This is a genomic window from Clostridium sp., assembly GCF_026168755.1.
Classification (GTDB): Bacteria; Bacillota; Clostridia; order Clostridiales; family Clostridiaceae; genus Clostridium.
In genome coordinates this window covers 1-114,540 of the sequence record NZ_JAPFDR010000006.1, presented here as the reverse complement: position 1 = coordinate 114,540, position 114,540 = coordinate 1, and the positions used below count along the sequence as shown (strand labels likewise).

Genomic DNA, 114,540 nt, shown 5'->3' with positions numbered 1-114,540 from the left:
GTATCTGAAGAATTCCGTTGGGTTAAGCAAGTAGTAGAGCGTTTAAATCGTACCTTCAAAGCTTCCTATAGAGTTACTTGTGGCTATGGAAGTGACGAAGGTGCTCTTTATGGATTCTCTCTTTGGGTTGCTTATTATAACTTTTTAAGACCTCACCCATATAACTATCATCGTCCTTTAAATGAACTGGATGCTTTAAATATTGCTGATAACATACCAGCAAAGTGGCAAATTCTTATCAGTCTCGGTCATAATAATTTAACTATATAATAAAATTATAATTTTCTTTTAGCTTTATCATTCTCTTTCTGTTTATAAAATTATTTAAATGCATTGTAACAAAATAAGGTACATATAAATAAACAAAGAACAGTACTACTGTATATAATGATGGAGCTGAATTAAATAATTTATGTAAAAAAGATACTGGAATTTTAAATGGCTTCTTTAGCAACATTAAATTACTTCCATAAAAATGATTAAGAAAAATGGCAATACCAGCAAAAAAACAATAAAGCTTAGCAAACTCCTTAAATCTAATTTTTTCTAACTTAATTTCTAACTTAAATAAATATAAAATCCCCATATAAATCATTAATGTATGAAATAACATACTATATATACAAAGGTAATGCCACATTGGATAAACTGTTAATGATGTTGACGGAAACAATAAATAAGTTGTTCCCGCTACTATAGATACTCCAGCAATAAAAGCTTCTCCTTTTTCTTTCCATTTACCTTTTCCATATCCACTTAACCATAATGCATATATAAATATAGAACAAAATGATATTGGTACCCATGTATTTATCCAAGTATATCCCATGTAAAAATTAAAGAATATTTTAATACCTTCTAATATAGTAATAAATATTGCCATACTCTTAGTTAATTTTTTTATTTGTTCATTATTTATTTTTCTAGAAATATATATCAATACACTTAATACAATCAAAGATAATATTAATAATATCATATGATTAGATGTAAGCATTCCTGTTGGTTCATATACATCCCTTGGTGCCCAAAATTGATTTAATATATTCATTTAAAACTTTCCTACTTTCATGATATATTTAATGAAATTTTATTATTTAAAATTCTAAACTTCATTTCTGTACATAGTACTTTAACATAGAAATATTGGGCCTTCAAATTATATTTTTGTAAAATTTTAATTAACATCTGTATACAAAATAAAAATGTGTAAATTCCTTAATTAGAATTTACACACTTTTTAATATAACTTATATTGAAGTTTTTCTTACTTTTTTTAATGCCTTCTTTGAACCACGTATAATATCATGATCAAGTTTTCTTTCTTTATAGCTTATAAAAATTTGATTTAAATCATATCCTTCAGGATACAACTCACTTGCTGTTAATTCTAACTTAACCCTCCTATAATTAACTTTAATAAATTCTTTCTTATAAAAAACAGTTAAATTGTTTAATTCATCTAACTCCTTATAAACTATAGCACTTTCATTGTTATCTAAAAGAATCACCTTGTCACCAATACAATAATTATGTTTTAAATCAACTTCCTCTATTTCTTCTTTCTTTTTAATAATTTTACTACTATTTATTACATCATAATTATAATTCTTAGTTTCTATATACTTTCTAGTTCTTTCAATAATAGAATCAGGAATACCCATTTTCTTAGAAATATAAAGTGCATTACTATCACCACTTTTACCAATATGAAGCTTATATAAAGGTTCAAGAGTATCCTTTTTAAATTCCATAGCTGCATTTTCAAAATGCTTATGCTCTTGTGAAAAATTCTTAATTTCACCATAATGTGTAGTTGCTATTGTGATACAACCCTTATGATATAGTTCTTCTAAAATAGCTATTGCTAGTGCTGCTCCTTCATTTGGCTCAGTTCCACTTCCTATTTCATCAAATAATAAAAGTGTAGATTTTGAACTTTCTTTTATTATTTTAGCTAAATTTTTAACATGAGATGAGAAAGTGCTTAGAGCATTTTCTATACTTTGATTGTCTCCAATATCAACAAATATTTTATTAAATACAGAAATTTCTGTTCCTTCTTTAGCTGGTATATGGAATCCTGACTGTACTGCAAGTGTTAATATTCCTACCGTTTTTAAAACTACTGTTTTTCCTCCTGCATTTGGACCTGTTATTATAAGTGTTCTATAATCATCACCTATTTCAAAATTAAGTGGTACTGGATTTTTTATTAATGGATATTTTCCATCAACTATTTTTATATATCCATATTCATTTAACCTAGGTTTAATTCCTTCAATATCATTACTATATTTAGCTTTAGCCCAAATCATATCATATTCAGCTATTACTTCTATATTAATTTTCACTTCTCTTATTTTTTCATTAATAAGTTCAGTAAGCATACCTAATATTTTATATTCTTCTACACTTTCTTCTGCTTTTAAAATAGCTAACTCTGAAGTATACCTTGAAACTGTACTTGGTTCCATAAAAACAGTTGTTCCCTTTGACGATGATTCAATAATAGTTCCTTGTACATAATTTTTATATGAAGCTTTTATGGGAATTGTATATCTTCCATTTCTCTTACTTATGAAGAACTCTTGAATATATTGTTTGTTTTCAGTATTTTTTAAGAATCTATCTAACTTTTCTTTTATTTTATTCTCACACTCATCAATGCCTCTTCTAATTTTTTTAAGTTCTCTACTTGCATTAGAATCAACTATTGAGCCTCTTATGCACCTATTTATCTCTTCCTCAATAAAGCTTAGATCTGTTATACTTTCTCCATAGCTACTTAATGTTGGTGCATATCCTTCTTTATCTTTAATAAATGACTTTACTTTTCTACATCCTCTTAAAAAATCACACATAATTGCCAAATCTTCTGGATCTAAAGATGAGCCTTTTTCTATTTTATCTATATAAGGTAATACATTAAATATTCCAACTAAAGGTATATGATATGAAGCATCTATAAGTCTTCTACCTTCTGAAGTTTCATCTAATCTTCTATTAACAATTTTTAAGTTACTACTTGGTTCTAATTTATCAATAAGTGCTTTTCCTAAACCGCTAACACAATATCCCTTAACTATTTCTTTTAATTCATTATAATTTAATTTTTCTAATGTCATTATATCCATTTTTATTTTTCCTTCCTTGTATCAAATCTAAATACAAGTCAACGAAATCATGATAGATTTCATTAGCTTAAATATAAAAAAAGCTGTGGATACTTCCACAGCTTAAAATTCAACTTTAAATAAAGGTAGACTACTACCATTGAAGTAAATTCGTGGACTTGTATCAATTAGTTATAATTAATTCCACAACAAATAAAGGTATAAATATACCATAATTTTCGGGAATCAATATAAAATTAACTATTTGATACTAAACACTCACAAAAATACCTCTCTTTTTTCTGAAATCTATCATTTATATTAATATATTATAGTATGCCTTATACATTGTCAATCTATTAATTGTATATAAAAACATGATTTTAACCTTAATAATTAATTGTTATATCATACCCTTACTCTCAAGAAAATCTTTTGCAACTTTCGAAGGTGATTCTTGTAACTCATCTACCTTATAATTAAGTTCCATCATGACTTCATTTGTAAGAACTTCACCTAACTCTTCTAAAACTCCTTCTATTTCTGGGAATTCCTCTAATTTCTCTGAACTTATAATAGGCATTGCATAGTAAGGTGGAAAAAATCCCTTATCATCATTTAGAATTTTTAAGTTAAACTTTTTTAATAAACCATCAGTTGCAAATGCATCAACAACATCTACCTCATTATTAACTAAGGCTGTATATCTTGGCACACCATCTAAAGTTACTACATCACCAATTTTAAAATTGTATTCTTTATAATAGGAAGAAGAGAGTAAAGAACAACTGCAACTATTGCTGGTACTGTTCCTATACCTAAGAGTGGTATCATAAATCCAAGTAGTGCCATACTCGGTATAGCTTGGATAATATTGGCTATACATAAAATAGGTTTGCTAGCTTTAGAAGTATATGAAATGAAAATTCCTAGAGGTGCTCCAATTAAAATTGCTACCCCAACAGAAATTGCTGTCAACTTTATATGCTCTATTAATAATGATAATATTTGTGCTTGATTATCAATTGCGTATTGTAATAAACTCATATAAATTCCTCCTCCTCATAATCAAAATATTGTTGACTTAATGTTGTAACTAGGCTACTTCTTGTTACTAAACCTACTAGATGTGAAGCATCATCAACAACCGGAACAGTAGATATATGCTCTTCTGTAACCACCTTTAAAGCATCTAAAATACATTGATTTATGAAAAGAGTTGGGAAATTTTTATTCATAAACTCTTCTACAGCCTGTGTTTTATCTTCAATTCCCCTAAGCTTATTTGCCTTTACGATACCAATTAATTTATGATTATTAGGGTCAATTATAAGAAGGCTGTCCACCTTTTTTTGACGCATTTTATCAATACACTTAAAAACAGATAAATTTTTATATGCTGTAATTGGCTTATCAATCATTATATCTGAAATCTTTATATATTCTGGAGATGACCATATTCTATTTTTACCTACAAAATTAGAAACAAATTCATCAACTGGATTCCTCAATATATTTTCTGGAGTATCGTATTGTAATACTTCTCCATCCTTCATTATGCAAATCATATCTGAAATTTTAATTGCCTCATCCATGTCATGTGTAACAAATACAATAGTCTTTTTTAATTTAGACTGTAATTCAACAAGCTCATCTTGCAAATCTGATCTTGTCATTGGATCTAGTGCTGAAAATGGCTCATCCATAAGAATAATATCCGGATTATTAGCAAACGCTCTAGCAACACCTACCCGTTGTTGTTGTCCACCACTTAATTCTGAATCTACTTTTTGTAACTTAGGAATAAGTTCTATATTTTCTCTAATAGTCATATGAGGAAATAAACCAGTCTGCTGTATAACATACCCTATATTTCTCCTTAACATGACTTCATCAATTGATTGTATTTTTTTGTTATTAATATAAATAAATCCACTAGAAGGTTTAATTAATCTATTTATCATTTTTAATAAAGTAGTTTTCCCACAACCACTTTCCCCAATAATTGTAACAAGCTTTCCCTTTTTAATTGTTAAATTAATCTCTTTCAATACTTGTTTTGTTTTGTATCTTTTTGTGACATTTTTAAATCTAATCATTTCATTCCTCCTTTTACCAAGTAACAACCTCATTTTATTACAAAGTTGTTACTTTGTCAAATAATAGAAAAGTGCCCAAGACTATTTTTAGCCTTGAGCACTTTAAAACTCTCTTATTATTTTATAGGATATAAAAACTCCTTCACTCTTTGTGAGGAATCATCTTGTGATAGAAAATATATAATATCATTTTCTAATAATATAGCATATGGTCCTGGCGATTTAATTACATTTCCTTTTCTACCAATGGCAAGCACAGTAGCTCCTGTGTGTTGCCAAAATTGAATTTCTGATACAGTCTTATTTAAATAAGAACATTCTGCAGTTATCTTTACTTCAAATGGCATAAATGGATTCATTGATCTAAAATGTTCTGATGCTACAATTAAATCAGATAAACATTCATTTAAAGTATCCATTTCTTTTTGCTGACGTGCTATGCTTTTTAGTAAATTTTCTTTTATAGTATCAATAGTTTGGCGCTTACTATATTGCTTAATGAAGTTAACCGCATTTTCATATGATTTAATTATAACTCCACTTCCCTTTTCTGATGTAACAATTTCTAAATCGCATAATATACAAATTGCACGCCTTGCGGTTTCCGAAGAAACACCATACTGACTTGCTATAGATGAACGTGCATATATCTTTTCACCAACCTTATATTGTCCAGTAGAAATCCTCGAAGCAATTTCAATTGCTATTTGTTGATATCGAGGAATTGAAATCTTATTTTTCACTTTTTCTTCCATCATCATTATTTCCCTTTTATATATTCATATATTTTATAAATTCAGTATAATTTATAAAGATAAATAAGACAATATAGCATTAGTGTTTTGTAATATTATCATAAATTAAGATTCTCTTTTTAATTTTACTTCTCTTAAAGAATTTATAAGTTGTAAATACTCTTTATTAAGTTTCTCCTTTTTATCTTCTTTAGTTTCTATTGATAAAAGAGAAATCACCTCCGATAATTTATTCTCAAGAAGTAATATTTCATCATCTAAATGTTTATTCTCTGAATTCCTTCTAATACTTTTAAAATTCTTAATATATTCAGTATAAGTTCCTGCAAATTCCTTTATCTCCTTATCCTTAATCTCAATTATGTTGTTACATACATTAGATATAAACTCTATATCATGTGATACCAATAATAAAGTTTTATTAGTATTAACTAAAGCATTTTCTAACGCTTCTATAGTTTTTATATCTAAATAATTAGTTGGTTCATCTAATATTAATAAGTTATTGTCAGATAATATTATTTTACATATAGCTACTTTGACTCTTTCTCCACCCGATAATTCACTTACCATTTTATTTACAGAATCTTTCTTAAACCCAAACTCACTTAAATTTATTCTTATAAAGCTATCATCCCACTTAGAATCTTCTTTTATATTTTCTAAAATACTCTTTTCATTATTTAAAATATCTTGTTTTTGATCAAAGTATCCTATTTTAACATTGCTTGATATATTTATTTCTTTTGAATCATTGCTTAAAATTCGTCTTAATAAAGTGGTTTTCCCACACCCATTAGCTCCAATTAGTACAATTTTATCTCCATTTCTTATATTTAAATTAATTTCATTAACTAAAATTTTATCTTCTACTAGTAACTTTAATTTCTTAATTTCTATTAAATTTTTAGTAGCAATTTCAGCACCTTCATTTATATTAATTATAATCCTTTCTTTCTTCTTAGGTGGTGCCTTAACTTCCATATGCTCTATTCTTTTTTCTATTGATTTTATATTGTTTTCAATATGTTTTTTTCCTCTTTGATCTCCCATTTTAATAGTTTTTGCTTCTGATTTTCCCATTCCCTTAGGGGCCTTTTTTATTCTATCTCTAAGTACTTCTTTTTCATTTATTACACGCTCTAATCTATCCTTTTCATGTATATACTTTTCATATTCTCTTTTTTGTTTCTTATGATTTTCTTCTTTTAAAGTTACATATTTACTATAATTACCCTTATATATTTTTAGTTTTCCCTCTTCTATCTCTATAATTTCATTACATACATCATCTAAAAATTTTCTATCATGTGAAACTATTAATAATGCTCCCTTATACTTTTTAAACATATTATCTAAAACTTTAATACTTTCACTATCTAAATTAGAAGTAGGTTCATCTGCTATAATAAGGCTTGTATTTTCTTCTAACGCACTCACTACTCTAATCTTTACTTTTTCTCCTCCAGATAAATAGTCTTCATATTCATCAGGAGCGCTAAAAACTTTTTTCATCTTACTATTATTACAAATAGTATATCCCTCATCTATTTGGCTTATATATGAATAACTATCTGTTAAATTTACCGAACCTTCATCAGCTTTTATTTCTCCAAGTAAAATTTTCAGTAATGTTGTTTTTCCCGCTCCATTTTCACCTACAATCCCTATCTTATCTTTTTCTTCTATTTCAAATTTATCTATATCTAATATTAATCTATCTCCATAATACTTTTTTAGATTTTTAATTGTTGCAAGTTTCATTTTACACCTCCAATTACTCCTATAAAAAGTTTGTGCAAAATTCTTATTAATAATCTTTAATTTTCTACATTACGAACAAAGTCCAGTAACATTTGTTACTAGACTCTTTATTTAAATATTACTACAAAGCTTATTAAGCATATTAATTAAATTACTAACTTCCTCTTCATTAAAATTATGAGTTATTTTTTCATACCATTTATCATGATATTCATTAATTAACTTAAGAATATCTAATCCTTTATCAGTAAGGCATAAATCAAAAAATCTATTATCATTATCCCTTTTTACTTTTATAACATAATTTAAATCTTCAAGCTTTTTTATATTTCTTGTTATAATTGCACTATCTACATTTAATGCTTTTGCTATGTCTTTCAAATTGCAGCCTCTATTATTTTCTATTATTATCATGCAACGCCACATATTAAGAGTTAATCCATATTCCGATAGATTTGATTCAGAATATCTTATAAAGTCTCTATTTAAATCTGATAAATATTTACCTAATATTTTATATGACAATCATATTCCTCTTTTCTAATATTAACTTATTTTTTCATAAACTATTGGATCAACAAATCCAAAAGTAATTTTACCATTCTTTCTGAAAACTTCACTTACATACATTTTACCATTTTCAATTTTCTCCCTTAAAGTAAATTCAGTTTCTGGTGTAAAATTGCTAATACTTTCTCCTTCATACGCATTATTTTTTTCTTTGTAAATCATAGGAGTAAACTTAGAAGAAACTTTAAGCTCTTTATAATCCATTGTTAAGTTTTCATTATCATTTCTAAATTCTTCTTTTGAGATATTACTTGGAATTTCATAAGAAGTTAAAACTATATTATCATCTTCATTAACTGTAAATAAGAATAGGTGTGGAAGAATATTTTTAAATTTTCCTTGTTCATAATAACTTTCTTCAATAACAAAATATCCTGAAAAATCATTTGGTAAATTAGTTATCTTATCATTACAAACACCATTTATATGCTTTGCCTTTGGATGTTTTAATTCTCCTGATTCTAACTCATCATTTATTTGCCTATCATTATTAAATATTCCACATAATTCATTTATAAACTTATCTAACTTATTCATAAAAAACACCTCTTTAATACTTGATACTATCAATTATACTCAAATAGTTGATAATATCAATTATTATTAATAGACTAAAAAAAGATGATTCCTATTTAATATTAGAAATCATCTTTTGTAAATATTAATTTATTTTTTATTCTCTGAAATTAACTACTCCCAACAATTTACTATCATCTAAAGCTGAAATTACCTCTACTGATATTTTGCCATTTTCATAGGTACAAAGATTAAACTTAGCACTTTCCTCAAATCTTACAATACCATTACTCTCATCATATCCTATAAAACTAAGACTACCTGTAGAGAAATAAGGCTTCTCTGCAAAACAACCTTTAAAAGGATGATGAGTATGACCAGCAAAAATTCCAATTATAGAACTTTCTCTTATTATATTTTCAAATCTATCATCATAACTAACAGCTGGTGTAGTAAATTGATCTTTTATAAGATGATGATGAATCATTAAAATAGTATCTTTTTTAGTGCTACCCTCTAATTGATTTTCTAACCACTCATACTGCTCCTCTGAAATAAATCCATCACTATTTTTATACTGTGAATTATCAAAACTAATTATTCTTAATTCACCTATTTCATTAACAGTATTATAAGGAGCATTACATTCTTTATTAAACCAGCCCTTATAAAAAGCCTCTTTATTATCATGATTTCCTAAAGTAAGTATATATGGAGTATTACCTAATAATTTTTCTAATTCACTTTTTAAAATTACATAATCTTCATAATTTCCTGATTCCACTAAATCTCCAGTTATAATAACAAAATCTATTTTACTTAAGTCTATTTGTTCTAAAGATTTTCTTATCTGTATTAAAGGACTTGTCATATTATTAAAAATAGAATTATAGCCTTTTTCAGCTTTTGGATACTCTCTTAAAAAGTGAATATCTGATAAATGTAAAAACTTCATATTCTACACCTACTTAATCTTCTTTTTCTTATTTCTTTTAGTTTGTATACTAAATAATATAAGTGCAACAATTGTTGCTACATAAGGAATAGAAGCTGTAATTTGTGTTTTTAAAGAAGTATTTTGAAGTACATTTCCTGCTGCTTGTGAGAATCCAAAGAATAAACTTGATAAAAGAACTCCTATTGGATGAGACTTTCCTAAATTATTAGCAGCCATAGCAATATATCCACGTCCTGAAGTCATATTTTGCATAAATAGTGTTACAGTTCCCATAGAAAGAAGAACTCCACCTAATCCACATAATATTCCCGATAAACTTATTGTAAGGAATTGATATTTCTCTACTGGAGTACCAAGACTTCTTGCAGCTTCTTTATTTATACCTATAGCACGTAATCTATATCCTAATACTGTCTTATATAAGAATATATACATTCCTATAGCTAGTATAAATGCTAAATAATCAACAAATGTTAATCCTGAAAAAATAGTCCCTAATACAGGAATATCCTTAATAATAGGTAAATCAATTTTTGGAAGACTTACTAAACTAGGATCAGTAAATACTCCCTTTGTTTTAAAAATTATATAAAGTAAATATGTTGTAACTCCTCCCATCATAGTGTTAGTTGCCATACCAACAACAACAGGAGATGCTTTTAATTTAATTATACAAAATCCTACAATAGCAGATACTATCATTCCACTAATTGCACCTGCAAGAACAGATAAAAATACATTATGAGTGTAATGATTTGCAACAATACTGAAAAATGCGCCTGTTAGCATAGTTCCTTCCATTGCAATATTAAAAATACGTACCTTAGAACATATAGCTGCAGCTAATGTAACTAATAAAATAGGTGTCATCATACGAAGAGTGGAATTAGCTACCACTGCTAAATAATCTACACTTAACTCCATTATTGTACTCCTTCCTTATCTGTTGTATTTTGTTTTTTCTTATACCACTTCACAGCAAATTTTGCAGTAATTAATAAAGTGATAATTCCTTGAATGATCGTTGTTACTTCAGATGGTACTCCCATACTACGCTCGATAGTACTTCCCCCTGTTGTAAGACCAGCTAAGAAAATACTACTTACTAAAATACCAACTGGATGATTGCTTGACATTAATGAGGCTATAATACCTGTCCATGCATAACCTGGAGATGTAATCATATTATCGACATAACGATATCTTGTTCCTAAAACTTCACATGCTCCTCCAAGTCCAGCTAATGCTCCACTTAGCATTAATACATAGTACATCATCTTAGTACTATTAACACCACCATAGTTAGCAAAATTAGGGTTTAAACCACCCATCTTTGCCTTATATCCAAAACTTGTTCTCTTCATTATGAAAAGTACAATTAAAACACAAATAACCGCAATTACAAATCCCCAATGTAACGAATACCCATCAAACATTTTAGGTAAAATATTATCTGTTAACTTTTGAGTTTGAATTGCTGAAGAATCTAAACCTAATGGATCCTTTACGACATATGTTGTAAAATAAGAAGCTATATAATCAGCAATATAGTTCATCATAAGTGTTATAATAAGTAAATCTAACTTAAATTTCTCACTTACATAGGCTGAAATAAGTGAATATAAAACTCCTACTAAAGCCCCAGTAATAAGAGACATTGCAACAACAAAAGCTGGCGGTCCTGGACATATTACAGCTACAACTGATGAAGTGAAAGCACCTAAAACCATTTGCCCTGCTGCACCTAAACTTGAATAACCAGATCCCCAAGCTAAAGCTCCAGAAAGACCAGCAAATATAATAGGAATAGAACGTGTTAATGTTGTAGTTAAATAATAAGTTGATCCAAATCCACCTTTAAACATTCCTATAATTGCTTCAAAAGGATTAAATCCAGAAAGTGCAATAATTACACCACCTATTAATAATCCAACAACAATAGCTTGTAGAGGATGTTTTAATGGTTCAAATATAGTTGAAAGTTTACTTTTTGTAATACTTCCTGATAACGAGCTTTTACTTTTCATTATTCTTACCTCCTACCATTAAAAGACCTAATGCCTTTTCATCAATACTTCCTCTTTTAAATTCACCAACAATTTCCCCATCATAAATTACATAAATTCTATCACTTAAGTCCATAATCTCACTTAACTCTGAAGATACCAATAATACACTATCTCCTTTGTTTCTCTTTGCAACAAGTTGATCATGAATAAACTCTATTGCTCCTATATCAATCCCTCTTGTAGGTTCACAAGCAATAATAAGTGGAGTCTTCATAGACATTTCTCTTGCAACGATAAGTTTTTGTGCATTTCCACCTGAAAGCTCTTTTATTTTTTGTGTATGTGAATCAGCCTTAACTCTAAATTTTGAAATTAACTCTACAGCATGCTTTGTAACTTTATTAATATTTAAAATTCCTTTTTTAGAGAATTCTTCACTATCTTCATATCCCATTAATGCATTCTCAGCAAGTGTTGCCTCCGGTGCACTTCCCCACATATATCTATCCTCTGGAATATGAGCAATACCAGCTTCTCTTATACCCATTACAGTATTATTTGTGATATCATTTTTATTAATAATTACATTACCACTATCAACCTTCTCTAATCCTGTTATACATCTAATAAGCTCAGATTGACCGTTACCAGATACACCTGCAATACCTACTATTTCACCTTTTTTAATATGTAAGTTAACATTATTTAAGATGTTTTTATTATGTTCACCCTTTAAAGTTAAGTTTTTAACCTCTAAAAGCTGTTCTTTAGTTTCCTTTTCAGGAATTACTCTATTAGCGATTTGTCTTCCTACCATTAAATAAGATAACTCTTCTATACTTGTATCTTTCTTTAATTTTTCAGCAACAACTTCTCCAAGTCTCATTACTACTACTCTATCTGCAACTTCCATAACTTCATGAAGCTTATGAGTTATAATTATTAAGCTTTTACCTAATTTAGCTAACTGTTTCATAGTTTTTAAAAGCTCATCTACTTCAATAGGAGTAAGAACTGCAGAAGGTTCATCAAAAATTATAATATCTGCATTTTGATAAAGAGTTTTTAATATTTCAACACGTTGTTGAAGTCCAACAGGACATTCCTCAACAATAGCATTTGGATCTACATCTAACATATAACGCTTTGAAAGCTCTTCTACCATTTGAATATTCTTTCTATAATCAAAAAATATTCCTTTTTTCATTTCGTTTTTATATACAATATTTTCTGCAACAGTCATTGATTCAAAAAGCATAAAGTGTTGTTGAACCATTCCTATTCCCTGTTTCATTGCATCCGATGGATTATGAAAATTCATCTTCTTACCATCTATAAATATTTCTCCTGAGTCTGGCTTTTCTAATCCATAAAGTATCTTCATTATAGTAGACTTTCCTGCACCATTCTCTCCAACAACAGCTAGTATCTCTCCTTTATTAAGATTAATATTAACCTTGTTGTTAGCTACTACATTACCATAGGTCTTAACAATATTTTTCATTTCTAAAAGCATGTCAAAGTTACTCCTTTTCTAAATTAATCTGGAATATAATAAGAGGCAAAGCAAAAATTGCCTCTGCCCCTTATATTAAGTACACTAAATATAAATTATACTCTAATTAGTTTGCAGACTCTTCAGGAACTTCTATTACTAATTCCCCTGAAATAATCTTTTCTGCTGCTGCCTTACCAGCTGCTATAACTTCATCAGTTATAATTTCAGTATTTCTATAATTCATTTCTTCTGGAGAAACACCAACAACACCAAATGCACCCTCTTTTAATCCAAGAAGTTGTGCTCCACCATTTAATTCACCAGCTAAGAATCTATCAATTATAGTATTCATAACAGCGCCAGTGTTCTTTAATAATCCACTAATAATACTTGGATTTTCAGAAGTTGTTTGGTCAACACTTAATCCAGTTGTATATACTGGTGTACCTTTTTTAGTTAACTCTTGAGCTGCTTGATATATACCTGAGTTTGCACTAGCAGATACTCCACCAAATATAAAGTTTGCTCCTGCAGCCTTTTGTTGTAATGTATATTCATAAGCTAAGTTAGTATCATTGTATGAATTAGTATAGTTGTACATAAATTTAGCATTTGGATTAACAGATTTTACACCTTCAGCAAATCCATATCTATATTTGTAAGTAGCTTGTGTTTGGAATGATGAGATATATCCATATACACTTTCATTAGGGAAAGCTGTTCCAACCATTGCTCCTAAAACATATGAACCTTGTGCTTCATCAAACCCAAAGCTTGTTACTTTTTCATTAGATGCAGTTGTATCAATTACAGCATATTTTGTATTTGGAAATTTATCTGCAGCATCACTAAATGGATCAGCTGCTTGCCATCCAATTCCTATTATTAAATCATATCCTTCATTAGATGCAGCAAGAGTATTTTCTTCCCATGCAGCAATATCTGTACATTCAATAGATGTCATCTTGAAGCCGTAAGTTTCACTTGCTTCTTTTAAAGCTTCGTATGCTTGAAGAATAAATTGTTCTGTTCCAATTGTATCTGAAATTAAAGCTATATTTAATTTTGAATAATCTCCATCAGTACCTTGACTTCCTGCTGATTTATCATTTCCTGAATTAGAACATCCAGCAAAAAGAAATGTTGTCATAATAAGTAGTAAAGAAGTTATTATTTTTTTCATTATTTCATCTCCTATAGTTCATTTGTTAATTTAATTATAATAATTATATACATTAAAAAATATGACATAAGTCATATTTTGGCGAAAAAACTGTATATTTTTTTAGTTTCCTATTTTAATATTCGTTTTTTTCTTAAATAATTCCATTTTATCTAGATAAATTATATAAAGTAATTTAATATTTTAATAAATATTAATTAGGTATTTGTAAAATTTTATTTTTACAAACCTTCTGTATTTCCTTATTTTTCTTAGTTTTAGAACTTATTGTTATATATTTTGCTGTATGTTAAAATTATGAATATAAATAAACGAACAATATTATTAATTTACTCACTTATTGGGAGGAACTATGATAAATGTTAAAAACCAAGAATTATTAGATAAATATGTTAATAACACTGGTATTTCCAAACTATTTTCACAAGATATTAGTAACTTATTAGAACTTTTTTCTTTAAATAAAGGAGATTTTTTAATTAATGAAGGTGAATGTTCCGATTATCTATATTTTTTAGTAAGTGGAAAACTAAAAGTTTTTTCTCACTCAACTTCAGGTAAAATAATGTCTCTAACTCTTTTTAATTCTTTTGAAATCGTAGGCGAAACCTGTAGTTTATGGAATAAGCCTCCTACAGCCTCAGTTCAAGCTACATCCAAAGCTTATTGTATTGGTATATCAATGAAATATAGGGATTTGCTTTTAAATGATGTGATATTCTTAAGATATATTTGTCAAAACCTAGGTGAAAGACTTAGCTATATGAATAATACTACATGTATCAACCTTTATGAATCATTAGAAAGTAGGCTGGCCTCTTTTATATTAAAAACTGAAAAGGATGGAATTTTCTATTACAACTTAACAGAATGTGCCGAACTTTTATGTACAAGCTATAGACATTTATTAAGAATAATTAATTTATTTTGTAGCACAAATAAATTAGTTAAAAACGGTAAATTCTATAAAATTATAGATCGCTCCTATTTAGAGAAAGTTTCATCTAATTCTCTTATTACATAAAATAAAAAATGTATTGATTAAAAATCAATACATTTTTTATTGAATATAATTATATATCTATTTAACTCTTGTTAAATAATTTTTTATTAAAATTAAAATTGTACTTAATATAGCCAGTATTAAAAATACTATTAGCTCTTGTATTCCTAACTTACTTAAATGTAGTAAATTTCTAAATAAAATTGTTGCTACAAAAAATCCTATAGCTGTTGTTGTACATAAAAATACACGCATTTTATTAAATGGTCTACATACTCTTACTACAGCTAAAATACTAGTAAATCCAATCATATAATACATTAATGTAGTCATATTATCCTCTGCTATACCTAAGGCTGGAGCTAAGAAATATAAACATATAATATTTATTATTATAACCACAGAATATGGGAACGAATTTTTCAATACGCTTTTCAAGAATTTTTCCTTTATCTGTTTTCCATTAGGTTCAAATGATATAAAGAATGATGTATATCCCTCAATAGCAAGATCCACTAATGTAATTTGTATTGGCATAAATGGGAAAGCTGTACAAGTTATAATATTTAATATTGATAACATTACTGAATACAATGTTTTTATAAAGAATATTGTAGCAACATTAGTAATATTATTTACAACTCTTCTTCCTTCCATTAAAACATCTTTTAAAACACTAAAGTCAGAATTTAAAAGAACAATTTGTGAAACTTGTTTTGCTACATCACTTGCTTCCGGTAATGTTATACTACAATCTGCTTGTCTTAATGCAATAACGTCATTTACTCCATCACCTGTCATAGCAACAGTATGACCTTTTGCTTGTAATGCTTGCACTAATAAACTCTTTTGATTTGGCGATACTCTTGCAAATATACTATATTTATCTACTAAATCTATTATTTCATCATCATTTTTTATAGTCGATAAATCAATATATGACTCATACTCCTCTAATCCTGCTTGCTTAGCTATACTAGAAACAGTCAATGGATTATCACCTGAAATTATCTTTACAGTTACACCTTCCCCCTTAAAGAACCCAAGCATTTCTTTTGCATTCTTTCTTAATGGATCTGCTAACTCTATTGCAGCAATAATTTCTATTTCTGGTAATGTATCTTCTACTACCTCCTTAGAAACCCCTACAAGAAGAACTCTTTTTCCTTGCTTTTGTGCCTCTATCATGTTCTCTTTCATTTCAAAAGCACTTTTCGCTATTAATCTTTCAGGTGCTCCAACTATTATAGAACCTATACCCTTAAACGAAATAGAACTCCATTTTCTTTCAGATGAAAATTGATTTTTATAATCAACGTCAAAATTATCATTTCCATTAAAATGCTCTTTTAAAGCTTGAAAAGTACCATTGTTATCTCCTATCTCATTAACAAAAGCGCTTAAAGCCTGTTCTATTGAAATTGGCATTATTTCTTCATTAAAGATTTCAACATTTGAAACTTTCATCTTACCTTCAGTAATAGTACCAGTCTTATCAAGACATAATGTATCTACATGTGCTAATGTCTCAACACTATACAAATCTTGTACTAGTACTTTCTTCTTTGCTAGCTTAATTACACCAGTTGCTAGAGATATACTAATTAATAAAACCAATCCCTTTGGTAGCATTCCTAGTAATGCCGCTGCTGTTGTTACTACAGAACTTTTTATTACTTGATCTCTAAAGAAGAACGCCTGTACAAATAATAGTACTCCTACTGGTATTATTATGAAGCTTGTAAGTCTTGTAACTTTTCTCATAGAGTTTAGTAATTCTGAGTTTACCTTTTTATGTTTTTTACTCTTTAATGTAATTTCTGCTGCTAAATTATCTTTACCTACTTTTTCAACTTTAGCATAACATTTACCACTAACAACATAACTTCCAGAGAATAACTTATCACCTGGCATCTTTACTATTGTATCTGATTCTCCAGTAAGAAGAGATTCATTTACTTCTATCTTCCCATCAATAACAACTGAATCTGAAGAAATTTGATTTCCCATATTTAATATAGTTATATCATCTAGAACTACTTCATCAACACTTATACTTTTTTCTCTTCCATCTCTTATTACATCAACCTTTGATACAGTAAGTACTGATAGCTTAGCTACCATATTCTTTGCATGTATTTCTTGAAAACTTCCAATGCTTATATTTAATATAATTATTAAAATAAATGCTAAATTAGAATATGCTCCAACAGACATTAAAGCAATAGCAATAAGGAAATTGTACAAATTAAATAATGTAAATACATTACCCGCTATAATCTCCCAATTTGATTTTACGTTTTTTTCTTCTACAAAATTAATTTGACCTTTTTCTTTTCGCTCTAATACTTCCGCTTCCGTTAAGCCTATTATAATTCGTTGCTCTTCCATACTCAACACACTCCATATCAATTTCTCTTGTAATTACATTGGTATGCATTACCCCAAATATTTACATAATAATTAATAATATCATTTATTTTACATTTTGAATGTAAAATCTATGTTAAATATTATTAATATAATCTTACAAAGTTAATAAAACTTTAGCTTCACCTAAAAAATATGCTGTATCACCTTACTCTTGATACAGCAAAATTTATTATTTAATTATATAATTACTTTTTTCAACAATTTTTATATTGTTATGTTTTAAAAAATAGTTAATTATAAGCTCACTTATATCAACATTAATTTCACGAACAACTTCAGCACCTTCATAAGATGGATAAATTGAAGTATTAGTAGCACGATAATTATTCATAACAACATTATAATACTTATCTAAATCAATACTCCTACCATCCTTTTTCATAGAAACTACTCTATCTCCAAAATTTCTTGATAAGTCAATTTCATAATCAAGACCTCCAAAAGTATCATAATTATAATTTTGAACTTTTGGAACTAAGAACCCATCACTAATTTTTACTTTTCCATCATCAATTACAAAATATGTAGCAGCCTTTTCAATAGCTTCTTTTAATTTATCGCCCCTAACTTTTAAAACCATTAAAGTATTAGGATAAGGATAATTTATTAATACATCCCTAATAGATACATTTTTCTTAAATCCAATTGCACTATCAAATAATGATAAAACTGAAAACTCTGCCTCAGAAGCTTCTAATTGCACTTGATGTAAAAAATTAATAAACGGATGTCCTTTTAATCTTGCTTCAAAAATATCATCCATAAGTATATCTTTATCAAATTCACCAATTTCTTTATCTAAGTAATCTTTTAAGTTTAATTCAACACTATTAAATATTTTTTCTAATTTCTTATTAATCTCATCATTTAATAATGAAACATCTACTAACTCATAATTTACTTCTTTAGTTTCTGTATCTAATATGATTTTACTAAACTTTTGTCCATTATGAAGAGGTTGTGCACAAACTACTCCATTTATTTTAGTAATAAATGATCTATGTTGATGTCCACTTAAAACCATATTAATTGAATCATATTTTTCTAATAGTTCACTTGCTTGGTTTTCTTTAGTAAGTTTTTCTGTTGGTGTATTATTGCCATCTAAACTTTTTTCAAACCCACCATGATAACATACTATAATATAATCAGCTTCTTCTTTTAATTCTTTTTCATATCGTCCATACATCTCAACTGGATCTAAGAATTTTAACCCTTTTATATTTTTTTCATGCTCCCAATTAGGAATAAAAGATGTCGTGAATCCAATGCATGCAACCTTAAATCCATTAAAATTAAATATTTTATATGGTTTTGTATTTAAATTTAATCCATCAATATTCGTATTAATTATTTTATCCTCAACAAGTTTATATGAATTATTTAAGTACTCTAATCCATAGTTAAATTCATGATTTCCTATAACGTAAGCATCATAGCCTATAAATTCCAATCCTTCTAATATGGGGTTTTTATCCAACTTTTCCTTTGATAAATAATGTGCTAAAGCAGAACCTTGTATTAAATCTCCACAATCAACTTTTAAAGATGCATCATAATTTTTTTCATCATTTAATATGTAACTTCCTATTTTAAGTATTCCTAGTGACTGCTCTTTTACATAATTAGTTGGATAAACATATCCATGCAAATCACTTGTTTGATATATCACTAACTTCATATCTTATCTTCCTTCCCATTTAAATAAGTAGACAATATTAAGTTTAGGTTTTGATAAACTTAATGTGCCTAATACTCTACACTTTCTTTGGTTTAAATATATTATATTGTTTGACCTTTTTTAGGTAATAAAACATCTCCATTTTCATTATAAAGCTTTTCAGGACGATACGAATGAATTGGAATTAACAGCTTTGGTTTAATTAAGTTAATTATTTTTATTAAATCATAAGGACGAGCATGACCACTACATCTCAATAATACAAATTTTATATTATGATCACTAAATTGTTTTATAAACGGTTCATATGCTGGATCAAAGTCCCCTAATGGTTGAGCATCAGTATGAATATAAACTCCATTTTCCTTAAGTTTATCTATATGTTTTAAAGCAAGCTTATCTAGTTGCCAGAAATACTTACTTTCATCATTTAATAACTCTTCAAAATCAACTTTTAATTTTTCATCTAATCCATATTCTTTATCATCTAATTGATAATAATGAGTTTCAATTCCAGCTGCCGCTTTTACCACATATGAATAATATGCATCTAATACAACAGTTCTTGGATTGCTCTTAATTATATTTAAGATTCTTTCTACATTTGATATATAATAATTAAAAGTTATTTGCTTATTAGGATTACTATTAACTATGTCATTTATTTTTTCTATAAGCTCTGGTTCATTTATCGCCTCTGTCTCTCTTATAGGATCTCCAAACTCTTGGAATGAAACACTTACTCCTTCTATTAATAATACATCACAATTTTCACTTTCTTTACAGAAGTTTAATGTATCATTTTCTCTATATCCATGAAGTCTTATATCTCCAGTATATGCTATAGTTAAATCTGGCGTTTCTATTACTAATCCACTAGCTCCATAAGCATCATGGTCAACTGGCATAACTTTTACTTTTATTTTTCCAACAGTAACAACTTCATTTTCTTTAACTCCAATTACTTCCCTTGTATTAAAGTCTTGTTTTTCATATAAAGGAAAAATAAAATCATTGTTGATATTCAAGGTATTTAGTAATGATTTTGTACCTTCTAAAGTATACAGAGGTATTTCAGGATTTAAGTAATTAACTATTTTAGAATGATCTAAATGAATATGAGATAAGAATACAGCTGTATTTTTAAATGTATTTTCTTTTGACTCATAGCCTATTAAAGGTATTTTAGGATCAAATATATTATTTAAATATGGTACTAAATTTTCATCTAATAATCCTTGTAAATCTTCTGGTTGCACTTTAGCAGATGGATTATACTCACTACCAAAATCAAAAAAAATGTGACTATCTTCGTAAGCAATCTCTATTATTGTTCCTCCAATTGTTAAAACACCACTATGAAATGTTATTTTTGTCTTTTTATTTTTAATCATACTTGCAAACAACTCCCTCTTTTTTATATTTTCTCTTTAGTTAGATTTATAGTTATATAATATCGTATTTTTACTTAATTACAATCTTTATTTTATGGATTTCTCTTTCTTTAATATATTAAAAATAGCTACTACTTAAATCTATAAGTAATAGCTATTTATCTCTAATTATTATTTTTATAAAAATATTCTAAAATATCATCAAAGGTTTGAAATGCCAATCCTGCTGATTCACAACATTCAATTATCGCTTCCTTCATTTCATTTATAGGAATATCTTTTATCGATTCACATTGAAAACCCTCTTCACAATAAGACTCACAAATTGCTTTTTCTAATTCCTGTTGAGAAATCCCCTCTTCTTTAAACATACTTAAAAATATTTCTCTAATATGATTTTCTCTCTCAATTGTTGTTAATAAATTCTCCATATATCCTCCAAAATAAACTCTCTCAATTATACGTGTATTCATATTATAGCATATTTCTAAATTTATTATAAACATTCATAACTAAAAGATACTATCATATATAATAATTATGTCTATTATTTTAACGTACGTTTTAAAAATTCTCTTGTTCTTTCCTTTTTAGGATTATTGAAAATTTCATCTGGAGTTCCTTCTTCTTCAATTACTCCATTATTCATAAATACAACTCTATCAGAAACTTCTCTTGCAAACTCCATTTCATGAGTTACAACTAACATAGTAAGTCCACTTTCTGCAAGTTCCTTCATTATTTTAAGAACTTCTCCTACCATTTCTGGATCTAATGCAGATGTTGGCTCATCAAATAATATAACATCAGGCTCCATAGATAAAGCTCTTGCTATTGCTACTCTTTGCTTTTGCCCTCCTGATAATTGCTTTGGCTTAGCATTTATGTAATTACTCATTCCAACAATTTTTAAATATTTCATAGCAACTTTTTCTGCTTCTTCTTTACTTCTTCCTAAAACCTTCATTTGTCCAACTATACAATTATTTAAAACATTATGGTTATTAAATAAATTAAACTGTTGAAATACCATTCCTAACTTAGTTCTATATTTATATATGTCGTGCTTATCATCTAATATATTTTCTTTATTGTATATAATTTCTCCACCTGTTGGTTTTTCTAAAAGATTTATACATCTTAATAGTGTTGATTTTCCTGATCCAGATGAACCTATAAGACAAACAACTTCTCCTTTATTTACTGAAAAATCTATATCTTTTAAAACCTTATGGTCTCCAAAGGATTTACTTAAATGCTTAACTTCAATTACTCTTTCCATCTTTTACCCCTCCTTAAGCTACCACACTACCATGAACTTTTTTAGCCATATCTTCTGGTGTTTCAACTTGCATTTGATTCCCTGCAATAATATAGTTTTCAGGTCCATCTAACTTTTTCTCTATTGCTCTTAATATTCTTGTAACTGTAAATGTCATAATGAAATAAATTATACATGTTATAAAGAATGTTTCAAAATATCTAAAGTTATTTCCTGATATAGTCTTAGTTTGGAAGAATAACTCTGATACTGATATTACATTTAAAACAGATGTATCCTTTATATTAATTACAAACTCATTTCCAGTTGCAGGTAAAATATTTCTAATAACTTGTGGTAACACTACATTAGTCATAGTTTGAAAATGATTCATTCCTATTGCTTGTGCAGCTTCAAATTGTCCCTTATCTACTGAAACAATTCCCCCTCTTACTATTTCAGACATATATGCTCCTGTATTTATTGATACTATAAATAATCCTGCAGCAATTCTATCTATATCTATTCCAAAAGCCGCTGCTGATCCATAATAAATAACCATAGCTTGTACTATCATAGGAGTACCACGGAAAAATTCTATATAAGCTGATAAAATTATATTAATTGTTTTTAATAAACCTTTTTTAGCTCCTTTTTCTGGAACTGGTATTGTTCTTATAACTCCAACTATAAGTCCTATTAGTGTTCCTATTAATGTTCCTATTATAGAAATTAATAGTGTCATTCCGGCTCCTCTTAAAAACATTGGCCAGTTGTTTTGTAATATCTTAATTATCCATTCTAGACTCATGACAAACTCTCCTTAAAATATTAAAAATTATATATTACTCTATCCCACTTATTGAGCTGCAGGTTGATTTTTAATAGCAGTATCCATTATCTCTAATCTTTCTTCTTTAGATATTCCACTTAAAACTTCATTTATTTGCTCTTTTAACTGGCTTCCTTTTGGTAAACCAACTGCTATAGTAGTATCTTCCTCTGATGTAACAAAACCATCTGTAAACTCTACCATTTTAAAGTTTTCATTTGCCATTTCAGCACTTAAAGCTTCTGGTCTCTCAGTTACATAACCATCTATAACACCACTTTCTAAAGCTACTCTCATAGCTGAAAAGTTATCCATAGCAAGTTGCTTATTTACTGATGGTATTTGATCTATTACTGAATAGTGGAAAGTATTTAGCTGAGCTGTTATTTTAGCTCCTGAAAAATCTTCTAATGTTTTTGCATTTTCATATGCTCCACCCTTCTTTACTAGCATAACTAAATCTGATTCATAGTAATTATCTGAAAAATCTATTGTCTCCTTACGTTCTTCTGTTGGTGACATACCTGCAATAATAGCATCTACTTTTCCTGATATTAGTGATGGTACTAATCCATCCCATTCAGTTTTAACTATAACTAACTCTTTCCCTAATGAATCTGCTATTTTTTTTGCAATTTCCACATCGTATCCTCCTGCATATTCTGAAGATCCTTCTATTTTTACTGCACCATTTGAATCATCTAATTGAGTCCAGTTAAACGGAGCATATCCTGCTTCCATCGCTACTCTAAATACATTTTCTGATGAAGTTTTTGTTCCACATCCTGTTAATGTTATTGCCGCTGTTGCTACAGCTAAAATTAATGCTGATAATCTTTTTTTCATATTTTATTCTCTCCTTTATTATAATAAAAAAACCAACCCAATTGGGCTGGTGCTATCTTAAAAATTATATGAATATAAAAAACTAATCTTCCATGGTTTAGTCCAGATTTCATACTAGTTCCCCATCTTTCTCCTTTGAGATAGCACAACTTAATAAGTCTGGGAAAACTTATTAAGACAGTCCTGCAGCTCTTAACTGCAGACCCAGCAAGTAATATCGAGATATATTACAAGCTTCGGCAAAATCTCCTTCTTTCTAGATTCATCACACTCTCTAGCTCCACTAAAAACTGTTAGATTCTGCGCCTCTACCTCATAATAAAATGAGGTGTATATTCAATTTTATGTTTCCATAATATACATGTATTTACTTTTTGTCAATATTTTTTTAACTTTTTATTAACATATAAATTTATAATCGTTTTCTTTATGTGATTTATATAAATATATATTATATAAACTTACATTATTAATTATTTATTAACATTAAAAGAATATATTACATCATAGTGTTAAACTATATATAATATCTCCTTTTTAATATATGATTAAATATTTATTAAAATTTTAAATGAATATAAATAGATATCTTAAGCAAACTATAAATATAAAAAAATTTAAGGAGATGTTTTATATGAAAAAAAGGATTAAATTATTATCTTTATTGCTACTATCTTTATTATTATTTGGACTAGTTGGATGTGGTAATAATAATACTAATAATAGTACAACTAATGATTCTACTAAGAAAAATTCACCTACTAATCAAGAATACTATGATTACTTAACTGAAAGATATAATCATTACTTTAACAATAATACTCTTGATACTACATATGATATTTATGTAGATGACTTTACATATGATAATACATATGATGAATTTATAACTGAATATAATGGTTCTTATGATCAGTTAAAAACAAACTTAGAAGCTCTTAAGAAAGACTTAGAAAATAATGTTGTAAAGGGAAATGCAGAAGTTGATAAATATAATCAAGAAGTAATAACTTCTATTGATAAAGCTATTATTGCAGTTGATGATTATACTGGAACTTTTACTGAAAAAACAAAAGATTATGCAACTTTATCTAAAGATGAAGTAATAAAAGGTTTAAGATCATTAACATTAGGGGCACATGATGCTAGAGTAGATTTAAAAAATTTAGTTGATGATGCTAAAAATAAACTAGGAATAAAATAAATAGTAAAAAACTTCAATTTGCAATGAATTGAAGTTTTTTATTCACTTCCTATATTTACACAAACCAAGTTATGCATAAATACACTTTTCATTGTAAAGCTGGAATTGGTAGAACAACAACCTTTATGATAATGTATGACATTCTTAAAAATATAAATTTAAATCTGAAGTTGATGGATATGTTTTATACAGTAGTGTAAAAGAAGACTCAATAAATAACGCTTGTACTCTTGCATCTTTAAAAAATTCCATAGCTATTGATGAATCTATAGAAGCTATATTATGATTATACTAAACGACTTAATTAGTATATGAAAAATGTTGATGAGCATTCTGTGTTAATTCTTGATGATGAAACTTTTTATAAGAAAGATTTATGGGATAAATATACTTGTAATTCTAATATAGATGCTCTTTTTTACTTGAATTATGATATAAATAATGCCTATAAGGGAAAAATAATTTGGTCTAATGATAAACCTATCATTTCTTGCCGTGATTTACTTTGGGCTGGTATAGAAGATGGAAATCAATTGATTTCTAATATTAACGATAGAATTAATTTAGGCTATACAAATATTAAAGATCCAAACTCTTATACCTTTGTATATGTTCATGTTTGGAGTAATACAATGGATAATGTTAATGATGTCATAACTAAATTAAATAAAAATACCAAGATTAGAATTGTAACTCCAGATACATTCGTTAAACTAATCCAAAACAATATTTTACATAATATATAATAAAAAATCTCATAGATAGTTATAAAACTTCTATGAGATTTTCTATAAAATTTTTTATTCTAATATAGAAGATAATATTATATTACAATTACTTAACTTAAATATTTATTGTTGAATTAAAGTTTATAATTTAACTATCATAAAGGTCTAAACTCTTATATTTTTGTACAATCGATAAAATAAATCTTAATATATATTACGTAAATATACTTAATTATGTTACATATTACTACATCTCATATAAAGTATATTTATATAAGATGTAGTAAATAAATTTTATTTTTTATATGTCACTTGAATAGCCTTAGCTGAAGCTTGGGGTGGATTTGATTTTGTCATAGCTTCACTTAATACAAAGAATACCACGTCACCCTTTTCTACCTTAAACTCTTTAGGATCAACTTTTTTAATATCTATTTCTTCGCCTTCTTTTGGACATTCATTTGGAATTATTAATGTTTCATTGTCTACAACTGCTATTAACTCTTGATCTTTTACTGTAAACCCCTTAAGATATCCTTTAACTTTTATATTTAAAGTATTATCATTCTCATTTCTTTGAACTTCTTCTACCTCTCCCATAAAAATTGCATTAGGTTCTGGTCTCTTACTTGCAAAAACATTACAACTACATATTAATAAAAATAATAAAGTTAATAATAATATTCTCTTGTGCTTCATAACTCTCCTCCTTAGTTAAATTTAATCAATAATACTAGTATTCTTATAAAAAATAATAAATATGCATTTTAATAGAAATATAAATATTTATCTAATTCTTTATAAAAAACTATTAATTATCTTTGTACATTATTTAATATCATTGATTTAATCATTTACATACTGTATTATTAAATTAGATATATATGGAAATTAGGAGGGGTTTTATGGGAAATATCTTTAATTCAGATAGTGGTTTTTCTAAATTTATGAATAGGGTTGCTGATTTGTTTATTTTAAATATTTTATGGATATTTTGTAGTATTCCTATAATAACAATAGGTGCTACAACTACAACTTTATATTCTGTTAATTTAAAATTTATTGATAATGAAGAAGAAAATTTAATAAAGACCTTCTTTAAATCATTTAAAGAAAACTTCAAAAAGTCAACAATAATATGGTTAATTATTCTATCATTATCTATAATTTTAGGAGTTAACTTAGTTTTTTGGTTAAAGTGTGGTTTATCACTATCATATTTTGCATTACCGTTTATATTTTTTTCTTTATTTATTTTTTTATTAGTCATTCCATATATATTTATAATATTAACAAAAACTAAATGCTCTATATTAAATATTTTTAAGTATTGTTTCATTATTTCACTAAAAAATCTTCCTTATAGTGTACTTATTGTCTTATTTGGAGCATCTGTATTATTTGCAACTTTTTATTTTCCAATAGTATTTTTATTTATGCTTCTTTTAGGTGTAGCATTGCATAGTTATATGATTTCTCGTATTTTCTTAATTGTCTTTAACAAAGATATACACTTATTTAATAAAATTATTTCTTAATTTTATAATTAACTAAAAATACCACCTATCTTTTGTAAACTTTACCTTTTATCAAGAACAGTTTACTTTGGTATGTGGTATTTTTATATTTTTTATTCTCATTCATATTTGAAATTCATTTAAATTATTTTTAATGTACATATGTGTAATAATCTTTCTTTAAAATCTCTATTTTAGTAAGTATTATATAACTATATAATTTTAATTATACAGAATCGGGTATAGTGAAAATATCCATTTTTTCATTTACTGTTGAATATATAGTTTTTTCAATCTCTAATAAAAATTCTACTGAAGCTGTAAATGTATTACTAGAAATATTATATTGGCTATCTGCAATTGCACATTCAGCAGTTAAAAATCCATTATATTCTTCATGTATAGTTACTTTTTTATATTCTTTTGGTAAATATATATTGCCATAAAAATCTAACCCACCCTGTTCAAATATAACTCCTGTATAAGGTGTAGTAGTAGAAATAGCTTTAAACTCTTGCTTTCCTATTGTTCCAGATAAGGTTACTTGTAAATTACATACATAAAACTGTGCTTCATTTTCTAAAATTCTAGATTTTACTTCATTATTTTTACCTCTGCTAAAATAATTTTTGCTAGTACAAACATTTGATGTAAATTTATCATAAAAGTTTTTTTCACAACAATTATATCCAGCTCCTAATTTTGCTGAAAAAATTACTTTTTCTAAATCTACTAATTCTTCCTTTTCAACTTCTATCATTCCTATAAAATCATAATTTATACTTATTTTATCTATGAATATAGAATCATCTTCATTATATTTATAAGTAAATGAATTAACTATTTTAAACTCTCCTTTTTCTTCAACCTTATATTTAAAATCTTCTACTGTAATATAATCAATTATTTTTTCATTTATTACTTTAATACATTCAGCTTGATAAATATCTGCATCCTCAAATATTAAACTATAGTTACTTTCTAAATTACATCTATCTTTAAAGGCAACTTCTTTATAATGATTTGGATAGTCATTAATAACTTTCCTCTTATATAACATTATTTACCTCCTTTAATTTATAAAGTTAATAAGACAATAATTTTAATTTTTTACTTCATATTATGATTTTTAAATAGCTAAGTTTCCTTTTCTAGTTTTAGTTTGCAAGTTTAAATAATTATAATAAAATTTGTATTTTATTATAATCTAATTAAATAAATTATATTTAATTAGATTATAATTTGTAAAAATATGTCTAGAAATAATTTATGTTTTATCACCATTTGTCTATAAGTACATATTATAAAATTGAGGAAGATATATTTCTTTAATAAATCCTAAAAAATACAAACTTTGGAGGAAAATTATGTTAAATAATAATAATAATAACAATAGCTGTATGTGTAAAAAAGGTTGTAATGAACAATGTTCATGTCCTAAACCTGGAAAATCTATATTAAGTTGTGGCTGTGGTGCTGCTGGACCTTTACCAGTATTAGATTTAACTGGTGCTAGTATAGTAAATCCTTATTCAGTTGCAAGCACATCTATTGATACAAGAGGAATGCACTGTCCAACTGTATTAATTAATTTTACTGCATTAATTAATGTTCCAGCAGGAGTTTTTCCAAATATAACATTTAGACTAGTAAGATGCATCAACGGATGCTCTCAATATGTTGGTGGAAGCTATAACTATAGTGATGCAATTGATGTTTTGCATAGTGAATCATTCTCTTTCCAATTCTGCGACTGCGGAGAATGTTGTGGATGTGCAACTTACTCTGTAGAAATATCTAATGCAAGCTTATTAGTAGCAGGAACAACAGTTAGTGGTACTATTTCTGCTTTAGCCGTAGAAAAATCTTGCTAAGCTTTGCTTAGATATTAAATTTGGAGGTAATATTATGAACTCTTTATGTGAAATAAAAAAACCCGGAAAGTCCGTATTAAATTGTGGTTGTGGTTCAGCAGGTCCATTGCCTATATTAGATTTAGCAGGGGCTAGTATAAGAAATCCATTCTCAGTAGCAAGTGTAACATTAAACACAAAATGCTTAAAAAATCCTAAAGTATTACTTCGTATTACTGCATTAATAAGTGCTCCATTAGATGTATTAACAAGCATAACTTTTAGAGTAAAAAAATGTTGCTCTGATGGTTGCTCTCAATATGTAGGTGGATCTTATACTTCAAGTTCATTAATTAATGCTTTATCAGGAAAATCATTTGAATTTCAAATTTGTGACTGTAGTGTATGCTGTGAATGCTGTACCTATACACTAGAAATCTCAAATGCAACTTTAGCACAAATTGGTACAACTGTTAGCGGACAAATTACAGCTTTAGCAGTTGAAGAACACTGCTAAATTTTAAATAAATTTCTGTAACAAATAAAATAAGTTAATATAATTTTTATAATGAAAATGGAAGTCAAGGCAAAGAGTATATTTTATTCTTTACCAGACTCCATTTTTATTTTTTATTAACCTATATAAATAAGAACAAAATAAAATTTAATTTCATAATATATAAAAATGAGCACTACTAAACTAGGAGTGATTAATTTTGAAAAGTTCTAATAAAATTATTTGTTCCTCTGGAGCTACTATAAATAAAACTAATTTAAAAATTAATTCTAAAAATAATAGTTTATTTGTAGGAATAATATATAATAATTTTAATACAAAAAATGAATATTTAACGATTTTAAACTTTGATTTATGTAATATTAATTTAAATTCATTTGATTCAGCATTTTTAAATCTCTATATAAAGGATTCAAAATTTATCAATAATAAGTCCATCCTTCTATCAATTTGCGAAAATTTAACACCTTATAATGATTTAGTTATTAATCCACAATTTATATCTAAAACAAAGTCAGATTCTAATATAAACATAAAAATTAATTCTTATGATATAAACAAATATATAAGAATAGATATTACCCCTATATTAATATCTATTTTATCTAATAAAACACAATCTAGCTTAATTATTAAGCCTTTAGATTCAATATTAAATACAATAATTAATTTTGATTCATTTTATTCAAATAATCCTCCATTTATAGAACTTATAAATTTAGATAAAACAAATATAGATATTCAGTTTAACAACTTTAAAAATTCAATCAATAATAAAATTTCTAAATTAAATAATATAATAGATTCAAATACTACTAATTTAAATAATTTAAAAAATGAATTTTCTCAAACACTCAATAAGTTTAATACTGACATTAATAAATCACTACAAAATACTGATGCTATAATTTCAGAACTTAATACTATAACCTCTAAATTATCTAATGATATATGCATAATAAATGAAAATATTTCTATGATTTTAAAACAAATAGATAATTTAAATAAAGAATTAGATCAAATATCTATAACTCCTATAGACTTAAATGATTTATAAGCATATAAATAAATTCTATGTAATCAATAAATATTACTGGAAGCACTACTTCCAGTAATATTTATTAAACAAAACTCTCAATTATATGGTAGTATTTTTATACGAATTTAAATAAATATTATAACTTTAATCATTTAAATTTTTCTGCTTACTATTAATTAATCCCTACAAATATCTTCTATTCTATCAATTTCATATTTACAAATACTTGCATTAGGAGTTTCGTTAAAGCATTCCCTAGATTCATCTTTTGAGCAATCATAACTAGGCTCATCTTCTGGACAATCATCATAACATGCATGACTTACTTCCCCAGAGTGAGATATAACAGCATTACTCATTGTAAAAACAGCCATTTTTTCAGTTACTGTTGAATACATATTTTTCTCAACTACTAATAAAAATTCTATAGCTGCTGTAAATGTGTCACTATCGCTACTATATAAACAATTTGTTGTTGCACATTCAGCAGTTAAACATCCATCATACTCTTCATGTATCGTTGCTTTTCTAGAACCTTTCGGTAAATTTATTCTTCCGTAAAAATCCAAGCTAACTCCATCAAATATATGTCCTGTATATGGCATATTACTTGAAATTGCTTTAAATTGTTTATCTCCTATTGTACCTATTAAAGCAATTTGCAAATTGCTAACGTAAAACTTTACATTGTTCTCCAAAACCCTAGATTTTATCCCTTGCTTTTTACTATCTTTTTCACAACATCTATTTGTTACAAATGTTCCTATATATTCATTATAAAAAACTTCATCAGAAGTATTATATCCTGTTCCTGGTTCTGCTGAAAAAATAATATTTTCAGAATTTATCAATTCTTCCTTTTTCTCTTCCGCAATTCCTATAAAATCATAAGTTATTCCTATTTTATCTATACATATAGGTGCTCCTTCATCATAATGACATTTCCCTGTAGAAACTATAGTAAACTCTTCCTCTTCTACCCTGTATTTAAAGTCTTCTAAAATTATACTATCAAATATTTTTTCAGTTACTACTGGAACACATTCAGCTTCATAAATATCTGAGTCCCTAACTATTAAATTATCACAACAATTTAAATCACAATTATCTTTAAATTTGATTTCTTTATGACAATTTGAACTTTTATCTATTCTTCCTTTTTTATATGACATTATTTATTTCCTCCTGATTTATATCATTAATTAGACAATAAATTTGTTTTTTTTACTTTATATTATGATTTATAGCTATATATGTTTCCTTTTGAGAGTTTTTTTGAAATTAATTATTTTTTATACAAGTATTTCTTATATCCTTGATAAGCTAATTTTAAAATTTAATTATTAATAACATATTAATATAGCTAGAAAAATATATATTTAATATATAAAGATATCTGGAGTGATATTATGTCATTTATAAAACAATCTTCAATATTAATTAGGAATTCATTTAATAATTTATATGCTATTTCTGTAGAAAATGGAATTTCTATTAATTATGTTAATTCTAATTTTGAAATAAAAAAAAATAAAAAAATTTTATCAGATATTTCATCACTATCAACTATTTATTTTGATATAAATTCCAATAATGATATATATGGATTATTCACTGAAAAAAATAAATTTCTCAACTACTTACATATAAATGGTTCAAATATATATAAAACATTAATTTTAAAATATGATTCTAATAAATATAAAATTAAATTTCCTTTTATTAAACACCTTGATAATAAAGTTCATATAATTTACTATGAAATAAATAAAGAAAAGTCTCACTTTTCAACCTTAGTACATTATTATAAAAAAAATAATATTTGGATAAAAAGTAACATAGATTTTTTAAATTATACACTTTTAAATAATTTTGAAGTAATAATAAATGAAAGTAATTTAAAGATTTATTACTTCAAATTAATAGATAGATATGAAGAACTCTTTGTAGCTAATTATAGTTATGATAAAGAAAAATGGGATACTCCTATTCAAATAACTTTTTCAAAAAAACCAAAGGTTTATTTATCAGTATTAAAGGATTCAAAAAATATCTATCATATTGTATATTCAGAAAAAAATCAAAATCAATTTTACTGTAAATATATAAACTTGTTTTTCGAAAATAAAACTCCTTATATTCAAAACAATATATTTTTAAGCACTAAAATACCAAGCTTATTTCCAAATCTAATTAAATATAAGAATATTCTTTACTGTCAGTGGATGGAATATAATCATTTATATTCTACTTATTCTTTAAATAACGGAGAAAGTTGGAGTGATATAAAACTATTTAATGAAATTTATAATTATTCCTTCACACAATTTATATTTAAAAGTAATTCCAATAAAGATGAGTATCTAAATGCACCAAAATTTTATAGTTATACTAATTTTCTAAAACTTTTAGGTACTAAAATAAATATTAATCAATAAGATTTATCTTTTAAATTAATAAAACTGTATCAAAAGTACTTTTGATACAGTTTTATTAATTACTCTATATTATAATTTTTTCTTTTTTAAAGTTATTCCACCAATAGTAACGCTTGCTCCACCTAAAGCTAATGTAAATAATACATTAATTGCTCCTGTTTGCGGTAATTTTGATGTATTTACATTATTATTTACTGTTGGCTTCTTCCCAGAATCAACATTTCCTGAATCACTACTTCCCGGATTTAATGTATCTCCTGGTTCTTGTGGATTTTCCGGATTTTTTTGCTCTTCATCTTGCTTTTTTTCATCATGCTAAATAATTAACCTTCACTGCACCCTTTTCGTTTGTAACCTCTAATACATTTCCTCTTTCTTCATCTTCTACAACTGATGCAGTACCAACTAATGTTGCAGTACCAATCTTACTACCTGTATTTGCAATTGTTTGATTCTCTAAACTTTCAAAATCATATTTATAAATTGGCTCTACTCCAACTTCTTGTAACACTCCCTTAACAAGTACAGTAAATTCTTTAGTAATAACTGATTCCCCTTTAGTTATAGTTGCAGTTAAAATAACAGTTGCATCTTCATCTGTACGTTTTACTTTTCCTTCATTAGATATACTATTTTCATTGCTTGATTTCCAACTAATTGTTGTATGATATGGCCCTACTGTAGGTAGCTCTATATCAGACTTAGTTACACTTGGAATTTTATTTTCTAAATCATTTCCTGTATATTCAACAGCTTATAAATCATCTAATTCAAGTTTACTTCCCCAAACTGATTCATTATTATTTCCAATAGCAGTAAATGTCATTACTTTATTTTCTTCTAATGATTCATCTTGTTGTTTAAAGAATACTCCACTATAAGTTATATCATTTGTAGTGATAGTCATATAATAAGTATCCTCCTCCATAGTCCAAGTACCAGTTATATCACCACTTACTGTAAAATCTTCATTTAATGTAATATTCAATGTGCTTGATATAGAACTTGTAGTGTCAGTTCCATGATTAATAAATTGGTAATTCCCTACTATTTCTTCCTTTGAATATCCTGTTTGTGAAATTTCGTCTCCACTATTTTCATAAGGAGCAACTACTAGCCAGCCTTCTTTATTTACAAACATTTGATGAACTCTTACCTCATGATATTCAGTTCCATTATCAAATCTTTGATGATGAATTAAATATCTATCTCCATCCTCTTCTAAAAAAACTGAATTATGACCTGCTGCTTTTAGAGCTGTATCCTGACAATCAAATTTATAATTAGAAATTAACTTAATTCCATAATTAGTATTGCTAACATTTCCTGATAAAGCTGCATTTCTTCCTGCTGAATCTAAATATGGACCATCTGGATTTTCTGATCTAAATAACCTCATATTATATCCACCATCAGCAGTTAATCCCCCATAAGTTACAGTCATATAGTAGTATCCATTCTCCTTATCATATACTACATCTGCCCCTTCCCCTGATTGTGTATAACCTCCAGATATTCTTTTACCAAAATATCTATCTGTAAGATTAAGACTATCTTGGTCTGCATCAGCTCCTGGATATATAGGTTGTCCAGTAGTATCATCTATTTTTAATATATATATTCCACCTGACCAAGATCCATAAGTCATCCATAACTGTCCATTTTCATCATAGAATAATTCTGGATCTATTGCATTTGGTGCATAACTTGTATTATATGAACCATCAGCATTAAACCATGAATCATTTAATCCTTCTAAAACATCCTCTTCAATTAATTCATCAATATGAGTATTTACATATTTAGTATTTTTAGCACTATTTGAGTCATATGCATCATTTTTAGTAAATCCAGAGTACATAATAGTATCAACATAAGTATATGGCCCCTCAATATTTTGAGATACTGCAAACCCTATAGCAGAACGTTTATACGTAGATGATGTACAATAATACATCATATATGCTCCTTTAGCACCATTATCATTTACATAGTTATCATTCCAAAATACAGTAGGTGCCCAAACAGAAAAACCACCTTTACTGTCTGAATCGTCTTCACCAGCCCATGCAAATGAACCAGCTAAATTCTCCGATAAATCTCCAAATATAACATTCCCCGGTGTTGTATATCCATTAGTGAACCTAGTCCAATTTTGTAAATCTGTAGATTTCGCTGCATCTATATGAGATCCAAATACATAATATTCATCTCCATCTTTAACTATTGAAGGATCATGTACAGAAACACGGGTTTTAGCTTCTATTTTTTCTTTAGCTTTTGTAACTCTAATTAATCCAAAAGATGATATTAAAACTCCAGTCATTAAAAATGCTAATATCTTGCTTACTTTTTTTGATTTCATAATCTCTTTTCCCCTTTATATCCTATGATTTTATTAATTTTTAATCTTACTGTTAATATTCACTCCCTCCTTTAATCTTTACAATAAATTTAAATAAATATTTAAGCATAAATAAAATTAGGCATATATCTAAAGTACTCTTTCTTTTTGATATATGCCTTCAACTTCTGTATAAATATTATTTCTTTTATAACAGTAAAAATTTACCCTTAAATCTTATCCCATTTTTTATCTATATTAGGACAATAATTTTTCTTAACAGCTGCTCTCATTTCAACAAAGCAACCACATAATTTACACATCCCATTTATAAGATTATCGCATTCCATACAAGTATCTAATCTAATCTTATAATCCTCTTCTGGAGTTTTAATATCTCTATCTATATTTTTAATATAATCCTGCATATGTTTATATTCGGCATCGCCCATTACTTTATCTAATAAACATTTTTTACAAAATCTATTTTCCATAAATTATTCAATAACAAAGCTAATTACACTACAAGCTGGAATCTTAAAGTCTAATCCTTGTGATGTTAAAACAAAATCTTTAAACTCTTCTGGCTTAACCACTTCTGGGTTATCAAAAGTATTATGAGCATCCATTTTATTAGTTAAAATAGTGGCTGTAACTGATTTAACCGGTCTATCAACTATTATTCCTTCAATATCATACGCTTCATCAATAGATAAATTATTTATAGTTATATTAATTCTTCCTTCACTATCTACAGAAACTGATTCATTTAAATTTGGAACTTTATATTCTTCACCAACTCCAATCATCTTAGTTTCTATATAACTTTCAACTAATGTTGCTTCTTGATGGTTTTTATACATATTAAATACATGATAAGTTGGTGTTAATATCATCTTTTCACCTTCTGTTAATATAACAGCTTGAAGTACATTAACTACTTGAGCTAAGTTTGCCATTTTAACTCTATCACTATGCTTATTAAATATATTTAAATTAATACCTGCAATAAGTGCATCTCTCATAGTATTTTGTTGGTATAGGAATCCTGGATTAGTTCCTGGTTCGACATCATACCAGCCACCCCATTCATCAACTATTAAATCAACTCTCTTTTCTGGGTCATATTTATTCATTATCTCTAAATGTCTATTAATTAATTCTTCCATCTTTAAAGTTCTTTTCATAGTTTCATACCATGCAGATTCATCAAATCCTGTTGCTGGTCCCTTATTTTCCCAACCACCTGGATGAGTATAATAATGCAATGTTAAAGCATCCATATAGTTTGCAGCAACCTTCATTACTCCATCAGTCCAGTTATAATCATCAACATTTGGGCCACAAGCAATTTTGTAAAGCTTGTTTTCTCCATAGTTTCTGCAATAAGTTTGATATCTTCTATACATATTTCCATAGAATTCTGGCGTCATATTTCCACCACAACCCCAATTTTCATTACCTACTCCAAAGTATTTAACCTTCCATGGTTCTTCATGTCCATTTTGTTTTCTTAACTCTGCCATTGGTGAAATACCATCAAAAGTTAAATATTCTACCCACTCAGACATTTCTTGAACTGTCCCACTACCAAGGTTTCCATTAATATATGGCTCACATTCTAATTGTCTACATAATTCCATAAATTCATGTGTACCAAAACTATTATCTTCTACAACTCCACCCCAATGTGTGTTTATCATCTTTTTACGATTTTCTTTTGGTCCTATTCCATCCATCCAATGATATTCATCAGCGAAGCATCCACCTGGCCAACGTAATACTGGTATCTTCATTTCCCTTAATGCTTGTACAACATCATTTCTCATTCCATTTACATTAGGTATTTTTGAATCTTCTCCAACATATATTCCTTCATATATACATCTTCCTAAATGCTCTGAAAAGTGTCCATATATTTCCTTGCTTATTTTTGACTTTTTATTGTGTGTGTTAATTATTAATCTACTCATAATTCTCTAAACCCCTTATCTTAAATAAAACTATCTATTTAATCTCCAATATAAATCATTCCATTTTAATTCTTTTTCAAATTCCTTAATATTAGTATCTTTTCCTATTACAACTGACTCAATTCCATACATATTAGCTAAATCAGTTAATTGCTCTGAATCTAATTCATAAGAGAATGAAGTATGATGAGCTCCACCAGCAAGTATCCAAGCCTTTGCTCCTACTTTTAATGATGGCTCTGGTCTCCATAGCACTCTTGCTACTGGAAGTTGTGGGAGATCTCTTTCAACCTCTTTAGCTTCTACTTCATTTATTATTAACCTCATTCTTCCACCTAAATCAATTAATGATGCACAAACTGCTGAGCCTGCTTGCCCGTTAAATATTAATCTTGCTGGATCAGCCTTATCACCAATTCCTAAATGCTTAACTTCTATTAAAGGTTTATTAGCTGCAACTGTTGGACAAACTTCAAGCATATGAGCCCCTAAAATCATTTCATTTCCTGGCTCAAAATTATAAGTATAATCTTCCATGAAAGAAGTTCTAGTATTGTTAGTCATAATTTTCATTAATCTAACTAAACCTGCTGTTTTCCAGTCACCTTCTCCTCCAAATCCATATCCATCTTCCATAAGCCTTTGTACTGCAAGTCCTGGTAATTGTTCCATACCATGAAGCACTTGGAAGTTAGTTGTGAATGCAGTATATCCACCTTTTTCTAAGAATCTTCTTAAAGCAATTTCTACCTTTGCTTGATATTTAATAGAATTTCTTACAGAACCTTCAGCTTTTCCAGCTTCACAAATCTCATATTTTTCTTCATATACTTTCATTAAATTTTCAACTTCTTCATCAGTAACCTCATTAATTACTTCTACTAAGTCTCCAATTCCGAAAGCATCGCAAGTCCAACCTAATTTTAATGCTGCTTCAACTTTATCACCTTCGGTTACAGCAACATCTCTCATATTGTCATCAAATCTAGCAATTTTAATATTTCTTCCCTCAACATATCCAGCTGCAACGCTCATCCATTTATTTATTTCTTCATGAACTTCTGAATCTTGCCAATATCCAACAACAACTTTTCTATTGTTACCCATTCTTGTATTTATAAATCCAAACTCTCTATCTCCGTGCGCTGATTGATTTAAATTCATAAAATCCATATCCATTGTATCCCAAGGAATATCTCTATTAAATTGTGTATGGAAATGTAGTTGTGGTTTATTTAATATTGATAATCCTCTTATCCACATCTTAGCAGGTGAAAAAGTATGCATCCAAGTTATAACACCAGCACAATTTTCATCATTATTAGCAGCTAAGCATACATCATATATCTCCTTAGAATTTCTTACTGTCGGTTTATAAATTATTTCATATTTAATTCCTTCAACATCATTTAACTTATTTACCATTTCCTTAGAGTCTAAAGCAACTTGTTTTAAAGTGTCTTCACCGTATAAATCTTGACTACCTGTTATAAACCAAAAACTATATTTTCTTGTATTGATCATTTTAATCTCTCCCTTTAATCTCAATATTAATTTCTAACTTTCAATTTTTAATTTTATGTCCCCTAAGAAACCAGTAAACTTAACCTATAGGGGTACAGATTTATCATAATTATTTTTGAACCTTACTATAATCACTTATAAATCTTTCAATTCCAGCTGTAGTTAATGGATGCTTAGCCATGTCTTCAATTTGTACATATGGTATTGTTGCAATATCTACACCTGATAATATACATTGCAGAATATGTTCCTTTGTTCTTATACTTGCAGCTATTATTTCTGTTTCAAAACCATAGTTTTCTTTTGCTATTATTAAGTCATTTATTAAGTCCATTCCATCAATTCCAATATCATCTAATCTACCAACGAAAGGACTTATATAAGTTGCTCCAGCTTTAGCTGCTAAAACACCTTGATGAACACTGAATATTAAAGTAACGTTAGTTTTTATTCCTTCCTGAGATAACACTCTAACTGCACTTAATCCCTCTAAAGTCATTGGTATTTTAACAACTATATTTTTGCTTATTTTTGCTAACTCTCTTGCTTCTCTAATCATTCCTTCAGTATCTAAGCTCATAACTTCTGCACTTATTGGCCCATCTACTATTTCACAAATTTCTGGAATTACTTCTGCCATTGTTTTATTTTCTTTTGAAACTAATGATGGGTTTGTTGTAACTCCATCAATTAATCCCATAGCATTTGCCTTTTTAATTTGTTCAACATTAGCTGTATCTATAAATATTTTCATAATCCTCTTTCTCCTCCCATAAATCCATACTTATATCTAATAAAATTATTAATACTACATTAATTTAATTTTTCAACCATCTTTTATATTTAAATCCTAAGCTCTATTTTTCAAATAGTTTACTGCTTCTTGCTCAATATTTAAGCCGCTCTTATAATTTTCTATAAACTTTTCATATCCAATAATCATATTTTGATTTGGCTCTACTGTTACTACTTCTGCATCTCTAAAGATAGTGTTATTTAAAAAATCTTCTAAAGAATTATTTTCTTGCTTTTTATCAAGATATAGTGCTAACAATGCAATTCCCCATGCTCCACCTTCTCCTGCAGTTTCCATTACAACTACAGGTGCTCCTATAGCTGCTGATAAAATATTTTGTGCAACTCCCTTAGTCTTAAATATGCCTCCATGTCCAAGAATTTTATCAATTTTAACCTTTTCTTCTTTTGTTAAAATATCCATACCAAGTTTCATTGCACCAAAACATGTATATAATTGAACTCTCATAAAGTTAGCTAAATTAAACTTTGAATTTGCTGGATGTAAAAACATAGGGCATCCTTCTGTTAATCCTATTCCATGTTCCCCTGAGTAGAAACAATAAGACATTAAATCACCACAGTCATCATCACCTTCTAATGCTTTTTCAAATAAGTTCTTGTATAATTCACCTGGTGTAACCTTTACTCCAAATGCACCTAAACATTGATTAAATATTTCAATCCAAGCATTAATATCTGATGTGCAATTATTTGAATGCGCCATTGCTACTAAATCTCCTGTTGGAGTTGTAACCATATCTAATTCTTTATGCAATTTAGATAACTCTTTTTCAAGAACTACCATAGCAAATGCTGAAGTCCCTGCTGATACATTTCCTGTCTTCTTAGCGATGCTATTAGTTGCTACCATTCCAGTTCCTGCATCTCCTTCTGGAGGACAAAGTTTCGTTCCTGATTGCAACCTTCCAGTTGGATCTAAAAGTAATGCACCATATTCTGTTAATGTTCCAGCTTCTTCTCCTGCAACTAAAACCTTTGGAAGAATCTCTTCTAGTGTCCATAAGTATTTATTAGAAGCAATTAATGAATTAAATTTTCCTATCATATCTTTATTATAATTTTTGTTATTTATATCTATTGGAAACATTCCAGCGGCTTCTCCAACACCCATTACCTTTTTCCCTGTAAGCTTCCAATGAACATAGCCCGCTAAAGTTGTAAGAAAATTTATATCCTTCACATGCTCTTCCTTATTTAAAATAGCGTGATATAAATGTGCAATACTCCATCTTTCAGGAATATTATATTGGAATAGTTCCGTTAATTCATTAGCAGCTTGTCCTGTAAAGGTATTTCTCCATGTACGAAAGTCAGCTAATTGATTCCCATCTTTATCAAAAGGAAGATATCCATGCATCATAGCACTTACTCCCATAGCTGATAATTTATTTATTCTTACGTCATATTTTTTCTTAACTCTTTCTGACAAATCTTTATAACATTCTTGAATTCCTGTCCATACTTCATCTAAAGAATATGTCCAAACCCCATCAATTAAGCTATTTTCCCAATCAAATCCTCCAGTTTCAATAACTGATCCCATTTGATCAACAAGAACTGCTTTTATTCTGGTAGAGCCAAGCTCAATTCCTAGAACAGCTTTTCCTGATTCTAGTGTCTTTTTTACTTCATTTAAACTATTCATGACTCATTATCCTCCAATATCCTCTTTTCTCTGTGGAGTTTAACACCATATTAAACTCCATCAAATAACACACCCATTATTAACCTTTTTAAATTAATTCTTTTACTTTATCTACTACAGTTCCTTTATTAAATCCAAAGAAATTCATTACCTCATTACCATTACCTGATGCCCCAAATGTATCTATGCATAATACTTCATCAACATATTTGTGCCATCCATATGATGAAGCCATTTCTACAGCTAACTTTTTAACTCCTGGCTTTAATACACTATTCTTATAAACATTATCTTGTATGTCAAATAATCTAAAACATGGCATTGATATAACATCAACATATATTCCTTGTTTTTCTAATTCTCTTTGAGAACTTATTGCTAAATCAACTTCTGATCCTGTTGCTATTATCTGAGCTACTGGAGTTTGTGCTGCTTCTGAAATTATATATGCACCTTTTCTAACCTTATCTACACAATTAAATTCAGCATTTACATTTATATTTTGTCTTGATAATACTAATACAGAAGGTGTTTCTTTATTCTCTAAAGCTATTTGCCAAGCTGCATTTGTTTCATGAGCATCTGCTGGTCTTATTACATTTACATTAGGTATAGCTCTAAGTCCTGCTAATTGTTCAATTGGTTCATGTGTTGGTCCATCTTCCCCTACAGCTATTGAATCATGAGTTAATACATATACTAATGGTAATTTTTCAATTGCAGACATTCTTATTGCAGGTTTTAAATAATCACTAAACACAAAGAATGTTGAAACAAATGATTTTAATCCTCCATGAAGCATTATTCCATTTCCTGCTGCAGACATTCCAAATTCTCTTACGCCAAACCAAATATTTTTTCCACCAGGAGTATCTTTTCTAAAATCCCCTTGTTCTTTTAAATACGTCATATTTGAATGTGCTAAATCTGCAGAACCCCCAAATAATCCATCATAACTTTTTGCAATTGCATTCATTGCAAATCCTGAAGCATTACGAGTTGAAACTGATTTACCTATTTCATACTTTGGTAATACTTCTTCAAAATTAATATTTAATTCTCCATTAATTGAAGATATTAAACTATTATATTCTTCTGGATAAGCCTCTTTATATTTATTAACTAACTCATTCCAGTCTTCTTCCTTTTGTTTCCCTCTTGCTATAACATTGTTAGCAAAATCCTCTTTTACCTCATTAGGAACAGTAAATGGGTCATAAGTCCAATTTAAGTTTGCTTTAGTTTCTTCATATTCATTAGATCCTAAAGGTGCTCCGTGAACCCCATTTGTTCCTCCTTTATTAGGTGAACCATATCCAATTGTTGTTTTAACCTCTATTAACGTTGGCTTATCTGTTACCTTTTTAGCTTCTTCTATTGCGGCTGAAATTGCTTCAATATTTGTATCTCCATCTTCAACTCTAATAGTGTGCCAATTCATTCCCTTAACTCTATCTATAACATTTTCTGAGAATGAAGTTGAAAGTTTTCCATCTAAACAAATATCATTTGAATCATATAGAACAACTAATTTTCCTAATCCTAAGTGTCCTGCTAAAGATATTGCTTCATTAGCAACACCTTCCATTAAGTCTCCATCTCCAACTATTGCATAAGTATAATGATCAACTATATCTAATCCATCTTTATTGTATTTAGCTGCTAAATGTTTTTCAGCCATTGCCATACCTACTGCTTGAGCAATACCTTGTCCTAAAGGACCACTTGTAGCCTCTACTCCATGAGTGTGCCCAACTTCTGGATGCCCTGGAGTTTTTGAATTTAATTGTCTAAATTGTTTTAAATCATCAATAGATACATCAAACCCACTTAAGTGTAGCATTGAATATAAAAGAGCAGATCCATGCCCAGCTGATAATATAAATCTATCTCTATTAAACCACTTGCTATTTTCTGGATTAATGTTCATATGCTTATTAAATAATGTATATATCATAGGTGCTGCACCCATACATATTCCTGGATGACCTGATTTTGCTTTTTCAATTTGATCTACTGATAACATTCTTATTGTATTGATACTTTTCATTTCTACTTCTCTCATTATTACCCTCCAAATTTCACATATATACTAAAAACCTTTTAATACCTTAAATCTTATATTTAAACTATTTTATATTAATCTCACTTACTTTATTAATTCTTTTTATTTACTGAACCTTGTCCATAATAAGCATTTGCTCCATGTTTTCTAAAATAATGCTTATCTTGTAACTCTGAAGGTATTGGGCTAATTTCACTATTTAATTTTTCAGTTCTTATTGCCATCTTAGCCACTTCTTCTAAAACTACTGCATTTAAAACAGCCTTACTTGCAGTTTCCCCCCATGCAAATGGTCCATGACTTGCAATAATTATTCCTGGTACACTTAACTCTTCAATTTTTCTTTCCGTTAATGTTTCAATAATTACTAAACCAGTATTCTTTTCATATTCATTTTTAATTTCTTCATTATTTAAAGATCTTGTACATGGAACTGGGCCATAGAATGTATCTGCATGAGTTGTCCCATATGAAGGAATATCTCTTTTAGCTTGTGCCCAAGATGTTGCAAATGATGAGTGAGTATGAACAACTCCTCCTATATTAGGATACTTTTTATATAATTCAATGTGAGTTGGTGTATCTGAAGATGGTCTTAAATCCCCTTCTACTACATTTCCTTCTAAGTCTACTACTACCATATCACTAGCTTTCATTTCATCGTAGCTTACTCCACTTGGTTTAATTACTATAAGTCCTTTTTCTCTATCTATTCCACTTACATTTCCCCAAGTTAATACAACTAAATTATGCTTTACTAAATCTAAATTTGCCTTAAAAACCTCTTCTTTTAAATTCTCTAACACCGTAATACCTCCCATTTTTTGTATCTGCCTCCGGGGTCAATCCATTTTTTAACAATCCCCTTTCTCAGTTTAGTACATACAATTTTAATTACTTTTAATTTATTTACCGTACAATTTAATGTTAGCAAATATTTCTATGCTTGTAAATGTTTTTAATAGAAATTTTTTCAAAATATTGATCGTACTTTTTGTTCATTTTTAATTATCAACAAAGTTATCACACAAAAATTTTATAAATAAAATAGCTCTATAGAATAAACATTTAAAATATTTATTCTATAGAGCTATTAGTATGATTTAATCTCCTATCCCTTCATTCCAGTCATCGCTATTCCCTCAATAAATAATCTTGTCCTAAGACTTATTTATTCTCTTAACACTATTTTTTATTGCTATTTCTGGTTCAAATACATATGAAACTTTTTCTTTCTCACCATTAATTAATAATAACAACATTTCAGCTGCCTTTCTCCCAAGTTCTTCTTTAGGATGTAAAATTGTTGTTATTCCACAATCCAATGCTGCTGATATAGTTTCATCGTTATCATATCCAACAATGGATAGATCCTCCGGAATTCTTACTCCTAGTTCTTTTGCTACTTTAACAACATTCATTGCAACTTTATCATTATAACAAAATATAGCTGTTGGTTTATCTTCTTTACTTAATAAACTTCTAGTAAATCCATCAATATAAAACTCTTCTTCAAAAGTCTTAAATTTCCCAATAATTGTACTATCAATTTCAATATCACTTTCCTCTAACGCTCTTAAGTAACCATTTTTACGTTCAATACCTTGTACATCATCCTCTTTAAATAATCCGGCTATTTTTTTATGTCCTAAATCAATTAAATATTTACAAATTGTATATCCACCTTTTTCATCGTCTATAGCTACATAAGATTGCTCTTTTTTATTATAAGCTGCATTAATCATTAAATAAGGAATATTATTTCTATCTATTGCTTCGTAATATTCTATATTTGTATTACCTAACGCACTTGCAGTAGGTTCAATTATTGCTCCAACAACATCATATTCTAATAGCTTTTTTAATTGCTCACACTCTTTTTCCTTATCATTATTAGTGCTTAATAATAGAATATCGTATCCATTTTTGCTTAATACTTCATCTATTCCTTTAATTAAAAATGGAAATATATATTCTGATATATATGTTGTAATTACTATAATCATTTTTCTATTATTTACTTTTTCTTTAGCTGATTTTTCAACAAATGCTCCCTTACTTCTTTCCCTATAAATATATCCTTGTTTTTCAAGCTCTGTTATAGATTGTCTAACAGTATGTCTACTTACCGAAAACATTTCACCTATTTCTTGCTCTGTGGGTAATTTCTCACCATATTTCATTTCTCCATTTAATATTTTATCTCTATAAAATTCAAATATCTCTATATACTTAATCGTTTTTTCTGCCATAATACGCCCCTTCAAGTATTGTACTTACAATTTTGTTTATATATTTAATTTTAAACTATTTTTAAATTTTTTACCATATAAATTTGAAATTAAATTTAATATTTTTCATGTATTTTATATCCAAAAACAGAGGTTGTATTTCTTTACACCCTCTACTATCTAATGATTCAATCATATAAGATACTATCTTTTTAATTTTTATATAACTTTTTCCCTCTCCTAGTTGCTCATAAAGATAGTCCTTTAATGATTTTTTATCTGAAATAAAGTTAAATACAGATACCTCATCTTCATTATTATATTTGTAACTATAATTTTCACTATACATCTCTTCTAAATCTTTACATAACTGATTATTATCAATTTTTTCTTTACTTTCTACAAAATCTAGTTCTCCTTCTAAAATTGGATTTTCTTCAAATTTTTTATCTATATATTCTCTTAGTTCATAAGCTGACATTTGCAAAATATTTATAGATTGTTTCATTGTTTAATTTAATACTTCTCTTTTTTTGTTTACCATTTATAAAACCTCTATGTAATAAGTTTGTATAGTTTTAATTGTATTACAAATTGGGTTACTTCCATACCGATAATAAATTTAAAATAAAAAAGAATATTATTGAAAAAAGTTATATTTTAAAATGTAACTCTTCCATAGAAATATACATATTTTAGATAGACATATACTAAAATCTCCTGAAAGACCTCATATTGATAAATTCGCCAATGCAAAATAGATAGATTTGTTTATTATACAAATCTACCTATTTTCCCTTTGGACATCAAAATTTATTTAGATGTCCCTTCCTTATCTAATTATATTCTTCTATTTTAAATTTATCCAAATCAACTTCAGTAAATTTAGCTCTCTTAAACTTATCCTTTAATTCATAAGGTACAGTACAATCAAATATAGTTTTGCAAGCTATTCCCCTATCTCTAATAGTCCAGCTATATTCAGGACTTTGTGAAGGATCTAATGGATGACATCTTACCCCTGGAATAAATATTGTATCAATATCACCTTGATATCTAGTATTTAATGCCCATAAAACATCATTACTATCAAACGGATCTACATCTTCATCAACTAATATTACTGTCTTTAATTCTGAAAATTCTGAAAATGCTGATAATGCTAATAATGCAGCTTGCCTTTCTCTTCCCTGATCACTAGGAACACCCTTCTTAATTTGCAGTATAGCCATATACTTTCCACCACCAGCTGGGTGAGCATATACATTTACTAACCTTCCTGGCATTGCTTTTTCAACCATTTGAATTATACTTGCTTCTGTTGGAATCCCAGCCATATTTACATGCTCTTCACTTGGTCCTATACAAGTTTGCATTATTGGATTCTTTCTATGAGTTATTGCTTTGACTCTAATTACAGGTAACTCCTTAGCAGCCTCACCTGTATACCCTGGAAACTCTGGCATTGCTTTTCCCGTATTTGTGTTCATATCTTCTCTTACACGTTTATTCGGAACTAACTCACCTTCAATTACATATTCTGCTCTCGCAATTGCAGCCTCATCAACAGTTAAACACTTAACCATCTCAACAGGCTTCTTTCTTATTGCTCCTGCTATAGATAATTCATTAAATCCAATTGGTGTAGTTGGTGGTTCAAAACATGATGCTATTTCAATTGCTGGATCAACACCTATACTAATAGATATAGGTAGTGGCTCTCCACTTTCCTCTGCTTTCTTTCTAAATGCATCTAAATGTCTTACTCCAGGTGTAAAGAACATTGATAATTCATCTTTTCCTTGTAAACATAAACGATGAATTGTAACATCACCTTCTCCAGTTTCAGGATCTCTTGCATAACACATTCCTAAAGTTATATATGGTCCAGCATCCTCTTCAGTATTAGTAGGTGCAGGTAATATCTTTCTTATATCAAACCCTTCATCAGTTGCATAATGTACAACTTCTTGACATGGTGCATTTTCATTTTCTATTATAATTGGATTTATTGGATTTTTTACCGCTTCATTTAATAAAAACCCTAACTTCTTAGGTTCACAATCTAAAAGCATTCCAACCCTATCTCTACTAGCTAAAAGTCCTATTATAACTTTAGAATCCTTATGTCCCTTTACATTATTAAATATCATTGCTGGCCCTATTTTTGTAGGTCTTTTTACAGTTCCACCAGCTCCAATATGTCTGTAAATCCCAGCTAATTCTCCATGAGGATTTACTTCTACATCACTTTTTACTAATTGTCCTTTAACATTTTTTAAGTATTCAATAGCACTTCTTAAATCATTAATTTCTATCTTATTCATACTCATTTCCCTTCCATCTTAAGTCATTGCCTATATTTATATTAAATTGATCTAATATTTTCATAACATGATGATTTATAATATCATCTAAAGATTTAGTATTTGAATAAAATCCCGGCATAGGAGGTACTATTTTAACCCCTAACCTTGAAAGCTTTAACATATTCTCTAAATGTATTGAACTTAAAGGCGTTTCCCTAGGTGAAATAACTAGCTTTCTTCCTTCTTTAATCATTACATCTGCTGCCCTATCAATTAAAGTACTTGAAAATCCATTACTTATACTGCTTAGTGTTTTCATACTACAAGGAAGTATAATCATACCATCTGTTATAAATGAACCACTAGCAACACAAGCCCCTAAATTATCATTATTATGTATAAAATCTGCTAAACTATAAACATAATCTAATGAATAATCTGTTTCAACCTCTAAATTATTAATTGCCCATTTACTCATTATTAAATGAGTTTTTATTTCTTCTATATCCTTTAAATATTCAAGCAACCTAACTGCATATACAGTACCTGTTGCTCCTGTTACTCCTATAACTAAATTCATTTTCCCACCTCAATTAAGTTAGTAGTAACTTTTAAAAATTATTGTTTTTAATATAAAATATTGCTTCTATTTTTATAATTACGTTCTACTTTTATCAGATAAATTTTTTATATTAATCAAAGTATTTTTTTAAGTTACTACTATATACTAAAATTATATTTAACATTCCATAATGGAACAATTCTTTAATTAGCATGTTTTTATTCCAATTTGGAATAATTTCTAAGTATATTTATATAAATGAATTATTATCATGGTATAATATAGATATATTAAAGAAATTATGGTGGTTAACTTATGAATATAGAAAGTCTAAAATACTTCTTAACTTTAGAAAAATATAACAGTTTTTCATTAGCAGCTGAAGAATTATGTATATCTCAATCTTCATTATCTAAGCATATAAAAAAATTAGAAACTGAACTTAATTGTAAACTTTTTGAAAGATGTACCCGATATGTTAAATTAACAGATGCAGGAATTTCTCTAAAAAAGTATGCTTTAAATATAATTACTAACTACAATGAATTATTAGTTGACATAAATAAATTTACTTCTTCCTTCCCTAAATTATCTATTGGATATATTCCAGTAATAACTCAATATAATATTGCTAATCTTATTGGAGACTTTAAAAATAACGTTACAGATTTACAATTAACTTTTCATGAAGGTGAGCATGCTGAAATACTTAATTTATTATTATCTCAAAAAGTAGACTTTGCATTTTTAAGAAGTGATACATTAGATTATTCAAATTTAGATATTACTCCTTTAGCTAAAGATGAACTTGTAATAATTGTTCCTAAATCACATCCTCTTTCAAAAAGGAAGTATGTTTCTATTTCAGAATTATCAAATGAAAGTTTTATTTCCTTAGGAAAAAAATCTGGAGTTTATGATTTCTTTGTTAGTGAGTGTAATAAAGCCTCATTTAAACCTAATGTGGTTTATTTTAATAGCAGAATAGAAAACATAATAGGTCTTGTTTCTGCAGGGATGGGTATTTCTCCTCTTATGAGAAGAGCTGTGGAATGCTTTGATAAAAAGAATATTTCTATTGTTCTTTTGAAAGAAAAAATATATAGTAATTTATGTCTGGTTCATTTAAAAGATAAAAACCTTTCAACAATAGAAAAAGATTTTAAGAACTTTTTAATTAATACTCTATAGTACAAAGAACATCATTAAATAAATTTAGTGATGTTCTTTGTATCCACTATATTTCATAAAATAAGTTCTATTTTATCCATTCCCTTTCAAACAATTTTTTAATTAACTTTATATTTTCTTCACCTAAACTTTCAGTAATCTCTTGCTCGATTTTCTCCTTTAACTCATTACTTTTCTTACAATATAAGATTCCCTTTTCAGTTAAAGAAGTATATGTTTGATTAGTTTCGCTAGCAATAAATTTTAAATACCCTTTATCCTCTAATTTCTTTGCACATTTATGCATGGCCTGTCTTGATACATTAGCCTGTCTTGCTACTTCTGCTAACGAAATTTTTCCCATATTTATTTTAGCTAAAAGCATTGCTTCAGTATGAGTGATCTCCTCCTCTCCACTTTTACTCCATCTCTCTTCTACTTCTCGTCTTAAAGCAATATGCTTTTCACTTATTAAATCTATTATATTTAAATTTCTTAACATTCCAATCACCTAAAACTTTTTTATTATATTTTATCATACTTAATTATTAAAATTAACATTAAGTCAACTTAGTTGACTATTTCTTTTCTTACTGTTATACTTAACTTCGTCAACTTAGTTGACGAAGTTAAATTTGATTAATTATTTTCTGGGAGGATTCTTATGGGACAAACTAAACTTCAAAAATTTATTTTTACTTTAATGATGTGCTTTTGCATGGTTTTAGGAATGACTATTTATAATATGATATTAAATGAAGGTTTTCATTCTAATTTATTAAATAACTTATTAAAAGAATTTTGGCTTGGATTTATAGTTGCACTTTTATTAGATATATTTATTGTAGGAAAATTAGCAAAACCAATAGCTTTTAAAATAGTAAAACCTAATAAAGAAACTAAGCAAATTAAAATTATACTTGCAATTTCATCTTGTATGGTAATTGGAATGGTTTTATTTATGTCTATGTTTGGTGCTATAATTGCAGCTGGATTTAATATTGATGCATTAAAACTATATCCTTTATGCATAGTAAGAAATTTTGTAGTAGCTTTACCACTTAATTTGCTTATCGTATCTCCAATAGTAAGATTTTTATTCACTAAAATTTTTCCTGTTAAAGTAGCTGTATAAAACCCTATGAAATAAACAATGCCTATTTGAAAGTCTATATATTAGATTTTCAAATAGGCATATACTTTTTATATTATTCTTATCAAACTAATCTATATTATAATTCTTCACCATTAGAACTAATAACATTCTTGTACCAATAGAAGCTCTTCTTTCTTGATCTATCTAAAGTTTCGTAACTAAATGTATAGAAGTCAACTGTTCCATTTTTAAGAATTTCTAAATCTCCTTCTTCCATCTTAATTTCTATATTGTTTTCTCTAAAGAAACGATTAGCAAATCCTGAGTATGCTCCTCTTACTTGAACATCTCCACAAAGATAATTATTAAACTCTTCTTGTTGCTGAGCTAATAAAACATCTTCTGGACTACAAGTATACGGATATAATTTTCCAAAAGCAATCATACATCCAATTTTAAAGTCTGGATTAATTGAATGACCTAATTGAACAGCTTTAGCACTTGCAACAAATTGATGATGTAATGCTTGGAAACATTCTTGATAGTGATGCTTACCAGCTGCTCCAAATGTTAATTCTCTAATTTCATTAAACATTACTCCAGCACCTAAGAATGCTGCTGCAGGTCCATGTGTTAATATGTTTATTTCATTAAATGTTAACCAATACTTAACTACATCTTTATATCTATTAAATATAGTTTCACAATATCTTAAATAAAAATCTATAGCTTCTCTTCCTAACCATCCATTATATTTCTTTGTTAAACCAAATGGTGTCTCATAATGAGATATTGTTACTAATGGCTCTATATTATATTTCTTTAATTCAGCGAATACATTATCATAGAATCTTAATCCTTCTTCATTTGGTTCTAATTCATCCCCATTAGGAAATATTCTTGTCCAGTTTATAGACATTCTAAAAGTTTTGAATCCCATTTCTGCAAATAATGCTATATCTTCTTTATATCTATGATAAAAATCAATTGCCTCATGACTTGGATAATATGTTCCTTCTTCAAGTTCAGGAGTTATTCTTCTTGCAGTAGTATGTGTTCCTCCTGTCATAACATCAGATGTACTTAATCACTTTCCATCTGCTTTTATATTGTTCACTTTACGAACATTTATCACAACTAAGGTATGGATTAGTAACTACGGATATGATAAAACTAGAGAATCTGTACTTAATTCTATGGAAAAATTAAAAGTATATTATCTTGATTTAGTTTTACTTCATCAGCCATTTGGTGATTATTATGGAGCTTATCATGCTCTAGAAGATTTATATAAAGAAGGAAAATTACGTGCAATTGGTGTAAGTAATTTTTCCCCTGATAGATTATCTGATAGCTGATAAATATGAAAAAAGTGTTGCTCAAGTAATTTTAAGATGGTTAACTCAAAGAGGCGTTGTTGCATTAGCTAAATCTGTTAATTTAAATAGAATACAAGAAAATTTCAACATTTTTGACTTTAAGCTATCTGATGATGATATGAATGCAATAAAAGATTTAGATACTAAAACTAGTTTATTCTTTAACCATCAAGATCCAAATACAGTTGATATGTTCGTACAGTTTGTAAATCAAAGAGCTGATATGGAGTAATGAATACTATATATTAATATTCATTAATATATACTTACTCATAAAAATAGGTAGTGATTTTAACTACCTATTTTGCTTTTATCTATTCAATTTTTCGAATTACTCTTGCAGGTGACCCCACAACTACTGTATTCTTATCTACATCTTTAGTTACTAAACTTGCTGCTCCAATAACAGCATTATCACCAATATAAATTTTAGCTCTATCTTAAATTTAATAATTATTTGTACTAAAATTTATATTATTTGATTTATGAATATCTTCTGAACCTGCCTCGATTGCCTTTTTGTAATATGAAATTTTATGTTCAATTACACTCATTATTTTATTAAGTTCTTCCATTTGCTCTTTAACAACTTCTTTCCTCTTAAGAAATATATCTAATCTATCCTCTAAAGTACTATTACCTTCTAGGCACATATCCATATATCTCTTAATATCCTTTATTGGCATTCCTGAAGCTTTCATACAAGATATTATCTCTAATGACCTTAAATCTGACTCCTTAAAAATACGAGTACCATTTTCTTTCTTTTCAATAAAAGGCAATAGTCCTTCTTTATCATAATAACGTAATGTTGGTACTGAAACACCCATTTTATCTGCAACTTGCTTAATTGTATATGTCATTATAGATACACCTTCTCCTAATGTAACATTTATAATTACTATTATTTTAGAGCACTTTTAATATCATTAACAATTAAATCCTCAGTTAAATGATATCTTTCATATAACTCCTCTATTGATACCCTATCAGTAAATTCTTTTGTAGCACCAAAGTTTAATACCTTCATATCTTTATCTCCATAGAATCTTGAAATCTTTTCTCCAAACCCTCCATTAAGAACTCCATCTTCCAATGTAATTACTAATTTATGATTATCTAATAAATCTGCTAATAATTCCTTATCAACTCCTGTAATAAATCTAGGGTTTATTAATGTAGCCTTTATTCCAGTTTCACCCTTTAATTTTTCTTGAACTCTTTTTCCTAAATCATAGAATGAACCAAGACCAATAATTGCAACTTCACTTCCATCTATAGTTTTCTCATAAACATTTAAATTATCGAAGTTTGCCTCAACCTTAACTCCTGTTGAAATAACCTTCCCATTTGGTACACGTATAGCTACTGGATGATTCTTTTGTTCTATTCCCCATTCTATCATAGCAAGATACTCTTCTTTATTAGTTGGTGCAAGATATACTATATTAGGTATATTAGAAATTAATGGTATATCAAATATTCCTAAGTGCGTAACATCTCCCCCAGTTATTCCAGCACTCGAAACCATAATAAGTGCAGGATTATTATTTATTGCAAGATCTTGTGATAATTGGTCATATGTTCTTTGAACAAATGAACTTAAAATTGATAATACTGGTTTTCCACCTTGTGAAGCTATTCCTGATGCAAGTGCTACTGCATGTTCTTCTGCTATTCCTACATCTACATATTGCTCTTTAAGACTTTCTTCTTGCCTAAAATAATTTAATCCTGCTGGAGCTGGAGTAGCTGCTGTTATTGCTACAATCTTTTCATCATTCTTAGCTTTTTCAACTAAAAACTTTCCTGCAATATTAGTATAGCTTTCTAGTAATTCAACTTTATTTGACTCTTTATTTTCTAAATCAAATGGCATTACCCAATGAAAAGCTTCTTTATTTTTCTCTGCATCTTCATATCCTTTCCCCTTAATAGTATGAATATGAACTACAACTGGATGCTCTGTATCCTTTACTTTATTAAATATTTCTATTAAAGCTTCAACATTATTTCCTTCATCTACGTAATAATATTTAAATCCTAATGCTTTAAAAAAGTTATTTCCTGAAGTTCCGTTAGTTTCTCTAAGTTCAGCTAAATTTTTATATAATCCTCCATGGTTTTCTGCAATAGACATATCATTATCATTTACCACTATTATTATATTTTTTCCTGATTCTGCTGCATTATTTAAACCTTCGTAAGCTTCTCCACCACTTAAAGATCCATCACCAATTACAGCTATAATATTTTCTTTTTCTCCCTTAATGTCTCTAGCTTTAGCTAATCCACATGCTAAACTAATTGAAGTAGAAGTATGACCTACAGTAAAAAAATCATGCTCACTTTCATGTTGAGAAGTATATCCTGTTATATCACCAAACTTTTCTGGATTAATGAAACTTTCCTTTCTTCCAGTTAAAATTTTATGTGGATATGATTGATGAGAAACATCATAAACTATTTTATCTATCGGTGAGTTAAATACATAATGTAGTGCAACTGTTGCTTCTACCATTCCTAAATTAGGTCCAAAGTGGCCACCTGTCTTACTAACTTTTTTTATTAATACATCTCTTACTTCTTCTGCTAATATATTTAATTCTTCTTGATTAAGATTTTTTAAATCCTTTGGTTGATTTATTTTATTTAAGATACTCCATTTCATACTTTACCTCCTGATACATTATCATCTAAATTAATTATTTCTAAAATTAAATAAATTAATTATTCCATATTATTGAATTATATCAACAAATTTATCTTACAGGGTAAAGTTAACTTTAGGTCAATACTTTTTTACAAAAAATTTTAAATTTAAAACTAAATTTACTTCACAACTTTTATTTTTCTCTAAATTTTATTATAATTTAAAATACTATGTTTACTTATATTGTTAAGCTTTATTAATCTACTTTTCTCTGTAACCTTTACTATAACTAACGTTATTATACTTATAGCTATTATACTAATAAGTCTTAAATCAACAATTCCATAATATAAAGCTAAATTTATCATAGCTCCTGTACTACCACCTAAAATAGGTGCTAATACAGGTATCCATCCATATTTAAAATTTGAACTCCCTTTCTCTGGTATGGGTAATAATAAATATTCTAAACGTGGTCCTAAATCTCTTGCTGGATTCAAGGATGCCCCTGTTACTCCACCAAAAGAAATACCTAATATCTGAAAACTTCCATTCAAAGCTTTAGCTATTGTAAAAGCAGGATTTAAATGTGCTCCACTTATATCTCCTACTGTGTAAATAGCTAATGCTACTGCAAATCCCCAAGCTAAATTTATTGTAACTGACCCAATTTTATATGTTCCCGACTTTTTTAATGAGTTTCCTGCTAAAACTCCACATCCTATAAATATTAATATTGTTACTCCTATAAATTCTGCTAAAAATATATTCATAATGATTTCCTCTCTTCAGAAATCATTACATAAAGTGAGGAATCACCTTGAACTATATCAAAGTGATTCCTCTTATTTTCTTTATAGTAATAATTATATTTCCCTTTATCTTACATATACCTATTTAAGTTTTGATCCATTTGATTCAATAACATTTTTATACCAGTAGTATGAATCTTTACATAATCTCTTCATACTTCCATTACCTTCATTATCACGATCAACATAAATCATACCATATCTCTTTTTCATTTCCCCTGTAGTAAATGATACTAAGTCTATTATTCCCCATGGAGTATATCCCATTAATTCTACTCCATCATAATTAACTGCCTTTTCCATTTCTTCAATATGCTTAGCTAAATATTCTATACGATATGAATCATGTATTTCTTCATTTCCCTCAACCTTGTCATGAGCCCCAAATCCATTTTCAACAATAAATAAAGGTAATTCATATCTATTATATAAGTTGTTTAAAGTATATCTTAAACCTACTGGATCTATTGGCCATCCCCAATCACTAGCTTTAATGTATGGATTTTCTACAGAATTTTCTAATGATCCATTTACTGAAACTTCTCCATCATTACAAACTCCTGCCTTTACTGCATTTGACATATAATAACTAAATCCAATATAGTCTACAGTTCCTCTTCTAAGGATTTCTGCATCCCCTTCTTCCATACCAATATCATAGCCTTTTCTTTCGAATTCCTTTAATGCATATCTTGGATAATGTCCACGTACATGTACATCTGGGAAGAAAAATCTTTCACGCATAGCTTCTTCTGCAGCCATTATATCCTCTGGATTACAAGAGTATGGATATATTGGAACATGAGATATCATACATCCAATTTTAAATTCTGGATTAATTTCTCTTCCCTTTATAACAGCCTTTGCACTTGCTAATAATTCATTATGAGCTACTTTATATAAAACTTCTCTTGGATCTTCTCCTTCTTTTAGTGTTACACCAGAGTTTGTCCATAAGAATAAAGGATTATTTGTATCCATTTGATTATTTATTTCATTAAAAGTCATCCAATACTTAACTTTATCTTTATATCTTTTAAAGCAAACTTCAGCGAATCTTTCAAAGAATTCTACAAGCTTTCTATTTCTGAATCCACCATATTCTCTTGCTAAATGTAATGGTAATTCAAAATGAGATAAAGTAATAACAGGTTCTATTCCATACTTTAATAACTCATCAAATACATTGTCATAGAACTTTAATCCTTCTTCATTTGGCTCTAATTCATCACCTTTTGGGAATATTCTTGTCCATGCTATTGATGTTCTTAAACACTTAATTCCCATTCCTGCAAGTAATGCTATATCTTCTTTATATCTTCCATAAAAATCTATTGCTTCATGATTTGGATAAAATGTATCTTCCATTATTGTATCAGTTATTCTTCGTGGAACACCATGAGCTCCTGCTGTCATTACATCAACAACGCTTGGCCCCTTTCCTCCAGCATTCCATCCACCTTCAAATTGATGAGCAGCAAATGCTCCTCCCCATAAAAAGTCATTTGGTAACTTATTCATAATTATTCTCCTTTATCTAGTATATTTTTGCTTGATTTTTTACTGTGTTTGTATACTTAATTCTTTTAGATTAATTATTGACATTCCGTTTTTAACTTCTTCATTTATACATAATGCATTATCTTCATAATTATCAGCATTTGTTATTACAACTGGTGTAATTAAAGAATATCCTTCTTTTTCTATGATATTTCTATCAAACTCTAATAATAAATCTCCTGCTTTTACCTTAGAATTTACTGATGTTTTAACACTAAATCCTCTACCTTCCATCTTTACAGTATCCATACCAACATGTATTAAAACTTCTACACCATCTTCTGAAAGTAAACCAATTGCATGTTTAGTGTCTGCAATAAATTCTATTGTACCATTAAATGGTGCATATACTTTATTATCAACAGGTTCAATCGCTACCCCTTTTCCCATCGCGCCTGAAGAGAATACTGGGTCATTAACTTTTTCTAATTCTATTACTTTACCAGATATAGGACTTTTTATTTCCTTAACTCCTATATTTAAAACTGGTTGTCCTTCCTTAACCTTTACTACTTTATCTTCTTTTTTTGATTCTGTTTCTTTTTCACCAATTCCAATTATTTGAACAAGTATAATTGCTCCAACAAATGATATTGCTGCTCCTAATAACATACCTATAATAGACTTTGAATTATCTGGTGTAATTGCATTTACTACAGTTAACATACCTGGAAGACCTGCATATGCATAATAAGCTATATTAAAGAATGATCCAACTACTGCTCCAACTGCACCGGCAATACATCCACATATAAACGGTTTCTTAAATTTTAAATTTACACCATATATAGCTGGCTCAGTTATACCAAATATTCCTGTAACACCTGCTGATAATGCTATATTTTTAGTTTGTTTATTTCTAGCCTTTATAAATACTCCAAAAACTGCACCTGCTTGAGCTATAACTGCCATTGTTTGGAATGCTTGGAATGTATCCATACCATATAAATCATAGTTAGCTAAACACATTGGTGTAACTCCCCAGTGTACCCCAAATATTACTACAATTTGCCATAATCCACCTATAACAGCTGCTGCAACTGCTGGTGCTAAATTATATAAATAATTATATCCATTTGCTATTGCTGTAGCTAATGAATCTGATAATGGTCCTATAACTAATATAGTAAGTGGAACCATAACTACCATACATATAAATGGTGTGAATAATGATTTAATTACTTCTGGTAATTTTTTATCTACAAATCTTTCAACATAAGACAATATCCATACTAAAAATAATGGTGGTAAAACTGATGATGTATAAGTTGTTTCAGCTAAACTAATTCCTAAAAATCTAATACTTTCTCCATCAGCTATTCTTGCTGCTATTTCTGCCCAAGTTGGACTTACTAAAGCTGCGCAACATGCTACTGCAATAAACATATTACATTTAAAATGTTTAGATGCTGTAATAGCTATAAATATTGGTAAAAACGTAAATGGTGCCCATGACATAAAACTTAATACTTCATAAGTACCTGTACTTGAAAAAGATGGACTAACCATATTAATTAATATTAAACAACCTTGTAATATACCAGCTGCTGCTAATATATATATAAATGGTGCAAATACTGCTGACATAGTTGCAATTATTCTATTTAAAACACTTGCTTTTGGCGCATCTTCTTCTATAACGCTACTATCTAAGTTAAGTTCACTAGCAACTTTATCGAACACTTTTCCTACATGAGTTCCAATAACAACTTGGAATTGCCCTCCATTTTCAACAACTGTTATTACTCCAGTAAGCGCTGAAACGTTTTCTTTTGCTTCATTAGTTGTTTCTTTTAAAACTAATCTAAGTCTTGTTGCACATCTTGATGCTTTTATAATATTTTTCTTTCCGCCAACAGCATTTATTATATCTACTGCTAACTTCTCATAATCACGTACTGAGTTTGCCATATATACTCCTCCAAACATTTTGTCATCATACAATAAAATTGTATGATTAAATTATAATTATACCAGTATAATTTGTCAACATTTTTTTGAAAACATTTTCTATATTTTCCTTCATATTTTCTTTATGCTATACTTAACTTATAAATATGTTAATGTAATAAAGGGAGTAAAAATGCTAAAATATCAAATAATTGCAAATGAAATAGAAAATAATATTTATAGTAATGACCTTCCACAAGGAACTAAATTACCTACAGTAGAAACTCTTGCTGCCGAATATAAAGTAAGTAAAAGTACTATTGTTAAAGCTATAGAGTCTTTAGTATCTAAAGGTCTTGTATATCAACTTCAAGGAAGTGGAATATTTGTTAGAAGAAGAAATCGTAGTGGTTACATAGATTTGAATATAACTCAAGGCTTTACTACTTCTTTAAAAGAATTTAATATAACATCAAAGGTTTTAGAATTTGATCTTATACGTGCTGATGAAGAAATTGCAAAATTGATAGAATGTGATGTTGATGATGATGCTTATCTTGTTAAAAGAATAAGATATATAAATGATGAAATAATGTGTTATGAAGAGGCTTATTATAAAAAAAGTATAGTACCATATCTTACTGAAGAAATCGCAAAAGGGTCTATTTTTGAATATTTAAAAACAGCATTAAATTTAAACCCTGGTTTTTCTGATAGATATTTGCACTTAGAGAAATTAGATGATAATCTTGCTAGTATATTAAATTTAGAACCCGGAGATCCAGCAATGGTTGTATTAGAACAAATATATTTGCCATCTGGTGTATCTTTTAATGTTTCAAAGTTGACTTATAACTATAAAAACACTCAATTCTTTCTTCAATCCTCATATGTAAGATAATTAAGAAAAGGCATATTATGAGTTATATTAATTAATCATAATATGCCTTTTATATTTTAAATTTAATATTTCTAAATATTTTTTTGGATATTTTCTAATAAATGATTCACTCCTAATTTATTACTTTAATTACAACACCAATGTTTAAATAAGATAAATATTGTACTCTTACTTTTATTGAACTTATTTATGTCAATCGCTTGACACAAGTATTTTTTATATTTATACTCTAGTTATAGAAAACCATTAGGAGGCAACAATGTTTAACTTTAGTAATAATATACAATTTCATGATACAACTAATGATGTATTTACAATTGGAGAATTATTAGTAGATATGATTTCTGATGATTATGATACTAATTTTACTTGTAATAAATACTCAAGATTTTTTGGTGGTTCACCAGCAAATATAACTATGAATATAAAAAGACTTGGTGGTAACCCAGTTATAACTTCATGTGTAGGAAATGACGGACTAGGTGATTTCTTAGTTAATAACTTAAAGAAAAATAATATTAATACTAAATTAATTAATAGAGTTAATAATTCTACAAGTATGGTTCTTGTAACTAAAAGTAAAGAAACTCCACTACCTATTTTCTATCGTAGTGCAGATTACAACTTGGAATATACTTCTGAAATAGATTCAACATTAAAAAATAGCAAAATAGTTCATTTTTCTTGTTGGCCTATTTCTCAAGCAAAATCAAGAAAAATGATTGAAAAAGTTATTAAAGAGGCTAGAAAAAATGATATCCTTATAGGCTTTGATCCTAACTATCATGAAATGATTTGGGAAGAAGGACACGATGGAATAGAGTATATAAAAAGTCTTATAGGTAAAGTAGATATAATAAAACCTTCAGAAGTTGATGCAGAAAGAATTTTTGGTGCTGATACCCCTGAAAATCATGTAAAAAAGTTTATTCAATGTGGTGCAAAACTTGTAATAATGACTTTAGGAAAAGATGGTGCAATAGTTTCTAATGGTACTGAAACTATTAAATTTAAAACTTTGGCTACTGAAGTCGTAGATACAACTGGTGCTGGAGATGCTTTCTGGGGTGGTTTCTATACAGCCATGACTAGTAATTACACTTTAAAAGAAGCTTTAAATATTGGCTTTGCAACAAGTGCCTTTAAGCTAAAACATTTAGGTGCTATTGCAGAACTACCTTCTATAGAAGAATTAAAAACACTTTATAATATATAGTTAATTAAGAGGAGATATTAAAATGGCAGTTAAAAATAAAGTTCAACTTATAACTTATCCTGATTCCCTTGGTGGAGACTTAAAAACATTAGATAATGTACTTACAAAATATTTTCCAAATACATTTAAAGGTGGTATTCACATACTTCCTCCATTTCCATCATCAGGGGATAGAGGTTTTGCACCTCTTACTTATTTAGAAATAGAACCTCAATTTGGTACATGGGAAGATATTCGTAAAATAGGTGAAAACCATGATGTTCTTCTTGATTTAATGGTTAATCATATTTCTAAAAACTCAGTATTCTTTCAAGATTTTTTAAAGAACGGAAAAGAATCAAAGTATGCTGATCTATTCATTACTTTAGATAAAATTTGGAGTGATGGAAAACCAGTTCAAGAAGATATTAATAAAATGTTCTTACGTAGACAAGTTCCATACTCTACATTCAATATACAAGGACAAGAAGTTTCTGTTTGGACTACTTTCGGTAAAGAAACTCCATCTGAACAAATTGATCTTGATATAAATTCTGAATCAGTTAGATCATTATTAAAAGAATTCTTTGAAAACTTCCATAAAAATAATGTTAAAATTGTAAGACTGGATGCTGTAGGATATGTAATAAAGAAACTTGGTACTAGCTGCTTCTTTGTTGAACCTGAAATATATAAATTCTTAGATTGGATATCTGATTTAGCTAAATCTCTTAATATTGACTTACTTCCTGAAGTTCATGCTCATTATACTACTCAATTTAAGCTAGCTAAGTATGGTAACTATATTTATGACTTTATACTTCCATATATGATTCTTAGCACAATAGTTAATAAATCTAGCTCTCAAATTACAGAATACTTAAAGGATAGACCCCATAATCAATTTACAATGTTAGATTGTCATGATGGAATTCCTGTAAAACCAGATTTAGATGATTTAGTATCAACAAATGATGCTAGAAAAATTGTTAACCATTGCTTAGATCATGGCGCAAACTTAAGCTTAGTTCATTCTGATGCTCATAAAAGCCCAGATGGATTTGATGTTCATCAAATAAGATGTTCTTATTACTCTGTTTTAGGATGTAATGATGATGCATACTTAACTGCAAGAGCAATTCAATTCTTTGCTCCTGGTATTCCACAGGTATATTATGTTGGATTATTAGCTGGTGAGAACGATGTTGAAAATGTTACTCGTACTGGAGAAGGTCGTGAAATTAATAGACATAACTTTACTTTATCTGAAATTGATAAATCATATAATCAAGATGTAGTTCAAAGATTACTTAAATTAATTGACTTTAGAAATGATTATCCTGCATTTGATGGTGATTTTACAGTTGAATCTTCAAATGATGATGAAATCATATTAACGTGGAGAAAAGATGATAAATATTGTACTTTAAATGTTGATTTAAATACTAGTAAATCAACAATTAAATATATAAATGATGATGGCGATATATCATTATACACACTTTAATATATACGAAAAAGAAGCATTTTTCGAAATAAAAATGCTTCTTTGCTTTATATCTTAGCTTCATACTGCCAGGTTAGTTCATTAACATTATATTAAGTTTAAATATATAGATAGGGAGAGTAGATATAAAGAACTTGCTCTACTATTAAGGAACTGCTTTTAAATATCATATCACCCTCGTTTATTTACTTAGTTTTATGTTTTCAAATATAACGTCATTGTCAATTGAAAACACTCCCCATTGTGACCCTTGAGCTAAAAACATTCTATTACTTAATACAACTTCATCATTTACATAAATAACCACAACACTATCATCAATTAAAATAGTAAAATCTATTGAACTTTTATCATTAAACTTAAAAGGAATATTCGATTGCGCTTCTAAATTTGATATATTGTTAGTTAATGTATTATAAAATTGAATCTCTTGTTTTTTTATATCGAATACAATATTCAAACTTCCAAGATTATTTTCATCAACATCAAACATAAATCCAAATTTACCGCTATCTGAATTTAAATTTATCTTACCTGTAATCTTATTTATACCATCAATTGAATCAAATTTCGCAAACTCATACTCCTCACCAGCAAATTTATAAGTATCATTATTTTTAATTACAGTTTCGCTATGTTCTATTAAATTTATCTTAGTATCCTTTTTTATCTTTTCTACAACATTATATATTGGCACTGGATATAATTCTCCATTTTTACCTTGCATAAGTTGATGGACAACTAAATTGCCTGCCCAGTCATAATTCTCTGAATCACTATACATCTCCTTTGTAGGTGTCCATCCAAATATATATAAATTCTCAGAGTCCTTTTCCATTCTACCAGCATAAAATCCTTTTCCATCAAAATGATCCATTTTAGGAATATTAAATTCTCCTTTTGAATCACTTGCAATTCTATAATGCGTTACTCGATTTGGCCATTGGTCCGAAAAAGAAAGATACCAATACCCTCCATATTTAATTAACGTTGGACATTCTAAGTTAGAATCTGTTCCCATATCATTTGTAAAAAACACACCTTGATCTTCCCATATTTTTAAATCATCAGATGTATATAGTGCTATTACTCCAACATTATCTTTTCTTGTAGTTATTAACATCCAATATTCATTATAATCTTCATTATAAATTACATATGGATCCCTAAAATCATCACTACTATATTGTTCTGACGCAAAAAATGTATCTTCAGGTATTTTAGTCCAATTTATCTTATCTTCGCTTGTAGCATGCATAATAGCCTCTTTTGGCATCTTATTAGGATTATGTCCTGTATAAAACGCATGATATAAGCCATTATTATCTTTTATAACAGAACCTGTTCCTAATGCCAAATCTTGATCTTGAGTATTTTTAGAATATGGTATTACCTCTCCTATATCATCATATTCATAAAAATTATTAGTTGTAAATAAGCTCCATGGATGAAATCCAACATCACCATCTCTTAAATCCTCTAAGTAAAATATATTAAACTTTTCTTCATCGTAATATGGCATAGGATCTCCAACCCAACTTTCTTCCCTTTTAGGAAATATTGATATACTTTCGTTATCATTGTTTATCTCTGCAAAATTACTGCAACCACATAATATAGTAATACTTAATATAGTCAATAAAATCTTATATTTCATATTAATCATCCTTTTTCCAAAATTAATTTCTCTAATCAATAATATTTAAATAATAAAAAATGAAGTACTTAATTCCATCTAACTATGTATATAAAAAGTACTTCACATTAAGTTAACATCTATTCATTTATTTTCTCAATATATTTGAAAACTTCATCCCATGTTGGAATTGAATCAAGTGCTCCTATTTTAGTTGTTGTTATCCCTCCTACTATATTTGAAAGTTTAACAATTTCCTCAATATCTCTTTCTGGTTCATTAAGGACTTGTGCAAGAACTGCTCCCATAAAAGCATCACCAGCTCCTGTTGCATCTTTCATCTTTAACTCCTTAGTTGGAATTAACACTTGCTTTTCTTTATTTGTTAAAAGTGATCCTCTCTTTCCTAATGTTACAATAAGATTCTCACAACCTAGCCCTACTATATATTGACTTGCTTCTTTAATATCATCTATTCCACTAATTAATTGAGCCTCTTCCTCACTTAGTTTAACTATATTGCTATCTTGAATAAACTCCTTACAACACTTAATAAACTCACTCTTAGCATTTCCAAATAAACTCTTTCTATAATTTGCATCAAAGGATATTAATTTATTATTCTCTTTTGCGTATTCTTTTAATTTATAATAGGTATCTCTTAGACTTCCTCCAAGAAATGCGGTGGCACTTCCAAAATGGTACAAATCAAATTTTTCCAATTTATCTTTTATCATATCAAATGTCAAACACTCATCAGCATCTCTTGAAAATTCAAAATCTCTTTCACCATCTTCCATTAATGAAACAAATGCAAATGTAGTATTATTTTTTAACTTAAACATAAGATCTGTATTTACATTATTCTTTTTTAATGTATCTTCTAAAAATTCACCAAATGCATCATTTCCTACTGTTCCACAAAAGTATGCTTTTGCTCCTAGCTTAGAAATAGCTGCTGAAACATTAGCAGGTGCTCCACCAGCTTTTTTTATAAATTTATTTGTTTCTTTTAAACTTTTCCCTACATCCAATGCTACAAAATCTATAAGTACCTCACCAGGGCATATAACATTTTTCATAATAAACTCACCACTTTCACTACTAAATTAAAGAACTATATCGTGCTTTTCAACATTAATAATTGATTTTCCATTTGACTCAAAAGTAATATTTTGAGCATCTAATGGTGTATAAAATGTTGATGTCATTGTTTGCTGACCATCATTAATAAATATCTCTGCTGAATATCTATCTAATACAATTCTAAGCTTAATTTTACTTTCTGAACCTTTAATTCTCATATCTCTTTTATGAATCATATTTTTAAGTTTTCCAGAATAACTTCTGTCAAAAGTAAGTAAATTATGAATTGGATTATAATTTATTAAAGTTTCATGTTCATCATCTTTTGCCAACCTTATTATAAACTCCTTACTGTCTTTTGCATCAATCTCTAATGTTAAATCTAATATTCTACCACTTATTCCCTCTAAAGATATTTCATCTTGTACTTCAATATTTTCATATTTAATAGTATTTTTATGATAATTGCTTAACTCCCTAACAGGGGCTTGAATAACCATTCCCTCCCTTAAATTAAGCTCTCTTGGTATAGTCATCATTCCACACCATTTAAACTCATCTGGAACTATTTTATTTTCCCAAGTTTGCATCCATCCTATCATTATACGCCTTCCATCTTTAGTTTCTAAAGTTTGTGGTGCATAAAAGTCTAATCCTCCATCTATAAGTTCTTCTGTCCTTCTTTCAAAAACATTATTTTCTTTATTATAATTTCCTGTTATAAAAATGGAGTTATGTCCATTATGATATCCTTTTTCATTAGCTCTAACCTCCATTGGTGAAATTATAAGAACATGTTCTTTATCAAGTTCAAAAAAATCTGGACATTCCCACATAGTTCCTATCTTATTTTCACTCTTATCAAGTACAGTTACTAATTTCCATACTTTTAAATCCTTTGATTTATACATAAGTATTTGTCCACTATTATCAGCAGCTCTACTTGCAATGACTGAGTAAAACCATTCACCTTCTTTCCAAATCTTTGGATCTCTAAAATCTTCTTTGCTACTTCCTTCTGGTAATTGTTCATGAGTTATTACTGGATTGCAATCTAACTTTTCATAATTTATTCCATCTCCAACTGCTATACATTGAGTTTGCCTAACAATTTTACTTCCACTATTATCTACCTTTTCTAATACTCCAGTATACATAAGTATATGCTTCCCATCAGCTTCTACTGCACTCCCCGAAAAGCATCCTGACTCATCATACTTTTCATCTGGTGCAATAGCAATAGGTAACTGTTCCCACTTAATAAAATCTTTTGACTTACTATGTCCCCAATGCATCGGTCCCCAATATGTTCCATATGGATGATATTGATAAAACAGATGATACTCTCCTTTGAAAGTCGAAAACCCATTTGGATCATTTATCCATCCTATAGGTGCACATAAGTGAAATTCTTGCTTTTCTTCTTTCAATATATTTTTTATATTATTATCTTCATATTTTCTTGCTCTTTCTAAAATCGATTTATTTTCCATAAACACTTCTCCCATACTGCTAGAACATTGTAGAGGATATATTAACTTCATAATCATATTTAACTTTCAATATATCCCCTATTGCCCTAATTATTTATAATATTCATCAAAATATTTTTGTTTAATTTCTAAAGCCTTAGATAATCCTAACTTTTCCATCTCTCCTAAATATGAATCCCATTCTTCTTCAATTCCACCATTAAGTATCCATTCAGCCCTTTTACGATCTGTATATCCTCTTATAGCAGTTTCATATTGAGTTAATGATTCTGTATCTTCAATAGACATAAATACTAATGGATAAATGTAATCTGCATTCATGTAATCTACATAATTTGAATGTAAAATATCTAATCTACTTTGTGCATCTTCTGGGCATGTTGTATAAACTCCATAATATTCATTAAGAACTGCTAGTGGCCCACCTACATATTGATTAGCTCTTGTTTCCCAAGGTGAAGCTCCTTCTAAATCTAAATGAGCCAATGTTCCATCTTCTTTTAACTCAAATATATTTTGTTTATTTTCTTCTCCATAAGTTCCCCAATTATCTTGAATTGATTGAAGTGGTTCATATAATTTATCCACCCATTTTGCTGTTAACTCTAAATTTTTATTTGCAGTTGTTATAACAGATCTACCAACTTGAAATCCATATGAATTCCATCTAGTAATATTTTTTTGTCCATCTGGCCCAGATAATGCTGGAAGTGGAACATAATCTTCAACGTTAGATACTATATTTGCACTATCCCAAGAGAAAAATAAACCATATTTATTATTTTTCCCTTTATTTACATATGTTGACCAATCTTGTGTAAATGCCTCTGCATCTATAAGACCAGCCTCTTGTAAACTGTGTAGCCACTCAACTCCCTCTTTATAATCTTCTTGAACTGTTGAGTATATAACTTCTTTATCATTAGTTACTATATAGTGATCACCATTATCTCCATATCCAAAAGCACCTAATAATACACTTGGATCTTCACCCCCATTATTTAAAATAAATGACATAGGAATAGAATCTGGTATATTTTCTTTAAATGCCTTTAACGCATTCTCTAATTCTTCTATAGTATCTGGAACCTCTAATCCCAATTGATCTAACCATTTTTTATTTATATAAGGAATATTAGACACAGATTGAATAGCTTCTTTTCCTGTACCTAATTCTTCTATCCATGGAAAAGAATATATATGTCCATCTGGTGCAGTAATCATCTTTCTATAATCTGGATTTTTCTCTAATATTCCTGAAAGATTTGGCATATATTCATCTATTAAATCTTCTACAGGAGTGATAATACCCTGCTTTGCATAACGAAGTAAATCATAATTACTCATATCTGCATCGAATACTAAATCCGGTAGTGTTTCCTTTTTAGATAATGCTAAATTCTTTTTATCACCAAACTGATCATCAACATAACATGTCCAATCAACTTTAACATTTGTTTCTTCTTCTAATCTCTGAAATATAGCTCTCTTACTTGGATCTTGTTCTGATATTGCAGGTGCATGAGTTAACATTTTTAATGTTACTGTTTCTTCTAAAGGAAATGAAACATCCTTAATAGTTACACTTTCATTATCCTTTGTTTTACTCCCACATGATATCATTGTTATAGACATCATTGTTGCCATAGTTAAACTTAAAATTCCTTTAATTAATGGTTTTCTCATAAAAACATCTCCTTTTCTATTATCCTTTTACTGAACCTATCATAATTCCCTTATCAAAATATTTTTGGAAAAATGGATACATTATTAATAATGGTAAACTAGAAATAACTATTGTTGAATATTTTAATAATTCAGCTATTTTAGCCATTTCTGCTGTACTTTGTATATCAGCAATCATACCTGTTGCTGGTGTGTTTTGAATAAGTATTGACCTAATTACTAATTGTAACGGTTGTAATGATGCATCATCTAAATAAATCATTGCATCAAAATAACTATTCCATTGACCTACAAATTGGTACAACATCAATACAGCTATTATTGGTTTACATACAGGTAAAACAATCTTAAAGAAATTAGTTATTTCACTAGCACCATCTATTGACGATGCTTCTCTTAGTTCTTTTGGTAAACTTCTAAAATAAGTTTTAGCCAACATTATATTCCATACATTTATTGCACCTGGCAATATTATTGCCCAAGGTGTATTTAATAGATGTAACTTGTCCATTAAAAGATATGTTGGCATTAATCCACCACCAATAAACATTGTTATAACATAAAGCATATTGATAAATTTTCTTCCTACAAACTCTTGCTTTGAAAGCGGATATGCCGCAAAAAGTGTAGCTACAACAGATATAACAGCAAATGATATAGAGTAAAAGATAGAATTTATAAATCCTCTTAAAATCATATCATCTTGAAAAACTCTATTATATCCTTCTAATGACCATTTACTAAAATTAAAACTAATTCCCTCATTATTAAGAACTGTAGGATCCATAAATGAAGCTACTACTACATATATTAATGGTATAATAATTAGAAGTACAAACATCGCTAATAAAACATAACCACTACCCATTATTAGTTTATCTGATACAGATAGACTTGACTTTCTTTTCTTTTTCATCTTATTAACCTCCTATAATCCTTGTACTTCTTCATCATCCTTACTTAATTTATTTGCAGCTGTATTAACTATAATTAGTAATATTACATTAATTATGGCATTAAATAACCCTACTGCTGTTGAAAAACTATAATCTCCCATTTGTAACCCCATTTTATACACATATGTTGGTAATATTTCTGAGGCCGGTAAATTTAAATTATTTTGAAGTGCCAATGCTTTTTCAAAACCTATACTCATAATACTTCCTGCAGATAATATAAATTGAATTACCATTATAGGTTTTATTGCAGGTATATCAACATTCCATATTTGTTGAAAAATATTAGCTCCATCTATAATTGCTGCTTCTGTAAGTTCTTTGCTTGCATTTGACAATGCAGCTGTATATATTATCGAAGCCCATCCTGCTCCTTGCCATATTCCACTTGCAATATAAATAGTTCTAAAGGCCTCAGGCTTTGCCATAAAATTAATTGTTGTTCCAAATAATTGATTAATTGGCCCTACTGGTGATAAAAATATAATTATCATACCTGATATAACTATTACCGAAATAAAGTTTGGTGCATAAATTATAAGCTGTATATTTTTTCTTATCCTTTCACTTTTAACTCTCGATATTAATATTGCTAATATAATAGGTATAGGAAATCCCCACAATAACCCAAATACACTTAATTTAAGAGTATTCATTAATAAATTCATGAAATCTGGTGATGATAAAAATCTAGCAAAATGTTTAAATCCAACCCACTCACTACCTAAAAGACCTTGAATTGGACTATAATCCTCAAAGGCCATTAATATACCCCCAATTGGAATATACTTAAATATAATCAATAATAATAGCGGTGGTAACATAAAGAATAAATACAATTGATAATTTTTTCTCATATACCCTAACTTCTTCTTAAAGTTCCCTTTTGTTTTCTTAATTTTATTTACTTTTTTAATTTTTTCATTTGTAACTTTAATACTATTTCCAATCTCACTCAATACAAATCCACCCTCCCTAAAATCATTTACAAACTCAAAATAGTTTTTTTACATTTGCACAATATGTAAACATTTTCTCCTAGTTACAACTAAATGTTACCATTGTTTTTCTATGCTGTCAACATTTTTTGTTACATTTAAATATATTTTTATTACTTTTTATCCATATTTTATTTTACATTTGTAACATAAATAAACAAATTATCATTCTACTTTTTCTTTATTTATGCTATAATATTTATACAAGCATTAAACTTAGGAATAATTAATTTACATTAAAGGAGTTTATTAAAGATGGAAAACAAAAAAATAAGACTTCAGGATATTGCAGATAAATTAAATATATCTAGAAATACAGTTTCTAAAGCTCTTAATAATACAGGAGTTATTTCAGAAGAAACTAAAAACAAAGTCATACAAACAGCTATAGAAATGGGCTACAAACAATTTTCATATATACAAACAAATTCTTCATCTAAGGAATATTTAAAAAATAAAGAAATAGCATTGTTTACAAGCAATATGCCAACAGGCTCTCACTTTGGAAGTAACTTTTTATCTGGATTTGAAAAAAAAATGAGCTCTTACGGAATTAAACTTTCTATATATTTAATAAGAGATTATGAACTTCAAAACTTAACATTACCTAATAGCTTCAATCCAGATTTAGTCGATGGGATACTTTGCATAGAAATGTTTGATAGAGCTTATAGTAACCTTATTTGTTCTTTAAACTTACCTACACTTTTTGTAGATTGCTCCCCAATCAAGGATAATACTAACTTAGCCGCTGATATAATTTTGATGGAAAACTTCTCAAGTGTATATACTCTTACAACAGACTTACTAAATAATAATATTACAAATATCGGATTTATAGGGGATAATACTCACTGTCAAAGCTTTTATGAACGTTGGCAAGGATACATAACTGCCTTATTAGATCATAGAATACCTTTTACATTGGATAATTCAATTTTAGAAAACGATAAAAATCCTTATGGAAATTCCTCATGGTTAATCGAAAAACTAAAAAAGTTGCCTTCATTCCCTCAAGCATTTATTTGCGCAAATGATTTTATAGCAATCACATTAATAAATGCATTAAAAGAATTAAATTATTCTATACCTAAAGACGTTATTGTTTGTGGTTTTGACGATTGTATGGAATCAAAAATCATAGCCCCTAAACTTACAACAGTATCAATAGAAAGTTTTGAAATGGGTAAATCTGCAGCTAAAATACTTCTTAATAGAATTAAAAATGTTGATTCTCCATTTTCTATAACCTATGTCAAAACATCTATTATTTATAGAGACTCTACTAACTTTATTCTTTAGATAAAGTAAATTCTATATCATTTACAATCAAGAAAATAACTTACTATAACGCATATTATTAAATTTTCTATACTTTTTATATAGTAACTTTATAAAAATAATCCGTATCATTAATAATATGTTCCACTTATAGTAGACAGTTAAAATAATAAAACTATTATTAATGGAATATGGTCATTAGCAGATATATGTTTAAAATACAGTATTTCTAGCACAAGTATTATCAAGCAATGTATAAATAAGTATAATAAATGTCATAAAACATATAAATCTCTTAATAAAAAAGGGGATCATATTATAGAATATTAACCTCAAACTATAATCATAAACGTATATACAGACTTATGAAATCTGTAAAACTTGCTGCTGTTATTAGACGAAAAAAGAAACGATACATTCAAAGTGCTCCGCAGATTACAGCTGAAAATATATTAAATAGAGAATTTGTAGCTGATAGAGCAAATGAAAAATGGCTAACAGGTGTTACTGATTTTAAATTAACTAATGGAAATAAAGCTTATTTAAGTGCAATGCTAAATCTTGGTGATAACAGTATTATTTCTCATGTATTAGGTAAATCTAATAATAATAAATTGGTTTTTGATACCTTAGATAAAGCCATTGAAGCTAATCCTACCGCAACGCCACTATTTCATAGTGATCGCGGATTTCAATATACATCTAAAACATTTAAGTATAAACTAAATGCAACTAATTCAACACAGAGTATGTCTAGGGTTGGTAGGTGCATTGATAACGATCCTATGGAGGCTTTTGTGGGACCTTAAAATCTGAAATGTATTATCTAAGAAAGTTTTCTACTTCCGAAGAACTTGAACAAGCTATAGACAAATATATTAAATTTTACAATATAAAAAGATTACAAAAGAAGCTAAAAGGTATGACTCCTATTAAATATAGAAGCCACACCTTAACAGCTTAATTTTATATTATTTACCCTGTCTACTTGACAGTAGTCACTTCACTTAGTTTATAAATATATTTTTTATTTATTGCTCAAAATTATTTTGTACTATTCCTAACAACTAATTCTATAGGTAATATGGTTTGCTCATTTACTTCTATATTCTTATATTTACTATCTATCAATTCAATTGCTAATTTAGCCATTTCCTTAATTGGCTGATGTATAGTTGTTATAGTTGGTGTTGTTAATTTAGCTATTTCAACATCATCAAATCCAACTAACTTAACATCACTTGGAATTCTAATATTTAATTCATTACAAACTTGAATAACCTGTGCTGCAATTAAATCACTACTAGCAAATATCCCATCAATATTTTTCATTTCGTTAAGTGTATCTTTTATATATTCATAATAATTCATTTCATTATATGTATTTATATCGTATTTTCTAATAAAGTACTCAACATTCTTTTCATTGCATATATCTATAAATGCTTTTTCTCTATTATCTGCAGGCATATCTTCATCAATTACTCCACTAAAATGTAATAATCTTTTACAACCACAATCTATTAAATGCTCTGTTGCAATCTTTCCTCCTTGATAATTATCACATTGAATCCCTAGCTTACCCTCTTCAAAGTTTTTCTCTAATAAAACTACTGGAATATTGCCAGTATTAATTTTATTTGATTCAACATTACCACTACATAAAATTATTCCTGCCACTCTATTGCTTTTGCACATATCCAAGTACTGTTTTTCTTTTTCAGCCTTTTCCTTACTATTGCATAAAATTATCTTATAACCACTTTTAGCTGCTTCATTTTCTAAATTACTGATTAGCTTTGCAAAATATGGATGAGATATATGTGGAACTATTACACCTATGGTGTTACTTTTTTGCTTTGTTAACGAACGAGCTATTTCATTAGGTTGATAGCCTAACTGATCCATTGCTTCATTAACCTTATTTCTAGTTTTTTCACTAATATACCCTCTATTGTTAATTACACGTGATACAGTAGTTGGAGTAACACCTGCTAGCTTTGCAACATCTACTATTGTAGCCATCTTTCTATTCTCCTATCATAATTAATATTAATAATTATAATAAAATTTCACCTCCGAGGTCAATCCAAATAATGTAAACAACTCCAAGATTAACCTAAATATTGAATTAACCCCGAAGGTGCTTATATTATTTGTTGTATTTTTATTATTTAATATAATAATTCAAAAATAATTGTTGATTATTCATTCATTAATATTATAATTAGGATATATAATTTTCATTTTTTTCTATTTAAACTAATAAATTACTATATTATGCTTCAAGGAGGAAATTATGAATAAAAATTTATTTGCTCAAACTCCACCCATGGGATGGAATAGTTATGATTACTACGATACTACTAATAACTTATGGAGATTTTATTTAGTTTATATTTTTATTATAAACACTCTATATAAGCTTATTTATTATTCACTTCTTCATCTAAGAATTTTTCAATTCTCTTAAGTGCCTCTATTATGTTTTCCATAGAAGATGCATAACACGCTCTAATAAATCCTTCCCCACATTCACCAAAAGCATTTCCTGGCACTGCTAGTACCTTTTCCTTTAATAAAAGTTTTTCACAGAACTCATATGATGTCATTCCAGTAGATTTAATACATGGGAATACATAGAAAGCTCCAAGGGGTTCAAAGCAATCTAGTCCAAGCTTTCTAAATCCATCAACAAGAACTCTTCTTCTTCTATTATATTCCTTAACCATCTTAGTAACACTTTCATCACCATTCTTTAAGGCTTCAATTGCTGCAAATTGCGCTGTTGTTGGTGAACACATTATTGCATATTGATGAATCTTCTTCATAGCATCTAAAAGTATTGGATGCCCACATACATAACCTAATCTCCACCCTGTCATAGCATAAGACTTAGAGAAACCATTTATAACAAGGGTCTTTTCCTTAATCTCAGGAAAGCTTGCTATAGATACATGTGGTTTATCATAAGATAACTCTGCATATATTTCATCTGAAATAACAATTATATCCTTGTCCTTTAATACTTCAACAAGTGGAGCTAATTCTTCTCTTGTCATTATTGCTCCTGTTGGATTATTAGGAAATGGTATAATAACTACTTTTGTTTTTTCAGTAATTGCTTCTTCTAATTCTTGTGCTGTTAACTTAAAATCATTTTCTGCCTTAAGATTTATAACCCTTGAAGTAGCTCCAGTAAATGCTGTACATCCCTTATATGCAACAAAACTTGGCTCTGGAATAATAACTTCATCTCCAGGTCCAACTAAAGCCCTAAGTGCAATATCAATCCCTTCACTACCACCAACAGTAACTAAAATCTCATCCTTTGGATTATACTTTAAATCAAATTTTCTATATAAATACTTAGCAATTTCTTCTCTAAGTTCTATAAATCCTGCATTAGAAGAATAATGAGTATCCCCTTGCTCTAATGAATATATTCCTGCTTCCCTAACATTCCAAGGTGTAACAAAATCTGGCTCTCCTACGCCTAAAGATATTACCCCTTCCATTTCATTTACTATATCAAAATATTTTCTTATACCTGAAGGAGGCATTTCCTTAACTTCTTTTCTAATCATATTTTCTAGCATCATATAAATATTACCTCCCTGTTAGGATTTTTCTTTTCTTTAAATATAGTTCCATGATCTTTATATTTCTTTAATACAAAATGTGTTGCTGTTCCAATTACATTATCTTGTACTGCTAATTTTTCTGATACAAACATAGCAACTTCCTTCATTGTTTTTCCTTCAACTATAACAGTAAGATCAAAACCTCCTGAAGACATTAAATAACATGCTTTAACTTGATCAAAATTATATATTCTTTCTGCTACTTTATCAAAACCTTCTCCTCTTTGAGGTGTTATTTTAACTTCAATAAGAGCAGTAACTGTTTCTTTACCTGTATTTTCCCAATTTATAAGAGTAGTATATCCCGCTATTATGCTTTTTTCTTCGTAATCTCTAATAGCTTCTCTAACTTCCTCTACAGTTTTCCCTGCCATTACGGCTATTTGCTCATCACTATATCTACTATTCTCTTCTAAAATCTCTAAAATTTCTTCCATAACTAGCCCTCCTTATAATAAAAAAAGCCCCATCCCCCTATAAAAAAGGGACGAAGCTATAAAATTCCGCGGTACCACCCTCATAAGTAAATCTCTTTACTCACTCAGTAAGAATACTTCTGAAACAACTCCTTATTCAATAAATTAAGTTGCAAATTCATATTCTATTCCTTATAACGTTAGGATATACGTCTTTACCTACATTAAGAGTATTTCTTAGTTCTCAGTAAGCGATTCAAAGGCTGCTTCATAAAAGTATTACTACTAAGTTACACCTACCCTTAGCTCTCTAAAAGTAATTACTTAAATTACTCTTCCTTATCATAATCTTTAATTTTATTTTATTAAAATAAGATATTTCTTTTATAATATTATCTATTATATCTATTTTTAAGTCAATAAAAAAATAACCTTATTTTACGCTTTTTAATATATAATGTGAATATAAATTAATAAATTCTAAAATCTAATAACTTCAACAAGATTAAATACTTTATTCTCATATTCATACTTAAAAATACAACAATTAGGAAATCCCTTTTTAAGTTCTGTATTTACAAATTCATCATCATGCCAATTTCTTAAAAAATGATAGCAGGCTCCTGCATGTGATACTGCTAGTACTGTTTGATTATCTTCTTTTTCCATAATTTCAATACATGTATTTTTTAAACGCTGTTTTACTTCTTCTTGTGTTTCCCCACCATAAGCTTTAAAAAATGTTGCATATCCACCTGAAGTCTTTGGATTTAAATCTTCACTTTCCCCTTCAAATACACCAAAATCCATTTCTTTTAATCCCTTTAATCGTGTATATTTAACCTTATAATCAGTAACTATTTCTAATGTATCACAACTACGTTCTGATGTTGAACTATAATAATTATCAAATTTAATATCTTTTAAAAATTCACCTGCAACTTTTGCTTGCTCTCTTCCTAACTCAGTTAAAGGTGAATCACAACTTCCTTGTATTTTTCTTCTTAAATTAAATAAAGTTTGTCCATATCTCATTAAATATAAAATCTTTTTCATTGTCCTCTCTCCCTTAAGTATACTTAAAATATTATCTATTTCACTTAAATTTTACACATTGAAGTTAACTCCAAGTCAAGAGTTTTGTTTTAAAATTTATAGAGAAAGTAAATTCACTTTCTCTATAAAAATAAGTTATTCTTTTATTATTGTTCTCTCCATTTATAATAATTTACACCTTCATTTGTTAATCTTTTTTCTTGTGAAGCTAACCTTACCTTATATTCATCCCAATTTCTATTCTCTTTAGGTGTCCATCCTATTTCAGCATACCCTGGTAATCTTGGATATATCATATAATCCATTTGATCTTGTGTTGATATTGTTTCTGTCCATAATGGTGCCTCTACTCCTAAAACTAAATTCTTTGGTGCATAATCTGTTGGATCCCACTTATATGCTACATCAACTGGAATATATCCTGCCCAATTAAGTCCATAAGGTGTTTCCTCATTATACTTCATATCTAAATAAGCTTTACTTGCAATTGATACAAGTATTTTCATATTCTTTTTTACAGCTTCTTCATTTGAATCTTGCCAGTTTTGAAGTATTACACTTGATCTTATTTCAGGAGAAGTATCTATTGGATCCCACCCTATTGATATCTTTCCATACTTTTCTGCTATTTTAGCTACTCTTCCTACAAAATAATCATAATCTTCCTTTTTAGTATTAAGTGCTTCATCTCCTCCAATTTGAAAATATTTTGATGGAGATATTTGCGAAACCTCATTAAATACATCATCTATAAATTCATAAGTCTTTTCACTATGAGCCATAAAAGAACTAAATCCTACCTCTGTTCCTGTATATAAAGGAGCTCTTTTACCATCTGGATTTAAAAATCCATAAGAAGCTAATGCTGCATTTGTATGACCTGGCATATCAAACTCTGGAACTATTTCTACATATCTTTGCATTGCAAAGTTTACTATATCTTTAAACTGCTCTTGGGTATAGTATCCACCTGGTCCTCCACCAACTTCAGTGCTTCCACCTATAAGTGTTAAATCAGGATATTTCTTTATTTCAAGACGCCATCCTTGGTCATCACTTAAATGTAAATGAACTTTATTTATCTTATATTGTGCTGCTAAATCTATTTGCCTCTTAATTTCATCAACAGTAAAAAAATGCCTTGCAACATCTATCATTAATCCTCTATAACTATACTCTGGTTTATCTTTTATTACTGATGCAGGTGCAGTCCATTCTATATTATCAACAACTGTATTACTATCAATTTCTGGTGGTAACAATTGTCTTAACGTTTGAACTCCTCTTGATATCCCTTCTGGTTTATAAGCTGTAATTTTAATGACTTTTGAAGTGGTATCTATTTCATATCCTTCATTACCTAATTCTTCGTTTGAATTAATAGTTGTTAAGTAAATACTTCCATCTACTGGTTTATCACTTGTAATAATTTTCAAACCAAATCCTGTTGATGCATTTAATTTTTCCCTTATAAACTCTGCAATCCTCTTAATTTGCTCAGTTTCTTCATCATTTTTTCCTTTTATATAAATAGCACTATCTTTTGTTAAAGTAAACTTTCCTTCTTTACTTTTGTAACTCATTGGCTTTGGAATAATATTAATTTTCTCTACACTCCCTTCCTCATTAAAAACCCCTTTTAAATCATAACTATCCATCATATATATTCTAAAACATATCACAGACATAGTTACTATTCCCATTATTATTAATAGAAGTGTTATTTTATTCCTTTTAAATATATTTTTCATATGTACACGTCCTTAAAATTTATATTCTTTAATAGCTGAATTTATTATGTTTTACAATTTTTATTATTTGTCTTTATTCTTGTAATAATACAAAATTATTTACATATTTTATATAAAAAAGCTACCAATACTGATTTTATATAACTCAATATTAGTAGCCTTAAACTTATAAAATAGTCTTTGCAAACTCCATATTATCAAATTCTTTTCTCTTAATATAATGTAATGAATCTATTAAATAACTCTTATGATGCTCAATAGTTTTTGAAAATACTTGTATCAATTCAACCATATTCTTATCTCTTTCTTCTTTATTATATAAATATAATCCAACTAAATAGAATCTTATAAAACTAAACCTTATTATAAGCATCATATAACTATCAAAAAATGATAAAACCTCATTAAACGGGAACATATTATTATAAATAAAATTAACTAAATAGTTTTCTAAGATATAGCTATATTTATCAAAATATTTTTCATTATACTCTTCAAAAGCTTTTATATAAAATTCTGATTTATATTGGATATTTTCTTCTTCACAAAAACCATAGCCATTTAGCATTCTACTTGTATATTCCTTAAATCTAAAACTTTCAACATCCTTATCTACTCTTAATATTTTAAGCATCTTTTTAAATAGGTCTATTTGTATTATATAGTTCATGTTGCTATTTCCTAATAATAAATTAAGATCATCATTTGAATAAGCCTTAGCAAATAAACCAACATCATAACTTTCTATAAATTTAATTATATCATTATTATTTTCTACTTCTTCCTCAAGTTGCTCCACAAAATGACCTAATGAATATAATCTTTCACTTATAGTAAATCTTCTATCTTGAATAATTTTTATACAAAAATCCCTTATTTCTTTAAAATATTTTAAAGGTGTATTTTTTACTTCTTTTAAATTTGTATTTATTTGTGCAGATATTATATGTTTTCCTAGTTCTTCTTCTTTATTAACAAATTTTATTCCTTCTTCTTTTAATAAAATAAGTCTTGCTGCTTCCGGACATGCCACATCAAGAGATATTTCGTAGATTTCATCTATTTTATTAATTACTCTTGGAAAGCATGTACAAACATTTGAAAGATAATCTTCACCTAAGTTTGAATGAATAACACAATAATTTTCTTCATCTAAAAAAGGACATCTTTTATCTCTTTTTAATTTAACTATTCCATAATCAATATCTTCACTACTACATCTTTCGTTATTTTGAACATTTTTTTGAAACATTCTCCTCATTTCTGGATCTTGAACTTTAAAATATCTTTTAAAGGTTACTTTATCTATATCTATATTCCATCCAATACAGCAACTATCTTCACATTTTCCACCTATGCATTTAAAATCTTCAAAATACATTGGATATCTCTTGTTAATCTTTTTAGTCATTGTTTACTTCCTTTGATTATACTGTTATTTAAATTTAATTATATCATATTCTTATTAATACTTTCATTTAATTAACTCATCTTCTAATTAAATATACTCATTTCTATAAACTTCATAAGGACTTGATGAATATACTCTATAAACCACTTGTCCATTAAAATTTAGCATATCCTTTGCTCTTTCATTTATCCAGGGTTCCTTTATCATATCTAAGACTACATTTTTACTAAACCATCCAACCTCAATACTTTCTTCACTCTCCATTAATTCTCCTTCAACTTTTACCGCTAAAAAATCAAATATTACCTTAGTGGGTACAAATGTTTCATTATCCCATCCTATGCACCTGCTGCTACTATGTGTGTTGGAAATACCATAATTTATTTCTCCCTTTAATTTAATATTATTTGTATATATTTTATTATACATGGAAATTATATACTTATTTATCTTTCTTTACTTTTTATTATTGAAACTATTTGTGTCATTGTTCCCATTGGACAATAAACACACCAAGAATTAGGCTTGTATAAAATCATAGTAATTATCCCTAAAATAGTTGATGTTAGCATCATACTATAAAATCCAAAAGCAAATTGAACAATCCATGTAGCTACGTAAGAATAATCAATAAAATTCCATGGAAGCTTAAAGGTCCAAAAAAGTGTTATAACCTCTTTTAAGCTATTTATATCTTTAAAAACTAAATAAGTAACAAATAACATATTTAAAAACATTGTTAAGAAAAATAAAAGAAATCCATATCTAAAATACTTATGCTTTAAGAACTTAGGCATTGGCTTATTTCTTGATAGCTTAAATTTATTTCCTAATATGCTTAACATTTGTCCTCTCCCACAATATCTATTACAATATTTCTTTCCCCCACCAAATATAGAAATAAATAATGGTATAAAAAAGCAAAGTAATCCAAGCCATGCAAATAAAATATTAAAAAGTCCAAGAACTAGATATAGTCCTGAAATTATCCACATATATTCTGACCAATGTTTTTTCTTTCTTATCTTACTTTTCATTTAATATTACCTCCTTGATTTCAATTGTAGATGCAGGACATATATTTACACATTTACTACAACCTACACATTTATCAATATCTACTTTCGAAAAAATTCCTTTATAAATTGAAATTGCATTAATTGGACATTCTTTTTCACAGATTCCACAAGCAACACAGTACTCCTTATCTACAAAGGCCTTCTTTTTAATAATTTTCTTTTCCAAAATAAAATCCTCCCCAAAAATAACTAGTTTCATTTATAGTATATAAATTAAATTCCTTTCTTAATGTGACTAAGTCACATAATATATATCTTAAAGGTGTAAAATATTAGATAAGGAAAATAAATATAAAATTTATTACTAGAGAGGATTTAAATAAAAAAATATGATTAATAATAAGAATCAATTTATAAATAAGCTTTATGAAGCATATCCAATTTTATCTCAAATAGATGACGCTAATAAAGGCATATTAAGTGAAAGAGCTAACTTTAAAGAACTTTTATCAGGTGAATATTTAACAACTCGGGAAGATGAATGTATTGGTTTTTTATTTGTTATAAGTGGCAACATAAAAATTCAAAAGCTAAATGAAAAAGGTGAAGAGACTAATCTTTATAATATAGAACGAGGTCAATTGTGTCATGAAGCATTAAGCTGTTTAATGAATTGTACTTCATTAAACATAATAGGGAAAGCTATTCAAGATTCTAAAATATGTGTTATTCCATTTGATATAGTTAATAAATACTTATTACATAACACTTTATTTTTACAATATATCTATAAGGATTTATATAACAAATTTAAAATAATTATAAATACCAAAGAGCAAATTAAACATGAATCATTAACTAATAGATTACTTAAATTACTTATTGATAAAAAAACTAAAAATATTTATTTGACTCACAATGATTTAGCATTTGAACTAGACTCTGCAAGAGAAGTAGTTAGTAGAAAGCTTAAAGACCTAGAAAGACAAGGATATTTAAAATTGGGCAGAGGTAAAATACAAATAGAAAAGGATTTAAGCGAAATTATAAAGTGATATAGTCACAATTAATAAGAATAAATTAAATTCCTAAGAATAAACCATTTAAAATGCTGAGTCATAAATTTAATTATGATTCAGCATCAATACAAAACTAAGAGCCTATAAATAATTTTGTGTATCCTAAATTTCCGCTTGGAAATAATGAGTAATTTTTAAACCCTAAATTTATTTAGTTTTGTCTAAATATAGGTTTTATTGACATTTTAAACTTCTCATATTATTCTTTACCCTTTACTTCCTTATCTAAATCTTTTACTTCTCTCATTGCCTCTTCATATTTCTTAGCCCTTGCATTTGGATTTCTTCTTAATATATTTATAGAATTTATATAAACCTTATTTTCAGTATTATTAATTTTTAATTCATGGGATTTTAACTTTGATAAATACTCTAAAAACTCATTCTTTAATTTACTTGGTTCATCTATAACCTTTGATGATAGCTCATCAAATTTATCAACATATCTTGATACCTTTTCAACAAATCCCTTCATTGCTTCTTCTTTTAATTCTAAATTTTTTCTAATAATTACTTCAATAGCTCGCTTTCTTGTATTCTTCTTAAGTAATACTTTTTCTTGCTTAATGGCTACTTTTTTAATTAATTTTTCTTGAATAGATTTTAAATCTTCATTAACAAGTACTTCTACTATTTCTATTCTTTTCTTTATATTATTAATAGCATTATTTCTTTCAGTAAATTTAATTAAAATATTCTTTAAGTCCATAGCTTCATTGAATGATTGTACAGCATCAATTGTAATAAAAACAGTTATAATATATGAAATTACTTCTGATATCCCATTAGGTATGATTATAACTAATCTTTCTATATTAGGATTAACAAATCTAACTAAAAGTACAGAAAAAACTCCCCAAGTTAAAGAAGATATTAAACAAATATGCCCATTAATATTAAAAGGCTCTTTAGTGTAATCCCAGTATCTAACATGAAATAATTTCTCCATTACTACCCCAGTTATATATTCTAATATTGTTGCAGAAATCATTCCTATCAAAAATACTAATATAAGATTGTTCTCAGCTGTTAATGTTGAAATTAATACTACTATAGCTCCTGATCCATAAATAGGTAATAATGGTCCTTTTAAAAAACCTCTATTTATCCACTTATGCTTTTTTAAAGATACATAACACGACTCCCATATCCATCCTATAAAACAATATAGATAAAATAAAAGAAGCCATTTATGTAAGGTGTATATATGCATTTTCTCCCCTCATTTCTTAATGCTTACTTTATAATATATTCGTAAATTTTTTAAAATAAAAATATCTCAGAAAAAGTTATCTGCAATAAGTTTTTTCTGAGATTAATTTAGCTATATATTAATAATTATATATTTCTTTATATTTTTTATCTAAATATTCAATAAAATATTTTGCTTGAAGCTCTTCCCCTGTAATTCTCTTTATTAAATCACTTGGGTCATAAAGATTAGCACATTCATGTACCTTTTCTTTTAACCATTCATATACTGAAGACAAGTCTCCAGTTGCTATTTCATCATATATATTAGGTACATCTTGAACCATTTTGTTTAGCATTTGTGCTCCATAAAGATTTCCTAATGCATAACTTGGAAAATATCCAAATGATCCATCTGACCAATGCATATCTTGAAGTACTCCAACCTTATCACTTGTAGGCTCTACTCCTAAATACTCCTTGTACTTTTCATTCCAAACTCTAGGTAAGTCAGCAACTTGAATTTTATCATTTATAAGTAATTTTTCTATTTCATATCTTATAATTACATGAATGCTATAAGTTAATTCATCTGCTTCAGTTCTTATTAATGAAGGTTCTACTTTATTTATGGTATTATAAAATTCTTCTTCACTAACACCTTCAAATTGATTAGGAAATTCTTTTTTAGCTTCTTCATATAAATATCCACAAAATGCTTTATTTCTTCCTATTATATTTTCATAAAATCTTGATTGTGATTCATGAATCGCCATAGATGATGCAACATTCAATCCAGTACCTTCTAGATAGTCCGGTATATTTTGTTCATATATTCCATGTCCACCTTCATGTATTGCTGAAAACATTGCTGATGTAAAATCATTTAAATAATAATGATTAGTTATTCTAACATCCTTATTGCTCATATCTAAGGTATATGGATGTTCAGTTTCATCCATTCTTCCTGATTTGAAATCGAATCCCATAGTCTTTAAAATTTCAAGACAAAATCTTATTTGATTTTTCTTTGGAAACTCTTTTCCCTCAAAGACATTAGAAATCTTTGTTCTGCTATTATTTATCTTTTTTAATATACTAACAATTCCATCTCTTAACTCATCAAAAACCTTATCTAATTTTTCAACAGTAAGTCCTGGCTCATAATCATCTAGTAAGGCATTATACTTATTATCTTTGTAACCTTTATATTTTATTGATTTCTTTGTAAGTTCTACTATTTTTTCTAAATCAGGCTTAAATATTTCAAAATTATCTTCATTCTTAGCCTTTTCCCAAGCTAATTGTCCTCTTGATGCCGCTAAAGAAAATTCCTTTATAAACTCTTCAGGAAATATCTTTTCTTTTTCATAATTCTTTTTAAGTTCATGTAACATTCTTTTCTGAACAAAATCTAATTTACTTTCATTTTTCTCAAAAAACTTAATAAAATCATGAATTTCTTTTGAAACAGATAAATTATGTGCTTGCATTTGCATGAAAGACATAGTTTCTGCCCTTCCCTCTGCCGCATTTTCTGGCATTCCTGTTGTCATGTCCCAATACATAAGACTTCCTACATTTCTATAATGCTCAATAGTTTTTAAATATTCTGAAAGCTCTTCCAGCTTCTTCTCTAATTTATCCAAAGTTTAACCCCCATTCTAATATCTTCTATTTATTTAATTATATACTTTATTTTTGATTAAATGAATAGCACATTTTTTCAGGGAAAAATTGTATGCGCCTCCGGGGTCAATCCATATATTGGATTGACCCCGGAGGCGCATACATTATTTTACATAACTCTAAATATTATAGCTTCATATGGTCTTAAGATTAATTTTCCAATCAATGTGCTTGAATCCTTATAATTGCTTAATAAAATGTCAGCATGATTAAAATCGCCATCAAAACTAAAAGCAACTTCCTTATCATAGAAATTACAAACTACTAATACCTTGTCTCCATTTAACTCTCTAGTATAAGCAAAGATATTTTTATCTTCAGGGCATAATAAAGTATAATCTCCATAAATTATAGTATCATTATTCTTTCTTATATCTATTAATTTTCTATAATGATGGAAAATTGAATTTTCATCTTCTAAACATTGTTTAGCATTTATTTCATTATAATTTTTATTTACAGCAATCCAAGGAGTTCCTGTAGTAAATCCAGCATTCTCTGTTGAATCCCATTGCATTGGAGTTCTAGCATTATCTCTTCCCTTTGCATAGATAGACTCCATTATTTCATCATGAGTATATCCTTTTGAAAGTCTATCTTTATACATATTTAAACTTTCAATATCATTATACTCATTAATATCTTCAAACCTTACATTAGTCATTCCAAGTTCTTCTCCTTGATAAATATAAGGAGTACCTTTCATACCATGAAGAAGAGTTGCAAACATTTTTGCACTTTCTACTCTATATTCTTTATCATTTCCCCATCTTGAAACTATTCTTGGTAAATCATGATTATTCCAGAAAAGACTGTTCCATCCTTGCCCTTCAAGCTCTGTTTGCCACTTAGATAAAACTTTCTTTAAATCAAGTAATTCTAATTTCTTAAGATCCCATTTTTCTTTTCCTTCAATTTGATCTAACCCTATATGTTCAAATTGGAATACCATGCTTAATTCTTTTCTTTCTGGATTTGAATAAAGCTTGGCTACCTCTGGAGTTGCTCCCCACGTTTCTCCTACTGTTAATAAGTCATTTCCCTCTAATGCTACTTTATTCATTTCTTGTAGATATTCATGTAATTTAGGTCCATTTCCTGTTATCATTTCATCTGGAACTTTACCGATAAGGTCAATAACGTCCATTCTAAATCCACCAATACCTTTATCCACCCAGAAATTCATCATCTTATAAACTTCATTTCTAACATTTTCATTTTCCCAATTTAAATCAGGTTGTTTTTTACTAAATAAATGTAAGTAATATTGTCCAGTTGTTTCATCATATTGCCATGCACTACCACTAAAACAAGATCCTAATCCATTTGGTTCATGTCCATCTACTGGATCTCTCCATATATAATAATCTCTATATTCATTATCCTTAGACTTTTTAGCTTCAATAAACCATTTATGTTCATCAGAAGTATGGTTAACAACTAAATCCATAAGAATCTTAATTCCTCTTTCATTAGCTTCCTTTAAAAGATTATCCATATCTTCCATTGTTCCAAATTCATCCATGATATCACAGTAATCACTTATATCATATCCATTATCATCATTTGGAGATTTATAAACTGGGCTAAGCCAAATAACATCTATTCCAAGTTCCTTTAGATAATCTAACTTTTCTCTAATTCCATTAATATCCCCTATTCCGTCGCCATTGCTATCATTAAAGCTTCTTGGGTATATTTGATATACTACTGAGCTATGCCACCATTGTCTTTCCATATTTGTTACCTCCACACTATAAAAACTCAATTTATCTTTTTATTACAATTAATGATTTATAATGTGATTATACATAATCTTCTTATTGCTTTACTTGCAAAATATAGGCTTTTTTTAACACAATAATGCTATTTTATCTTCTCTTTATTTTTCAGCTTTTCTATTGCTTCATTTATTCTTTTATTTCTTGTCTCTTCCTTCTTAGCTGAAGTTATCCATGTAACATACTTTTTTTGAATAGAAAAAGATAATGTATTCCAAAATTCTTTTATATTATCATCTAACTCTATTCTTGCTTTAAAATCCATAGGTGTCTCAATAATTCTTTCTTCTTCATCTTTTTCTATTGTTACATCAATTACGTCTCCTGGTTCCTTTGCTATCTTTTTTCTTATCTCTTTAGTTATTCCTATAATATAACATGGTAATCCCATCTTAACTATTGAGCCTCTATATTCAACTCCATCAAAGGTTGCTTTTACCTTTACTCTCCTAGCTCCATATACTTGTTCTACATCAAAAGGTATCTCTATATATGCTCCATCTTTTTCTTCTACCTTTTTTATTTCAGCATTAAATTTTTTCATTTGTTATTGTCCTCCTATCATTAACCTTATAGTAAAGTTAAATTAACTTTCCCTCATCTAAACTTTTATTAATAATACTAATGTTCCAACTACAATTAAAATTAAACCTAATAATGATTTCTTTGATAATTTTTCTTTTAAAAATACATAAGCAAATAATATAGTTACTAAAATACTAAGCTTGTCTATTGGAACAACTATAGAAGCTAGTCCATCTTGTAAAGCTTTATAATAACAAATCCACGATGCACCAGTTGCTATTCCAGATAAAATTAAAAATATTAAACTATTCTTATCAATCTTCTTAATATCACCTTGCTTTTTAGTAGCAAAAACTATAATCCAAGCCATTATAAGTACAACTATTGTTCTAATAGCTGTTCCTAAATTTGATTCAACATTTTCTATACCAACCTTACCTAATATAGACGTTAATGAAGCAAATAAAGCTGATAATAAAGCATATATTAACCACGCTTTCCCCTTAACCACCTTTTCTACTCCTTCTTTCTTTTGAATCATTAAGTAAGTTCCAATAGCTATTCCAATCATTCCAACTACCATATTTGTAGTTATCTTTTCATTTAATAAAATAAAAGCTAAAACCATTGTTAAAATTGTACTACTCTTATCAATAGGTACTACCTTATTTACATCACCTAATTGCAATGCTTTAAAATAACATAACCAAGATGCTCCTGTTGATAAACCCGATAAAATTAAGAATAAAAAAGCTTTTCCATTAATGTTTGCTATTGCACTTTGTGAGCCAATTATAAATACCATTATCCATGAAAAAATTAAAACTATAATTGTTCTTATAGCTGTTGCTAAATGAGAATCTACATCTTTAACACCTACTTTAGCTAAAATAGAGGTAACTCCTGCAAAAAATGCAGATCCTAATGCGTATAATATCCACATAAATAATTATTCCCCCTTCATTTATATGCCTTGAAGTATAAAAATGTCTGAGACACTAACTAAATCAGTAAATATCTCAGACCTTTAAAATTTTTCTATTTTATTCTTCTACCTTTTTCTTTAATAATGCTAACATTACCATTCCTACTACAGAACCAACAGCAACAGCTGCTAAGTATCCAAATGGATTTCCTATTACAGGTAATACAAATATTCCACCATGAGGAGCTCTTAATTGACAGTTAAATAACATTGTAAGCGCTCCAGCTGTTGCAGAACCTACTACACATGAAGGTATAACTCTTAATGGATCTGCTGCAGCAAAAGGAATTGCACCTTCTGTTATAAATGATAATCCCATAATGTAATTTGTAAGTGCTGATTGTCTTTCTCTCTTAGTAAATTTATTCTTAAAGAATGTTGATGCTAAAGCTATTGCAAGTGGTGGAACCATACCACCAGCCATTACAGCTGCCATTACTTCATAGTTACCAGATGCAAGTGATGCTGTACCAAATACGTATGCTGCTTTATTGAAAGGACCACCCATATCAATTGACATCATACCTGCAACAACAATTCCTAATAATAATTTACTTGTTCCACCCATTGAGTTAAGGAAATTTGTAATTGCTTCATTTATTCCACCAAAGAACGGATTTACAAATATCATTATTAATCCAATTAATCCAATACCAAAGAAAGGATATAATAATGTTGGTTTTAAACCTTCTAATGATTGTGGTAATTTATCAAATACCTTCTTTAATCCTAATACTAAGTAACCACCTAAGAAACCTGCAAATAATGCTCCTAAGAAACCTCCACTAATAACTGATACTGAAGAATCAAATGCACTTGCATAAGTTGTTCCTAAATTAGCTAACATACCACCAACGAAACCAACTGCAAGACCTGGTCTATCTGCAATACTCATTGAAATATATCCTGCAAGTACTGGTAACATAAATCCAAATGCAGTTTCACCTATAGTTTTTATTAATGCAGCTATTGGAGTATTTTTACCAAAGTTAGCTGGGTTAATACTGTAATTGTCTAATAAGAATGCTAAAGCTATTAATATACCTCCACCAATAACAAATGGTAACATATGAGATACACCATTCATTAAGTGTTTATATATTTGCCTTCCAATGCTTTCTCCATCTTCTGATGATGAACCTTCACTATCACTTCCACCTGCATGATTGTAAACTGGCGCATTTCCACTAGTAGCTCTATTTAATAATTCTTCTGTTTTATGAATTCCATTTGCAACCTTAGTTTGAATAACCTTCTTTCCTTCAAATCTAGCCATTTCAACTTTTTTATCAGCTGCAACTATTATACATTCAGCATTAGCTATTTCTTCATCAGTTAAAACATTTTTAGCTCCTCCTGAACCATTAGTTTCAACTTTTATTGTAATTCCCATATCCTTAGCTTTATTTTCTAAAGCCTCAGCTGCCATAAATGTATGAGCTATACCTGTTGGACATGCAGTAACAGCTAATACTCTATATCCATTAGTTTGTGCCTTTTGAGCCTCTTCTTTATCATTTTCTGCTTTTAATTTATCATTTTCTTTAGAATCAATAAGTGATAAAAACTCATCAACACTTTTAGCATTTATTAATTGCTCTTTAAAATCTGGATCCATTAACATCATTGATAATCTTGCTAATACATCTAAGTGAAGATTATTTTCACCTTCTGGTGCTGCTATCATGAAGAATAACTTTGCTGGCTCACCATCTAATGAATCATAATCAACACCATTAGTAAGTACCATTGCACTAAGACCTGCTTCCTTTACTGCACTTGTCTTAGCATGTGGAATTGCTATATTATCTCCAATTCCTGTTGTGCTTAGACTTTCTCTTTCTAAAACAGCATTTTTATATGCCTCTTTATCTCTTAATCTTCCTGTAGCATCCATTAAATCAACTAATTTATTTATTGCTGCTTCTTTAGAATCTACTTTAGGATTAAGTGCTATACCATTCTTTTTTAATAAATCAGTAATTTTCACTTTTTATTCCTCCTTAAACTATTTATTTTACTTGTTGTAATAATTTGTAAACATAATCTTTTGTAGCTAACCCTTCTGAAAATGCTGATGCACTTCCTGTTGCTACACCTAATTTAAATCCATCTTCAATTTTTTCTGAATTTAAATATCCAGCTATAAATCCAGCAACCATTGAATCTCCTGCTCCAACTGAGTTTTTTACTATTCCTTTTGGTACATTACTTGTTGTAACTCCTCCATTAGAGTCTATTAACACTGCTCCATCTCCAGCCATAGATATAATTACATTTTGTGCCCCCATATCTTTAAGTTTCTTTGCATACTCTATAACTTCTTCTTTATTATTAAGTTTTACTCCAAATAACTCTCCAAGTTCATGATGATTTGGTTTTATCAAAAATGGATTATACTTTAATACCTTAAGTAATGATTCACCAGTTGTATCAACTATAAACTTAACACCTTTTTCTTGAAGTCTTTCCATTATTCTTTCATAAACATCTGTTGGCATTGTTTTTGGAATACTACCTGCTAAAACTAATATATCTCCAGCTTTTAATGTGTCTAACTTTCCATAAAGTTCTTCTAATGCTTCTGCTGATATATCTGGTCCACCACCATTTATTTCACTTTCAACATCAGCTTTTATTTTTACATTTATTCTGGACATACCTTCTTTTAGTTTTATGAAATCTGTATCACATCCAAACTCTCTAACTCTTCTTTCTATTTCATCTCCAGTAAAACCAGCTATAAACCCTAGTGCCTTACTTTTAACTTCTAGATTGTTTAATACTATTGATACATTAATTCCTTTTCCACCAGCATAAACAAATTCTTTATTACTTCTATTAACATGGCCTAAGTTGAATTCATCCATCTTAACAATATAATCTAAAGCTGGATTAAACGTTATTGTATATATCATTAATTTTCCACCTCCAAAATTTCTGTTTCGTATCTATATCTATTATTCTCTAAACCTCTAGTTATTATTTTAGCTTCTTTAATATTTGCAAAAGTTATTGAACTTATTTCATCAAATTTTGATTTATCACATAAAATAAATCTTTTTTTACTTCTATGTAATGCCTCACTTTTTACCATAGCTTCTTTAACATCTGGTGTAGTAAATCCTCTTTCAATATCTACTCCATTTGATCCAAAAAAGCCCTTTGTAAAATTGTATTTTCTTAAACTATTTACAGTTTCAGCTCCTACTATGGCTTCAGTGGCAAGCTTTAATTCTCCACCTAAAATATATGTAATACATTTCTTTTTAATTAACTTTCTTGCATGAACAATTCCGTTAGTTACAAATATAGCTTTTGTATTATTTATAAAATTAATCATAAGTTCTGTAGTTGTTCCTGCATCTATATATACTAAATCATTATCTTCTATTAATGATGCAGCATATTCTGCAATCTTTAACTTTTCATCTATATTTAAATCCTGTCTATTCTCAACAATATCATCAGTTGTATTTATACTTATTTCTTTTAATAATGTAGCTCCTCCATGAACCTTCTTTAATAATCCTGCTTTATCAAGAGCAGTTAAATCTCTTCTAATAGTAGATTCTGAAGTATTCAAATATTTAACTAAATCATTTAAATACACTACTGATTCTTTTTCTAACTTTTCTAAAATAAGCTTATGCCTTTTCTCTGATAACATTTACACCACTTCCTCAATTTAATAATACTCCAATTTCAATCACAAGTCAATCATTTTCATTCAAATTCTTTCATTTTCATTCATAATCATTCACCTTATTTCCTAATAGATTATCCTAATTTATATTTTTATATCAAAAAAATAGTTGCATTCCCAACTTTTTTAGTTGTGTTTATCACGCTTTTAACAGTATAATATATAAGTCAATTCGACAATCATTTTACATTATATAAATTCAACATTGAGTATAAATTACACTTAAATAAGTATTCATTAAAATGATTTCTAAATTATATAGGAGGAGAAAAATATGAGACATCAGAATCAATTAGGCGAAGAGTCTATAGGGAAATTATTATTAAAATATTCCATACCAGCAATAATTGGTATGCTTGTTAATGCTTTATATAATATTGTGGATAGAATATTCATTGGACGTATACCTGAAGTTGGTTCTCTTGCTTTAACAGGTATTGGAATAACAATGCCCATAATGTCTATTCTTTTAGCATTTGGTATGCTTATTGGAATTGGATCAACAGCAAATATTTCTTTAAACCTTGGCCGTGGTAAAAGAGATGATGCTGAAAGATTAATTGGTAGCGCATTAACATTAAGCTTATTAGTTGGTATTGCAATCACTATTATTGCACTTGTCTTCTTAAATCCAATATTGAATCTTTTTGGAGCAAGTGAAAATACTTTATTTTATGCTAAACAATATATTATTGTAATTTTAGGCGGATGTACATTTAATATTCTTTCTTTTGCATTAAATAGTACTGTAAGAGCTGATGGTAATCCTAAGCTAGCTTCAATAACAATGGTTATTGGATGTGGTACTAATATAGTATTAGACTATTTATTTGTTTTTGTATTAAACATGGGAATTAGAGGAGCTGCATTTGCAACTGTTATTTCTCAAGCTCTTACATTCATCATAATTCTTTACTACTACACTAAAGGAAATTCTAACTTAAAATTAAAAATTAAAAATATGAGATTAAACAAAAACTTAGTCATGATGACATTTGCAATTGGTATCGCTCCCTTTGCAACTCAAATTGCTAACAGTTTGGTGCAAGTTGTTGCTAATAACTCTTTAAAATCATATGGTAATGATTTATCTATAGGAGCTATGGCTATAATAGGAGCTATTAACATGGTATTTATGATGCCTATATTTGGTATTAATCAAGGTTGTCAACCAATTATAGGATTTAACTATGGTGCTAAAAAATACGATAGAGCTAAAAAAACATTTAAAATCGCTACTATTTCTGCTACAGTTATTTGTACTATTGGTGGAATTCTAATTCAGACTTTCCCTCAATTTGCAATAGGCTTATTTAATAATGACCCTGAACTTACTGCTGTTGCTGTAAAAGGAGTTAGAATGTATTTATTAATGATGCCTATAGTAGGAATTAATATTGTTTCAACTAGTTATTTCCAATCAGTAGGTAAAGCTAAAATGTCTATGTTTGTTAGCTTGCTTAGACAAGTTATATTATTAATTCCATTTACTTTAATATTGCCTTTATTTATGGGATTAGATGGAGTTTGGGCTGCAGGTGCCTGTGCTGATTTCCTATCTGTTGTTATAACATTAGCTCTAATATTCAAGGAGTTTAAATCATTAAATATGCTACATAAAGCTGAATTAGCATAATATATAAATTTAAAATAACTAAAAAAGACACTTAATTAGATTTAATATAACTCTAATTAAGTGTCTCTTGTTTTACGATACAATTTTTAAAATATAATATATTATGCTTTCTTCTTTTTTGAATATAGATCAAATACAACTAAAATAATATATCAGCTGCCTTTTAATTTGAATTTATAATTTTACCTATTGTCATATCCCTTGTTATCATATTTATTTCCTCCAAAATTTAATATTTATTTTCTAACTCTTCTAAAATTAATATATATTTATTTTTTATATCTTCATTTCTAAGTTCGAAATTTTCACATTCCATATTTATAAAATCTAAAACTTCTCTACTTAATTCCCTTTCTGCAAACTTATAATATATTTATGTTCTTCTATGAAAATATAAAAGGATGTCACATTAGCTAGTAAAATCCACTAATGCGACAACCCCTATTTTTTACAATATATGTCTGTTCCCCGGAGGCACTACCTTTATTTTACAAATGTTATTGTTACTTTAAATAGATCTCCATCTACACTTATGTTAAAAGTTCCACCTTGTAATTCAACAAAGCTCTTAGCAATTGCAAGACCTAACCCAGAACCCTCAGTATTTCTTGATTCATCCCCTCTTACAAATCTTTCTGCTATTGTATCTACATTAAATGTTATTTCTTCTGCAGCCATATTTTTCATTATTACTTCAACATGCTTTTCATTTTCAATAATATCAATAAAAACTCTTGTATTAGGCATTGCATATTTAGTCATATTAATTACTAAATTTTCAAATACTCTAAATGTACGTTGACTATCTAAAGGTAATAAAACCTTACCTTCTGGTATATTATTTCTAACTAATAAATTTGCTTCCTTAAGCTTATCCTCTAATTCAAGTAATGTTTGTTTCATTAAAGATACAACATCAATATTTTCTATATTTAATGTTATATTTCCACTTGTAGCTTTACTCATTTCAAATAAATCTTCTATTAAAACTTGGAGTCTTTGGGCTTTTCTATCTAATGTTTCAATATATTGCTTACGTTTTTCCTCTGATAAATTTTCATCTTTTAAAAGATCCGCATAAGTAATTATTGCTGTTAAGGGAGTCTTTAAATCATGTGATACATTTGATATCAAGTCAGTTTTCATTTTTTGACTCTTAACTTCTTCATCTACAGCTTTTTTGAAACCTTTTTGAATTTCTTTCAAATCTTCTTTAAAGGGTTCAAAAAGACCTAAATCCTCTTCTATATTAACATCTAATTTTCCTTGAGCAATTTTACTTGTAGCTTCTCTTAATTTGCTATATTTTTCGCTTATTTTATCAACATATTTTCTTATTACAAAGAATAAAACTATTGAATAAAGTATAACTACAGGAATTCCAAAGAACCAAATAGAAGTTATTATTAATAATATTACTGCATTTATTACTAATAATTTTATGATTAACTTATTATTCTTTTCTCTTAAATCTACTTTTGTTATTTCATCTAATGTTATTTTAATAATTTTAATAAATAACATTAATATTATTCCAAATACTGTTCTTCTCTTAAGATATTCTTTAATTCCTAAATTAAATATATACTTTATTATTAACACAGAAAAGAATACAATTCCAAATCCTATAAACCAATTAATAAAGTTTAATGCCCATATTACCTTTTCTGTTCCAGTAAACCAATCAACATTAAATCCAATAAAATGTTCTAATTGACCATTTAATGCAGGATGAATCATATATCTGGAAGATACAATCAAAAGTGCTACTGTAAGTGATACTATAATTATCCAAACTTCAAATGGTATTTTTGATACCCATTTAAATAGAGGTATTTCATTTGCTCTTTTAATAGGGAATATTAATGCAGCCATCGCTACTAATGCAGCTATTATCATTACTGCAACCCCACCTACAACTTGATATCCATATGTCTGTGCATCTCTGATTCCCCATGATATTGAATCATTAAACACTAAATTATTAGGCACTGCATATACAAAACCCATATTTTTAATTGGATTCATAGTAGCATTATAATACTCACTATTGTAGTAATTATCACTTAAGAAATCACTTAAAGCAAGGTTTAAATAGTATTCAAAATTTTGAGTGTCAGCTCCTTTAATATCATTAATTGTTAAATTACCATTTTCATCAAAATTAATAGCTACGTAAAATTGATATTCATCTTTCTTTATTGATGATAAATCTATATTATTTTCAATAATACCTACTTCGTAATTTATATTTGTTTTTGTTACATTATTAGTTTTATCATAAAAATAATACTTCAAATTTGCAAGCTGATTATCTAACATACGATTCCAATAATTAAAATTAGAATTAAAACCATTTATAAATTCACTTTCATCATAATATTCATCATTATCATATATGCTTTTTTGCATATTTAATAATGTTGATGCTGGATCTAATGTTCCTCCTGCTTTTTCATTTAAGGAATTATAATACGAAGAATACAAAGTACATGCTAATTTTTCCGTAAAATCATATTCATCAAAATAATTAGTATATGAAACATTCTTTGCATTTTCTTCTATTAATGGATATGCCGCACACATGCCTAATGCTGATGTTGCTATAATAACTATTATTAGCAACATAGCTATAATACCTTTACTTTTATATTCTTCTATACTCTTTTCCTTAAATTCTTTGTTATCTGTATTGCCTTTCAATTTTATATACACATCCTTTATTATTATTTTATTGTCAATATTGCAAGACTCATAAAATGTACATTTTTAATTAAAATATAAAACTACTATCATGTAAAATATTATAATATATATGAATTGTTTTTGATGGTAAAACAATTCATTTAACTTATAAATATATACTAATTTATCTTTATAAAGATTAACCTATACAAATTCTAAAACTTTTCTAAAGAATTTAAAATTTAATATAATTGCACATAAAAATACCGCATATTCCCTTTGAATAATGCGGTATTTTCTTAATTTATATAGATATTAATTTAAGTTGTTTATTGCTTTTCAATCTTATATCCGACTCCCCAAACCACCTTTAAATATTTTGGATTTTTAGGATTAATCTCAATCTTTTCTCTTATCTTTCTTATATGAACCATTATAGTATCAGTATTTATTGCTTGTTCATTCCATACCCTTTCATAAATTTCATCAGCAGCAAATACTCTTCCTGGATTTTTTATAAGTAATGCTAATATTTTAAATTCAATCGGTGTTAGCTTAACTAGTTTTTCATCAACTGTAACTTGTTTAGTATCAAAATTTAATTCCAATCCACCAACACTATAAATATTTTCTTTAACTTCAGGCTCTTTTGCCATATTTAAAAACTTTGAATATCTTCTAAGCTGAGAATTAACTCTTGCTAATAATTCTAGAGGCCTAAATGGCTTAGTTACATAATCATCTGCCCCTATATTAAGTCCCATTATCTTATCCACTTCTTCTGATTTTGCAGATAACATTATTACAGGAAACTCATGATTTTCTCTAAGCTTCATAACAAAAGTTATACCATCCATTTTAGGCATCATTACATCAACTATAGCTAGATGAATAGTTTCTTTTTTTAACAATTCTAATCCTTCTATTCCATTATTAGCTATAAAAACATTATACCCTTGATTACTTAAATATGCTTCTATAGCAATTGCTATATCATTTTCATCTTCAACAATTAAAACATTATATGAACCCATTTTATTCATTTATATGTTACCCCTTTTTTAACTAAATTATATATTTAAAAATACCTTCCCCTAAAATATATCCAGCTGAAATAAATGTAGCATTCCATATAAATATACCCATTGCTGAATATACTGTATACTTAAAAAAGTTCATTTTAAGTACTCCTGCTGGTATTGCAATTATAGTTCTTGCAACTGGAATAAGCCTACTTATAAATACACCAATATAACCCTTACTTCTTAAATATTCTAACTTTTCATCTATGTATTTTTTTTGATTTGGAAACTTCTTAATATATTTATCTAATAAAAAATTTCCACCATAAAAACCTAAAAAATATAATACCCAACTTCCAATTACCCCAGCTATAACTGATAATATTAAAACAAAAAGAAAATTCATCTCTCCTCTTGATATCCATAGACCTGCCAATGGCATTATTATTCCTGCTGGAAGTCCTGGTAAGTTTAAATACTCTAAAAATACAATTATAAATATAAATATTAAACCATACTGCGACAAATAATTTAAAATACTATTAGCATCCATTCTGTTTCTCCTTATCTTTTTATTTTACATTATAATTTTATAATATATCTAATAAATAAAGAAGATATTATAATAAATCTAAAGAAATTCTTAAGATTTACTATAAAAAAAGACTACTACAACCTACGTTATAATAGTCTTGCTAATAAATTAATTATTAAATATATTTAAACTTATTCTTATCCTATGCTTAAAGGCAATTCAATAATAAATGATGTTTCATTATTAATTATACTTTCAGCATGTATTTTACCCTTATGATCTTCAATAATAGCTTTTGCTATAGAAAGCCCAAGTCCATACCCACCAGTTCCCCTATCTCTTGAATCATCAACTCTATAAAATCTCTCAAATATTTTTTCTAAGTGTTCCTTTTTTATACCCTCACCAGTATTTTTAACTATTAATTTAGCTTTATTTCTTTCATTAATAAGTGAAACAGTTATCTTTCCATTTTTATTTGTATATTTAATAGCATTATCCATTAATATACTTATAAGCTTTTTTATTTGATTCTGTTCACCCTTTATAAAAATATTATCAGATAAATCTTCCTCTAATATTAATCCTTTTTCAAATATCACTACTTCGAATACTAATAAGGAATCTCTAAGCATCTTACTTAAATTAATATTAATTCTTTCTTCCTTCTTCTTATTTACATCTAAATTTGCTAAGGATAACATTTCATTAATTAATGTTGACATTCTACCTGCTTGAGAATCTATATAATTGATCCATTTTTTCTGACTATGAATAGTCTCCATTTCATTTTCTCTTAATAATGAAACATTAGTCTTAATTATAGTTAATGGTGTTCTAAGTTCATGAGAAGCATCTGCTATAAATTGCTTTTGCTTTCTAAAGGTTTCTTCTAGTGGATTTATAGCCTTATTAGTAAAATATATACTTATAAAAAATAATAGAATTAAACTTAATGAACCAACTCCAATAAATATTTTTAATAAATTCCATAACATCTCATGCTGAAATGATTTGCTCATTAATACTATTCTTTTACCATTTCCTATATCTTTCTTTAAATATCCAAAACTTTCACCATTAATTTTTATTGTATCCATATCCTTGCTACTATTAATAACTTTTGTAACAATATTATTTATATCCAAATCATCGGTATTCATCTTAGAAGAAACAGTAACTACTTCATTAGTATTATCTAAATTTATTTTTATTGTCATATCCATTCTATCATTTTTAGGCGTTGGCTTTTGTTGTGGAGCAACCATCATATTACTCCATAATTGCATACGTATATCTTTTTCCATACTATATGCTGTACTTAAATATATAGTTCCAAATATACCTATAAATACCGCTGTTAATAGACTCATATTAATCAACACAAATTTTATTTTTAGTTTCTTAAACATTCCTAACTTCCCTCCAACTTATAACCAACACCTCGCACTGTAGTTATACTGGTAGTAGAATTAACATATCCTAACTTCTTTCTTAAAAAAGAAATATATACCTCTATATTATTATATTCTGCATCTGAATCATATCCCCATATTTTACTTATTAACTCATCCTTAGTTACTATTACTCTTGGTCTTTGCATAAAACATCTTATAATTTCAAACTCTTTTAAAGAAAGTTTAATACTATTACAAGGCCCTTCTAACTCATAAGTAGAAATATTTAATTTAATATCTCCAACCTCTAAAATATTATCATTTATAATTTCCCCTTGTCGTCTAGTCAAAGCTCTTAATCTTGCTAATAATTCTTCTGTTGCAAATGGCTTCGCTAAATAATCATCTGCCCCACTATCTAGCCCTTTAACCTTATCCTCAATTTCTCCTTTAGCTGTTAATAGAATAACTGGAGTCTTTATATTCTCTTTTCTTAACCTCCTAAGAACTTCTAATCCACTAAGCTTAGGTATCATAATATCTAACACTATCACATCATATATATCTGTTAATCCATAATCTAACCCATCTTCACCATTATATACAGCATCAACTATATATTTATTTTTGCTTAATATATGATTAAGTGCTTCTGAAAGCTGTATTTCATCTTCTACAAGTAATAATCTCATTAATCTCATCCTCCTCACTTATTATATATCTAATGCTTTACGAAAATTTTAACATAGAAATTAAATATTTAGGGTATTTTTAATATTATTTTAAGGTTGTAGTACTACTATTAACCTGTAAGTTAACTTAAATTTAACATTAACTAAAATTGGAGGCGAATATTTTATGAGTAAACCAAGACATGAGTTGAAATTTTTTATTAATGTCTCTGATTATTTTTCAATAAAAAATAGTATTAAGCATATAGCTTCCACAAATAAAAATGCTGGTTCTTCTGGTACTTATCATATAAGAAGCTTATATTTTGATAATTTTAATGATAAAGCATTACTTGAAAAAAAGTACCTTCTGATATGAATAACGGGGATAGCTCTGCTCATATGCAAATACCTTCTTATATTAGCAATTATGATAGCTAACTTGTATATTAATATTATTAGTTTATTTAAAGATCAGTAATTCATAATATAAAATATAGCAAAAAGTCGTTAACTTTTAAGGTGATTGCGTAGGAGATTGTATCTTTTAGCTTTAAAGCCAGTGATAAAGAAAATTTAATGATATTATTGGAAGGAATATTGTAATTAAATTCTAAAACTTAATTACACAATTCCTGGAGGTAATATCATTAATTTTCGGCATCACGGCATTCAAGCTCTAACGAACAATTTAGTTATTTTACGCTTTTGACGTCGAATTCTTGAAATCTATATTTTTGTCCTGTTGGATTAACCTTTCCTTCTGGAACTTCTTCCACAAACATATCATATGGTCTTACAAAAAGTCCACATTCCCCATATAAAGCTCTATAAAGAACCATAGTTTCTTGAGTTTCTGAATTCTTAACAAAGTCTTCAACTAAATATAAATCTCCCTTAAAATGTCTGAAAATCTTTCCTTTAGAATTAGATATATCTCTCATAATTTTTCCTCCGTTAATAATATTGTATTTAAAAAAAGAAACAGTCTGCTATTAACAAACTGCTTCATCTATTATATCATTATTTTCCACTTCAGTATTTACTTCTTCTTCATAAATTAAATACTTTCCATGAATATTTATAAAATAATTCCCACAAAGATATAAAGGATATATTAACCATATCATAGTTGTATTTACATCAAAATTATACTTATTCCAAATCATTAATATAGCAACAAATGAACAAATTATTGAAACCCCATTATTAATTATTAATGTTTTAATATCATTTATTTTTATAATCCTTAAATTAATTACAAATAATATTACTGTAAGTATTGAGTATAATACTGACTTTAATAAGTTTTCTATATTATAAATATCAACTCCATACTTTTTCATATAAAGTACATATTCAAATTTTTCCTTATATTCTTTCCCCATCTTACTCCAAAAATCAAAGTCAGACCACTTATTTGGAATCATATCTAAAGGAATAGAAATTTTAATGTTTGTAACCTTAAAAAATATAAATACAGAGGCAATAGACATTAAAATATATAGAATTACTAAAACTGGTTTATTTCTTGATTTAAATAAACTAGATATTACCTTAATTAAAATCAATACTAAAGCTATAATTGGAAATATTAATGCTATAAACTTAGCTATTATATAATATACATCCCCATTAATAGCCATTTCATTAATACTAAATTTCATTTTAAAATCTTTAATTTTATTTAATGTTAATCCTGTACCATCTATTGTTAATCCATCTAAAACTTGTGAAGAGTCTTTTGGAGTTTGAACCATAATATTAGCTTTAGAACCTTTTAAAATTCCTCTTACAATTAAAGTTCTATCATTATAAATAATCTCTCTGCCTACACAATTACTACTTCCAAATAATTTATAGGCTGTATCAATATCTATTAAGCACCCCTCTAAATCATCAGCAAATAAATTTGATCCCTTAACTAATAAATTAGATGAGCCTTTTATAATTAGAACATCTAAATCATTTGCTGTTTTCCCTAAATCAGGATTATTAGCAGATTGTAATGATTCTTCAGCCCATCCTACTACAGCTAACTCTTGATCACCCTTTTTTATAGTCTCAATTAATTTTGTATTATAATTTTCATTTTCAAAATAGAAATTTAAAGTCTTGTTTTCACTTGCTATATTATTTGCATAACCTAAGGATATTCCCCAGCACATAATTAAAGCAAATATAAGAATTATTCTAACTATGTGCTTTAAATACCTTATCATTCAGTCTCCAGGCGAACTCTATCGCCATCTTCTACTGTTTTATTACTATCAATAATTATTTTATCATTTCTTCCTAATGTACCTTCAGTTACTGCTGCATATTCACCATCTCTTTTTTCAACTTTTACATCAACTTTTTTAGCTGTTAACTCTTCACCTAATACAGTTTCCTTCTCAGTAACAACTAATACGTAATAATCACTACCTTCACCCTGTCTTAATGCAGCTAATGGAACACATGTACCATACTTCTTTGATTTACTTGAAACTATAATTTCTCCACTATCATCAATTTCTCCTATTCCTACTGGTAAAACAACTGTTACATTTAAAGTATCAGCATTATCTTGATTTTTAGAGATAGAGTCTATAGTTAAATTTTCAATAATACCATAAGTTCCTAAGTTTACAGCAACAGATTGCCCTTGTTTTATTGAAGTTCTATTTTCTTTATCAATTTGTCCAACAAATTTATATCCTTCATTCTTATCTGCAATTGATGCTATAGTATCAGTTGTAACTCCACCATTTTCTGCAACAACACTAGTAACTATTCCTTCTTTTTCTGAAGTAATTTTTCCACCAGCATCTAGTAAAGGTTGAAGTTTTGCAAGTTCTTTATTATATTCATCAATTTTAAGAGAATCTTTTGCGTCTTGAAGTGCTCTATCTAAATCTACAGTATCTTTTGATTCAGCTACAACTGAATCATACATAGATTTTTTTGATTGATAATCAGAATATAAGCTTTCTTCTGTTCCTGGATCCTTTTCTTCATCACTTAACTTAGAATAATTATCTAATGCTTGCTTTGCTGCATTCATTTCATTTAAAGCACTTTGTACAACTTGCTTTTTGGCATTTATAGCTTTATTATAATCTTCAGTTGCACGTGTTAAAGTCTTTTGCTCTTGTGATATATTTTCTTTAATTTCATTAACCTTTTTCTCTAGATCTTCAGTATCAAGTTCAACTAAAGTATCTCCAACTTTGATAATTGAACCTTCACTTATATTTACATAATTAATTTTAAGACCTTCAACTACAGAAATTTTTTCTTCTCTATTTTTTGCAACTACACCCTTAGCAGTAATTTCATCTACTATTGTTTTAGTCTTTGGCTTATCAACCTTAACTCTTGGTATAGTCATAGAATCTGCAGCCCTAGATAACATTGTGCATCCTATCATCAATATTAAAAAAGCAAACAATGCTTTTACTGCTTTTTTCTGTAAAGTGTCTTTTCCTTTTTTCACATATTTAAAATTTATAACTTTTTTAATTTTTTCTTTTTTACTCATAAATTATCATTCCTTTACTGCTGATGCTGCAATACCTTGCTCTAAATAGCTTTGACCTGCAAAAAATACTATTATAGCAGCTATTAATGTTACAGCAGATGCTGTAAATGCTATATCAGCATTTTCTAAAGTAATATTTGGTAAATAAATTGATAATGGCCATAAAGCCTTATCCTTTAAAAACGTTAATGGTTGTTCTATTAAGTTCCAATATTCTAAGAATTGTAATACAACAGCTGACATTATACCTGGCATTCCTAACGGAATACCTATCTTAGCAAAAATAATAAGTTCACTAGCACCATCTATTCTTGCTGATTCAATAATTGACTCTGGTATATTACAGAAGAATCTATACATTATGAATACTGAAAATGTTGAAAATATAGCAGGTAATATTATGCTTCCATGTGTATTAAGAAGGTGTAACTTATCTAATACTAAGTAACTTGATAGCATTGTAACTTGGAAAGGCATTAACATTACAACTATATAAATTGTGAATAACAGTTTCTTAAACGGGAATTTATATCTTGCAAATCCCCAAGCTGCTGGAATGCCAACTATAAGCTGTCCAATTACTGATAAAAATACTATTTTTACAGAGTTCCAAAACATTATAAAGAACTCTGGAGTATCAAATAATAATTCTACATATGCTCTCAAAGTAGGATAACTAGGTAATAATCCCCAGCTTACATATCCTTTACCCTTTTCAGATAATACCGGTGCAAGATAAGTGTTTAATTCATCTACACTCATAAATGAACCTGCTAATAAAAATATAACTGGGAAACACATAAATATAGATATTGCAACTAATATAATAAATACTATCTTTTTCTTCATTGTATAAATCACCTCACTCTAATCCTGTTTTTCCCATGCCCTTTGTAATAGCATAATCAATATAAATATTATTGTTGCCATAATTACAGATGCAGCCGCCATTTTACTAAAATCCAATTCCCTAAACCAATTATTAAATAAGTGTTGTAATAAATACATACTCTTATCTGGATAATCACCTGCAACTAAATATGCCTCCCTAAACACCTTAAATGAATTAAGAAGGGATAATACTGCTACTGTATACAACGTAGGTTTTAAACAAGGTATTGTTATCTTAGTAAAACACTGTAAATCATTTGCTCCATCTACTTTAGCTGATTCATATACCTCTTTAGATATGGAGTTTAATCCAGCTAACCACAAGATAATATTATACCCTAGATTTTTCCATATATAACTAAATACTAATATCCAAAATGCCCATCCTGTACTCATCCAATCTTGACCTGCCATATTAAATTTATCTAGCATAGCACTTAAGAATCCTTGTTCATGAAAAACAATATTCCATATTAATACTACTGAAGCTATAGGCACTGCCATTGGTATTAAAAAGGCTGTTCTTAGTATCTTTGATGCTTCTACAAATTTATTTAATAATACAGCTATTATTAATGATAATGATAATAATAACGGTATACATACAAGAACAAACTTTATAGTATTATTAGATGCTAGTTTAAAAGCTGAATTATTGAATACTTCAGTATAATTCTGAAATCCTATAAATTCTCTTGAAATTGCACTTTGAAAAGATCTAAGAAATACATCTAAGAAGGGAAGCAGTGTAAATACTGCTACCCCTATTAAACTTGGCAATACAAAATATAGTCCAGTATATTTAGTTTTTTTCTTTACTTTTTCTTCTTTTAATTTATTTGATTTTACTTTTCTTATTTGTTTTAATTTATTAACATTTAACTCTTCCATATTACTCTGATAAGTATAAATCCAAGTTATCTACAACTGTATTTATAGCCTCCTCTAAAGATATTTCACCTTGTACATATGAAGCAAATTGCTTTGCAACTTCTGTTAACAATATAGTATTAACTGTTGTAGCAGTATTTAAGCTTTCTATTTCACCCTTTAATTTATTTACATCTTCATCATTTGGATATAATATATTTATTTCCTTTGAATTTCCAAATTCATCAGACCAACCTGATGTACCTTGAATATAGTGATTTGTTGCTTCATCAAATTCTAATTCATATCCTTCTTCTTTCATTTTTTCTATAGAAAAGGCATTTTCAAAGCTATTTTTATTTATACTAAATCCTCCATCAGAATACATTTCACTAGAGTTATTCTTTATTAATGATGTTAAGATTTCTTTAGCTTGTTCTTTATTTTTTCCCTTTGCATTAATTCCAACTAAGTTAGATGGAATTAATATGTTTTCTTCTCCTCTAGTTAAAACTTTATAATCTATTTCAGGTGAAGTGTTTAAAAGAGTAACCATAGATCCATAATCATAAGTTCCAGCAAGTCCACCTAAACCTAATAATGAACTACCCTCAAGTAAAAATGAGTCTGCATAAATAGATGGATTTAAATAATACTGTAAATCATATAATGCATATAAATCTTCATAATCTTCTTCGCTATATTCTTCATCTAATTCTTCATCAACATTCTCTTCAGTATCTATCACTATAGAAGATCCTTCATTATAGCCTTCTAATTGAGAGTATTTATTCTCCATAGTTTTCATATAAGCTTCTTCATTAGTTTGAATTGCAGAATACATTTCATTAGCTTTTTCAAAGAAACTTTTTAATGCATCTTCATTTATAGTATCGTCTTCATTTAACCAATCACTTCCATATAGATAATATAATGAATAAACTAAAGAGTTTGGAGTAAAGTAATTATTAAATATTCTTTTCTCACTTTGAGTTGACAATTTTTTTGTTAACTCAACTAATGAATCTAAATCAGAAACTGAAGCAATATCATTCTTATTTCCTAATAATATTGGATATTTAAATGATGTTGGTATTTGATATATCTTTCCATCATTAGTATATGCATCTGCAATATTCTTAAATATTGTTCCATCCTCTGCTAAAGGATTTATAATATCGCTTATATCTTCTAATAATCCTTTTTCAATATATGATTCAGCTGATAAACCATCTAATATTATTACATCAGGTCCATTTCCAGCCATTATTTCAGTATTTAAAGTTTTAAGTGCATCTGATTGAGTTTTCCCATCACCATAATTTAAACCAATTTCATACTTAACATAAGTATCTGGATGTTCTTTTGAATATTTTGAAATAGCTTGTCTAATTGAATAATTTTCTAATAATGAATATACTACAAGTTGATTTTCTGGAACTGATGGTATATTTGCATCATAAGCAAAATTAATAATTGCAGATCCAGCTTCAGCATTAGAGAAATCACTAAATGTTGTTAAAAATTCACCATTACTCTTTTCAACGAATGATGTTATATTCATTTCGCTATCACCAAAAGATGAAATTGCAGAATCAACTAATTGATTTACTTTTTCACTTTTCATATCATACTCATATAAACCTAAAGTATTATAGTAATATATTTTATCTTTACTTCCTGAATTAAGGAAAGTTGGATAATAATTAGAGTTTTCAGATATTGTTGCTTTTTCTAAAGCTTCTAAATTTCCTTTTTCTTTCCCATTAGTAGTGTCATATTCTACTATTGAGTCAAATTCATATATAACTAATGAATCACCAACTAAAAAAAAGTCACTTATCCATTCTTTAGCTTCATATATATTCTTCTCTTCAAAAGTTTCACCATCAAATTGAACTACTTTTTCATTATTACTACCGGCAGTAAAGAATACATCTCCGTTTGAACTAGTTTTAAAGCTACTATAGCCCATTCCCATTTCCATTGAATCATCATCATCATTATATATTGAAAGATCTAAATCAATATCAGTTAAATTACCATCTGCATCTACTGTAGCATATTTATATTCTGGTTCCTCATAAACAAACTCTTCTGTTGTTGCCTCACCTTCAACTGACATAGAATCATCTATTGCTCCCTCTTCCATTTCTGTAAAAGGTTTTTCAAAGTAATATGATAATAGTATTGTACCATTACTTAAATACACTATATTATTAGTATATGTTTCTTTTCCTTCTTCTTTTGGTAGCACTATAGAGTTTTGTGTCCATGTTTTACCTCCATCTTCAGAAATAAAAGCTACTGGCTTCCTATCTTCTGTCGAATATCCAATCATACCTATTTTGTCATTTTCTAATAAGCTTAAAGTTTGGACTTCAACCCCTTCAGGTACTTCATATCGCTCTTCAACATATCTCCCCATTGAAGATTTTCCTCCATCTTTTGAACACCCTACTATACCTAATGCTAATGTTAATGTTAAAAGTATTGAAAGCATTCTTTTAAAACTTGTCCCCATATTTACCTCCATAATATTTATTATTTATAATTTATTTGTATTTTATTTTATAATATCATTTATTGGTTTATCCTTCCATATAAGGTTACTTATAAATTTTTAATATAATATTTTTATATAAATAAAATTAAAATATAAAAAATTACTCTTATATTATTTATTAGACATATTTAACCTTTAAAAAGTTCCATATTTTCATTTTTAATATCTTTATTCATAATTTTATATTACAAACCTTAATTTACTATTAATATATTATTAAATTTATCTTACAAAATTTAAAGGAGCCAAAAATTTAGCTCCTTTAAATACATGTTATTTAATTAATAAACTCCATTTACTCTTCAATTTGATAACAAACAAAAAAGCTAGCTTTCACTGACTTTTACATTGCCCATTTTTTGTTTCCTGTAAAAGATACATTCAACCACTTTTTATAATCAATATGCTTAATTGCATCATTTATTTCTTCTCTTACATTATCCATTTGATCTAATGTCTTAAGCTTACTATCTTTATTATAAACAAAATCAATTTCAATTCTAAGTTCACGTCCAACTTTAGATACTCTTGTTATAGAATCTTCAAAATTATATTCTTCCTCAATTTCTTTAACTAATACATATATATCATCATTAATTTCATCATTAGCTTTTACACATATTACTTCCTTAAAGTTTTCTATAAAAATCTTTATAGGTATTCTAATACATAATAGTGATGCTGCAACCGTCATACCTGGATCAATATATGGATTCAAGAAATTCAATTTTGTATTTGATATAGCAATACCTATTATAAATGCCGCTAATACTGCTGCACTTAATGATGTGTCCATAAGCCATTGAGTAAATTCTGCCTTAATAAGTTCTGAAGATAACGCTTTTGATTTAATCTTCATATATAGTGAAATCACTCCACAACCAATAACTGATATAATTGAATATATAATTGCTAATCCAAACTCTAAGTTATTTCCACCACTTACTATGGTCTTTACGGCTCCTACTAATGAATATAAACACATAATAGTTATTATTAATGATTTTATTGAAATAACTATTGGCTCTAAAATATGTTTACCAAAAGGAAATTTTTCAAAATCTCTCTTCGCCATATAATTATTAATATAAAGTGATAACATTGATAATATTACACTGATAAATGAATATAATCCATCGAATATAATCATATCAGACTTTAAAGCTCAGCCCCATGCGATACCAAATAGTGCAAAGAATAACGCACCTACTACAGATAGTTTTAATATTTTATTCTCTAGTTTCATTATTCTCACCTCTATTCTTATTTTTGACTTTTTTAAAACTAGATACTTATATGATATACTAATTAAATTATTTTTGTAATGCTTAAAATGCTGAGAAATTACAACTAATATATTCATCTATATATATGTAAAATTTTGAAAATAGCTTAAATGTACCTATTTTTAATTAAAATGTACTTATTATAGCTGATATTTATCAAATATTTAAAATATCAACATTAGTTTCAAATAAAAACTCCGTGAATATTATCTAAATTCTAATAAAAATTATACTCTATATTAACGTTATTATATCAATTATATTTTAAATCATATAATATATTAATTTAAATATATTAGGTGGTGAATCAATGAAGGCAGATATAGTTTGTGAAGGTGGAGGAGTAAAAGGAATCGCACTATTAGGTGCAATTTCTTATTTAGAAGAACATGGATATACCTTTGAAAGGTTTGCTGGAACTTCTGCCGGTGCTATAGTAACTTCATTATTAGCAGTAGGCTATACAGGAAAGGATCTAAAAGATATACTTTTAAAGTTAGACTTTAAAGATTTCTATGTAAAAAATAAATTAACTTTATTACCCTTTATTGGTCCAACTATAAACCTTTTTAAAAATAAAGGATTATTTTCTGGTAATAACATAGAAGAATATTTATCTAAATTATATAAAGCTAAAGGTAAAACTAAATTTAAGGATATATCTATAAATGGGGTTAGCCCTCTTAAGATAATTGCTTCTGATATCACAAATAAAAGGTTACTTATTCTTCCAGATGATTTAGTAAAATACAATATTGATCCCTTAGAATTTAGTATTGCTAAAGCGGTAAGAATGAGTATTAGTATTCCCTTTTATTTTAACCCTGTAATTCTTAAGAATGGTAAAAATTCAAGCTTTATAGTTGATGGTGGATTACTAAGTAATTTTCCAATTTGGATCTTCGATGTTGAAAATAATCCTCGTTGGCCAACATTCGGACTAAAACTAATTAGTAATAATGATTTAAAAATAGTTAATCCAAGTAAAAGTAATTTAATATCTTATTCCTGTGATGTAATTGATACTATACTTACTAAAGATGATGAAGCTTTTTTAAATAATAAAGATTCAGTAAGAACTATTAAAATCAGAACATATGATGTTGGTACTGTTGATTTTGGCATATCAAAGGACGAATATCTTAACTTATTCAATTCAGGTTATGATTGTGCAAAAACTTTTCTTGCAAAGTGGAGTTTTAACTCTTATATTTCTAGATACAGAAATACTCATATTCCCAATAGAAATTTCGGTTAAAACTAATTAAATAGCAATGTATAGATAAATTTTCTAAATACATTGCTATTATTTTATGTATAATTCACATTATTTCTCTTTAAATCATAAAATATAACTGAATCATTTTTAGGAGTATTTTATGACCCCTATCATCTTATATAGTTTAGCAATAGTTTCTATAATAATATCATTTATAAAAGACAAAAGTAAAACAAAGAAAGCTATTATATTAGGATTAAAGTCATTTGAAAATATATTACCTCAATTTCTTTGCATAATAATAACTGTAGGAATATTACTTTCATTTTTCACCACAGATACAATATCTAAAATATTAGGTACTAGTTCAGGTTTTATTGGTATTATACTTGCTGATATTATAGGCGCAATTACAATGATGCCTACTTTTGTTACATTTTCACTTGGTAATACCTTACTTTTAAACGGTGCTGGATATTCACAAGTTGCCACACTTGTTTCATCCTTAGTACTAATTGGTCTTATGACACTTCCCCTTGAAATTAAATATATTGGTAAAAGAGCTGCACTATTAAGAAATCTGATTGCATTTATATTTTCAATTGTTGTAGGAATTATTTTAGGAAGGATTATGATGTTTATATGAATACTATAATAAAAATTTTTAAAAGGTATAAATCCTTTTTAATATCCTTATTAGTACTTATAATATTATCTTTTTTTAATAAATCAATACTTACTCAAACTATTAATACCGCCAGCTCTAATATATTACAAATGCTCTCTGTTCTTCCTCCTGTAATGATTTTATTAGGATTAATAGACGTATGGATTCCTAGAGAACAACTTATGAAATACATGGGAAATAATTCCGGAATAATTGGTATTCTTCTAGCTATGTTAATTGGTTCAGTAGCTGCTGGTCCTATGTATGCTGCTTTTCCTTTTACTGCAGTTTTAATAAAAAAAGGTGCAAAGTTTTCAAATATAATTATTTTTATGAATGCTTGGTGCTTAACTAAAATTTCAACATTACTATTTGAATTTTCAGCACTTGGCTATAAATTTACTTTGGTCAGATTATTAATAGATATCCCTGGTGTTTTAATAATGAGCTATTTGGTAAATTTGCTAATGTCAAAAGATTCTATAAATGAGCTTTATAATAAATATAATTAAAATTTAATTATCCCTCTGCCCTATTAAGCAGAAGGATATTTAAATTTTAATTAATTCTAAATATTTAATTATATATATCTGCAAATTCAATACTACACTTTTCAACCTTTGATTTAGTTAAATTGCTAATTTTTTTATTCTTACTTTCAACTTGTCTTATAGGAAGGCTTATAGTAAATTTACTACCTTCATTAATCTTACTCTCTACATATATATCACCTTGATGCATTTTAACAAGTGATTTAACAAGTGATAATCCTATCCCACTACCATTAGCCCTTCTAGTTAGCTTATTATCAATCTGAGTATACCTTTCAAATATTGTACGAAGTTTTTTTTCAGGCATACCTATACCATTATCTCTCACTGATATATAAACATTTTCATTATCTTTTCCTATGTTAACATATATTTTTCCGCCATCTTTTGTATACTTAATTGCATTAGATAATAAATTTAGAATTATCCTTTCTATCTTATCTGGATCACATGCAATTATTTCTTCTTCAATCTCAGTATCGAAAATAAGCTCTATCCCCTTATTATTTACATATTCTAAAATAGACATTGTAATATCTTCGACCACACTTATAATATTGTAATTTCCTAATTCAATATTATAATATCCATAATCCATTTTACTAATATCAATTATGTTATTAACCAACCTAAGAAGCCTATAGCAATTTTGCCTAATTGAATTCATATATTTATTCAAATTTTCTTCATCACTTGCTCTTATATTTTTATTTTCAATATTTTTATTTATTACTTGCATAGTTGCTAATATTATATTTAAAGGTGTTTTAAATTCATGTGATATATTAGAAAAAAATTCACTTTTTAAACTTTCTAATTCAATTGCCTTTTCATAAGCAATTTTTTCTTCTTTAATTTTCTTTTCTTCAGTTATATCTCTGGCAGTTAAAATATACACACGCTTTTCTTCCATAAACTTACAGCTATACTCCATCAACTTATAATCATCATTTTTACATTTAAATCTAACTTTTAATCCCTTAACCCCATTACTTATAGACTCACTTGTTATAATGTTTAAAATGCCTTTTAAATCCTCTTTATGAATAAAATTATGCCATTCATATTGAAGTAATTCCCTTTCAGTCCATCCTAATAATTCACTACAACATCTACTTATTTTTTTAATTTTCCCATCTTCCCCTATAATAGCCATAATATCTGCTGAAATTTCAAAAAAATATTCTAACTCACTATTTTTATCATAAATTGCCCCTACTTTCATATTTATATCTCACCCCATACCCATCAACATTTTATTGAAATATTAAATATCAATTGATATTATTCCACTGTTTATATTTTACTATTTTTCCCATATTTCTTCAACCTTTTTTTCTCATATATTCAATTAAATTTACATTTTATTACCTATTATAAACAAATTAATCAATCCTATTATATTATTTTTAATTTAAAATTTTTAGCTATATTTTCATATTTATCGTATACACTTTTTTCTTTATAAAATACCGGGAATTTTTCGTTGTAATTACCCCATATGGTAAATGGCTCTTTTGTAAAATATATAGTAGAAAATAATATTTCTTTAGTTATTATTCTAACTATAAAAGGAATACTTTCTAATGTTAGATTATAATAAATTCCAGATTTACTATTCTCACCTTCAAATTTTTCCATAAATTCTTTATCTTCACAATTTAAAAGTTCTTTAAATCTTATCTTCGCATCTTCTTCTAATACATTAAAATAAAAATCAACATATGAATTTTCTACTCCATTTAATCTTACTGCTTCTTCTAAAAAACCAATCATACTTTGTTCAAAATCATATGAATTATTAGATTCTAAGATTTTATTTTCAAATTTATTGATTCCCTCTGTAATATTATTGAATCTAATCTTAACTTTGTCTTTAAAGTCATCTTCATTAACCGAAATTAGCATATAATCACTCCTATATTTTACTTTTTATATTAATAAATTTTATTTAGTTATTATTATTCCTCATTTTTTTCTTCCTGTATTTCATCCTCATTTAATTTATTAAAAGCTTCTAATCTCATTAAATTAGCAAATACACTTATTAAGTATGAATTAGCAACATTTTTATATGCAACTAAATCATTATTTTCTCCTCTATAAATATTGCTAAAATCTTTTATATATAATCTATTTGATGCAACTATCCATAGTAATATATAACCTAATAAAACTAACCTTTGACTAAATAAAAATGCTTCTTCAGAAGTTTGGCCTGTATTATTTCTATCTTGCGCATCTAATATATCTAAATTAGCAGCATATATATAATTTGAATAACCTGCTACTAAAAATGCAACTCCTACTTTTTCCATATTTCCTAAGTTAACTTCAAATTTTATAATATATTGATCTATCTTTTCTTTTTCTTCATTATCTTTTTTATCATAGCCTTTACTCTCCATTTTACCTCCTAAAAAAGCAATTCATAATATAATATGAATTTCCAATTTTATTGGTTAGCATTATAAATAAATGACTTTTAAAATTTAATAATTATATTTTTATATAAATAAAAAAAGAAACTCTATTGAGTTTCTTTTTTTGGTGGCTTACCGGGGAATCGAACCCCGGACACCTTGATTAAAAGTCAAGTGCTCTACCGACTGAGCTAGTAAACCGAATATGGTGCGTGTTAAGAGATTCGAACTCCTGGCCCACGCCTTAGAAGGGCGTTGCTCTATCCAGCTGAGCTAAACACGCTTATGGAGCGGGTAGTGGGAATCGAACCCACCTTTCCAGCTTGGAAGGCTGGAGTATTACCGATATACGATACCCGC

102 protein-coding genes, 3 tRNA genes, 7 pseudogenes, 1 riboswitch and 1 other annotated feature are annotated in these 114,540 nt (G+C 27.8%); of the genes and pseudogenes, 26 read left to right on the top strand and 86 right to left on the bottom strand.

Going from position 1 to position 114,540, the window contains the following annotated elements:
- Positions 1 to 270 (top strand): annotated as a pseudogene (locus Q0Y03_RS04295) (transposase); the annotation flags it as partial.
- Here Q0Y03_RS04295 and Q0Y03_RS04290 read toward each other — a convergent pair.
- The 13 genes and pseudogenes from Q0Y03_RS04290 to Q0Y03_RS04230 form a co-directional block, all read right to left on the bottom strand.
- Positions 263 to 1,051: a YwaF family protein gene (locus Q0Y03_RS04290; RefSeq protein WP_297712588.1), complete on the bottom strand. Its 789-nt coding sequence runs from the start codon at positions 1,049 to 1,051 to the stop codon at positions 263 to 265. The pseudogene Q0Y03_RS04295 and the gene Q0Y03_RS04290 overlap by 8 nt on opposite strands.
- 199 nt (positions 1,052 to 1,250) lie before the next feature.
- Positions 1,251 to 3,137: an endonuclease MutS2 gene (locus Q0Y03_RS04285; RefSeq protein WP_297712586.1), complete on the bottom strand. Its 1,887-nt coding sequence runs from the start codon at positions 3,135 to 3,137 to the stop codon at positions 1,251 to 1,253.
- Positions 3,138 to 3,519: 382 nt separating this feature from the next.
- Positions 3,520 to 4,163, bottom strand: a pseudogene (locus tag Q0Y03_RS04280) (glycine betaine ABC transporter substrate-binding protein).
- Positions 4,160 to 5,215 carry an ABC transporter ATP-binding protein gene (locus Q0Y03_RS04275; RefSeq protein WP_297712585.1) on the bottom strand — a complete coding sequence of 352 codons (1,056 nt, stop codon included), beginning with the start codon at positions 5,213 to 5,215 and terminating at the stop codon, positions 4,160 to 4,162. The pseudogene Q0Y03_RS04280 and the gene Q0Y03_RS04275 overlap by 4 nt, the downstream one beginning before the upstream one ends.
- A 116-nt stretch (positions 5,216 to 5,331) precedes the next feature.
- The gene (locus Q0Y03_RS04270; protein ID WP_363318709.1) at positions 5,332 to 5,958 is read right to left on the bottom strand and encodes a TrkA C-terminal domain-containing protein; all 627 of its coding nucleotides are present in this window, start codon (positions 5,956 to 5,958) and stop codon (positions 5,332 to 5,334) included.
- 117 nt (positions 5,959 to 6,075) lie between these two features.
- The gene (cplR, locus tag Q0Y03_RS04265; protein WP_297712583.1) at positions 6,076 to 7,734 is read right to left on the bottom strand and encodes an ABC-F type ribosomal protection protein CplR; all 1,659 of its coding nucleotides are present in this window, start codon (positions 7,732 to 7,734) and stop codon (positions 6,076 to 6,078) included.
- 111 nt (positions 7,735 to 7,845) lie between these two features.
- Complete coding sequence (locus Q0Y03_RS04260) at positions 7,846 to 8,259, bottom strand: MarR family transcriptional regulator (RefSeq protein WP_297712582.1); 414 nt, start codon at positions 8,257 to 8,259, stop codon at positions 7,846 to 7,848.
- A gap of 21 nt (positions 8,260 to 8,280) precedes the next feature.
- The gene (locus Q0Y03_RS04255) at positions 8,281 to 8,841 is read right to left on the bottom strand and encodes a hypothetical protein (protein WP_297712581.1); all 561 of its coding nucleotides are present in this window, start codon (positions 8,839 to 8,841) and stop codon (positions 8,281 to 8,283) included.
- Between the two features lie 136 nt (positions 8,842 to 8,977).
- Complete coding sequence (locus Q0Y03_RS04250) at positions 8,978 to 9,775, bottom strand: metallophosphoesterase (RefSeq protein ID WP_297712579.1); 798 nt, start codon at positions 9,773 to 9,775, stop codon at positions 8,978 to 8,980.
- 9 nt (positions 9,776 to 9,784) lie between these two features.
- Positions 9,785 to 10,702, bottom strand: a complete 918-nt coding sequence (locus Q0Y03_RS04245; protein ID WP_297712578.1) for an ABC transporter permease — start codon at positions 10,700 to 10,702, stop codon at positions 9,785 to 9,787.
- Positions 10,702 to 11,805 (bottom strand): ABC transporter permease, encoded by a 1,104-nt coding sequence (locus Q0Y03_RS04240; RefSeq protein ID WP_297712577.1) that lies wholly within the window; start codon positions 11,803 to 11,805, stop codon positions 10,702 to 10,704. The genes Q0Y03_RS04245 and Q0Y03_RS04240 overlap by 1 nt, the downstream gene beginning before the upstream one ends.
- Positions 11,795 to 13,303, bottom strand: a complete 1,509-nt coding sequence (locus Q0Y03_RS04235) for an ABC transporter ATP-binding protein (protein ID WP_297712575.1) — start codon at positions 13,301 to 13,303, stop codon at positions 11,795 to 11,797. The genes Q0Y03_RS04240 and Q0Y03_RS04235 overlap by 11 nt, the downstream gene beginning before the upstream one ends.
- A 106-nt stretch (positions 13,304 to 13,409) precedes the next feature.
- Positions 13,410 to 14,468: a BMP family ABC transporter substrate-binding protein gene (locus Q0Y03_RS04230; RefSeq protein WP_297712574.1), complete on the bottom strand. Its 1,059-nt coding sequence runs from the start codon at positions 14,466 to 14,468 to the stop codon at positions 13,410 to 13,412.
- Between the two features lie 352 nt (positions 14,469 to 14,820).
- Between Q0Y03_RS04230 and Q0Y03_RS04225 the strand changes: the two genes are divergently transcribed.
- Positions 14,821 to 15,492: a cyclic nucleotide-binding domain-containing protein gene (locus tag Q0Y03_RS04225; protein ID WP_297712573.1), complete on the top strand. Its 672-nt coding sequence runs from the start codon at positions 14,821 to 14,823 to the stop codon at positions 15,490 to 15,492.
- A gap of 57 nt (positions 15,493 to 15,549) precedes the next feature.
- On the opposite strand, the gene Q0Y03_RS04220 is transcribed toward Q0Y03_RS04225, so the two are convergent.
- From Q0Y03_RS04220 to Q0Y03_RS04190, 7 genes are all read right to left on the bottom strand, one after another.
- Positions 15,550 to 17,862: a cation-translocating P-type ATPase gene (locus Q0Y03_RS04220; RefSeq protein WP_297712572.1), complete on the bottom strand. Its 2,313-nt coding sequence runs from the start codon at positions 17,860 to 17,862 to the stop codon at positions 15,550 to 15,552.
- A gap of 211 nt (positions 17,863 to 18,073) precedes the next feature.
- Positions 18,074 to 19,585: a bifunctional UDP-sugar hydrolase/5'-nucleotidase gene (locus Q0Y03_RS04215; RefSeq protein ID WP_297712571.1), complete on the bottom strand. Its 1,512-nt coding sequence runs from the start codon at positions 19,583 to 19,585 to the stop codon at positions 18,074 to 18,076.
- Positions 19,586 to 19,686: 101 nt separating this feature from the next.
- Positions 19,687 to 20,979 carry an MBL fold metallo-hydrolase gene (locus Q0Y03_RS04210; protein ID WP_297712570.1) on the bottom strand — a complete coding sequence of 431 codons (1,293 nt, stop codon included), beginning with the start codon at positions 20,977 to 20,979 and terminating at the stop codon, positions 19,687 to 19,689.
- Between the two features lie 164 nt (positions 20,980 to 21,143).
- On the bottom strand, positions 21,144 to 21,410 hold the full coding sequence (locus Q0Y03_RS04205) for a hypothetical protein (protein WP_297712569.1): 267 nt from the start codon (positions 21,408 to 21,410) through the stop codon (positions 21,144 to 21,146).
- Between the two features lie 116 nt (positions 21,411 to 21,526).
- Positions 21,527 to 22,261, bottom strand: a complete 735-nt coding sequence (locus tag Q0Y03_RS04200) for an amino acid ABC transporter ATP-binding protein (protein WP_297712568.1) — start codon at positions 22,259 to 22,261, stop codon at positions 21,527 to 21,529.
- 13 nt (positions 22,262 to 22,274) lie between these two features.
- The gene (locus Q0Y03_RS04195; protein WP_297712567.1) at positions 22,275 to 23,051 is read right to left on the bottom strand and encodes an amino acid ABC transporter permease; all 777 of its coding nucleotides are present in this window, start codon (positions 23,049 to 23,051) and stop codon (positions 22,275 to 22,277) included.
- Positions 23,052 to 23,099: 48 nt separating this feature from the next.
- The gene (locus Q0Y03_RS04190; protein WP_297712566.1) at positions 23,100 to 23,918 is read right to left on the bottom strand and encodes a transporter substrate-binding domain-containing protein; all 819 of its coding nucleotides are present in this window, start codon (positions 23,916 to 23,918) and stop codon (positions 23,100 to 23,102) included.
- A gap of 133 nt (positions 23,919 to 24,051) precedes the next feature.
- Positions 24,052 to 24,237: riboswitch (Lysine riboswitch) on the bottom strand.
- Between the two features lie 315 nt (positions 24,238 to 24,552).
- Here Q0Y03_RS04190 and Q0Y03_RS04185 point away from each other — a divergent pair.
- The 4 genes and pseudogenes from Q0Y03_RS04185 (at position 24,553) to Q0Y03_RS04175 (ending at position 25,868) form a co-directional block, all read left to right on the top strand.
- Positions 24,553 to 25,122 carry a hypothetical protein gene (locus Q0Y03_RS04185; RefSeq protein ID WP_297712565.1) on the top strand — a complete coding sequence of 190 codons (570 nt, stop codon included), beginning with the start codon at positions 24,553 to 24,555 and terminating at the stop codon, positions 25,120 to 25,122.
- A 53-nt stretch (positions 25,123 to 25,175) separates the two neighbouring features.
- Positions 25,176 to 25,304, top strand: a pseudogene (locus tag Q0Y03_RS04180) (hypothetical protein); the annotation flags it as partial.
- Between the two features lie 29 nt (positions 25,305 to 25,333).
- Positions 25,334 to 25,408 carry a hypothetical protein gene (locus Q0Y03_RS15515; protein WP_363318710.1) on the top strand — a complete coding sequence of 25 codons (75 nt, stop codon included), beginning with the start codon at positions 25,334 to 25,336 and terminating at the stop codon, positions 25,406 to 25,408.
- Positions 25,409 to 25,433: 25 nt separating this feature from the next.
- On the top strand, positions 25,434 to 25,868 hold the full coding sequence (locus tag Q0Y03_RS04175; protein ID WP_297712564.1) for a hypothetical protein: 435 nt from the start codon (positions 25,434 to 25,436) through the stop codon (positions 25,866 to 25,868).
- Between the two features lie 276 nt (positions 25,869 to 26,144).
- On the opposite strand, the gene Q0Y03_RS04170 is transcribed toward Q0Y03_RS04175, so the two are convergent.
- Positions 26,145 to 26,549 carry a hypothetical protein gene (locus tag Q0Y03_RS04170; RefSeq protein WP_297712563.1) on the bottom strand — a complete coding sequence of 135 codons (405 nt, stop codon included), beginning with the start codon at positions 26,547 to 26,549 and terminating at the stop codon, positions 26,145 to 26,147.
- 206 nt (positions 26,550 to 26,755) lie between these two features.
- On the opposite strand from Q0Y03_RS04170, the gene Q0Y03_RS04165 reads away from it, so the two are divergent.
- Positions 26,756 to 27,388 (top strand): DUF624 domain-containing protein, encoded by a 633-nt coding sequence (locus Q0Y03_RS04165; protein ID WP_297712562.1) that lies wholly within the window; start codon positions 26,756 to 26,758, stop codon positions 27,386 to 27,388.
- A gap of 205 nt (positions 27,389 to 27,593) precedes the next feature.
- Here the strand turns inward: Q0Y03_RS04165 and Q0Y03_RS04160 are convergent, their stop codons facing one another.
- Complete coding sequence (locus Q0Y03_RS04160) at positions 27,594 to 28,427, bottom strand: hypothetical protein (protein WP_297712561.1); 834 nt, start codon at positions 28,425 to 28,427, stop codon at positions 27,594 to 27,596.
- A 307-nt stretch (positions 28,428 to 28,734) separates the two neighbouring features.
- Between Q0Y03_RS04160 and Q0Y03_RS04155 the strand changes: the two genes are divergently transcribed.
- From Q0Y03_RS04155 to Q0Y03_RS04145, 3 genes are all read left to right on the top strand, one after another.
- On the top strand, positions 28,735 to 29,241 hold the full coding sequence (locus Q0Y03_RS04155; RefSeq protein ID WP_297712560.1) for a DUF4489 domain-containing protein: 507 nt from the start codon (positions 28,735 to 28,737) through the stop codon (positions 29,239 to 29,241).
- 34 nt (positions 29,242 to 29,275) lie between these two features.
- On the top strand, positions 29,276 to 29,737 hold the full coding sequence (locus tag Q0Y03_RS04150) for a DUF4489 domain-containing protein (protein ID WP_291675520.1): 462 nt from the start codon (positions 29,276 to 29,278) through the stop codon (positions 29,735 to 29,737).
- Positions 29,738 to 29,936: 199 nt separating this feature from the next.
- Complete coding sequence (locus Q0Y03_RS04145) at positions 29,937 to 30,794, top strand: DNRLRE domain-containing protein (RefSeq protein ID WP_297712558.1); 858 nt, start codon at positions 29,937 to 29,939, stop codon at positions 30,792 to 30,794.
- A gap of 158 nt (positions 30,795 to 30,952) precedes the next feature.
- On the opposite strand, the gene Q0Y03_RS04140 is transcribed toward Q0Y03_RS04145, so the two are convergent.
- Positions 30,953 to 31,948: a hypothetical protein gene (locus tag Q0Y03_RS04140; protein ID WP_297712556.1), complete on the bottom strand. Its 996-nt coding sequence runs from the start codon at positions 31,946 to 31,948 to the stop codon at positions 30,953 to 30,955.
- Between the two features lie 237 nt (positions 31,949 to 32,185).
- Here Q0Y03_RS04140 and Q0Y03_RS04135 point away from each other — a divergent pair, with 237 nt between their 5' ends.
- The gene (locus Q0Y03_RS04135) at positions 32,186 to 33,214 is read left to right on the top strand and encodes a hypothetical protein (RefSeq protein WP_297712555.1); all 1,029 of its coding nucleotides are present in this window, start codon (positions 32,186 to 32,188) and stop codon (positions 33,212 to 33,214) included.
- Between the two features lie 69 nt (positions 33,215 to 33,283).
- Here the strand turns inward: Q0Y03_RS04135 and Q0Y03_RS15510 are convergent.
- From Q0Y03_RS15510 to Q0Y03_RS04070, 15 genes and pseudogenes are all read right to left on the bottom strand, one after another.
- A pseudogene (locus tag Q0Y03_RS15510) lies at positions 33,284 to 33,388 on the bottom strand (LPXTG cell wall anchor domain-containing protein); the annotation flags it as partial.
- A gap of 136 nt (positions 33,389 to 33,524) precedes the next feature.
- Positions 33,525 to 33,725: a hypothetical protein gene (locus Q0Y03_RS04130; RefSeq protein ID WP_297712554.1), complete on the bottom strand. Its 201-nt coding sequence runs from the start codon at positions 33,723 to 33,725 to the stop codon at positions 33,525 to 33,527.
- A gap of 15 nt (positions 33,726 to 33,740) precedes the next feature.
- Positions 33,741 to 33,932, bottom strand: a pseudogene (locus Q0Y03_RS15505) (immunoglobulin-like domain-containing protein); the annotation flags it as partial.
- A gap of 36 nt (positions 33,933 to 33,968) precedes the next feature.
- Positions 33,969 to 35,579 (bottom strand): glycoside hydrolase family 43 protein, encoded by a 1,611-nt coding sequence (locus Q0Y03_RS04125; protein ID WP_297712553.1) that lies wholly within the window; start codon positions 35,577 to 35,579, stop codon positions 33,969 to 33,971.
- A gap of 209 nt (positions 35,580 to 35,788) precedes the next feature.
- On the bottom strand, positions 35,789 to 36,052 hold the full coding sequence (locus Q0Y03_RS04120) for a DUF6171 family protein (protein ID WP_297712552.1): 264 nt from the start codon (positions 36,050 to 36,052) through the stop codon (positions 35,789 to 35,791).
- Between the two features lie 3 nt (positions 36,053 to 36,055).
- Positions 36,056 to 37,531 (bottom strand): alpha-N-arabinofuranosidase, encoded by a 1,476-nt coding sequence (locus tag Q0Y03_RS04115; protein WP_297712551.1) that lies wholly within the window; start codon positions 37,529 to 37,531, stop codon positions 36,056 to 36,058.
- 30 nt (positions 37,532 to 37,561) lie between these two features.
- Entirely contained in the window at positions 37,562 to 39,055 is a 1,494-nt protein-coding gene (gene araA, locus Q0Y03_RS04110) for an L-arabinose isomerase (protein ID WP_297712550.1), read from the bottom strand.
- A 109-nt stretch (positions 39,056 to 39,164) separates the two neighbouring features.
- A complete protein-coding gene (gene fsa / locus Q0Y03_RS04105; protein WP_297712549.1) occupies positions 39,165 to 39,809 on the bottom strand; it encodes a fructose-6-phosphate aldolase in 645 nt (214 codons plus the stop codon).
- A gap of 96 nt (positions 39,810 to 39,905) precedes the next feature.
- A complete protein-coding gene (locus Q0Y03_RS04100) occupies positions 39,906 to 41,519 on the bottom strand; it encodes an FGGY-family carbohydrate kinase (protein ID WP_297712548.1) in 1,614 nt (537 codons plus the stop codon).
- Between the two features lie 88 nt (positions 41,520 to 41,607).
- A complete protein-coding gene (gene tkt, locus Q0Y03_RS04095) occupies positions 41,608 to 43,584 on the bottom strand; it encodes a transketolase (RefSeq protein WP_297712547.1) in 1,977 nt (658 codons plus the stop codon).
- 92 nt (positions 43,585 to 43,676) lie between these two features.
- Positions 43,677 to 44,390: an L-ribulose-5-phosphate 4-epimerase gene (locus Q0Y03_RS04090; protein WP_297712546.1), complete on the bottom strand. Its 714-nt coding sequence runs from the start codon at positions 44,388 to 44,390 to the stop codon at positions 43,677 to 43,679.
- A gap of 354 nt (positions 44,391 to 44,744) precedes the next feature.
- A complete protein-coding gene (locus tag Q0Y03_RS04085) occupies positions 44,745 to 45,836 on the bottom strand; it encodes a GntR family transcriptional regulator (protein WP_297712545.1) in 1,092 nt (363 codons plus the stop codon).
- Between the two features lie 70 nt (positions 45,837 to 45,906).
- Positions 45,907 to 46,323, bottom strand: coding sequence for a hypothetical protein (locus tag Q0Y03_RS04080; protein WP_297712544.1), 417 nt, complete (start codon positions 46,321 to 46,323; stop codon positions 45,907 to 45,909).
- Between the two features lie 328 nt (positions 46,324 to 46,651).
- Positions 46,652 to 48,142: a UbiD family decarboxylase gene (locus Q0Y03_RS04075; RefSeq protein ID WP_297712543.1), complete on the bottom strand. Its 1,491-nt coding sequence runs from the start codon at positions 48,140 to 48,142 to the stop codon at positions 46,652 to 46,654.
- Complete coding sequence (locus tag Q0Y03_RS04070; protein ID WP_297712542.1) at positions 48,135 to 48,704, bottom strand: UbiX family flavin prenyltransferase; 570 nt, start codon at positions 48,702 to 48,704, stop codon at positions 48,135 to 48,137. The genes Q0Y03_RS04075 and Q0Y03_RS04070 overlap by 8 nt, the downstream gene beginning before the upstream one ends.
- Before the next feature lie 297 nt (positions 48,705 to 49,001).
- On the opposite strand from Q0Y03_RS04070, the gene Q0Y03_RS04065 reads away from it, so the two are divergent.
- A complete protein-coding gene (locus tag Q0Y03_RS04065; protein WP_297712541.1) occupies positions 49,002 to 49,877 on the top strand; it encodes a LysR family transcriptional regulator in 876 nt (291 codons plus the stop codon).
- A 67-nt stretch (positions 49,878 to 49,944) separates the two neighbouring features.
- Here the strand turns inward: Q0Y03_RS04065 and Q0Y03_RS04060 are convergent, their stop codons facing one another.
- Positions 49,945 to 50,358: a MarR family transcriptional regulator gene (locus Q0Y03_RS04060; protein ID WP_297712540.1), complete on the bottom strand. Its 414-nt coding sequence runs from the start codon at positions 50,356 to 50,358 to the stop codon at positions 49,945 to 49,947.
- Between the two features lie 162 nt (positions 50,359 to 50,520).
- Here Q0Y03_RS04060 and Q0Y03_RS04055 point away from each other — a divergent pair, with 162 nt between their 5' ends.
- On the top strand, positions 50,521 to 50,991 hold the full coding sequence (locus Q0Y03_RS04055; RefSeq protein ID WP_297712539.1) for a DUF2798 domain-containing protein: 471 nt from the start codon (positions 50,521 to 50,523) through the stop codon (positions 50,989 to 50,991).
- A 175-nt stretch (positions 50,992 to 51,166) separates the two neighbouring features.
- Here the strand turns inward: Q0Y03_RS04055 and Q0Y03_RS04050 are convergent.
- Positions 51,167 to 52,048 (bottom strand): annotated as a pseudogene (locus tag Q0Y03_RS04050) (glycoside hydrolase family 1 protein); the annotation flags it as partial.
- A 31-nt stretch (positions 52,049 to 52,079) separates the two neighbouring features.
- On the opposite strand from Q0Y03_RS04050, the pseudogene Q0Y03_RS04045 reads away from it, so the two are divergent.
- Positions 52,080 to 52,563: pseudogene (locus tag Q0Y03_RS04045) on the top strand (aldo/keto reductase); the annotation flags it as partial.
- A 214-nt stretch (positions 52,564 to 52,777) separates the two neighbouring features.
- Here Q0Y03_RS04045 and Q0Y03_RS04040 read toward each other — a convergent pair.
- From Q0Y03_RS04040 to Q0Y03_RS04020, 5 genes are all read right to left on the bottom strand, one after another.
- Positions 52,778 to 53,194: a MerR family transcriptional regulator gene (locus Q0Y03_RS04040; protein WP_297712538.1), complete on the bottom strand. Its 417-nt coding sequence runs from the start codon at positions 53,192 to 53,194 to the stop codon at positions 52,778 to 52,780.
- A 41-nt stretch (positions 53,195 to 53,235) separates the two neighbouring features.
- Entirely contained in the window at positions 53,236 to 55,002 is a 1,767-nt protein-coding gene (locus tag Q0Y03_RS04035) for a 1-deoxy-D-xylulose-5-phosphate synthase (RefSeq protein ID WP_297712537.1), read from the bottom strand.
- Between the two features lie 185 nt (positions 55,003 to 55,187).
- Entirely contained in the window at positions 55,188 to 55,757 is a 570-nt protein-coding gene (locus Q0Y03_RS04030; RefSeq protein WP_363318708.1) for an MIP/aquaporin family protein, read from the bottom strand.
- Between the two features lie 120 nt (positions 55,758 to 55,877).
- A complete protein-coding gene (locus tag Q0Y03_RS04025) occupies positions 55,878 to 57,317 on the bottom strand; it encodes a 6-phospho-beta-glucosidase (protein ID WP_297712536.1) in 1,440 nt (479 codons plus the stop codon).
- 39 nt (positions 57,318 to 57,356) lie between these two features.
- Positions 57,357 to 59,267: a beta-glucoside-specific PTS transporter subunit IIABC gene (locus tag Q0Y03_RS04020; protein ID WP_297712535.1), complete on the bottom strand. Its 1,911-nt coding sequence runs from the start codon at positions 59,265 to 59,267 to the stop codon at positions 57,357 to 57,359.
- A 172-nt stretch (positions 59,268 to 59,439) separates the two neighbouring features.
- On the opposite strand from Q0Y03_RS04020, the gene Q0Y03_RS04015 reads away from it, so the two are divergent.
- The 3 genes from Q0Y03_RS04015 (at position 59,440) to gtfA (ending at position 62,849) form a co-directional block, all read left to right on the top strand.
- Positions 59,440 to 60,147: a GntR family transcriptional regulator gene (locus tag Q0Y03_RS04015; RefSeq protein ID WP_297712534.1), complete on the top strand. Its 708-nt coding sequence runs from the start codon at positions 59,440 to 59,442 to the stop codon at positions 60,145 to 60,147.
- Positions 60,148 to 60,406: 259 nt separating this feature from the next.
- On the top strand, positions 60,407 to 61,363 hold the full coding sequence (locus Q0Y03_RS04010; protein ID WP_297712533.1) for a carbohydrate kinase: 957 nt from the start codon (positions 60,407 to 60,409) through the stop codon (positions 61,361 to 61,363).
- 22 nt (positions 61,364 to 61,385) lie between these two features.
- The gene (gene gtfA, locus Q0Y03_RS04005; protein WP_297712532.1) at positions 61,386 to 62,849 is read left to right on the top strand and encodes a sucrose phosphorylase; all 1,464 of its coding nucleotides are present in this window, start codon (positions 61,386 to 61,388) and stop codon (positions 62,847 to 62,849) included.
- Between the two features lie 181 nt (positions 62,850 to 63,030).
- Here gtfA and Q0Y03_RS04000 read toward each other — a convergent pair whose 3' ends face one another.
- The 6 genes from Q0Y03_RS04000 to Q0Y03_RS03975 all read right to left on the bottom strand — a co-directional run bounded on the left by Q0Y03_RS04000 (position 63,031) and on the right by Q0Y03_RS03975 (position 70,563).
- Complete coding sequence (locus Q0Y03_RS04000; protein ID WP_297712531.1) at positions 63,031 to 64,506, bottom strand: glycoside hydrolase family 32 protein; 1,476 nt, start codon at positions 64,504 to 64,506, stop codon at positions 63,031 to 63,033.
- A gap of 119 nt (positions 64,507 to 64,625) precedes the next feature.
- On the bottom strand, positions 64,626 to 65,567 hold the full coding sequence (locus Q0Y03_RS03995) for a carbohydrate kinase (RefSeq protein WP_297712530.1): 942 nt from the start codon (positions 65,565 to 65,567) through the stop codon (positions 64,626 to 64,628).
- Positions 65,568 to 65,594: 27 nt separating this feature from the next.
- Positions 65,595 to 67,064 (bottom strand): glycoside hydrolase family 32 protein, encoded by a 1,470-nt coding sequence (locus Q0Y03_RS03990; protein WP_297712529.1) that lies wholly within the window; start codon positions 67,062 to 67,064, stop codon positions 65,595 to 65,597.
- A 90-nt stretch (positions 67,065 to 67,154) separates the two neighbouring features.
- A complete protein-coding gene (locus Q0Y03_RS03985; protein ID WP_297712528.1) occupies positions 67,155 to 68,750 on the bottom strand; it encodes an extracellular solute-binding protein in 1,596 nt (531 codons plus the stop codon).
- A gap of 19 nt (positions 68,751 to 68,769) precedes the next feature.
- A complete protein-coding gene (locus Q0Y03_RS03980; protein WP_297712527.1) occupies positions 68,770 to 69,666 on the bottom strand; it encodes a carbohydrate ABC transporter permease in 897 nt (298 codons plus the stop codon).
- A gap of 12 nt (positions 69,667 to 69,678) precedes the next feature.
- Positions 69,679 to 70,563, bottom strand: a complete 885-nt coding sequence (locus Q0Y03_RS03975; protein ID WP_297712594.1) for an ABC transporter permease subunit — start codon at positions 70,561 to 70,563, stop codon at positions 69,679 to 69,681.
- A gap of 396 nt (positions 70,564 to 70,959) precedes the next feature.
- On the opposite strand from Q0Y03_RS03975, the gene Q0Y03_RS03970 reads away from it, so the two are divergent.
- The 3 genes from Q0Y03_RS03970 (at position 70,960) to Q0Y03_RS15500 (ending at position 72,949) form a co-directional block, all read left to right on the top strand.
- Positions 70,960 to 72,006, top strand: coding sequence for a LacI family DNA-binding transcriptional regulator (locus Q0Y03_RS03970; RefSeq protein ID WP_297712526.1), 1,047 nt, complete (start codon positions 70,960 to 70,962; stop codon positions 72,004 to 72,006).
- Positions 72,007 to 72,350: 344 nt separating this feature from the next.
- Positions 72,351 to 72,794: a DDE-type integrase/transposase/recombinase gene (locus Q0Y03_RS03965; RefSeq protein WP_297712525.1), complete on the top strand. Its 444-nt coding sequence runs from the start codon at positions 72,351 to 72,353 to the stop codon at positions 72,792 to 72,794.
- Between the two features lie 8 nt (positions 72,795 to 72,802).
- Entirely contained in the window at positions 72,803 to 72,949 is a 147-nt protein-coding gene (locus Q0Y03_RS15500; protein WP_363318707.1) for an IS3 family transposase, read from the top strand.
- Positions 72,950 to 73,029: 80 nt separating this feature from the next.
- On the opposite strand, the gene Q0Y03_RS03960 is transcribed toward Q0Y03_RS15500, so the two are convergent.
- From Q0Y03_RS03960 to Q0Y03_RS03920, 9 genes are all read right to left on the bottom strand, one after another.
- On the bottom strand, positions 73,030 to 74,010 hold the full coding sequence (locus Q0Y03_RS03960; RefSeq protein WP_297712523.1) for a LacI family DNA-binding transcriptional regulator: 981 nt from the start codon (positions 74,008 to 74,010) through the stop codon (positions 73,030 to 73,032).
- A 401-nt stretch (positions 74,011 to 74,411) separates the two neighbouring features.
- On the bottom strand, positions 74,412 to 75,587 hold the full coding sequence (locus tag Q0Y03_RS03955) for an aminotransferase class I/II-fold pyridoxal phosphate-dependent enzyme (protein WP_297712522.1): 1,176 nt from the start codon (positions 75,585 to 75,587) through the stop codon (positions 74,412 to 74,414).
- The gene (locus tag Q0Y03_RS03950) at positions 75,584 to 76,066 is read right to left on the bottom strand and encodes an Lrp/AsnC family transcriptional regulator (protein ID WP_297712521.1); all 483 of its coding nucleotides are present in this window, start codon (positions 76,064 to 76,066) and stop codon (positions 75,584 to 75,586) included. The genes Q0Y03_RS03955 and Q0Y03_RS03950 overlap by 4 nt, the downstream gene beginning before the upstream one ends.
- A 43-nt stretch (positions 76,067 to 76,109) precedes the next feature.
- Positions 76,110 to 76,400, bottom strand: a binding site (T-box leader).
- A gap of 125 nt (positions 76,401 to 76,525) precedes the next feature.
- Positions 76,526 to 77,101: a histidine phosphatase family protein gene (locus Q0Y03_RS03945; RefSeq protein ID WP_297712520.1), complete on the bottom strand. Its 576-nt coding sequence runs from the start codon at positions 77,099 to 77,101 to the stop codon at positions 76,526 to 76,528.
- Between the two features lie 146 nt (positions 77,102 to 77,247).
- Complete coding sequence (locus Q0Y03_RS03940) at positions 77,248 to 78,852, bottom strand: family 20 glycosylhydrolase (RefSeq protein WP_297712519.1); 1,605 nt, start codon at positions 78,850 to 78,852, stop codon at positions 77,248 to 77,250.
- Between the two features lie 166 nt (positions 78,853 to 79,018).
- A complete protein-coding gene (fliB, locus tag Q0Y03_RS03935) occupies positions 79,019 to 80,263 on the bottom strand; it encodes a flagellin lysine-N-methylase (protein WP_297712518.1) in 1,245 nt (414 codons plus the stop codon).
- A gap of 87 nt (positions 80,264 to 80,350) precedes the next feature.
- Complete coding sequence (locus tag Q0Y03_RS03930) at positions 80,351 to 80,692, bottom strand: hypothetical protein (protein ID WP_297712517.1); 342 nt, start codon at positions 80,690 to 80,692, stop codon at positions 80,351 to 80,353.
- 17 nt (positions 80,693 to 80,709) lie between these two features.
- Positions 80,710 to 81,300, bottom strand: a complete 591-nt coding sequence (locus Q0Y03_RS03925) for a 4Fe-4S binding protein (RefSeq protein ID WP_297712516.1) — start codon at positions 81,298 to 81,300, stop codon at positions 80,710 to 80,712.
- On the bottom strand, positions 81,290 to 81,508 hold the full coding sequence (locus Q0Y03_RS03920) for a 4Fe-4S binding protein (RefSeq protein ID WP_294141141.1): 219 nt from the start codon (positions 81,506 to 81,508) through the stop codon (positions 81,290 to 81,292). The genes Q0Y03_RS03925 and Q0Y03_RS03920 overlap by 11 nt, the downstream gene beginning before the upstream one ends.
- A gap of 163 nt (positions 81,509 to 81,671) precedes the next feature.
- On the opposite strand from Q0Y03_RS03920, the gene Q0Y03_RS03915 reads away from it, so the two are divergent.
- Positions 81,672 to 82,337 carry a Crp/Fnr family transcriptional regulator gene (locus Q0Y03_RS03915; protein WP_294141139.1) on the top strand — a complete coding sequence of 222 codons (666 nt, stop codon included), beginning with the start codon at positions 81,672 to 81,674 and terminating at the stop codon, positions 82,335 to 82,337.
- Between the two features lie 223 nt (positions 82,338 to 82,560).
- Here Q0Y03_RS03915 and Q0Y03_RS03910 read toward each other — a convergent pair whose 3' ends face one another.
- The 8 genes from Q0Y03_RS03910 to Q0Y03_RS03875 form a co-directional block, all read right to left on the bottom strand.
- Positions 82,561 to 83,574, bottom strand: coding sequence for a putative ABC transporter permease (locus tag Q0Y03_RS03910; RefSeq protein WP_297712515.1), 1,014 nt, complete (start codon positions 83,572 to 83,574; stop codon positions 82,561 to 82,563).
- Between the two features lie 118 nt (positions 83,575 to 83,692).
- On the bottom strand, positions 83,693 to 85,201 hold the full coding sequence (locus Q0Y03_RS03905; protein ID WP_297712514.1) for a carboxypeptidase M32: 1,509 nt from the start codon (positions 85,199 to 85,201) through the stop codon (positions 83,693 to 83,695).
- A gap of 149 nt (positions 85,202 to 85,350) precedes the next feature.
- A complete protein-coding gene (locus tag Q0Y03_RS03900; RefSeq protein WP_297712513.1) occupies positions 85,351 to 86,979 on the bottom strand; it encodes an alpha-glucosidase in 1,629 nt (542 codons plus the stop codon).
- A 128-nt stretch (positions 86,980 to 87,107) separates the two neighbouring features.
- Entirely contained in the window at positions 87,108 to 87,566 is a 459-nt protein-coding gene (locus Q0Y03_RS03895; RefSeq protein ID WP_297712512.1) for a YdeI/OmpD-associated family protein, read from the bottom strand.
- 57 nt (positions 87,567 to 87,623) lie between these two features.
- Positions 87,624 to 88,490 (bottom strand): EamA family transporter, encoded by an 867-nt coding sequence (locus Q0Y03_RS03890; RefSeq protein WP_297712511.1) that lies wholly within the window; start codon positions 88,488 to 88,490, stop codon positions 87,624 to 87,626.
- A gap of 100 nt (positions 88,491 to 88,590) precedes the next feature.
- Positions 88,591 to 90,522, bottom strand: coding sequence for a fructose-specific PTS transporter subunit EIIC (locus Q0Y03_RS03885; RefSeq protein ID WP_297712510.1), 1,932 nt, complete (start codon positions 90,520 to 90,522; stop codon positions 88,591 to 88,593).
- 22 nt (positions 90,523 to 90,544) lie between these two features.
- Entirely contained in the window at positions 90,545 to 91,450 is a 906-nt protein-coding gene (gene pfkB, locus Q0Y03_RS03880) for a 1-phosphofructokinase (RefSeq protein ID WP_297712509.1), read from the bottom strand.
- Positions 91,450 to 92,202, bottom strand: coding sequence for a DeoR/GlpR family DNA-binding transcription regulator (locus Q0Y03_RS03875; RefSeq protein WP_297712508.1), 753 nt, complete (start codon positions 92,200 to 92,202; stop codon positions 91,450 to 91,452). The genes pfkB and Q0Y03_RS03875 overlap by 1 nt, the downstream gene beginning before the upstream one ends.
- A 310-nt stretch (positions 92,203 to 92,512) precedes the next feature.
- Between Q0Y03_RS03875 and Q0Y03_RS03870 the strand changes: the two genes are divergently transcribed.
- Positions 92,513 to 93,874 carry an MATE family efflux transporter gene (locus tag Q0Y03_RS03870; protein ID WP_297712507.1) on the top strand — a complete coding sequence of 454 codons (1,362 nt, stop codon included), beginning with the start codon at positions 92,513 to 92,515 and terminating at the stop codon, positions 93,872 to 93,874.
- A 483-nt stretch (positions 93,875 to 94,357) separates the two neighbouring features.
- Here Q0Y03_RS03870 and Q0Y03_RS03865 read toward each other — a convergent pair whose 3' ends face one another.
- The 5 genes from Q0Y03_RS03865 to Q0Y03_RS03845 form a co-directional block, all read right to left on the bottom strand.
- The gene (locus tag Q0Y03_RS03865; protein WP_297712506.1) at positions 94,358 to 96,577 is read right to left on the bottom strand and encodes a HAMP domain-containing sensor histidine kinase; all 2,220 of its coding nucleotides are present in this window, start codon (positions 96,575 to 96,577) and stop codon (positions 94,358 to 94,360) included.
- A 311-nt stretch (positions 96,578 to 96,888) separates the two neighbouring features.
- On the bottom strand, positions 96,889 to 97,593 hold the full coding sequence (locus tag Q0Y03_RS03860) for a response regulator transcription factor (RefSeq protein ID WP_297712592.1): 705 nt from the start codon (positions 97,591 to 97,593) through the stop codon (positions 96,889 to 96,891).
- Positions 97,594 to 97,624: 31 nt separating this feature from the next.
- Positions 97,625 to 98,134, bottom strand: coding sequence for a DedA family protein (locus tag Q0Y03_RS03855; RefSeq protein ID WP_297712505.1), 510 nt, complete (start codon positions 98,132 to 98,134; stop codon positions 97,625 to 97,627).
- A 179-nt stretch (positions 98,135 to 98,313) separates the two neighbouring features.
- A complete protein-coding gene (locus tag Q0Y03_RS03850; protein ID WP_297712504.1) occupies positions 98,314 to 99,528 on the bottom strand; it encodes an ATP-binding protein in 1,215 nt (404 codons plus the stop codon).
- A gap of 2 nt (positions 99,529 to 99,530) precedes the next feature.
- Positions 99,531 to 100,205, bottom strand: a complete 675-nt coding sequence (locus Q0Y03_RS03845; protein ID WP_297712503.1) for a response regulator transcription factor — start codon at positions 100,203 to 100,205, stop codon at positions 99,531 to 99,533.
- 166 nt (positions 100,206 to 100,371) lie between these two features.
- Between Q0Y03_RS03845 and Q0Y03_RS03840 the strand changes: the two genes are divergently transcribed.
- Positions 100,372 to 100,563: a VTC domain-containing protein gene (locus Q0Y03_RS03840; RefSeq protein WP_297712502.1), complete on the top strand. Its 192-nt coding sequence runs from the start codon at positions 100,372 to 100,374 to the stop codon at positions 100,561 to 100,563.
- A gap of 316 nt (positions 100,564 to 100,879) precedes the next feature.
- On the opposite strand, the gene Q0Y03_RS03835 is transcribed toward Q0Y03_RS03840, so the two are convergent.
- The 7 genes from Q0Y03_RS03835 to Q0Y03_RS03805 all read right to left on the bottom strand — a co-directional run bounded on the left by Q0Y03_RS03835 (position 100,880) and on the right by Q0Y03_RS03805 (position 109,184).
- Positions 100,880 to 101,131 (bottom strand): DUF1653 domain-containing protein, encoded by a 252-nt coding sequence (locus Q0Y03_RS03835; RefSeq protein ID WP_297712590.1) that lies wholly within the window; start codon positions 101,129 to 101,131, stop codon positions 100,880 to 100,882.
- Positions 101,132 to 101,179: 48 nt separating this feature from the next.
- Positions 101,180 to 102,406 (bottom strand): ABC transporter permease, encoded by a 1,227-nt coding sequence (locus Q0Y03_RS03830; RefSeq protein ID WP_297712501.1) that lies wholly within the window; start codon positions 102,404 to 102,406, stop codon positions 101,180 to 101,182.
- Positions 102,403 to 103,707, bottom strand: coding sequence for a biotin/lipoyl-binding protein (locus tag Q0Y03_RS03825; RefSeq protein ID WP_297712500.1), 1,305 nt, complete (start codon positions 103,705 to 103,707; stop codon positions 102,403 to 102,405). The genes Q0Y03_RS03830 and Q0Y03_RS03825 overlap by 4 nt, the downstream gene beginning before the upstream one ends.
- 6 nt (positions 103,708 to 103,713) lie before the next feature.
- A complete protein-coding gene (locus tag Q0Y03_RS03820; RefSeq protein WP_297712499.1) occupies positions 103,714 to 104,556 on the bottom strand; it encodes a carbohydrate ABC transporter permease in 843 nt (280 codons plus the stop codon).
- A gap of 18 nt (positions 104,557 to 104,574) precedes the next feature.
- Positions 104,575 to 105,489: a sugar ABC transporter permease gene (locus Q0Y03_RS03815; RefSeq protein ID WP_297712498.1), complete on the bottom strand. Its 915-nt coding sequence runs from the start codon at positions 105,487 to 105,489 to the stop codon at positions 104,575 to 104,577.
- Position 105,490: 1 nt separating this feature from the next.
- Positions 105,491 to 107,992 (bottom strand): extracellular solute-binding protein, encoded by a 2,502-nt coding sequence (locus Q0Y03_RS03810; RefSeq protein WP_297712497.1) that lies wholly within the window; start codon positions 107,990 to 107,992, stop codon positions 105,491 to 105,493.
- 385 nt (positions 107,993 to 108,377) lie between these two features.
- A complete protein-coding gene (locus Q0Y03_RS03805) occupies positions 108,378 to 109,184 on the bottom strand; it encodes a cation transporter (protein WP_297712496.1) in 807 nt (268 codons plus the stop codon).
- Between the two features lie 446 nt (positions 109,185 to 109,630).
- Between Q0Y03_RS03805 and Q0Y03_RS03800 the strand changes: the two genes are divergently transcribed.
- The 3 genes from Q0Y03_RS03800 (at position 109,631) to Q0Y03_RS03790 (ending at position 111,718) form a co-directional block, all read left to right on the top strand.
- On the top strand, positions 109,631 to 110,578 hold the full coding sequence (locus Q0Y03_RS03800; RefSeq protein ID WP_297712495.1) for a patatin-like phospholipase family protein: 948 nt from the start codon (positions 109,631 to 109,633) through the stop codon (positions 110,576 to 110,578).
- Between the two features lie 121 nt (positions 110,579 to 110,699).
- A complete protein-coding gene (locus Q0Y03_RS03795; protein WP_297712494.1) occupies positions 110,700 to 111,185 on the top strand; it encodes a permease in 486 nt (161 codons plus the stop codon).
- Positions 111,186 to 111,193: 8 nt separating this feature from the next.
- Positions 111,194 to 111,718, top strand: coding sequence for a permease (locus Q0Y03_RS03790; protein ID WP_297712589.1), 525 nt, complete (start codon positions 111,194 to 111,196; stop codon positions 111,716 to 111,718).
- A gap of 64 nt (positions 111,719 to 111,782) precedes the next feature.
- On the opposite strand, the gene Q0Y03_RS03785 is transcribed toward Q0Y03_RS03790, so the two are convergent.
- From Q0Y03_RS03785 to Q0Y03_RS03760, 6 genes are all read right to left on the bottom strand, one after another.
- The gene (locus Q0Y03_RS03785; RefSeq protein WP_297712493.1) at positions 111,783 to 112,982 is read right to left on the bottom strand and encodes a PAS domain-containing sensor histidine kinase; all 1,200 of its coding nucleotides are present in this window, start codon (positions 112,980 to 112,982) and stop codon (positions 111,783 to 111,785) included.
- Positions 112,983 to 113,155: 173 nt separating this feature from the next.
- Positions 113,156 to 113,665 carry a hypothetical protein gene (locus Q0Y03_RS03780; RefSeq protein ID WP_297712492.1) on the bottom strand — a complete coding sequence of 170 codons (510 nt, stop codon included), beginning with the start codon at positions 113,663 to 113,665 and terminating at the stop codon, positions 113,156 to 113,158.
- Positions 113,666 to 113,718: 53 nt separating this feature from the next.
- A complete protein-coding gene (locus tag Q0Y03_RS03775) occupies positions 113,719 to 114,165 on the bottom strand; it encodes a hypothetical protein (protein WP_297712491.1) in 447 nt (148 codons plus the stop codon).
- A 140-nt stretch (positions 114,166 to 114,305) separates the two neighbouring features.
- A tRNA-Lys gene (locus Q0Y03_RS03770) sits at positions 114,306 to 114,381 on the bottom strand.
- A gap of 5 nt (positions 114,382 to 114,386) precedes the next feature.
- Positions 114,387 to 114,463: transfer RNA gene (locus tag Q0Y03_RS03765), tRNA-Arg, on the bottom strand.
- Between the two features lie 3 nt (positions 114,464 to 114,466).
- Positions 114,467 to 114,540 (bottom strand) — tRNA-Gly (locus Q0Y03_RS03760).

Coding starts and splice junctions, on each gene's coding strand:
- Q0Y03_RS03930 (WP_297712517.1), bottom strand. CDS start 80,692: ATGTATAATAAAATATATACAAATAATATTAAATTAAAGGGAGAAATA.
- Q0Y03_RS04035 (WP_297712537.1), bottom strand. CDS start 55,002: ATGAAATGGAGTATCTTAAATAAAATAAATCAACCAAAGGATTTAAAA.
- Q0Y03_RS04185 (WP_297712565.1), top strand. CDS start 24,553: ATGAAAAAAAGGATTAAATTATTATCTTTATTGCTACTATCTTTATTA.
- Q0Y03_RS04060 (WP_297712540.1), bottom strand. CDS start 50,358: ATGTTAAGAAATTTAAATATAATAGATTTAATAAGTGAAAAGCATATT.
- Q0Y03_RS04165 (WP_297712562.1), top strand. CDS start 26,756: ATGGGAAATATCTTTAATTCAGATAGTGGTTTTTCTAAATTTATGAAT.
- Q0Y03_RS03970 (WP_297712526.1), top strand. CDS start 70,960: ATGGAAAACAAAAAAATAAGACTTCAGGATATTGCAGATAAATTAAAT.
- Q0Y03_RS04235 (WP_297712575.1), bottom strand. CDS start 13,303: ATGCTTTTAGAAATGAAAAATATTGTTAAGACCTATGGTAATGTAGTA.
- Q0Y03_RS04275 (WP_297712585.1), bottom strand. CDS start 5,215: ATGATTAGATTTAAAAATGTCACAAAAAGATACAAAACAAAACAAGTA.
- fliB (WP_297712518.1), bottom strand. CDS start 80,263: ATGACTAAAAAGATTAACAAGAGATATCCAATGTATTTTGAAGATTTT.
- Q0Y03_RS03785 (WP_297712493.1), bottom strand. CDS start 112,982: ATGAAAGTAGGGGCAATTTATGATAAAAATAGTGAGTTAGAATATTTT.
- Q0Y03_RS04135 (WP_297712555.1), top strand. CDS start 32,186: ATGTCATTTATAAAACAATCTTCAATATTAATTAGGAATTCATTTAAT.
- Q0Y03_RS03795 (WP_297712494.1), top strand. CDS start 110,700: ATGACCCCTATCATCTTATATAGTTTAGCAATAGTTTCTATAATAATA.
- Q0Y03_RS03925 (WP_297712516.1), bottom strand. CDS start 81,300: ATGAAAAGTAAGATAAGAAAGAAAAAACATTGGTCAGAATATATGTGG.
- Q0Y03_RS03990 (WP_297712529.1), bottom strand. CDS start 67,064: ATGGAAAATAAATCGATTTTAGAAAGAGCAAGAAAATATGAAGATAAT.
- Q0Y03_RS03945 (WP_297712520.1), bottom strand. CDS start 77,101: ATGAAAAAGATTTTATATTTAATGAGATATGGACAAACTTTATTTAAT.
- Q0Y03_RS04080 (WP_297712544.1), bottom strand. CDS start 46,323: ATGAAACAATCTATAAATATTTTGCAAATGTCAGCTTATGAACTAAGA.
- pfkB (WP_297712509.1), bottom strand. CDS start 91,450: ATGATATATACAATAACGTTTAATCCAGCTTTAGATTATATTGTTAAG.
- Q0Y03_RS04250 (WP_297712579.1), bottom strand. CDS start 9,775: ATGAAGTTTTTACATTTATCAGATATTCACTTTTTAAGAGAGTATCCA.
- Q0Y03_RS03890 (WP_297712511.1), bottom strand. CDS start 88,490: ATGTGGATATTATACGCATTAGGATCTGCATTTTTTGCAGGAGTTACC.
- Q0Y03_RS03910 (WP_297712515.1), bottom strand. CDS start 83,574: ATGCATATATACACCTTACATAAATGGCTTCTTTTATTTTATCTATAT.
- Q0Y03_RS04155 (WP_297712560.1), top strand. CDS start 28,735: ATGTTAAATAATAATAATAATAACAATAGCTGTATGTGTAAAAAAGGT.
- Q0Y03_RS04075 (WP_297712543.1), bottom strand. CDS start 48,142: ATGAATAAGATAGAAATTAATGATTTAAGAAGTGCTATTGAATACTTA.
- Q0Y03_RS04100 (WP_297712548.1), bottom strand. CDS start 41,519: ATGAATAGTTTAAATGAAGTAAAAAAGACACTAGAATCAGGAAAAGCT.
- Q0Y03_RS03780 (WP_297712492.1), bottom strand. CDS start 113,665: ATGCTAATTTCGGTTAATGAAGATGACTTTAAAGACAAAGTTAAGATT.
- Q0Y03_RS03915 (WP_294141139.1), top strand. CDS start 81,672: ATGATTAATAATAAGAATCAATTTATAAATAAGCTTTATGAAGCATAT.
- Q0Y03_RS03960 (WP_297712523.1), bottom strand. CDS start 74,010: ATGGCTACAATAGTAGATGTTGCAAAGCTAGCAGGTGTTACTCCAACT.
- Q0Y03_RS04160 (WP_297712561.1), bottom strand. CDS start 28,427: ATGTTATATAAGAGGAAAGTTATTAATGACTATCCAAATCATTATAAA.
- Q0Y03_RS03940 (WP_297712519.1), bottom strand. CDS start 78,852: ATGAAAAATATATTTAAAAGGAATAAAATAACACTTCTATTAATAATA.
- Q0Y03_RS04020 (WP_297712535.1), bottom strand. CDS start 59,267: ATGGCAAACTCAGTACGTGATTATGAGAAGTTAGCAGTAGATATAATA.
- Q0Y03_RS03855 (WP_297712505.1), bottom strand. CDS start 98,134: ATGGATGCTAATAGTATTTTAAATTATTTGTCGCAGTATGGTTTAATA.
- fsa (WP_297712549.1), bottom strand. CDS start 39,809: ATGAAAATATTTATAGATACAGCTAATGTTGAACAAATTAAAAAGGCA.
- Q0Y03_RS03850 (WP_297712504.1), bottom strand. CDS start 99,528: ATGTTTAAGAAACTAAAAATAAAATTTGTGTTGATTAATATGAGTCTA.
- Q0Y03_RS03955 (WP_297712522.1), bottom strand. CDS start 75,587: ATGATGCTAGAAAATATGATTAGAAAAGAAGTTAAGGAAATGCCTCCT.
- Q0Y03_RS03825 (WP_297712500.1), bottom strand. CDS start 103,707: ATGAGTAAAAAAGAAAAAATTAAAAAAGTTATAAATTTTAAATATGTG.
- Q0Y03_RS03845 (WP_297712503.1), bottom strand. CDS start 100,205: ATGAGATTATTACTTGTAGAAGATGAAATACAGCTTTCAGAAGCACTT.
- Q0Y03_RS04085 (WP_297712545.1), bottom strand. CDS start 45,836: ATGGCAGAAAAAACGATTAAGTATATAGAGATATTTGAATTTTATAGA.
- Q0Y03_RS04125 (WP_297712553.1), bottom strand. CDS start 35,579: ATGAAATCAAAAAAAGTAAGCAAGATATTAGCATTTTTAATGACTGGA.
- Q0Y03_RS04040 (WP_297712538.1), bottom strand. CDS start 53,194: ATGACATATACAATTAAGCAAGTTGCAGATAAAATGGGTGTTTCAGTA.
- Q0Y03_RS04290 (WP_297712588.1), bottom strand. CDS start 1,051: ATGAATATATTAAATCAATTTTGGGCACCAAGGGATGTATATGAACCA.
- Q0Y03_RS04150 (WP_291675520.1), top strand. CDS start 29,276: ATGAACTCTTTATGTGAAATAAAAAAACCCGGAAAGTCCGTATTAAAT.
- Q0Y03_RS03805 (WP_297712496.1), bottom strand. CDS start 109,184: ATGATTATATTCGATGGATTATATTCATTTATCAGTGTAATATTATCA.
- Q0Y03_RS04190 (WP_297712566.1), bottom strand. CDS start 23,918: ATGAAAAAAAGATTATCAGCATTAATTTTAGCTGTAGCAACAGCGGCA.
- Q0Y03_RS04170 (WP_297712563.1), bottom strand. CDS start 26,549: ATGAAGCACAAGAGAATATTATTATTAACTTTATTATTTTTATTAATA.
- Q0Y03_RS04065 (WP_297712541.1), top strand. CDS start 49,002: ATGAATATAGAAAGTCTAAAATACTTCTTAACTTTAGAAAAATATAAC.
- Q0Y03_RS04285 (WP_297712586.1), bottom strand. CDS start 3,137: ATGGATATAATGACATTAGAAAAATTAAATTATAATGAATTAAAAGAA.
- Q0Y03_RS04245 (WP_297712578.1), bottom strand. CDS start 10,702: ATGGAGTTAAGTGTAGATTATTTAGCAGTGGTAGCTAATTCCACTCTT.
- Q0Y03_RS03840 (WP_297712502.1), top strand. CDS start 100,372: ATGAGTAAACCAAGACATGAGTTGAAATTTTTTATTAATGTCTCTGAT.
- Q0Y03_RS04140 (WP_297712556.1), bottom strand. CDS start 31,948: ATGTCATATAAAAAAGGAAGAATAGATAAAAGTTCAAATTGTCATAAA.
- Q0Y03_RS04210 (WP_297712570.1), bottom strand. CDS start 20,979: ATGATTAAAAATAAAAAGACAAAAATAACATTTCATAGTGGTGTTTTA.
- Q0Y03_RS03820 (WP_297712499.1), bottom strand. CDS start 104,556: ATGAAGAAAAAGATAGTATTTATTATATTAGTTGCAATATCTATATTT.
- Q0Y03_RS03980 (WP_297712527.1), bottom strand. CDS start 69,666: ATGAAAAAGAAAAGAAAGTCAAGTCTATCTGTATCAGATAAACTAATA.
- Q0Y03_RS04240 (WP_297712577.1), bottom strand. CDS start 11,805: ATGAAAAGTAAAAGCTCGTTATCAGGAAGTATTACAAAAAGTAAACTT.
- Q0Y03_RS04200 (WP_297712568.1), bottom strand. CDS start 22,261: ATGGAAAGAGTAATTGAAGTTAAGCATTTAAGTAAATCCTTTGGAGAC.
- Q0Y03_RS03965 (WP_297712525.1), top strand. CDS start 72,351: ATGAAATCTGTAAAACTTGCTGCTGTTATTAGACGAAAAAAGAAACGA.
- Q0Y03_RS03895 (WP_297712512.1), bottom strand. CDS start 87,566: ATGAAAAAATTTAATGCTGAAATAAAAAAGGTAGAAGAAAAAGATGGA.
- Q0Y03_RS03775 (WP_297712491.1), bottom strand. CDS start 114,165: ATGGAGAGTAAAGGCTATGATAAAAAAGATAATGAAGAAAAAGAAAAG.
- Q0Y03_RS04120 (WP_297712552.1), bottom strand. CDS start 36,052: ATGGAAAATAGATTTTGTAAAAAATGTTTATTAGATAAAGTAATGGGC.
- Q0Y03_RS04220 (WP_297712572.1), bottom strand. CDS start 17,862: ATGGAAGAGCAACGAATTATAATAGGCTTAACGGAAGCGGAAGTATTA.
- Q0Y03_RS03875 (WP_297712508.1), bottom strand. CDS start 92,202: ATGTTATCAGAGAAAAGGCATAAGCTTATTTTAGAAAAGTTAGAAAAA.
- Q0Y03_RS03900 (WP_297712513.1), bottom strand. CDS start 86,979: ATGGAAAGACAATGGTGGCATAGCTCAGTAGTATATCAAATATACCCA.
- Q0Y03_RS03860 (WP_297712592.1), bottom strand. CDS start 97,593: ATGGGTTCATATAATGTTTTAATTGTTGAAGATGAAAATGATATAGCA.
- Q0Y03_RS04000 (WP_297712531.1), bottom strand. CDS start 64,506: ATGAAATATAAGATTTTATTGACTATATTAAGTATTACTATATTATGT.
- Q0Y03_RS15500 (WP_363318707.1), top strand. CDS start 72,803: ATGTATTATCTAAGAAAGTTTTCTACTTCCGAAGAACTTGAACAAGCT.
- Q0Y03_RS03815 (WP_297712498.1), bottom strand. CDS start 105,489: ATGGAAGAGTTAAATGTTAATAAATTAAAACAAATAAGAAAAGTAAAA.
- Q0Y03_RS04255 (WP_297712581.1), bottom strand. CDS start 8,841: ATGAATAAGTTAGATAAGTTTATAAATGAATTATGTGGAATATTTAAT.
- Q0Y03_RS04070 (WP_297712542.1), bottom strand. CDS start 48,704: ATGAATTTAGTTATAGGAGTAACAGGAGCAACAGGTACTGTATATGCA.
- araA (WP_297712550.1), bottom strand. CDS start 39,055: ATGATCAATACAAGAAAATATAGTTTTTGGTTTATAACAGGTAGTCAA.
- Q0Y03_RS04175 (WP_297712564.1), top strand. CDS start 25,434: ATGAAAAATGTTGATGAGCATTCTGTGTTAATTCTTGATGATGAAACT.
- cplR (WP_297712583.1), bottom strand. CDS start 7,734: ATGAAACTTGCAACAATTAAAAATCTAAAAAAGTATTATGGAGATAGA.
- Q0Y03_RS03870 (WP_297712507.1), top strand. CDS start 92,513: ATGAGACATCAGAATCAATTAGGCGAAGAGTCTATAGGGAAATTATTA.
- Q0Y03_RS03995 (WP_297712530.1), bottom strand. CDS start 65,567: ATGAAAAATGTTATATGCCCTGGTGAGGTACTTATAGATTTTGTAGCA.
- Q0Y03_RS03975 (WP_297712594.1), bottom strand. CDS start 70,563: ATGAGAAAAAATTATCAATTGTATTTATTCTTTATGTTACCACCGCTA.
- Q0Y03_RS03950 (WP_297712521.1), bottom strand. CDS start 76,066: ATGGAAGAAATTTTAGAGATTTTAGAAGAGAATAGTAGATATAGTGAT.
- Q0Y03_RS04015 (WP_297712534.1), top strand. CDS start 59,440: ATGCTAAAATATCAAATAATTGCAAATGAAATAGAAAATAATATTTAT.
- Q0Y03_RS04225 (WP_297712573.1), top strand. CDS start 14,821: ATGATAAATGTTAAAAACCAAGAATTATTAGATAAATATGTTAATAAC.
- gtfA (WP_297712532.1), top strand. CDS start 61,386: ATGGCAGTTAAAAATAAAGTTCAACTTATAACTTATCCTGATTCCCTT.
- Q0Y03_RS04205 (WP_297712569.1), bottom strand. CDS start 21,410: ATGGAGAATTTATTAACAACAATTGAGAGAGAAAATCATATTAGAGAA.
- Q0Y03_RS03985 (WP_297712528.1), bottom strand. CDS start 68,750: ATGAGAAAACCATTAATTAAAGGAATTTTAAGTTTAACTATGGCAACA.
- Q0Y03_RS04195 (WP_297712567.1), bottom strand. CDS start 23,051: ATGAGTCTAGAATGGATAATTAAGATATTACAAAACAACTGGCCAATG.
- Q0Y03_RS04055 (WP_297712539.1), top strand. CDS start 50,521: ATGGGACAAACTAAACTTCAAAAATTTATTTTTACTTTAATGATGTGC.
- Q0Y03_RS04230 (WP_297712574.1), bottom strand. CDS start 14,468: ATGAAAAAAATAATAACTTCTTTACTACTTATTATGACAACATTTCTT.
- Q0Y03_RS04115 (WP_297712551.1), bottom strand. CDS start 37,531: ATGAGTAGATTAATAATTAACACACACAATAAAAAGTCAAAAATAAGC.
- Q0Y03_RS03800 (WP_297712495.1), top strand. CDS start 109,631: ATGAAGGCAGATATAGTTTGTGAAGGTGGAGGAGTAAAAGGAATCGCA.
- Q0Y03_RS03810 (WP_297712497.1), bottom strand. CDS start 107,992: ATGGGGACAAGTTTTAAAAGAATGCTTTCAATACTTTTAACATTAACA.
- Q0Y03_RS04215 (WP_297712571.1), bottom strand. CDS start 19,585: ATGAAGTTAGTGATATATCAAACAAGTGATTTGCATGGATATGTTTAT.
- tkt (WP_297712547.1), bottom strand. CDS start 43,584: ATGAGAGAAGTAGAAATGAAAAGTATCAATACAATAAGAATGTTATCA.
- Q0Y03_RS04025 (WP_297712536.1), bottom strand. CDS start 57,317: ATGAATAAGTTACCAAATGACTTTTTATGGGGAGGAGCATTTGCTGCT.
- Q0Y03_RS04010 (WP_297712533.1), top strand. CDS start 60,407: ATGTTTAACTTTAGTAATAATATACAATTTCATGATACAACTAATGAT.
- Q0Y03_RS04030 (WP_363318708.1), bottom strand. CDS start 55,757: ATGAATATATTTTTAGCAGAATTTATAGGAGTAACAATATTAATATTT.
- Q0Y03_RS03830 (WP_297712501.1), bottom strand. CDS start 102,406: ATGATAAGGTATTTAAAGCACATAGTTAGAATAATTCTTATATTTGCT.